General features: G+C 74.0%; 121 protein-coding genes, 4 tRNA genes and 1 riboswitch (1 of these 126 only partly in view). Of the genes, 24 read left to right on the plus strand and 101 right to left on the minus strand.

What is annotated here, in order from left to right:
- Positions 1-82 precede the first annotated feature (82 nt).
- Both groL and groES read right to left on the minus strand, forming a co-directional pair.
- Positions 83-1726, minus strand: coding sequence for a chaperonin GroEL (gene groL / locus ACI78U_RS05310; RefSeq protein ID WP_456874255.1), 1644 nt, complete (start codon positions 1724-1726; stop codon positions 83-85).
- Between the two features lie 152 nt (positions 1727-1878).
- Positions 1879-2187, minus strand: coding sequence for a co-chaperone GroES (groES, locus tag ACI78U_RS05315; protein ID WP_110005357.1), 309 nt, complete (start codon positions 2185-2187; stop codon positions 1879-1881).
- 182 nt (positions 2188-2369) lie between these two features.
- Here groES and ACI78U_RS05320 point away from each other — a divergent pair, with 182 nt between their 5' ends.
- From ACI78U_RS05320 to ACI78U_RS05330, 3 genes are read left to right on the plus strand one after another with little or no spacing between them, the layout of a single operon-like run.
- Complete coding sequence (locus ACI78U_RS05320; RefSeq protein ID WP_456874256.1) at positions 2370-3584, plus strand: THUMP-like domain-containing protein; 1215 nt, start codon at positions 2370-2372, stop codon at positions 3582-3584.
- Positions 3585-3616: 32 nt separating this feature from the next.
- Positions 3617-3859, plus strand: coding sequence for an RNA polymerase subunit sigma-70 (locus ACI78U_RS05325; protein WP_456874257.1), 243 nt, complete (start codon positions 3617-3619; stop codon positions 3857-3859).
- Positions 3859-4353, plus strand: coding sequence for a Clp protease N-terminal domain-containing protein (locus tag ACI78U_RS05330; RefSeq protein WP_456874258.1), 495 nt, complete (start codon positions 3859-3861; stop codon positions 4351-4353). The genes ACI78U_RS05325 and ACI78U_RS05330 overlap by 1 nt, the downstream gene beginning before the upstream one ends.
- Here ACI78U_RS05330 and tsaD read toward each other — a convergent pair.
- Genes tsaD through ACI78U_RS05365 form a run of 7 tightly spaced genes read right to left on the minus strand, consistent with a single transcriptional unit; the run spans position 4343 to position 8467 of the window.
- Positions 4343-5377: a tRNA (adenosine(37)-N6)-threonylcarbamoyltransferase complex transferase subunit TsaD gene (gene tsaD / locus ACI78U_RS05335; protein WP_456874259.1), complete on the minus strand. Its 1035-nt coding sequence runs from the start codon at positions 5375-5377 to the stop codon at positions 4343-4345. The two genes, ACI78U_RS05330 and tsaD, sit on opposite strands and share 11 nt — an antisense overlap.
- Entirely contained in the window at positions 5374-5820 is a 447-nt protein-coding gene (gene rimI, locus ACI78U_RS05340; RefSeq protein ID WP_456874260.1) for a ribosomal protein S18-alanine N-acetyltransferase, read from the minus strand. The genes tsaD and rimI overlap by 4 nt, the downstream gene beginning before the upstream one ends.
- Positions 5817-6455 (minus strand): tRNA (adenosine(37)-N6)-threonylcarbamoyltransferase complex dimerization subunit type 1 TsaB, encoded by a 639-nt coding sequence (gene tsaB, locus ACI78U_RS05345; protein WP_456874261.1) that lies wholly within the window; start codon positions 6453-6455, stop codon positions 5817-5819. The genes rimI and tsaB overlap by 4 nt, the downstream gene beginning before the upstream one ends.
- Positions 6456-6466: 11 nt before the next feature.
- Positions 6467-6889: an NUDIX domain-containing protein gene (locus tag ACI78U_RS05350; RefSeq protein ID WP_456874262.1), complete on the minus strand. Its 423-nt coding sequence runs from the start codon at positions 6887-6889 to the stop codon at positions 6467-6469.
- On the minus strand, positions 6886-7395 hold the full coding sequence (locus ACI78U_RS05355) for a GNAT family N-acetyltransferase (RefSeq protein ID WP_456874263.1): 510 nt from the start codon (positions 7393-7395) through the stop codon (positions 6886-6888). The genes ACI78U_RS05350 and ACI78U_RS05355 overlap by 4 nt, the downstream gene beginning before the upstream one ends.
- Positions 7392-7841: a tRNA (adenosine(37)-N6)-threonylcarbamoyltransferase complex ATPase subunit type 1 TsaE gene (gene tsaE / locus ACI78U_RS05360; protein ID WP_456874264.1), complete on the minus strand. Its 450-nt coding sequence runs from the start codon at positions 7839-7841 to the stop codon at positions 7392-7394. The genes ACI78U_RS05355 and tsaE overlap by 4 nt, the downstream gene beginning before the upstream one ends.
- The gene (locus ACI78U_RS05365; protein WP_456874265.1) at positions 7838-8467 is read right to left on the minus strand and encodes a uracil-DNA glycosylase; all 630 of its coding nucleotides are present in this window, start codon (positions 8465-8467) and stop codon (positions 7838-7840) included. The genes tsaE and ACI78U_RS05365 overlap by 4 nt, the downstream gene beginning before the upstream one ends.
- A 105-nt stretch (positions 8468-8572) precedes the next feature.
- Here ACI78U_RS05365 and ACI78U_RS05370 point away from each other — a divergent pair, with 105 nt between their 5' ends.
- Complete coding sequence (locus tag ACI78U_RS05370) at positions 8573-9130, plus strand: TIGR04222 domain-containing membrane protein (RefSeq protein ID WP_456874266.1); 558 nt, start codon at positions 8573-8575, stop codon at positions 9128-9130.
- A gap of 13 nt (positions 9131-9143) precedes the next feature.
- Here the strand turns inward: ACI78U_RS05370 and ACI78U_RS05375 are convergent, their stop codons facing one another.
- From ACI78U_RS05375 to ACI78U_RS05425, 11 genes are all read right to left on the minus strand, one after another.
- Positions 9144-10373 (minus strand): alpha/beta fold hydrolase, encoded by a 1230-nt coding sequence (locus tag ACI78U_RS05375; protein ID WP_456874267.1) that lies wholly within the window; start codon positions 10371-10373, stop codon positions 9144-9146.
- Positions 10373-11503, minus strand: coding sequence for an alanine racemase (gene alr, locus ACI78U_RS05380; protein ID WP_456874268.1), 1131 nt, complete (start codon positions 11501-11503; stop codon positions 10373-10375). The genes ACI78U_RS05375 and alr overlap by 1 nt, the downstream gene beginning before the upstream one ends.
- Positions 11500-12954 carry an NAD(P)H-hydrate dehydratase gene (locus ACI78U_RS05385; protein WP_456874269.1) on the minus strand — a complete coding sequence of 485 codons (1455 nt, stop codon included), beginning with the start codon at positions 12952-12954 and terminating at the stop codon, positions 11500-11502. Before ACI78U_RS05385 ends, alr begins: the two co-directional genes overlap by 4 nt.
- Positions 12951-13343: a holo-ACP synthase gene (locus ACI78U_RS05390; RefSeq protein WP_456874270.1), complete on the minus strand. Its 393-nt coding sequence runs from the start codon at positions 13341-13343 to the stop codon at positions 12951-12953. Before ACI78U_RS05390 ends, ACI78U_RS05385 begins: the two co-directional genes overlap by 4 nt.
- A 182-nt stretch (positions 13344-13525) precedes the next feature.
- Complete coding sequence (gene glmS, locus ACI78U_RS05395) at positions 13526-15400, minus strand: glutamine--fructose-6-phosphate transaminase (isomerizing) (protein ID WP_456874271.1); 1875 nt, start codon at positions 15398-15400, stop codon at positions 13526-13528.
- Positions 15401-15522: 122 nt separating this feature from the next.
- Positions 15523-16866, minus strand: a complete 1344-nt coding sequence (gene glmM, locus ACI78U_RS05400) for a phosphoglucosamine mutase (protein WP_456874272.1) — start codon at positions 16864-16866, stop codon at positions 15523-15525.
- Positions 16867-16877: 11 nt separating this feature from the next.
- On the minus strand, positions 16878-17309 hold the full coding sequence (gene rpsI / locus ACI78U_RS05405; protein ID WP_456874273.1) for a 30S ribosomal protein S9: 432 nt from the start codon (positions 17307-17309) through the stop codon (positions 16878-16880).
- On the minus strand, positions 17306-17749 hold the full coding sequence (gene rplM / locus ACI78U_RS05410) for a 50S ribosomal protein L13 (protein WP_456874274.1): 444 nt from the start codon (positions 17747-17749) through the stop codon (positions 17306-17308). Before rplM ends, rpsI begins: the two co-directional genes overlap by 4 nt.
- 235 nt (positions 17750-17984) lie before the next feature.
- On the minus strand, positions 17985-19187 hold the full coding sequence (locus ACI78U_RS05415) for a DUF7373 family lipoprotein (protein WP_456874275.1): 1203 nt from the start codon (positions 19185-19187) through the stop codon (positions 17985-17987).
- Between the two features lie 62 nt (positions 19188-19249).
- Complete coding sequence (locus ACI78U_RS05420) at positions 19250-19735, minus strand: beta-class carbonic anhydrase (RefSeq protein WP_456874276.1); 486 nt, start codon at positions 19733-19735, stop codon at positions 19250-19252.
- Positions 19736-19808: 73 nt separating this feature from the next.
- On the minus strand, positions 19809-20780 hold the full coding sequence (locus ACI78U_RS05425; protein WP_456874277.1) for a PfkB family carbohydrate kinase: 972 nt from the start codon (positions 20778-20780) through the stop codon (positions 19809-19811).
- Between the two features lie 68 nt (positions 20781-20848).
- On the opposite strand from ACI78U_RS05425, the gene moeA reads away from it, so the two are divergent.
- Genes moeA through ACI78U_RS05440 form a run of 3 tightly spaced genes read left to right on the plus strand, consistent with a single transcriptional unit; the run spans position 20849 to position 23000 of the window.
- Complete coding sequence (moeA, locus tag ACI78U_RS05430) at positions 20849-22042, plus strand: molybdopterin molybdotransferase MoeA (protein ID WP_456874278.1); 1194 nt, start codon at positions 20849-20851, stop codon at positions 22040-22042.
- Entirely contained in the window at positions 22039-22506 is a 468-nt protein-coding gene (gene moaC / locus ACI78U_RS05435; protein WP_456874279.1) for a cyclic pyranopterin monophosphate synthase MoaC, read from the plus strand. The genes moeA and moaC overlap by 4 nt, the downstream gene beginning before the upstream one ends.
- Positions 22503-23000, plus strand: a complete 498-nt coding sequence (locus tag ACI78U_RS05440) for a MogA/MoaB family molybdenum cofactor biosynthesis protein (protein WP_456874280.1) — start codon at positions 22503-22505, stop codon at positions 22998-23000. The genes moaC and ACI78U_RS05440 overlap by 4 nt, the downstream gene beginning before the upstream one ends.
- Before the next feature lie 458 nt (positions 23001-23458).
- Here the strand turns inward: ACI78U_RS05440 and fdhD are convergent, their stop codons facing one another.
- Positions 23459-24289 (minus strand): formate dehydrogenase accessory sulfurtransferase FdhD, encoded by an 831-nt coding sequence (fdhD, locus tag ACI78U_RS05445; protein WP_456874281.1) that lies wholly within the window; start codon positions 24287-24289, stop codon positions 23459-23461.
- 40 nt (positions 24290-24329) lie between these two features.
- On the opposite strand from fdhD, the gene mobA reads away from it, so the two are divergent.
- Together mobA and ACI78U_RS05455 are read left to right on the plus strand one after the other, a co-directional pair.
- Positions 24330-24932 (plus strand): molybdenum cofactor guanylyltransferase, encoded by a 603-nt coding sequence (gene mobA, locus ACI78U_RS05450; RefSeq protein WP_456874282.1) that lies wholly within the window; start codon positions 24330-24332, stop codon positions 24930-24932.
- Positions 24933-24957: 25 nt separating this feature from the next.
- Positions 24958-25620, plus strand: coding sequence for an NAD(P)-binding oxidoreductase (locus ACI78U_RS05455; protein WP_456874283.1), 663 nt, complete (start codon positions 24958-24960; stop codon positions 25618-25620).
- Between the two features lies 1 nt (position 25621).
- Here the strand turns inward: ACI78U_RS05455 and truA are convergent, their stop codons facing one another.
- The 37 genes from truA to rpsL all read right to left on the minus strand — a co-directional run bounded on the left by truA (position 25622) and on the right by rpsL (position 48788).
- Positions 25622-26470, minus strand: coding sequence for a tRNA pseudouridine(38-40) synthase TruA (gene truA / locus ACI78U_RS05460; RefSeq protein ID WP_456874382.1), 849 nt, complete (start codon positions 26468-26470; stop codon positions 25622-25624).
- A complete protein-coding gene (locus ACI78U_RS05465; RefSeq protein ID WP_456874284.1) occupies positions 26467-26850 on the minus strand; it encodes a hypothetical protein in 384 nt (127 codons plus the stop codon). The genes truA and ACI78U_RS05465 overlap by 4 nt, the downstream gene beginning before the upstream one ends.
- Positions 26847-27563 carry a 50S ribosomal protein L17 gene (rplQ, locus tag ACI78U_RS05470; protein ID WP_456874285.1) on the minus strand — a complete coding sequence of 239 codons (717 nt, stop codon included), beginning with the start codon at positions 27561-27563 and terminating at the stop codon, positions 26847-26849. Before rplQ ends, ACI78U_RS05465 begins: the two co-directional genes overlap by 4 nt.
- A gap of 142 nt (positions 27564-27705) precedes the next feature.
- Positions 27706-28782 (minus strand): DNA-directed RNA polymerase subunit alpha, encoded by a 1077-nt coding sequence (locus ACI78U_RS05475; RefSeq protein ID WP_456874286.1) that lies wholly within the window; start codon positions 28780-28782, stop codon positions 27706-27708.
- A 119-nt stretch (positions 28783-28901) separates the two neighbouring features.
- Complete coding sequence (rpsD, locus tag ACI78U_RS05480; RefSeq protein WP_456874287.1) at positions 28902-29528, minus strand: 30S ribosomal protein S4; 627 nt, start codon at positions 29526-29528, stop codon at positions 28902-28904.
- Positions 29529-29563: 35 nt separating this feature from the next.
- Entirely contained in the window at positions 29564-29971 is a 408-nt protein-coding gene (gene rpsK / locus ACI78U_RS05485) for a 30S ribosomal protein S11 (protein WP_014377968.1), read from the minus strand.
- Positions 29972-30067: 96 nt separating this feature from the next.
- On the minus strand, positions 30068-30448 hold the full coding sequence (rpsM, locus tag ACI78U_RS05490) for a 30S ribosomal protein S13 (protein ID WP_456874288.1): 381 nt from the start codon (positions 30446-30448) through the stop codon (positions 30068-30070).
- 15 nt (positions 30449-30463) lie between these two features.
- The gene (gene rpmJ / locus ACI78U_RS05495) at positions 30464-30577 is read right to left on the minus strand and encodes a 50S ribosomal protein L36 (RefSeq protein WP_012950458.1); all 114 of its coding nucleotides are present in this window, start codon (positions 30575-30577) and stop codon (positions 30464-30466) included.
- A gap of 73 nt (positions 30578-30650) precedes the next feature.
- Positions 30651-30872: a translation initiation factor IF-1 gene (gene infA / locus ACI78U_RS05500; RefSeq protein WP_012950459.1), complete on the minus strand. Its 222-nt coding sequence runs from the start codon at positions 30870-30872 to the stop codon at positions 30651-30653.
- A 254-nt stretch (positions 30873-31126) separates the two neighbouring features.
- A complete protein-coding gene (map, locus tag ACI78U_RS05505) occupies positions 31127-31930 on the minus strand; it encodes a type I methionyl aminopeptidase (protein WP_456874289.1) in 804 nt (267 codons plus the stop codon).
- Between the two features lie 70 nt (positions 31931-32000).
- Positions 32001-32591: an adenylate kinase gene (locus ACI78U_RS05510; RefSeq protein ID WP_456874290.1), complete on the minus strand. Its 591-nt coding sequence runs from the start codon at positions 32589-32591 to the stop codon at positions 32001-32003.
- An 8-nt stretch (positions 32592-32599) separates the two neighbouring features.
- Positions 32600-33910 (minus strand): preprotein translocase subunit SecY, encoded by a 1311-nt coding sequence (secY, locus tag ACI78U_RS05515; protein ID WP_456874291.1) that lies wholly within the window; start codon positions 33908-33910, stop codon positions 32600-32602.
- Between the two features lie 184 nt (positions 33911-34094).
- Complete coding sequence (rplO, locus tag ACI78U_RS05520; protein WP_456874292.1) at positions 34095-34538, minus strand: 50S ribosomal protein L15; 444 nt, start codon at positions 34536-34538, stop codon at positions 34095-34097.
- 13 nt (positions 34539-34551) lie between these two features.
- A complete protein-coding gene (gene rpmD, locus ACI78U_RS05525) occupies positions 34552-34731 on the minus strand; it encodes a 50S ribosomal protein L30 (RefSeq protein WP_456874293.1) in 180 nt (59 codons plus the stop codon).
- Between the two features lies 1 nt (position 34732).
- Positions 34733-35347 carry a 30S ribosomal protein S5 gene (gene rpsE / locus ACI78U_RS05530; protein WP_026857030.1) on the minus strand — a complete coding sequence of 205 codons (615 nt, stop codon included), beginning with the start codon at positions 35345-35347 and terminating at the stop codon, positions 34733-34735.
- A 40-nt stretch (positions 35348-35387) separates the two neighbouring features.
- Positions 35388-35795, minus strand: a complete 408-nt coding sequence (gene rplR / locus ACI78U_RS05535) for a 50S ribosomal protein L18 (protein WP_456874294.1) — start codon at positions 35793-35795, stop codon at positions 35388-35390.
- On the minus strand, positions 35795-36334 hold the full coding sequence (gene rplF, locus ACI78U_RS05540) for a 50S ribosomal protein L6 (protein WP_456874295.1): 540 nt from the start codon (positions 36332-36334) through the stop codon (positions 35795-35797). Before rplF ends, rplR begins: the two co-directional genes overlap by 1 nt.
- 14 nt (positions 36335-36348) lie before the next feature.
- Positions 36349-36753, minus strand: a complete 405-nt coding sequence (gene rpsH / locus ACI78U_RS05545; protein WP_456874296.1) for a 30S ribosomal protein S8 — start codon at positions 36751-36753, stop codon at positions 36349-36351.
- Positions 36754-36874: 121 nt separating this feature from the next.
- Positions 36875-37060 (minus strand): type Z 30S ribosomal protein S14, encoded by a 186-nt coding sequence (locus tag ACI78U_RS05550; RefSeq protein ID WP_012950469.1) that lies wholly within the window; start codon positions 37058-37060, stop codon positions 36875-36877.
- A 22-nt stretch (positions 37061-37082) separates the two neighbouring features.
- Positions 37083-37667, minus strand: coding sequence for a 50S ribosomal protein L5 (gene rplE, locus ACI78U_RS05555; protein ID WP_456874297.1), 585 nt, complete (start codon positions 37665-37667; stop codon positions 37083-37085).
- 2 nt (positions 37668-37669) lie between these two features.
- Entirely contained in the window at positions 37670-38026 is a 357-nt protein-coding gene (gene rplX / locus ACI78U_RS05560) for a 50S ribosomal protein L24 (RefSeq protein WP_456874298.1), read from the minus strand.
- Between the two features lie 2 nt (positions 38027-38028).
- Positions 38029-38397, minus strand: coding sequence for a 50S ribosomal protein L14 (gene rplN / locus ACI78U_RS05565; protein WP_072919076.1), 369 nt, complete (start codon positions 38395-38397; stop codon positions 38029-38031).
- A gap of 219 nt (positions 38398-38616) precedes the next feature.
- Positions 38617-38916 (minus strand): 30S ribosomal protein S17, encoded by a 300-nt coding sequence (gene rpsQ, locus ACI78U_RS05570; protein ID WP_089402113.1) that lies wholly within the window; start codon positions 38914-38916, stop codon positions 38617-38619.
- A complete protein-coding gene (gene rpmC / locus ACI78U_RS05575; protein WP_073421354.1) occupies positions 38913-39146 on the minus strand; it encodes a 50S ribosomal protein L29 in 234 nt (77 codons plus the stop codon). Before rpmC ends, rpsQ begins: the two co-directional genes overlap by 4 nt.
- On the minus strand, positions 39146-39562 hold the full coding sequence (gene rplP, locus ACI78U_RS05580) for a 50S ribosomal protein L16 (RefSeq protein WP_456874299.1): 417 nt from the start codon (positions 39560-39562) through the stop codon (positions 39146-39148). The genes rpmC and rplP overlap by 1 nt, the downstream gene beginning before the upstream one ends.
- 3 nt (positions 39563-39565) lie before the next feature.
- On the minus strand, positions 39566-40483 hold the full coding sequence (gene rpsC, locus ACI78U_RS05585) for a 30S ribosomal protein S3 (RefSeq protein ID WP_456874300.1): 918 nt from the start codon (positions 40481-40483) through the stop codon (positions 39566-39568).
- Positions 40483-40971, minus strand: a complete 489-nt coding sequence (gene rplV / locus ACI78U_RS05590; RefSeq protein WP_456874301.1) for a 50S ribosomal protein L22 — start codon at positions 40969-40971, stop codon at positions 40483-40485. Before rplV ends, rpsC begins: the two co-directional genes overlap by 1 nt.
- Positions 40972-40999: 28 nt before the next feature.
- Positions 41000-41281, minus strand: a complete 282-nt coding sequence (gene rpsS / locus ACI78U_RS05595; RefSeq protein WP_089402109.1) for a 30S ribosomal protein S19 — start codon at positions 41279-41281, stop codon at positions 41000-41002.
- 23 nt (positions 41282-41304) lie between these two features.
- The gene (gene rplB, locus ACI78U_RS05600) at positions 41305-42138 is read right to left on the minus strand and encodes a 50S ribosomal protein L2 (protein WP_089402108.1); all 834 of its coding nucleotides are present in this window, start codon (positions 42136-42138) and stop codon (positions 41305-41307) included.
- 44 nt (positions 42139-42182) lie between these two features.
- Positions 42183-42485: a 50S ribosomal protein L23 gene (gene rplW, locus ACI78U_RS05605; protein WP_456874302.1), complete on the minus strand. Its 303-nt coding sequence runs from the start codon at positions 42483-42485 to the stop codon at positions 42183-42185.
- A complete protein-coding gene (gene rplD, locus ACI78U_RS05610; protein ID WP_456874303.1) occupies positions 42482-43306 on the minus strand; it encodes a 50S ribosomal protein L4 in 825 nt (274 codons plus the stop codon). Before rplD ends, rplW begins: the two co-directional genes overlap by 4 nt.
- On the minus strand, positions 43303-43968 hold the full coding sequence (gene rplC / locus ACI78U_RS05615; protein ID WP_456874304.1) for a 50S ribosomal protein L3: 666 nt from the start codon (positions 43966-43968) through the stop codon (positions 43303-43305). Before rplC ends, rplD begins: the two co-directional genes overlap by 4 nt.
- A 16-nt stretch (positions 43969-43984) precedes the next feature.
- Entirely contained in the window at positions 43985-44290 is a 306-nt protein-coding gene (gene rpsJ, locus ACI78U_RS05620; RefSeq protein WP_014742859.1) for a 30S ribosomal protein S10, read from the minus strand.
- A 168-nt stretch (positions 44291-44458) separates the two neighbouring features.
- The gene (tuf, locus tag ACI78U_RS05625; protein ID WP_456874305.1) at positions 44459-45652 is read right to left on the minus strand and encodes an elongation factor Tu; all 1194 of its coding nucleotides are present in this window, start codon (positions 45650-45652) and stop codon (positions 44459-44461) included.
- An 87-nt stretch (positions 45653-45739) separates the two neighbouring features.
- Positions 45740-47839: an elongation factor G gene (gene fusA / locus ACI78U_RS05630; protein WP_456874306.1), complete on the minus strand. Its 2100-nt coding sequence runs from the start codon at positions 47837-47839 to the stop codon at positions 45740-45742.
- Between the two features lie 102 nt (positions 47840-47941).
- On the minus strand, positions 47942-48412 hold the full coding sequence (gene rpsG / locus ACI78U_RS05635; protein WP_456874307.1) for a 30S ribosomal protein S7: 471 nt from the start codon (positions 48410-48412) through the stop codon (positions 47942-47944).
- A gap of 1 nt (position 48413) precedes the next feature.
- A complete protein-coding gene (rpsL, locus tag ACI78U_RS05640; protein ID WP_012950487.1) occupies positions 48414-48788 on the minus strand; it encodes a 30S ribosomal protein S12 in 375 nt (124 codons plus the stop codon).
- Between the two features lie 660 nt (positions 48789-49448).
- On the opposite strand from rpsL, the gene ACI78U_RS05645 reads away from it, so the two are divergent.
- The 3 genes from ACI78U_RS05645 (at position 49449) to ACI78U_RS05655 (ending at position 51923) form a co-directional block, all read left to right on the plus strand.
- Entirely contained in the window at positions 49449-50414 is a 966-nt protein-coding gene (locus ACI78U_RS05645; protein WP_456874308.1) for a hypothetical protein, read from the plus strand.
- A gap of 135 nt (positions 50415-50549) precedes the next feature.
- Entirely contained in the window at positions 50550-50780 is a 231-nt protein-coding gene (locus ACI78U_RS05650; RefSeq protein ID WP_456874309.1) for a hypothetical protein, read from the plus strand.
- A 99-nt stretch (positions 50781-50879) separates the two neighbouring features.
- On the plus strand, positions 50880-51923 hold the full coding sequence (locus ACI78U_RS05655) for an LLM class F420-dependent oxidoreductase (RefSeq protein ID WP_456874310.1): 1044 nt from the start codon (positions 50880-50882) through the stop codon (positions 51921-51923).
- A 336-nt stretch (positions 51924-52259) separates the two neighbouring features.
- Here the strand turns inward: ACI78U_RS05655 and ACI78U_RS05660 are convergent, their stop codons facing one another.
- The 9 genes from ACI78U_RS05660 to ACI78U_RS05700 form a co-directional block, all read right to left on the minus strand.
- Entirely contained in the window at positions 52260-56165 is a 3906-nt protein-coding gene (locus ACI78U_RS05660) for a DNA-directed RNA polymerase subunit beta' (protein ID WP_456874311.1), read from the minus strand.
- 100 nt (positions 56166-56265) lie between these two features.
- Positions 56266-59775: a DNA-directed RNA polymerase subunit beta gene (gene rpoB / locus ACI78U_RS05665; RefSeq protein ID WP_456874312.1), complete on the minus strand. Its 3510-nt coding sequence runs from the start codon at positions 59773-59775 to the stop codon at positions 56266-56268.
- A 454-nt stretch (positions 59776-60229) separates the two neighbouring features.
- Positions 60230-60625, minus strand: coding sequence for a 50S ribosomal protein L7/L12 (gene rplL / locus ACI78U_RS05670; RefSeq protein WP_456548759.1), 396 nt, complete (start codon positions 60623-60625; stop codon positions 60230-60232).
- 16 nt (positions 60626-60641) lie between these two features.
- Entirely contained in the window at positions 60642-61289 is a 648-nt protein-coding gene (gene rplJ, locus ACI78U_RS05675; RefSeq protein ID WP_456874313.1) for a 50S ribosomal protein L10, read from the minus strand.
- A 440-nt stretch (positions 61290-61729) separates the two neighbouring features.
- Positions 61730-62449: a 50S ribosomal protein L1 gene (gene rplA, locus ACI78U_RS05680; protein ID WP_456874314.1), complete on the minus strand. Its 720-nt coding sequence runs from the start codon at positions 62447-62449 to the stop codon at positions 61730-61732.
- Positions 62450-62564: 115 nt separating this feature from the next.
- Positions 62565-62996, minus strand: coding sequence for a 50S ribosomal protein L11 (gene rplK / locus ACI78U_RS05685; RefSeq protein WP_456540959.1), 432 nt, complete (start codon positions 62994-62996; stop codon positions 62565-62567).
- Positions 62997-63099: 103 nt separating this feature from the next.
- Positions 63100-64005: a transcription termination/antitermination protein NusG gene (gene nusG / locus ACI78U_RS05690; protein ID WP_456874315.1), complete on the minus strand. Its 906-nt coding sequence runs from the start codon at positions 64003-64005 to the stop codon at positions 63100-63102.
- Between the two features lie 41 nt (positions 64006-64046).
- Positions 64047-64589, minus strand: a complete 543-nt coding sequence (secE, locus tag ACI78U_RS05695) for a preprotein translocase subunit SecE (protein ID WP_456874316.1) — start codon at positions 64587-64589, stop codon at positions 64047-64049.
- Between the two features lie 163 nt (positions 64590-64752).
- A tRNA-Trp gene (locus ACI78U_RS05700) sits at positions 64753-64825 on the minus strand.
- Positions 64826-65072: 247 nt separating this feature from the next.
- On the opposite strand from ACI78U_RS05700, the gene ACI78U_RS05705 reads away from it, so the two are divergent.
- Entirely contained in the window at positions 65073-65693 is a 621-nt protein-coding gene (locus tag ACI78U_RS05705) for a dihydrofolate reductase family protein (protein WP_456874317.1), read from the plus strand.
- Positions 65694-65730: 37 nt separating this feature from the next.
- Positions 65731-66975, plus strand: coding sequence for a pyridoxal phosphate-dependent aminotransferase (locus ACI78U_RS05710; protein WP_456874318.1), 1245 nt, complete (start codon positions 65731-65733; stop codon positions 66973-66975).
- 7 nt (positions 66976-66982) lie between these two features.
- Here ACI78U_RS05710 and ACI78U_RS05715 read toward each other — a convergent pair whose 3' ends face one another.
- The 7 genes from ACI78U_RS05715 to ACI78U_RS05745 all read right to left on the minus strand — a co-directional run bounded on the left by ACI78U_RS05715 (position 66983) and on the right by ACI78U_RS05745 (position 72538).
- Positions 66983-68431: a M1 family aminopeptidase gene (locus ACI78U_RS05715; RefSeq protein ID WP_456874319.1), complete on the minus strand. Its 1449-nt coding sequence runs from the start codon at positions 68429-68431 to the stop codon at positions 66983-66985.
- Positions 68428-68856, minus strand: a complete 429-nt coding sequence (locus ACI78U_RS05720) for a MaoC/PaaZ C-terminal domain-containing protein (RefSeq protein WP_456874320.1) — start codon at positions 68854-68856, stop codon at positions 68428-68430. Before ACI78U_RS05720 ends, ACI78U_RS05715 begins: the two co-directional genes overlap by 4 nt.
- Positions 68853-69299, minus strand: a complete 447-nt coding sequence (locus ACI78U_RS05725; protein ID WP_456874321.1) for an FAS1-like dehydratase domain-containing protein — start codon at positions 69297-69299, stop codon at positions 68853-68855. The genes ACI78U_RS05720 and ACI78U_RS05725 overlap by 4 nt, the downstream gene beginning before the upstream one ends.
- Positions 69300-69331: 32 nt before the next feature.
- On the minus strand, positions 69332-69496 hold the full coding sequence (rpmG, locus tag ACI78U_RS05730; protein WP_073421301.1) for a 50S ribosomal protein L33: 165 nt from the start codon (positions 69494-69496) through the stop codon (positions 69332-69334).
- Positions 69497-69602: 106 nt separating this feature from the next.
- Positions 69603-69676: transfer RNA gene (locus tag ACI78U_RS05735), tRNA-Met, on the minus strand.
- A gap of 45 nt (positions 69677-69721) precedes the next feature.
- Positions 69722-69794, minus strand: a tRNA-Thr gene (locus ACI78U_RS05740).
- A gap of 200 nt (positions 69795-69994) precedes the next feature.
- Entirely contained in the window at positions 69995-72538 is a 2544-nt protein-coding gene (locus ACI78U_RS05745) for a putative bifunctional diguanylate cyclase/phosphodiesterase (protein ID WP_456874322.1), read from the minus strand.
- A gap of 524 nt (positions 72539-73062) precedes the next feature.
- On the opposite strand from ACI78U_RS05745, the gene ACI78U_RS05750 reads away from it, so the two are divergent.
- Complete coding sequence (locus ACI78U_RS05750) at positions 73063-73509, plus strand: pilus assembly protein TadG-related protein (RefSeq protein WP_456874323.1); 447 nt, start codon at positions 73063-73065, stop codon at positions 73507-73509.
- Between the two features lie 65 nt (positions 73510-73574).
- Here ACI78U_RS05750 and ACI78U_RS05755 read toward each other — a convergent pair.
- Positions 73575-73656: transfer RNA gene (locus ACI78U_RS05755), tRNA-Tyr, on the minus strand.
- A 93-nt stretch (positions 73657-73749) separates the two neighbouring features.
- On the opposite strand from ACI78U_RS05755, the gene ACI78U_RS05760 reads away from it, so the two are divergent.
- From ACI78U_RS05760 to ACI78U_RS05775, 4 genes are all read left to right on the plus strand, one after another.
- Positions 73750-74241, plus strand: coding sequence for a YajQ family cyclic di-GMP-binding protein (locus tag ACI78U_RS05760; protein WP_456874324.1), 492 nt, complete (start codon positions 73750-73752; stop codon positions 74239-74241).
- A gap of 128 nt (positions 74242-74369) precedes the next feature.
- The gene (locus tag ACI78U_RS05765; RefSeq protein ID WP_456874325.1) at positions 74370-74609 is read left to right on the plus strand and encodes a hypothetical protein; all 240 of its coding nucleotides are present in this window, start codon (positions 74370-74372) and stop codon (positions 74607-74609) included.
- Between the two features lie 376 nt (positions 74610-74985).
- Entirely contained in the window at positions 74986-75264 is a 279-nt protein-coding gene (locus tag ACI78U_RS05770) for an ATP-binding protein (RefSeq protein ID WP_456874326.1), read from the plus strand.
- A gap of 87 nt (positions 75265-75351) precedes the next feature.
- Positions 75352-76290 (plus strand): alpha/beta hydrolase, encoded by a 939-nt coding sequence (locus tag ACI78U_RS05775; protein ID WP_456874327.1) that lies wholly within the window; start codon positions 75352-75354, stop codon positions 76288-76290.
- 11 nt (positions 76291-76301) lie between these two features.
- Here ACI78U_RS05775 and htpX read toward each other — a convergent pair whose 3' ends face one another.
- Positions 76302-77231, minus strand: coding sequence for a zinc metalloprotease HtpX (gene htpX / locus ACI78U_RS05780; protein WP_456874328.1), 930 nt, complete (start codon positions 77229-77231; stop codon positions 76302-76304).
- 150 nt (positions 77232-77381) lie between these two features.
- Between htpX and ACI78U_RS05785 the strand changes: the two genes are divergently transcribed.
- Together ACI78U_RS05785 and ACI78U_RS05790 are read left to right on the plus strand one after the other, a co-directional pair.
- Positions 77382-79325 (plus strand): 2-oxoacid:acceptor oxidoreductase subunit alpha, encoded by a 1944-nt coding sequence (locus ACI78U_RS05785; protein WP_456874329.1) that lies wholly within the window; start codon positions 77382-77384, stop codon positions 79323-79325.
- Complete coding sequence (locus ACI78U_RS05790) at positions 79322-80434, plus strand: 2-oxoacid:ferredoxin oxidoreductase subunit beta (protein ID WP_456874330.1); 1113 nt, start codon at positions 79322-79324, stop codon at positions 80432-80434. The genes ACI78U_RS05785 and ACI78U_RS05790 overlap by 4 nt, the downstream gene beginning before the upstream one ends.
- A 25-nt stretch (positions 80435-80459) precedes the next feature.
- Here the strand turns inward: ACI78U_RS05790 and pdxR are convergent, their stop codons facing one another.
- The gene (gene pdxR, locus ACI78U_RS05795) at positions 80460-81848 is read right to left on the minus strand and encodes a MocR-like pyridoxine biosynthesis transcription factor PdxR (RefSeq protein ID WP_456874331.1); all 1389 of its coding nucleotides are present in this window, start codon (positions 81846-81848) and stop codon (positions 80460-80462) included.
- A gap of 87 nt (positions 81849-81935) precedes the next feature.
- Here pdxR and ACI78U_RS05800 point away from each other — a divergent pair, with 87 nt between their 5' ends.
- Entirely contained in the window at positions 81936-82598 is a 663-nt protein-coding gene (locus tag ACI78U_RS05800; RefSeq protein ID WP_456874332.1) for a pyridoxamine 5'-phosphate oxidase family protein, read from the plus strand.
- Position 82599: 1 nt separating this feature from the next.
- On the opposite strand, the gene ACI78U_RS05805 is transcribed toward ACI78U_RS05800, so the two are convergent.
- The 21 genes from ACI78U_RS05805 to ACI78U_RS05905 form a co-directional block, all read right to left on the minus strand.
- Positions 82600-83139, minus strand: coding sequence for an AAA family ATPase (locus ACI78U_RS05805; protein WP_456874333.1), 540 nt, complete (start codon positions 83137-83139; stop codon positions 82600-82602).
- A complete protein-coding gene (locus tag ACI78U_RS05810; protein WP_456874334.1) occupies positions 83136-84377 on the minus strand; it encodes a PQQ-dependent sugar dehydrogenase in 1242 nt (413 codons plus the stop codon). Before ACI78U_RS05810 ends, ACI78U_RS05805 begins: the two co-directional genes overlap by 4 nt.
- 12 nt (positions 84378-84389) lie before the next feature.
- A complete protein-coding gene (locus ACI78U_RS05815) occupies positions 84390-85445 on the minus strand; it encodes a polyprenyl synthetase family protein (RefSeq protein ID WP_456874335.1) in 1056 nt (351 codons plus the stop codon).
- Entirely contained in the window at positions 85445-86992 is a 1548-nt protein-coding gene (nuoN, locus tag ACI78U_RS05820; protein ID WP_456874336.1) for an NADH-quinone oxidoreductase subunit NuoN, read from the minus strand. The genes ACI78U_RS05815 and nuoN overlap by 1 nt, the downstream gene beginning before the upstream one ends.
- Entirely contained in the window at positions 86992-88665 is a 1674-nt protein-coding gene (locus ACI78U_RS05825; protein ID WP_456874337.1) for an NADH-quinone oxidoreductase subunit M, read from the minus strand. The genes nuoN and ACI78U_RS05825 overlap by 1 nt, the downstream gene beginning before the upstream one ends.
- A gap of 49 nt (positions 88666-88714) precedes the next feature.
- Positions 88715-90619: an NADH-quinone oxidoreductase subunit L gene (nuoL, locus tag ACI78U_RS05830; protein ID WP_456874338.1), complete on the minus strand. Its 1905-nt coding sequence runs from the start codon at positions 90617-90619 to the stop codon at positions 88715-88717.
- 17 nt (positions 90620-90636) lie between these two features.
- Positions 90637-90936 carry an NADH-quinone oxidoreductase subunit NuoK gene (gene nuoK / locus ACI78U_RS05835; protein WP_456874339.1) on the minus strand — a complete coding sequence of 100 codons (300 nt, stop codon included), beginning with the start codon at positions 90934-90936 and terminating at the stop codon, positions 90637-90639.
- Positions 90933-91721 (minus strand): NADH-quinone oxidoreductase subunit J, encoded by a 789-nt coding sequence (locus tag ACI78U_RS05840; protein WP_456874340.1) that lies wholly within the window; start codon positions 91719-91721, stop codon positions 90933-90935. Before ACI78U_RS05840 ends, nuoK begins: the two co-directional genes overlap by 4 nt.
- A complete protein-coding gene (nuoI, locus tag ACI78U_RS05845) occupies positions 91718-92356 on the minus strand; it encodes an NADH-quinone oxidoreductase subunit NuoI (RefSeq protein ID WP_456874341.1) in 639 nt (212 codons plus the stop codon). The genes ACI78U_RS05840 and nuoI overlap by 4 nt, the downstream gene beginning before the upstream one ends.
- On the minus strand, positions 92349-93860 hold the full coding sequence (gene nuoH, locus ACI78U_RS05850) for an NADH-quinone oxidoreductase subunit NuoH (RefSeq protein WP_456874342.1): 1512 nt from the start codon (positions 93858-93860) through the stop codon (positions 92349-92351). Before nuoH ends, nuoI begins: the two co-directional genes overlap by 8 nt.
- On the minus strand, positions 93857-96331 hold the full coding sequence (locus tag ACI78U_RS05855) for an NADH-quinone oxidoreductase subunit G (protein ID WP_456874343.1): 2475 nt from the start codon (positions 96329-96331) through the stop codon (positions 93857-93859). Before ACI78U_RS05855 ends, nuoH begins: the two co-directional genes overlap by 4 nt.
- Positions 96328-97656: an NADH-quinone oxidoreductase subunit NuoF gene (gene nuoF / locus ACI78U_RS05860; protein WP_456874344.1), complete on the minus strand. Its 1329-nt coding sequence runs from the start codon at positions 97654-97656 to the stop codon at positions 96328-96330. Before nuoF ends, ACI78U_RS05855 begins: the two co-directional genes overlap by 4 nt.
- A 3-nt stretch (positions 97657-97659) precedes the next feature.
- Entirely contained in the window at positions 97660-98679 is a 1020-nt protein-coding gene (nuoE, locus tag ACI78U_RS05865) for an NADH-quinone oxidoreductase subunit NuoE (protein ID WP_456874345.1), read from the minus strand.
- Positions 98676-99998, minus strand: coding sequence for an NADH-quinone oxidoreductase subunit D (locus tag ACI78U_RS05870; protein ID WP_456874346.1), 1323 nt, complete (start codon positions 99996-99998; stop codon positions 98676-98678). Before ACI78U_RS05870 ends, nuoE begins: the two co-directional genes overlap by 4 nt.
- Complete coding sequence (locus ACI78U_RS05875) at positions 99995-100735, minus strand: NADH-quinone oxidoreductase subunit C (RefSeq protein ID WP_456874347.1); 741 nt, start codon at positions 100733-100735, stop codon at positions 99995-99997. The genes ACI78U_RS05870 and ACI78U_RS05875 overlap by 4 nt, the downstream gene beginning before the upstream one ends.
- A complete protein-coding gene (locus ACI78U_RS05880) occupies positions 100732-101397 on the minus strand; it encodes a NuoB/complex I 20 kDa subunit family protein (protein ID WP_456874348.1) in 666 nt (221 codons plus the stop codon). The genes ACI78U_RS05875 and ACI78U_RS05880 overlap by 4 nt, the downstream gene beginning before the upstream one ends.
- A gap of 42 nt (positions 101398-101439) precedes the next feature.
- On the minus strand, positions 101440-101802 hold the full coding sequence (locus ACI78U_RS05885) for an NADH-quinone oxidoreductase subunit A (protein ID WP_456874349.1): 363 nt from the start codon (positions 101800-101802) through the stop codon (positions 101440-101442).
- Positions 101803-101957: 155 nt separating this feature from the next.
- Complete coding sequence (locus ACI78U_RS05890; RefSeq protein WP_456874350.1) at positions 101958-103232, minus strand: geranylgeranyl reductase family protein; 1275 nt, start codon at positions 103230-103232, stop codon at positions 101958-101960.
- Between the two features lie 98 nt (positions 103233-103330).
- Positions 103331-103993, minus strand: coding sequence for a phosphoribosyltransferase (locus tag ACI78U_RS05895; RefSeq protein ID WP_456874351.1), 663 nt, complete (start codon positions 103991-103993; stop codon positions 103331-103333).
- 12 nt (positions 103994-104005) lie between these two features.
- Positions 104006-104152: a hypothetical protein gene (locus ACI78U_RS05900; protein WP_170149164.1), complete on the minus strand. Its 147-nt coding sequence runs from the start codon at positions 104150-104152 to the stop codon at positions 104006-104008.
- Between the two features lie 43 nt (positions 104153-104195).
- Entirely contained in the window at positions 104196-104915 is a 720-nt protein-coding gene (locus ACI78U_RS05905) for a demethylmenaquinone methyltransferase (RefSeq protein WP_456874352.1), read from the minus strand.
- 36 nt (positions 104916-104951) lie between these two features.
- Between ACI78U_RS05905 and ACI78U_RS05910 the strand changes: the two genes are divergently transcribed.
- Positions 104952-106226: an isochorismate synthase gene (locus ACI78U_RS05910; RefSeq protein ID WP_456874353.1), complete on the plus strand. Its 1275-nt coding sequence runs from the start codon at positions 104952-104954 to the stop codon at positions 106224-106226.
- Positions 106227-106273: 47 nt separating this feature from the next.
- On the plus strand, positions 106274-107155 hold the full coding sequence (locus tag ACI78U_RS05915; RefSeq protein ID WP_456874354.1) for a DNA polymerase beta superfamily protein: 882 nt from the start codon (positions 106274-106276) through the stop codon (positions 107153-107155).
- A gap of 23 nt (positions 107156-107178) precedes the next feature.
- Here ACI78U_RS05915 and ACI78U_RS05920 read toward each other — a convergent pair whose 3' ends face one another.
- The 3 genes from ACI78U_RS05920 to ACI78U_RS05930 form a co-directional block, all read right to left on the minus strand.
- On the minus strand, positions 107179-108291 hold the full coding sequence (locus tag ACI78U_RS05920; protein WP_456874355.1) for a transglycosylase family protein: 1113 nt from the start codon (positions 108289-108291) through the stop codon (positions 107179-107181).
- A 4-nt stretch (positions 108292-108295) separates the two neighbouring features.
- Positions 108296-108464, minus strand: a riboswitch (cyclic di-AMP (ydaO/yuaA leader).
- Positions 108465-108795: 331 nt separating this feature from the next.
- Positions 108796-110499, minus strand: coding sequence for a 2-succinyl-5-enolpyruvyl-6-hydroxy-3-cyclohexene-1-carboxylic-acid synthase (gene menD / locus ACI78U_RS05925; RefSeq protein ID WP_456874356.1), 1704 nt, complete (start codon positions 110497-110499; stop codon positions 108796-108798).
- Positions 110496-111075 carry the 3' portion of an o-succinylbenzoate synthase gene (locus ACI78U_RS05930; protein ID WP_456874357.1) on the minus strand. The gene runs 377 nt beyond the window's last position, so only the last 580 of its 957 coding nucleotides appear in the window; its start codon lies beyond the right edge, outside the window; it ends in the stop codon at positions 110496-110498. The genes menD and ACI78U_RS05930 overlap by 4 nt, the downstream gene beginning before the upstream one ends.

Consider the following 111075-nt stretch of genomic DNA (forward strand, 5'->3'; position numbering starts at 1 on the left):
CCGGGCGTCCTCCCTCACGGTGGGCGGTGAGGGAGGACGCGCCACGATCAGGTCAGCTGATCATCGACCGGCGGCGGCGACCTCAGTGGCTGTGGCCGTGACCGTGCGAGTGGCCGTGGGTGTGGTGCCCGGCCCCCGCGTGCTCGTGCTCCTCCTCCGGCGCCTCGACGACGGCGGAGTCGGTGGTCAGCACCATCGCCGCGATCGACGCGGCGTTGCCCAGCGCGGCCTTGGTGACCTTGACCGGGTCGATGACGCCCTGGGCGGCCAGGTCGCCGTACTCGCCGGTGGCGGCGTTGAAGCCCTGGCTCACGCCGAGGTCACGGACCTTGCTGACGACGACGCGGCCCTCGAAGCCGGCGTTGTCGGCGATGCGGGCCAGCGGGGCCTCCAGCGCACGCTGCACCGAGCGGGCGCCGGTCAGCTCGTCACCGGAGAGGCCGAGCGCGTCGACCGCGGCCGCGGCGTGCACCAGCGCGGAGCCGCCGCCGGGGACGACGCCCTCCTCCACCGCGGCGCGGGTGGCGGCGATGGCGTCCTCGATGCGGTGCTTGCGCTCCTTGAGCTCGACCTCGGTGGCCGCGCCGACCCGGATGACGCCGATGCCGCCGGCCAGCTTGGCCAGCCGCTCCTGCAGCTTCTCGCGGTCCCAGTCGGAATCGGTGGCCTCGATCTCGCGGCGGATCTGGGCGACCCGGTCGGAGATGGCGCCGGCCGTGCCGCCGCCGTCGACGATCGTGGTGGTGTCCTTCGTGACCGTCACGCGGCGGGCGGTGCCGAGCACCTCGAGGCCGACCTGGTCGAGCTTGAGGCCGACGTCCTCGCTGACGACCTGGCCGCCGGTGACGATGGCGAGGTCGGTCATGAAGGCCTTGCGGCGGTCCCCGAAGTAGGGCGACTTGACCGCGACCACGCGGATCGTCCTGCGGATCGAGTTGACGACGAGGGTGGACAGCGCCTCGCCCTCGACGTCCTCGGCCACGATCAGCAGCGGGCGGGCGCCGTTGCCGAGGACCTTCTCCAGCAGCGGCAGCAGGTCGGCCAGCGCGCCGACCTTGCCCTGCACGAGCAGGACGAGGGCGTCCTCGAGGACGGCCTCCATCGCCTCCTGGTCGGTGATGAAGTACGGCGAGAGGTAGCCCTTGTCGAACTGCACGCCCTCGGTGACGTCGAGGTCGGTCGACATGGTGGAGCTCTCCTCGACGGTGATCACACCGTCCTTGCCCACCTTCTCCATCGCCTCACCGATCAGGGCACCGACCTCGGCGTCCTGGGCGGAGATGGTGGCGACGCCGGCGATGGCCGCCTGCTCCTCGACCGGGGTGGCGACCTCGTCGAGGGCCGCCGACACCGCGTCGACGGCGGCGCGCATGCCCCGGCCCAGCGCCATCGGGTTGGCGCCCGCGGCGACGTTGCGCATGCCCTCCTTGACCAGCGCCTGGGCCAGCACCGTGGCGGTGGTGGTGCCGTCACCGGCGACGTCGTTGGTCTTGGTGGCGACGTTCTTGGCCAGCTGCGCGCCGAGGTTCTCGTAGGGGTCCTCGAGCTCGACCTCGCGGGCGATGGTGACGCCGTCGTTGGTGATGGTCGGGGCGCCGAACTTCTTGTCGAGGACGACGTTGCGACCGCGCGGGCCGAGGGTCACCTTGACGGCGTCGGCGAGCTTGTCGACGCCGCGCTCGAGCGCGCGGCGGGCGTCCTCGTTGAACTTGATGATCTTGGCCATGGGGCCCTTCCGATCAGATCGCTACGGGGTGAGACGACGACCGCCCCGGGACCCGGTCATTCGGGTCGCCGGGGCGGTCGGGTGCCGTGCTGGAACGGCCTCGTCCAGAGGCTCGTCCCGAGCGTGCGGGGGACGAGGAGGACGAGGTCCTTCTACTTCTCCACGACGGCGAGCAGGTCGCGGGCGGAGAGCACCAGGTACTCCTCGCCGGCGTACTTGACCTCGGTGCCGCCGTACTTCGAGTAGATGACGACGTCGCCGACGTTGACGTCGAGCGGGACGCGGTTGCCGTTGTCGTCGATGCGGCCGGGGCCCACGGCGATGACCGTGCCCTCCTGCGGCTTCTCCTTGGCGGTGTCCGGGATGACCAGGCCGGAGGCGGTGGTGGTCTCGGCCTCGTTGGCCTGGACGACGACGCGGTCCTCGAGCGGCTTGATGTTGACCTTGGTAGCGGTCGTCACGAGGTGACGCCCCCTTCGGGATCGGACGGCTGGTGGTCTCACATGCAGTGGCACGGGGGCCGGGCCTGCCGTCGCGGGGATCAGGCGCCTGCCCGTGTCGATTGGCACTCTACCCACGAGAGTGCCAGCCACTCAACCGGGTCCACCACCCGGGCGGCCGGGCGCTGCGGGAGGCTGGCGAGGTGTCCGACGACGGGGTGCTGGCCCTCCTGCGCGCACCCGGCGGCGCGGCCGCCACCGCCCGCGCGGCGGCGCTGCTGGCCGAGGGCGCCGACGTGCTCACCGGCGTGGCCCGGCTGCGTGCCGAGGTGGGACCGGAGCTGGCCGGGCCGGCGTGGGAGCTGGCCCGGTTGCGGGCACGGGCCCGGCCGGTGTTCGGTACCGACGCCGACCGGCTGTTCCTCACCGCCGACACCCTCGAGCAGGCCGGCCGCCCCGAGCTCGCCGCGCGCCGCGCCACCCGGCTGCTCGCCGACGGCACCGACTCCGTGGCCGACCTCGGCTGCGCCGCGGGCACCGACACGGTCGCGCTCGCGCGGGCCGGGGCGCGGGTGCTCGCCGTCGACCGCGACCCGGTGGCCCGGGAGCTGACCGCCGCCAACGCCGCCGCGCTCGGTGTCGACGGCGACGTGTGGGTGGTCGCCGGTGACGTGGTGGAGCTGGTCGGCGCCGCCCGCGGCGGAGAGGTGGCCGGCTGCGGCGCCGCCGTCCTCGACCCCGCCCGGCGGTCCGCGGGACGCCGGCAGCTCGACCCCGACCGGTGGTCGCCGCCCTGGTCGACGGTGGCCGAGCTGCTCGACCGGGTGCCGCGCGCGGTGGTCAAGGTGGCGCCGGGGCTGGACCACGAGCGGGTGCCGGGGGGCGTCGAGGCCGAGTGGGTGTCGGTGCGCGGGTCGATCGTCGAGGCGCTGCTGTGGGGCCGCGGGGTCTCGACGGTGTGGCGGCGGGCGACCGTCGTCCGCGACGGCGCGGTGTCCGAGCTGACCGCGGACGCCGACCCCGGCCCGGCGCCCACCGGACCGGTGCGCGGGTGGCTGCACGAGCCCGACCCCGCCGTCATCCGCTCCGGGCTGGTGTCGCTGGTCGCCGCCGACCTCGGCGCGACGCTGGTCGACCCGACGATCGCCTACCTGACCTCGGACGCGGCCGCCGGCTCCCCGTGGGTGCACTCCCACCGGGTCGAGGAGGTGCTGCCGTTCAACCTCAAGCGGCTGCGGGCGCTGCTGCGGGCGCGCGGGGTCGGCCGGGTGGTGGTGAAGAAGCGCGGCTCGCCCATCGAGCCCGAGACCCTGTCCCGCCAGGTGCGCGGACCCGGCGCGGCGACGGCCACGGTCGTCGTCACCCGGGTGGCCGGCGCCCCGACCGCCCTCGTGTGCGATGTCGTCAACCCAGGTTGACGAGCCCGCCGCCATCAACCTAAATTGACGACGTGGCGGTCGAACCGGTCGACGTCCCGGGTCCCGAGGACCCGGAGGCGGCGCTCGCCGCCGTCGTCGCCCTGCGCCGGCTGGCGAGCCGGCTGGAGGTCGAGGCGGTGGTCGAGGCGGTCGGCCAGGGGTGGACGTGGGCCCAGGTCGGCGAGGCGCTCGGGATCAGCGCGCAGGCCGCCCACAAGAGGTTCGCCGCCGAGGTCCGCGCGCGGCGCGGGCACCGACCAGGAGGAGAGGGCTGATGGGGATCGTCACCGCGGTACGGGACCTGCGGACGGTGCGGGTGCTGCTCACCGGCGCCGAGGCCGAGGCGCGCGGCGCCGGGGAGGCGACCCCCGGACCCGAGCACCTGCTGCTCGCGGCCACCGCCCTGCCCGACGGCACGGCCGCCGCCGCACTCGCCCGCGTCGGGGTCGACGCCGCCCGCCTGCGGGGTGCGGTCGAGGCCGCGCACGCGGCCGCGCTCACGTCGGTCGGGGTCGGCGCCGCCGCCGGGGACGCGGGCCTGCGCGGTCCGGCCACCGGCCCGATGCGCTCGACCCCGCAGGCGCAGCAGGTCTTCCGGGCGGCGGTCACGGCTGCGAAGGCGGCGCGTTCCCCGCTGCGCGGCGCGCACGTCGTCGCCGCGGTGTGCGACCTCGAGCGCGGCACCGTCGTCCGCGCGCTGTCCGCCCTCGGCGTCGACCGCGACCGGCTGCGCGACGCCGCCCGCGCGGAGGCGGCCCTCAGACGGTGACGGCGTCGATCGGCAGCGAGCTGTCGGCGCCGAGGTCGGGCGCCGACGGCGCGACGCCGGCGGCGACCAGTCGCGAGCCGAGCGCGGCGACCATCGCGCCGTTGTCGGTGCACAGCTTCGGGCTGGGCACCCGCAGCACGATCCCGGCCGCGGCGCAGCGCTCCTCGGCCAGCGCCCGCAGCCGCGAGTTGGCCGCCACTCCCCCGCCGAGCACCAGGTGGTCGACGCCGTGCTCGCGGCAGGCGCGCACGGCCTTGACGGTCAGCACGTCGGCCACCGCCTCCTGGAACGACGCCGCGACGTCGGCGACGGGCACCGGCTCGCCGGCCTTCCGGCGGGCCTCCACCCAGCGGGCGACGGCGGTCTTGAGCCCGGAGAAGCTGAAGTCGTAGGGCGCATCGCGGGGGCCGGTGAGCCCGCGCGGGAAGTCGATGGCGGCGGGGTCGCCCTCGCGGGCGGCGCGGTCGATCGGCGGCCCGCCGGGGAAGGGCAGGCCCAGCACCCGGGCGACCTTGTCGAAGGCCTCGCCGGCGGCGTCGTCGATCGTGCGGCCCAGCGAGGTGACCTCGCGGGCGAGGTCGGGCACGAGCAGCAGCGAGCTGTGCCCGCCGGAGACCAGCAGCGCCAGCGACGGCTCGGCCAGCGGACCGTGCTGCAGCTCGTCGACGGCGACGTGCGCGGCGAGGTGGTTGACGCCGTACAGCGGCTTGTCCAGCGCGAGCGCGTACGCCTTGGCCGCGGCCAGCCCGACCAGCAGCGCGCCGGTCAGGCCGGGGCCCGCGGTGACGGCCACGGCGTCGACGTCGGACGCCGACACCCCGGCGTCGGCCAGGGCGCGGTGCACGGTCGGGACCATCGCCTCCAGGTGCGCCCGCGAGGCGATCTCCGGCACGACGCCGCCGAAGCGCTCGTGCTCGGCGACCGAGGTGGCGAGCGCGTCGGCCAGCAGCGTGTGGCCGCGGACGACGCCGACGCCGGTCTCGTCGCAGGAGGTCTCGAACCCGATGACCAGGGGGGCGCTCACCGCTTCTCCCGTCTCATGACGACCGCGTCGGTGTTGCTGGGCTGGTAGTAACCCCGGCGCCGGCCGATCTCGGTGAACCCGCGCCGCCGGTAGAGCTCCTGCGCCCGCTCGTTGTCGGCGCGGACCTCGAGCAGCACGACCGGGCTGCGGCGGTCGGCCTCGGCGAGCAGCGCGTCGAGCAGCAGCGCGCCGATCCCCTCGCCCTGGCGGGCGCCCGCGACGCCGATGGTGGCCACGTGCGCCTCGTCGTCGTAGGCGATGAGCCCGGCGTAACCGACGACGTCGTCGCCGTCCTCGGCGACCAGGTAGTGCCTGGTGTCGGTCCGCGCGAGCTCGTCCCGGTACATCGCGCGGGTCCACGTGTCGGGGGCGAAGAGCTGCTCCTCCAGCGCCAGGACGGCGTCGAGGTCGGCCAGCCGCATCGGCCGCAGCCGCACCCTCACGTCGTGGTCACCGGCTTGAACGACGTCGGCGGGACCGCGTCGGGCCGGCGCAGGTAGAGCGGGACGAACGGCCCGGCGGACGGCGGGTCGTCGAGCAGGGACGCCGCGGCCCGCAGCAGCCCGGCCGTGGTCACCTCGGCGGGCTCCACCGGCGCCCCCAGCCGCTCGGCGAACCGCGGGTCGCCGACGAGCGGGCCGGGGAACCGGGCCTCCTCGGGGCGGGCCACGCCGGGCCCGTCGACCCGCGCGCCGGCGGCGTCGTAGGCGGCCCAGTAGACCTCCCGGCGCCGGGCGTCGGTGACCACCGTCCGCGCGCCCGACCCGACGGCGTCCAGCGAGCAGACGCCGACCGCGGGGATGCCGCAGGCGTCGGCGAGCGCGGCGGCGGTGACCACGCCGACGCGCAGCCCGGTGAACGGCCCCGGACCGAGCCCGGCGACGACGGCGGCCACGTCGGCCAGCGCGAGACCGGCGTCGGCCAGCGCCGCGCGCACGGTGGGGACGAGCAGCTCGGCGTGCCGGTTGCCTGAGGGCACCGTGCGCTCGGCGAGCACCTCGGCGTCCCCGCCGGACGCGTGGCGGGCGACGCCGGCGACCAGCGTGGGGGTCGCGGTGTCGAGGGCGAGGACGAGCACGACCGCCGAGGTTAGTCCGGTGTCCGCCCGGACCCACCGGCTGCACCGGCCAGCCGGCGGACGACGTCGGCCCAGGCGGCGTGTGCCAGGCGCAGCCTCGGGAGGTCCGCGGCGGTCACCCAGCGCAGCTCGTCGTGCTCGTGCGGCCGCAGGTTGCGCGGTTCGCCGTCCCAGGCGCGGACCGCCCACAGCGCGAGGTGCAGGTCGCCGTCGTCGACGACCAGGACCAGGTGGGTCTCCCGCGGGGTCACGCCGAGCTCCTCGCGCAGCTCCCTGGCCAGCGCGGCCGCCTCGTCCTCCCCCGGCTCGACGTGCCCGCCCGGGAAGTCCCACACGCCCGGGTACCAGCGCCGGCCCGGCGACCGGTGCCCCATCAGCACGGCGGAGCCGCGGACGAGCACCCCGGCGACGACGGAGTGGGCCGGAGCGCTCACACCGGGAGCTCGTGCACGATCTCGAGGCCGTCGACCTCGTCGACCTCCTCGCCCACCTCGACGAAGCCGAACGGGCGCGCCACCGCCAGGGAGGCCGCGTTGTCCGGGGCGATCGAGAGCCGGACCACCCGCACGGCCGGCTCGCGGCGGGCGCGGTCGAGCAGCACCGTCAGCGCCGCCCGCGCGTAGCCGCGGCGCCGGTGCTCGGGCAGCACGGCATAGCCGATCTCGACCACGCCCTGGGCGTCCGGCGGGCCGTGGAACCCGGCCCGTCCCACGGCGAGGCGCCGGGCGGGGTCCCAGATCACGCCGGTCACCCAGGACGCCACGGCGGGGTCGGCGGCGACCTGCGCGGCCCGTATCCGCCAGACCGGCGCCCAGTCGGGGTCGGCGAACGCCGGCGGCAGCGGCACCGGAGCGGCGGCGCCGGCGGCGGCGAGGTCGCCGTCGGCCAGGGCGGTGAACACCGGGCCGGAGAGGGCGAGCACCTCCACCTGCGGGGTCACGCGTCCAGCCGGGCTTCCCAGCCGGCGCCGCGCGGCACGAGCACGGCGGTGCGGACGTCGTCGTCGCGCCGGTCCAGGCGCACCTCCAGGTGCTCGTCGGCGAGCTGCTCGACCAGCCCGGCACCCCACTCGACGACGGTCACCGACTCCTCGGTCGAGGCGTCGAGGTCGAGGTCGTCGACGTCGGCGACGCCGCCGAGGCGGTAGGCGTCGACGTGCACCAGCGGCAGCCGCCCGCCGCGGTGCACGCGGGCGATGACGAACGTGGGCGAGGTGACCGGCTCGGTCACGCCGAGCGCGGCGCCCAGGCCCTGGGTGAGCGCGGTCTTGCCGGCGCCGAGCGGCCCGGTGAGGACCAGCAGGTCCCCGGGCGCCACGACGGCGGCGAGCGCGGCGCCCAGCCCCCGGGTGTCGTCGACCGTGGGCAGGACGTGCTCGCGCCTCACCGCAGGCTCGCCGCGACGGCGGTGAGGTCGGCCAGCAGCCCGGCGCGCGGCGCCCCGGACGGGCCGAACCGGATCGCCGCCGAGGGGTGGTAGGTGGCCCAGACGGCGCGGCCGTCGACGTCGTGCGGGCGGCCGCGGGCCTCGGCGAGCACCGTCCGCGGCCCGAGGAACCACTTGGCCGACGACAGCCCGAGCGCGACGACGACCGGCGGGTCGAGCAGCTCGAGCTGGCGGCGCAGCCAGCCGCTGCAGCGGGTCACCTCCGGCGTCTTCGGCGTGCGGTTGCCCGGCGGACGGCACTTCACGACGTTCAGCACGGCGGCCTCGGCGCGGTCGAGACCGGCCTCGCCGAGCAGCAGGTCCAGCAGCTGCCCCGACCTCCCGACGAACGGCCGGCCGCTGTCGTCCTCGGTGGCGCCGGGCGCCTCGCCGACCAGGGCGAAGCGGGCCCGGCCGCGCGCCGGCGGGTCCCCGACCACGACGTGCTGCCGGGTGGCGGCCAGCTCCGGGCAGGCCACGCAGGGGACGGCGGCCGCGGCGAGCGCGTCCCAGTCGGCGGCCGCCGCGGCGGTGCGGGCGACCTCCTCGGCCGTGGCGTCGAACCGGGGCGGACGGGGAGCGGCCACGCACCGACCCTACGGCGGGCGTCCCGCCGTGGCCCGAGGGCTTCCGCGTGCGCGCCCGGCCTGTCACCGTTCTCCGCGGGGGACCCCACGCCGGGAGGAGCCGCCATGACGTCGCAACCGGACGTGTACGACGTCGCCTGCCTCGCCGGGGGTCCGCAGCGGGTCGTCGACACGGCCCTGGTGGCGCTGCTGGTGACCGGCCGGGTCCGCGCGGTCGCGCCCGGGGAGCTGCAGGTGGTCGACCCGCGGAGGCGCCACCCGGTCGAGGCCGCCGTCCTCGACGCCGTCGGCGGCCGGGGACGCCGCTCGGTCGAGACGGTGCGCTGGCGCGCGCTGGCCGATGAGCGGGTCACCGGCATCGTCCGGGCGCTGCGCGACCGGCGGCTGCTCGGACGGCTGGCCCGCCGCACCGCCGCCGGACGCCAGGTGCTCCTGCGGGCCCGGGCCGCCGACGTCGGGCCGGTGCTGCACGTCGCGCTCGACGGGCGGGAGCGGATCGCCGACCCCGCGCTGCGCGAGGCGGTCCTGGAGCCGCCGCCGCGGCCGGTGCTCCCCGACAGCGGGGTCTCCCCGTGGGTGCTGTCCTACGCCGACGGCTGCGACGTCGCCCGGCGGACCCGCGACCGGCTGCTCGGGCGGGCCCTCGACGGACACCTCCAGTAGCCGGCAGCGGCCCTCAGTCCAGGACGCGCCCGGCGACCCCGGCGGCCACCCGGCGCACCAGTCGGCCCAGCGCGCGGGTCACCTCCTCGGACTTCTCCAGCGGCACCAGGTGCCCGGCCTCGGGGACGACGACGTACTCGACCCCCGGCCCCTCCCCGCCCAGCAGCTCGACCAGGGTGTCGCTGTGCGCCATCGGGATGAGCTTGTCCGCGTCCCCGGTGAGCACCAGCGTCGGTACCGCGCGCAGCGGCTCGAGCGCACCGGTCTGGTCGAGGCCGGCCAGCGCCGGGTAGAACTCGGCGATCACGTCGACCGGGGTGCCGGCGATCATCGCGTCGACGTAGCGGCCCAGCCGCGGGTCGACGTCGGTGGAGGCGAACGACAGCGACCAGGTGGCCGCCGAGACGACGTCGGCGGCCAGCCGGCGGGTGCGCTCGGCGAAGGCCGGCCGGCGACGCATGGTGAACGCCGCGATGGGCAGCACGGCCGCGCGGACGCGGGTGAGGAACTCGGGCAGGCCGAAGTCGAGGTCGGCGAGGTTGCCGCTCGACGTCGACACCAGGGCCGCCCCGGTCACCGTGGTGCCGAACAGCTCGGGGTGCAGCGCGGCCAGGCCCATGACGGTCATCCCGCCCATCGAGTGGCCGACGAGCACGACCGGCCCGGTGGGCACCCGCGCCTCCAGCACCGCGGCGAGGTCGCGGGCGAGCTGCTCGATGGTGGAGTTCTCGGCCGGCCCGCGCGAGGAGGACCCGTGGCCGCGCTGGTCGTAGAAGACCAGCCGCGCCGCGGGCCGGTGGCCGTTGGCCGTGGCGAGCTCGGCGCCCAGGGCCCGCCGCTGGAAGGTCCACGACGCCATCGACAGCGTGTAGCCGTGCACGAAGACGACCGTCACCGGCGCGTCGAGCGGGCCGACCTCCTCCACCGCCAGCAGCACGCCGTCGTCGGCCTGCACCAGCGCGGTGCGGTCGGCCCGGCGGGACGCGGCACCGAGCGGGTCGTCCTCGCGCAGGTCGGCGTCGCTGGCGCCCTCGGGCAGCGCGCCGCCCGGGCTGAGCCGCTCGGCCCGCACCCGGCGGGTGGCGATCCGGGCCACGGCCACGCCGACGGCGGTGGTCGCTGCCGCCAGGCCGACGACGGCACCGGCGACGCCGGCCGCGGGGTGCCGCTCGAGCGCGCCGGCGAGGCCCGTCCTGGGCTCCGGCGCCCGCCGCAGCCGGGACAGGACGTGCCGCTGTGCCATCAGATCGCTCCCGCGGACCCGACGTGGCGGCGGGTGAAGCGCCCCCCGACCCGGGTCACCAGCTCGTAGTGGATGGTGTCGACCGCGTCGGCCCACTGCTGCGCGGTCGGCTCGCCGCCGTCACCGGGACCCCACAGGACCACCTCGTCGCCCGCCGCCACGGCGGCGTCGCCGACGTCGAGGACGAACTGGTCCATGCACACCCGCCCGGCGATGGTGCGCTGCGCGCCGCCGGCGAGCACCGGTGCACGGTTGCCGGCGGCCCGGGGCACGCCGTCGGCGTAGCCGACCGGCACCAGGGCCAGCGTGGTGTCGGTGGCCGGGGCGTAGGTGTGGCCGTAGGAGACGCCCGCGCCGGCGGGGACCCGCTTGGTCAGCGCCACCCGGGCGCGCACGGTCATCGCCGGCCGCAGGCCGTGGGCCGCGGGGTCGCCGCCGAGCGGGTCCAGGCCGTAGAGGGCGATGCCGGGGCGGACCATGTCGTACCACGTGTCGGGCAGCGCGACGGTGGCCGCGGAGTTGGCCAGGTGCCGGCGGCCGCGCAGCCCGGCGGCCGACGCGATGCCGAGAGCCTCCTCGAACAGCCGGACCTGGGCGCCGATCGTCGGGTGGGTGGGCGCGTCGGCGTAGGCCATGTGGCTCCACAGCCCGACGATCTCGACCTCGCCGTCGGCCTGCGCGCGGGCGGCCGCGGCGACCAGGGCGGGCCAGTCGGCCACCGTGGCGCCCTCGCGGGACAGGCCGGTGTCGACGAACAGGTGCAGCCGGGCGGTCCGGCCGGTGGCGCGGGCGGCGTCGACCACCTCGGCCAGACCCCACTCGGCGTTGACCGACAGCTCGACGTCGGCCTCCAGCGCCGGGGTGAAGTCGGTGCCGGGCGTGTGCAGCCAGGCCAGCAGCGGCGCGCGCACCCCGGCCGCGCGCAGCGCCAGCGCCTCCTCGAGCACCGCGACGCCGAGCTGGTCGGCGCCCCCGGCCAGCACCGCGCGGGCGGCGGGGACCAGGCCGTGCCCGTAGCCGTCGGCCTTGACCACCGCCATGAGCGGCCGGCCGACCCGCTCGCGCAGCACGGCGGTGTTGGCCGCGATCGCGTCGAGGTCGACGACCACCTCGGCCCGGGGTGCGTTCACACCCCCCAGTGTCCCAGGCCGGGACCGCGGACCCGGCGCACCGCCTCGGGGAGCCGCCGGACCAGGTCGCCGGACACGATCGGCCCCCGCTCGGCGGCGACCTGCCCGGCCCGGCCGTGCAGGTGCGCGGCGGCCGCGGCGGTCCGCGCGGCGGGCGCGCCGGTGGCCAGCAGCGAGCCGAGGATGCCGGACAGCACGTCGCCGCTGCCGGCGGTGGCGAGGTCCGAGGTGCCGGGCGCGTTGACGTAGGCGGTCCCGTCCGGGTCGGCGACGACGGTGGCGTCGCCCTTGAGCAGGACGACGGCGCCGAGGTCGGCGGCCAGCCGGCGGGCGCTGCCGATCCGGTCGGGGCCCACCGGGACGCCGAAGCGGGCGAACTCGCGGTCGTGCGGGGTGAGCACGGTGGGGGCCTCCCGGCCGCGGACCAGCTCCGGCTCGCGGGCGGCCAGCGTCAGCGCGTCGGCGTCGACCACGACGGGCAGGTCGGTGGCCAGCACCTCGGCCAGCACGTCGCGGGCGGCGTCGTCGGTGCCGGCGCCCGGGCCGACCACCCAGGCCTGCACCCGCCCGGCGTCACCGGGCCGGCCGTCGGTGACGATCGCCTCCGGCCACGCCGCGCGCACCGCGTCGCCCGCGGTGCCGGCGTAGCGGACCAGGCCCGGCCGCGTGCGCAGCGCCGCCCCGGTGCAGAGCACCCCGGCGCCGGGGTAGGCGGCGGAGCCTGCGGCCACGCCGACCACGCCGGTGGAGTACTTGTCGTCGGTGGCGCCGGGCGGCTGCAGGTGCGCGGCGACGTCGGCGTCGGTGAGCTGGTGCGCCCGGGCCGGGGCCAGGTGCGGGCCCAGGCCGATGTCGACCAGGTGCACCGTGCCGGCGTACCCGCGGCCCGCCCCGGTGACCAGGCCGGGCTTGACCGCGCCGAAGGTGACCGTGTGCACCGCGGGGAACGCCGCGCCCTCCACCGCGCCGGTGTCGGCGTCGACGCCGCTCGGGACGTCGACGGCGACGGTCAGCCCCGGGCCGGTGGCCGCCCGCTCCGCCAGCCACGCGGCGTCGGGGCGCAGCCCGCCGCGGCCGCCGATGCCGACGATCCCGTCGAGCACGAGGTCGGCGCGGTCGAGCCCGTCGGCGCGGTCGGGTCCGGTGACCCGGCCGCCGGCGCGGTGCAGCGCGGCCAGCCCGGCGGGGTGGGCGCGGGCGGCGTCGAGCAGGACGGCGGTGACCCGGGCACCGCGGGCGGCCAGGTGCGCGCCGGCGAACAGCGCGTCGCCGCCGTTGTTGCCGCCGCCGACCAGCAGCATGACGCGGGTGCCGTGTGCCCGGCCGAGCAGCCGCAGGCAGACGGTGGCCAGCCCGGTGGCCGCGCGCTGCATGAGCGCGCCCTCGCGGGTGGCGGCCAGCAGCACGTCCTCCGCGGCGCGCACCTCGGCGACGGTGGACAGGCCGATCACGGCGCGCCCTCCGGCGCGGGCCCGCCCTCACCGACGACCACCGCCGAGGCGATCCCGCCGTCGTGGCTGAGCGACAGGTGCCAGCGGGTGATGCCCAGCTCGGCGGCCCGCGCGGCGACCGTGCCGCGGACCTCCAGGTGCGGCCGGCCGTGGTCGCCGACGGTCACCTCGACGTCGTGCCAGCGCAGGGCGCCGGGCGCGCCGAGCGTCTTGGCCACCGCCTCCTTCGCGGCGAACCGCGCGGCGAGGGACTCGGCGGAGCGCTCGGTCCCGTGCGGGGTGGTCTGCTCGGCCTCGGTGAACAGCCGGTCGCGCAGTCCCGGGGTGCGGACCAGCGACTCGGCGAAGCGGGTCACGGGGACCACGTCGATCCCGACCCCGATGATCACCCGGTCAGTCTGCCGTGCGGCCGCGGATCGCGCCGTCCTGGCTCACCGCAGCGGGTCCTGGCTCACCGCACGCGTCCTCCCGCACCGCAGCGCGTCCTCCCGCACCGCAGCGCGTCCTCCCTCACGGCCGGCGGTGAGGGAGGACGCCGCACGATCAGGTCACCTGATCGTGCGCGCGGGCCTCACTCGACGGTGACGCTCTTGGCCAGGTTGCGCGGCTGGTCGACGTCGAAGCCGCGGGTGTCGGCGATCTCGCAGGCGAGGATCTGCAGCGGCACGGTGGTGACCACGGGGGCCAGCAGGGTCGGCGTCCGCGGCACCCGGATGAGGTGGTCGGCATAGGGGACGACGTCGTCGTCGCCCTCCTCGGCGATGACGATCGTGCGCGCGCCGCGGGCCCGGACCTCCTGGATGTTGGAGACGACCTTGCCGTGCAGCAGGCTGCGCCCGCGCGGCGAGGGCGCGATGACCACCACCGGGGTGCCCTCGTCGACCACCGCGATCGGGCCGTGCTTGAGCTCGCCGGCGGCGAACCCCTCGGCGTGGATGTAGGCGAGCTCCTTGAGCTTGAGCGCCCCCTCCAGCGCCACGGGGAAGCCCACGTGCCGGCCGAGGAACAGGATGGTGCCGGCGTCGGCCAGCGACCGGCCGAGCTCGCGCACCGGCTCCATCTGGGTGAGCACCTGCGCGACGGCCTCGGGCAGCTTCTGCAGCTCGTGCACGATCGCGGCGACCTCGTCGGCGTACTTGATGCCGCGCACCTGGGCCAGGAACAGCCCGACGAGGTAGCAGGCGACGATCTGCGCCAGGAAGCTCTTGGTCGAGGCGACGGCGATCTCCGGGCCGGCGTGCGTGTAGAGCACGGCGTCGGACTCGCGCGGGATCGTCGAGCCGTTGACGTTGCAGATGGCCAGGACGCGGGCCTTCTGGTCCTTGGCGTGCCGCAGCGCCATGAGGGTGTCCATCGTCTCGCCGGACTGGCTGATGACGACGACCAGCGTCGAGCGGTCCAGGACCGGGTCGCGGTACCGGAACTCGCTGGCGACCTCGACCTCGACCGGGATGCGGGTCCAGTGCTCGATGGCGTACTTGGCGATCAGCCCGGCGTGGTAGCTGGTGCCGCAGGAGACGACGAAGACCTTGTCGATGTCGCGCAGGTCCTGGTCGGAGAGCCGGACCTCGTCGAGCACGAGCTCGCCGTCGTCGCCGAGCCGGCCGAGCAGGGTGTCGGCGACGGCCTGCGGCTGCTCGGCGATCTCCTTGAGCATGAACCAGTCGTGGCCGCCCTTCTCCGCGGCGGCCGCGTCCCAGTCGACGGTGTAGGCCACCGGCTCGGCGGGGGCGCCGTCGAAGTCGGTGACGCTCACCCCCCGGGTGCGGTCGATCTCCACGACCTGGTCCTGCCCGAGCTCGCGCGCCTCCCGGGTGTGCGCGATGAAGGCCGCGACGTCGGACCCGAGGAAGTACTCGCCGTCGCCGACGCCGACCACCAGCGGGCTGTTGCGGCGCGAGGCGACCAGCGTGTCGGGCTCGTCGGCGTGCGCGGCGACCAGCGTGAAGGCGCCCTCCAGCCGGCGGGAGACGGCGCGCAGCGCCTCGGCCAGCCGGCCGGCGCCGGCGGGCAGGTCGCGGTAGACGGCGGCCAGCAGGTGGGCGACGACCTCGGTGTCGGTCTCGGAGCGGAACTCCACCCCGGCGGCCTCGCACTCGGCGCGCAGCGCCGCGAAGTTCTCGATGATCCCGTTGTGGATCACGGCCACCCGCCCGTCGGCGGACAGGTGCGGGTGGGCGTTGCGGTCGGTGGGCCCGCCGTGGGTGGCCCACCGGGTGTGCCCGATGCCGATCGTCGACTCCGGTAGCGGCCCGTCGGCCAGCACCTTCTCGAGGTTGGCGAGCTTGCCCGCCTTCTTGGCCGCGGCCAGCTCACCGGAGTCGGGGCCGCCCACCCGGACGGCCACGCCCGCGGAGTCGTATCCCCGGTACTCGAGCCGCCGCAGGCCCTCGAGGACGACGTCGAGGGCGTTCTTCGGGCCGACGTATCCGACGATGCCGCACATGTGGACCGAGGGTACCGGCGGTGGTGGACCGATCCGTCCCTCCGAGGTGTGAGACCGGCCGGCCGCCCCAGCCGTCCCACGGGCACCGACACCCGACACGCGGCCCGGCCAGGGACCCCGGCTCAGCCGACGGCGGCGACGACCCCCGCCAGCCGCTGGGCGATCCCGTCGGCCTGCTCCTGGGTGGGCGCCTCGACCATCACGCGCACCAGCTGCTCGGTGCCCGACGGGCGCAGCAGCACCCGGCCGTCGTCGCCGAGCTCCTCCTCGGCCGCGTTGACCGCGGCGGCCACGGTGTCGCTCTCGACGACGGTGATGCGGTCGCGGACCGGCACGTTGACCAGGGTCTGCGGCAGCCGCTGCACCACCGAGGCGAGCTCGGCCAGCGAGGCCCCGGTGGCCGACATGCGAGAGAGCAGCGCCAGCCCGGTGAGCAGGCCGTCGCCGGTGGTGGCGTGGTCGAGGAAGACCAGGTGGCCGCTCTGCTCACCGCCGAGGGAGAGCCCGTGGGCGCGCAGGGCCTCCAGCACGTAGCGGTCGCCGACGGCGGTGGTGTGCACCGCGATGCCGGCGTCGCGCATCGTGTGGTGGAAGCCGAGGTTGCTCATCACGGTGGCGACGACGGTGTCCGCCGCCAGCGCGCCGCGCTCCTTGAGGCCGAGCGCGCAGACGGCGAGGATCGCGTCGCCGTCGACCACCTCGCCCGCTGCGGTGACGGCCAGGCAGCGGTCGGCGTCGCCGTCGTGGGCGATGCCGAGGTCGGCGCCACTGGCCCGGACCGCCTCGGTGAGCGGACCCAGGTGGGTGGACCCGACGCCGTCGTTGGTGTTCCAGCCGTCCGGCTCGCCGCCGATGACGGTGACGTCGGCGCCGGCCCGGCGGTAGACGTCGGGGGCGCAGGTGGCGGCCGACCCGTGCGCGCAGTCGACGACCAGGCGCAGCCCGGAGACCGGGGACGGCAGCGTCGAGAGCAGGTGCGCGGCGTAGTCGGCGGCGCCGCCGGGCAGGTCGCGGACCCGGCCGATGTCGGCCCCCGAGGGCCGGTGCCCGGCCGTGTCGCCGGCCAGGACGGTCGACTCGATGGCCGCCTCGACCGCGTCGGGCAGCTTGTGACCGCCGCGGCTGAACAGCTTGATGCCGTTGTCGGGCATCGGATTGTGGCTCGCCGAGATCATGACGCCGAGGTCGGCGCCGGTCTCGGCGGTGAGGAAGGCGACGGCCGGCGTCGGGAGCACGCCCACGCGCAGCACCTCGGCGCCGGCGCTGGCCAGGCCCGCGACCACGGCGGCCTCGAGCATCTCCCCGCTGGCGCGGGGGTCGCGGCCGACGACCGCGACGGGACGCGAGGTCCCGTCGCGGTCGGCGAGCACACCGGCGGCCGCACGGGCCACCGAGAGGGCCAACTCCGGCGTGAGGTCGGCGTTGGCCCGACCCCGGACGCCGTCGGTCCCGAAGAGGCGACCCACGGCGGTGCCGGTCAGCGCTTCGAGTACTGAGGCGCCTTGCGGGCCTTCTTGAGGCCGTACTTCTTGCGCTCCTTGACCCGGGCGTCGCGGGTGAGGAAGCCGGCCTTCTTCAGCGCGGGACGGTCCTCGGCCTCGACCTCGATGAGGGCGCGGGCGATGGCCAGGCGCAGCGCGCCGGCCTGGCCGGTGACGCCGCCCCCCTTGAGGATGCCGACGACGTCGTACTGCTCGGCCTTCTCGAGGGTCACGAACGGCTCACGGATGAGCTGCTGGTGGACCTTGTTCGGGAAGTACTGCTCGAGGGTGCGGCCGTTGAGACGGAACTGGCCGGTGCCCGGCACGAGCCGCACGCGGACGATCGCCTCCTTGCGCCGGCCGACGGTCTGCACCGGACGCCCCTCGGCGTCGGTCACGGTCGGAGCCGCGGTCATGGGCGTGGTCACTGGGCCACCTGCTTGATCTCGAAGGTCTGGGGCTGCTGGGCGGCGTGCGGGTGCTCGGGACCCGCGTACACCTTCAGCTTCTTGATCATCTGCCGGCCGAGGCTGTTGTGCGGCAGCATGCCCTTGACGGCGCGCTCGACGACCCGGTCGGGGTGCGTGCGGATCTGGTCGCCGACGTTGATCGCCCGCAGGCCGCCGGGGTAGCCCGAGTGCCGGTAGGCGGTCTTCTGGTCCCGCTTGGAGCCGGTCAGGGCGACCTTGCCCGCGTTCACGACGACGACGAAGTCGCCGACGTCCACGTGCGGGGCGAACTGGGGCTTGTGCTTGCCGCGCAGCAGGGTCGCGATCTGGCTGGCGAGTCGACCGAGCACCACGTCGGTGGCGTCGATGACGTGCCAGGCGCGGTCGACCTCGCCGGGCTTGGGTGAGTACGTGCGCACGGCGCTCGTGTCCTCCGTCGTCGTCGGGGCGGCTGGTGGGATCGCCTCACCGAGCACGGGAGACGGAGCGGCGCGCGCGCACCAGCCGGCGGCCGCGCACCAGCCGACTACGATACCAGCGGCCCGCAGGGCCGCCGCGACGTGCCGGAACGGCCCCGGGTGACGTGCTGGAACGGCCCCGTCCAGAGGCTCGCCCCGAGCGTGCGAGGGGTGAGGAGGACGGGGTCCTTCGACTTCAACCGTCGATGAGGTCCCGCTGGGCCGGCAGCAGCCGCTCCATCGCCGCGACGTCGTCGGCCGCCGTCAGGCCCAGGACGTCGACGCTGGCCAGGTGGCTGCCGTAGCCGACGTAGCAGCGCTGGTAGAAGCCGTCCGCCGACTCGAACCAGAAGCACGGCGCCTCGGGGATGGACGGCAGGGTGAAGGGCGTGCCGCCGAACTCGGCCTGCTCCAGCTCGGCGAAGGCCGTGTACACGGTGTTGGTCTGCTCCGACGACGGGAAGGCGTACAGCGCCACGGCGTAGCTGAGGTCGGCCTCGTCGGCCTGCTTGGAGTAGAAGCCGCGGAAGCCGTTGGCGGTGAGCAGGTCGCGCTCGCGGACCGGGTCGATGGCCAGCCGCAGGTAGCCCTCGAGGTCGTAGGGACCGGAGAAGTCGGTGGGGTCCCCCGGCGGGTCCAGGGTGAGCTGCTGCAGCCCGTCGGGGTCGACCGGCAGCGAGGGCACCTGGTCCTGCGGGGTGGGCGCGAAGCCCTGCAGCAGCCCCAGCTGGTCGGTGAGGAGCCGGCCCACCTCGTCGGGTCCGCGGCCGGCGCCGGTGACGTGGAAGGCGTAGGCCAGCATCCGGCCGACCGGCACGAACGCCTGGACGAGGTCCTCCCCGCCGTCCTCCTGCAGCACCACCTCGCCGTCGAGGCCGGGCACCTCGACGGGCGCGTAGCCCGCGGCGACCTGGTCCTCCGCGAGCTCGGCCGCCGCCCGCCGCGCCGACTCGGGGTCGGACAGCTCGGCCACCATCGTCAGCGTGCTGCGTCCGTCGGCGGGGTCGGTGTTGCACTGGCCCCAGGCGGTGACGAAGCCCCAGCGGTCGAGGACCGCCCCGGCCGTCCCGGTGCCGAAGTAGGCCTCGTCCAGCGCGGCCGCGTTGCTCCAGGGGCCCGACGGGAAGCAGGTGTCGGTCCGCTCCGGGAAGGTGACCTGCACCAGGGAGGTCACCGACGCGATCCGGTGCGACTCCACCAGCGTGCCGACGCCGGGCCGGGGCGCAGGGGTGACGTCGGCCGGCGGCTGCGCCGGCGTCGTCTCCGCGGGCGGCTCGCTCGTCGAGGGCGGTGCGCTCGCGAGCGGCGTCGCCGTCCCGCTCACCGTGCTCGTGCACCCCGCCAGCAGCACCCCCGCCACCAGGGCGACCGCCGTCCCGCGTCCCCGCGTCCCTGCCACGGGCGCGGAGGATAGGGGCGGCGACGGCCCTGGTGGTGCCTCCTGCGCCTGCCGGGCCGATCTCAGTCGATGCGGCGGAGCCGTCCGGTCGACACGTCGTAGACGGTCCCGCAGATCTCCTTCGACAGCAGGAACGGGCTCTCCTGCAGCAGCCGGATCGACTCGCGGACGTCCTCGTCGACGTCGGTGAACGCCCGCGCCGGCCACGGCGGGCGGGCACCGGTGGCCCGCTCGACGAGGTCGGCGAAGGAGGCGTCGTCGGTCTTCTGCAGGCCGCAGTCGGTGTGGTGGACCAGCACGATCTCGCGGGTCCCGAGCAGGTGCTGGGAGATGGTCAGCGAGCGGATCGTGTCGTCGGTGACCACGCCGCCGGCGTTGCGGATGACGTGCGCGTCACCCACGGCCAGACCCAGGAGCGGGAACAGCGGCATCCGGGAGTCCATGCAGGCGACGACGGCGACCCTGCGCGCCGGCGCCACGGGCAACTCGCCGCCGAAGTCCCGGGCCCACTGCTCGTTGGCGACCAGCATCCGCTCGTACTCGGCCACGTGGCGGCTCCTCTCGTGTCAGGCATGGGAAGCTCTCCGCACGTCTGGGGCGCGCGGACGTGGGGAGAGCTTCCTATGCCTCGGCCACGCGTTCGCGGGCGACCTGTGCGGCGAGCGCGTCCGCGATCAGTGCCGGGCGGCCACCGAGCCGCTGCACCGTCAGCGTGCCCGCGGCCGAGGCCGCCCGCGCCGCCCCGGTCGGGGAGGCGCCGTCGAGCAGCGCGGCGGTCAGCGCCGCGACGAAGGCGTCCCCGCCGCCGGTCGGGTCGACGGGCTCGGTGTCCGACAGCGGCACCCGGACCACCCCGTCGGGCGGCCAGTCCGCACCCCGGCCCACCGGCGGGCGACCGCCCCGCCAGGCCACCACCTCACCGTCGTCGCCGGCCGACAGCGCGACCAGGCGGGGCCCGGCCGCCACCAGCTCCCGGGCCGCGGCGCGGACGTCGTCGACCCCAGGGAGGGCGCGGCCGACCAGCAGCCCCGCCTCCTGCGCGTCGGCACGCAGGACGGTGGCGCGGTCCAGCAGCGCCGCGCGGGTGGCGTCGTCGGCCGGCGCGCCGTCGGCGACGACGAGCGCGTCGGGGCGGGCCAGCCGCAGCGCCGCGCGCACCGCCTCCCCCGGCTGCTGCAGCTGCAGGGACAGCGCTCGGCAGCCGGTCACCGGGCCGGCGGCCGCGGCGACGTCGTCGGCGGTCAGCAGCACGCCGTCGGGCACGTCCTCGAGCAGCCGGCGGCGGCCGCCGTCCTCCACGACGTCGACGAGCAGCGCGGTCGCCACCCGGGCGCGCCGGGTCACGCAGCCGACGTCGATGCCGTCCGCCCGCGCCGCGGCGGTCACGTCGGCGCCCGCGGCGTCGTCGCCCACCACACCCACCAGCGCCACGCTCACGCCGAGCTGGGCCAGCGCCACGGCCTGGTTCGCGCCCTTCCCGCCGAGGACCTCCCGCCGCTCGACGACGTCCGCCGACCCGCCGGCCTCCGGCAGTCCACCGACCCGCAGGACGAGGTCCCGCCCGACCTGTCCCAGGACCACGACGCCGGTCACGCCCCCACGCTCCCCGCGACGCCCGGGGCCCGCCAGCCGGGCGGGGGCCCATCGGCCAGGATGGCCGGGTGCGCACGGTCGAGGAACACCAGGCGGCGGTGGCCGCCCTGCTCGCCCCCCTCGGGGAGGAGGAGGTGCCGCTGGCCGCGGCGCACGGCCGCGTGCTCGCCCGTGACGTGACCGCCGGCGTGCCGCTGCCCGGCTTCGACAACTCGGCGATGGACGGCTACGCCGCGCGCTCGGCGGAGCTCGCCGGCCTGCCCGTCCGGCTGCCGGTCGCCGACGACGTCCCCGCCGGCCGCACCGACGTCGTGCCGCTCCGCGCCGGGACGGTGCAGCGGATCATGACCGGCGCGCTGCTGCCGCCGGGTGCCGACGTGGTCGTGCCGGTGGAGCTGACCGACGCCGCCACCGACGTCGTCGAGATCCGCGACGCGCCCGCCGCCGGCACCCACCTGCGCCGGGCCGGGGAGGACATCACCGCGGGCACCGTCGCGCTGGAGGCCGGGAGCCCGCTGGGAGCCGCCCAGCTCGGGCTGGCCGCCGCCGTGGGCGCGCGGACGCTGTGGGTGCGCCGCCGGCCGCGGGTGCTGGTGCTCTCCACCGGCAGCGAGCTGGTCGAGCCGGGTGAGCCGCTGCTGCCCGGGCAGGTGTACGAGTCCAACTCGCTGCTGCTGTGCGCGGCAGTCGAGGACGCCGGCGGCACCGCGCGGCGGCTGCACTTCGTGCCCGACGACGTCGGCCAGTTCCTCACCACCGTGCGCGCCGAGCTCGCCGACGCCGACCTGCTGGTCACCAGCGGCGGCGTGAGCGCCGGGGCCTACGAGGTGGTCAAGGACGCGTTCGGCACGCTGGGCACCGTCGAGTTCGTCAAGGTGGCCATGCAGCCGGGCGGGCCGCAGGGCGCGGGCACCGTCGACGGCGTCCCCGTGGTGACCCTCCCCGGCAACCCGGTGAGCTCGTTCGTGTCCTTCGAGGTCTTCGTGCGGCCGGCGCTGCGCCGCGCGCTCGGCCACGCCGCGCCGGGCCGGCTGCGGGCGCCCGCGGAGCTCACCGCGCCGCTGCGCTCCCCCGCCGGGCGCCGCCAGTTCCTCCGCGGCCGCTACGACGCCGGCCGCGTCTCCCAGGTCGGCGGGCCCGGCTCGCACCTGGTCGCCCACCTCGCCCGCGCCAACTGCCTGGTCGTCGTGCCCGAGGACGTCACCGAGCTGCCCGCGGGCGCCGCGGTCGACGTCGTCCTGATCGAAGGAGCGCTCCAGTGACCGAGCTGACCCACGTCGACGAGACCGGCGCCGCGCGCATGGTCGACGTCTCCGCCAAGCCGGTCACCGCCCGCGAGGCCACCGCGGCCGGGCGGGTGCTGGTCAGTCCCGAGGTGGTCGCACTGCTGCGGGGCGAGGGCGTGCCCAAGGGCGACGCCGTCGCGGTCGCCCGGATCGCCGGCATCGCCGGGGCCAAGCGGACGCCGGACCTCGTGCCGCTGTGCCACCCGATCGCGCTGCACGGTGTGACCGTGGACGTCACGGTGGCCGACGACGCCGTCGAGATCACCGCCACCGCGCGCACCGCCGACCGGACCGGCGTGGAGATGGAGGCGCTGACCTCGGTCGCCGTCGCCGGGCTGACCGTCATCGACATGGTCAAGGCCGTGGACCCGCGGGCGTCCATCACCGACGTCCGGCTGCTGGCGAAGTCCGGCGGCAAGAGCGGGGAGTGGCGGCGGTGACCCTGCCCGAGGGCGCGCGGGCGGTCGTGGTCACCGCGTCCAACCGCGCGTCGGTCGGCGTCTACGAGGACCGCAGCGGACAGGCGCTGGCCGAGGGGCTGCGGGAGCTCGGGTTCGCCGTGGACGGGCCGCACGTGCGCCCCGACGACGTCGACGCGCTGGTCGCCGTCCTCCGCGAGGCGGTCGCGTCCGGGGCCGACGTCGTCCTCACCACCGGCGGCACCGGCCTGTCCCCCACCGACGTCACCCCCGAGGCGACCCGGGCGGTGGTCGAGCGGGAGGCGCCGGGGCTGGCCGAGGCGGTGCGCCGCTACGGCGAGGGGAACGTGCCCACGTCGGTGCTCTCGCGCGGGATCGCCGGTACCGCGGCGCGGACGCTGATCGTGAACCTGCCCGGCTCCACCGGCGGGGTGCGTGACGGGCTGGCCGTCCTCGGCCCGCTGCTCCCCCACGTGGTCAGCCAGCTCCGCGGCGGCGACCACCCGCGGCCCTGACCCGGTGCACGTCCGAGCGTTCGTCGACGACCTCGACATCGCGTGCTGTCAGCCGGTGCCGGACGTCGGCGCCGTCGGCTCCCGGCGGCTGCGGTGGATCGACGACCCCGGCACCCCGGCGCCTTCGGGATCCGCTGGAGCCCGCGCACCGTCGACCTCGGCGGGGAGGACCGGGCCCTCCTCGGACGGGCGTCCGGGACGTTGCTCCGCCGGGGCGGGTCGTCGGCGTGGTGGACCGGCGGGGAGACGGTCCCGCGTCGAGGACTGCTCGTGGTGGAGCCGCACGTCGCCGTCCCGGTGTCCGTGCCGGTCACGCGCGGCCGGGTGACCGGGGTCGAGCGGCTGCCGCACGGCGTCCTCGTCGCCTTCGACGTCCTGCCCCGACCCGTTGCGGCGAGGGTGTGCGCCGGCGCCGCGTTACCGGCAGCAGGACACGGCGTGGGCGCACACTCTCGTGGTCAGTCGGGCAGGACGAGGCGGTCCTGGCGGGTGTAGACGTTGCAGCCGTCGCCGCGGAGGAAGCCGACCAGCGTGATGCCGACGTCGGCGGCCAGCTCCACCGCGAGCGACGACGGCGCCGACACCGCGGCCAGCACCGGGATCCCGGCCATCGCCGCCTTCTGCGTCAGCTCGAAGCTCGCCCGCCCGCTGACCATCAGCACGTGCCCGGTCAGCGGCAGCCGGCCCTCGCGCACCGCGTCGCCGACCACCTTGTCCACGGCGTTGTGCCGGCCGACGTCCTCGCGCAGCGCCACGAGCTCCCCGTCGGCGGTGAACAGCCCGGCGGCGTGCAGCCCGCCGGTCTTGCTGAACACCTCCTGTGCGGCACGCAACCGGTCGGGCATCGCCAGGAGCGTGGCCAGCTCCAGCCGGGTGGCGTCGGCGGCGACGTCGTGGCGGGTGCGGGTGCGGATGGCGTCGATGCTCGCCTTGCCGCACACCCCGCACGAGCTCGACGTGAGGAAGGTGCGGTCCAGCGCGGTGGCGGGCGGCTCGACGCCGGCCACCAGGTCGACGTCGACGACGTTGTAGGTGTTGCGGCCCTCGTCGTCGACGGAGTTGCAGTACCGCAGGCCGGCGACGTCCTCGACGCCGGCGATGACCCCCTCCGTGGCGAGGAAGCCGTGCACGAGGTCGAAGTCGGCGCCCGGCGTGCGCATCGTGACCGCCAGCGGCGTGCCGTCGAGCCGGATCTCCAGCGGCTCCTCCGCGGCCACCGTGTCGGGTCGGGTGGTGCGCACGGGGCCCCGGATGCGCAGCACGGGCGTGCGGCTGGTGACTCGTCCCACGACCGGGACGGTACCCACGCGCGGCCCCTACGGTCGGTCCGTGACCGCACCGGCCCCGCTCCCGCCCTACGCGGCGGTCGTGCTCGCCGGCGGCCGCGCGGCCCGGCTGGGCGGGCGGGCCAAGCCGCAGCTGGAGGTCGGCGGGCGCACGATGCTGGCCGCCGTCCTCGACGCCGTCACGGACGCCCAGCCGCGGGTCGTGGTCGGCCCGCCGCAGCCGGTGCCCGGTGACGTCGTGGTGGTGCGCGAGCGGCCGCCCGGCGGTGGCCCGGTCGCCGCGATGCGCGCCGGTCTGGCCCCCGTCGACACCGACGTCGTCGCCGTCCTCGCCGGTGACCTCCCCTTCGTGACGCCTGCGCTCGTGCGCGATCTCCGCGAACGGCTGACCGGCGACGGCGTCCTCGTCGTCGACGACGCCGGCCGCGACCAGTACCTGCTCGGCGTCTGGCGGACGGCCGCCCTGCGGCGGGCGCTCGCCGGCGCCTCCGGCCCACTGCCGGTCCGCCGGGTGGTCGCCTCGCTGACGGTCACCCGCCACCGGCCGGACCGGCGGCCCGGCACGCCACCTCCCTGGACCGACTGCGACACCCCTGCCGACCTCGCCCGCGCCCGCGCGGCCGCCGGAGAACTCGGCTGGGGATGACCGGGCGCTCCGGATAGGGTGCGCCATGCGCGTCGCCATCGCCGGTGCCCACGGCCAGGTCGCCCGCCGCCTCGGTCGCCTCCTGGCCGGCCGCGGGGACACCGTGGTCGGGATCGTCCGCAACCCCGACCACGCCGCCGACCTCGAGGCCGACGGCGTGACGCCGGTCGTGCTGGACCTGGAGTCCGCGTCGGTCGACGAGGTGGCCGACGCCGTCCGGGGAGCCGACGCCGTGGTGTTCGCCGCGGGTGCCGGACCGGGCAGCGGCGCGGCGCGCAAGCACACCGTCGACCACGCCGCCGCGGTGCTGCTGGCCGACGCCGCCGAGCGGGCCGGCGTGCGGCCCTACCTGCTGGTGTCCTCGATGGGCGTGGAGCAGGCCCGCCAGGGGACGCCGAAGGGCATGGACCCGGTGTTCGCCGCCTACCTGCAGGCCAAGCTGCGGGCCGAGGACGTGATCCTCCCGCGGCCGGCCCTCGACACGGTCGTCCTGCGGCCGGGCCGGCTCACCGACGACCCGGGCACCGGCCGGGTCACCCTGACCCACGGCGTCGAGTTCGGCGACGTCCCCCGCGACGACGTCGCGGCGGTCCTGCTGGCGCTGCTCGACGCCGGCAAGACCGACGAGGTCGTCGAGCTGGTCAGCGGCCCGACGCCGATCGAGGAGGCCGTCGCGGCGCTGCCGTGACTCAGCTGCGCAGGGCGCGGGTGCGCTGCGCGCGGGCCGCGAGGTCGGCGTCGGCCGGGTAGTCGACCCGCACCAGCGTCAGCCCTCCCGGCGGGGCGACGACGACCTCGTCCGCCCGCTTGCGGCGGGTCAGCAGGCCGACCGGCCAGTCCGGGTCGCGGCGGCCCTCACCGACGGCGAGCAGCGCGCCGACGAGGCTGCGGACCATCGAGTGGCAGAACGCGTCGGCGGACGCCTCCACGGTCACCAGGTCGCCGTCGCGGGCCACCGCCAGCGTCAGCAGGGTGCGGATGGTGGTCGCGCCCTCGCGGCGGCGGCAGAAGGCGGCGAAGTCGTGCCGGCCGGGCAGCCGTGCGGCTGCGGCGGCCATGGCACCGGCGTCCAGGCGCCGGGGCCAGCCGACGGTGTCGGCCCGGCGCAGCGGCGACGGCCCGCCCTCGGCGTCGGTGAGCCGGTAGACGTAGTGCCGCGCCAGCGCGCCGAAGCGGGCGTCGAAGCCCGGCGGCGCCTCGGTGACGGCCGGGACGGCGACGTCGGGCGGCAGCACCCCGCGCAGCCGGCGGACCAGGCGCCCGGCCTGCTCGGTCCAGGCGGCGTGCGGCACGTCGGCGTGGGCGACCTGCCCGGTCGCGTGGACGCCGGTGTCGGTGCGGCCGGCGACGGTCAGCTGCACGGGCGCCCGCAGGACCGTCGTCAGCGCGGTCTCGAGCTCGGCCTGCACGGTGCGCCGACCGGGCTGGCGGGCCCAGCCGGAGAAGCCGGTGCCGTCGTAGGCGACGTCCAGGCGGAGACGGACGAGCCCGCCACCGGGAACGGTGGCGGGCTCGTCTGCGAGGTGATCGCTGCTCAGCGGGGGTCGGGCGCGGACTCGCCGCCCGGCGCGAGGGTGCCGGAGGTGGCGGCGTCACCGAGCTCGGCGGCCTCCACCTCGGCGGCGGCCGCCCGAGCCACGTCGGGCGACAGCGTCGGGTCGTCGACGACGGCGGCGTTCTCCCGCTGCGGCTCCGGCCGGACGTTGCTCTCGTCCTGGCGGTCGCCGTCGGGGTTGTAGACGTCGGTGACGACCTGCTGGGCCTCGGGGTCGACGTCGCCGGAGGTCACGGCCGGCGAGGTGTCGCCACCGGGACCGGTGGTCTCACCGGCGAACGTGGCGCCCTGGTCGCCGCCGCTGGCGGGGACGCCGACGGCGCCGGCGTTGCCGCCCTCGCCCGGACGCTCCTCCGTGGTCACCGGGTGCCGCCCGGGGCGTCGGCGTCGCCCGGGGTCTCGGTGTCGCCCGGGGACTCGGCGTCGGCGGCCACGGTGCCGGCGTCGGCCGGCTCCGCGTCGACCTCGGCGGCCTCGACGGCCTCGACCTCGTCGGCGACCGCGGCGTCGTCGGCAGCGGTGTCGTCGGCAGCGGTGTCGTCGGCAGCGGTGTCGTCGGTGCTCACGGCAGCCGTGTCGTCGGCCGCGGTGCCGTCGGCGTCGGCGGTCTCGATCGCGTCAGCGGTGACCTCGCCGGAGGCGGCGGCCGCGCCGGCGCCGGAGGCGAACCGGGTGCCGCGGGCGCGCTCGGCCTCGCCGACGGCCTCCTGGGCCACGGTCAGGCCCTCGACGAGCTCGATGACGGCCATGGGCGCGTTGTCGCCCTTGCGCGGGCCGACCTTGGTGATCCGCGTGTAGCCACCCGGCCGGTTCTCGAAGCGCGGGCCGATCTCGGCGAACAGGTGGTGGACGACGTCCTTGTCCCGGATGACCGTCATGACCTGGCGGCGCGCGTGCAGGTCGCCGCGCTTGGCGAAGGTCACCAGCTTCTCGGCGAACGGGCGCAGCCGCTTGGCCTTGGCCTCGGTGGTGGTGATCCGCCCGTGCTCGAACAGCGAGGTGGCCAGGTTGGCCAGCATCAGCCGCTCGTGCGAGGGGGACCCGCCGAGACGGGGGCCCTTGGTGGGGGTGGGCATGTCGGTCCTTCCTCAGGCGGCCGGGCGGGCGCTGCCGGCTGCTTCCGGGTGGTGCTGTCGTCTGTGCTCAGTGTGGCGGGCCGGGAGCCCGCGGCCGGGGGGGGGGGGCGCCCCCCCCCCCCCCCCCCCGGCCGGTGCAGCGTCAGAGCTGCTCGGTCTCCTGGTAGGAGCCGTCGTCGTACTGGACCTGCCCGTACTCGGTGCCGTACTCGCCGGTGCCGTGGTAGGCGTCGGTCTCGTAGCCCTCGTCGTAGCTCTCCACCGAGGTGGGGATGAACCCGGGCGGGCTGTCCTTGAGCGCGAGGCCCATGGCCGCCAGCTTCATCTTGACCTCGTCGATCGACTTGGCCCCGAAGTTGCGGATGTCGAGCAGGTCGGCCTCCGAGCGGGTGACCAGCTCGCCGACGGTGTGCACGCCCTCGCGCTTGAGGCAGTTGTAGGACCGGACGGTGAGGTCCATGTCCTCGATCGGCATCGAGAAGTTGGCGATGTCGGCGGCCTCGGCCGGGCTGGGGCCGACCTCGATGCCCTCGGCGTCGACGTTCAGCTCGCGCAGCAGACCGAACAGCTCGACCAGCGTGGAGCCGGCGGAGGCGATGGCATCGCGCGGCGCGATCGACGGCTTGGTCTCGACGTCGACGACCAGGCGGTCGAAGTCGGTGCGCTGCTCGACGCGGGTGGCCTCGACGGCGTAGGTGACCTTGAGGACCGGCGAGTAGATCGAGTCGACCGGGATGCGGCCGATCTCCTGGCCGGGCTGCTTGTTCTGCGGGGCCGGCACGTAGCCGCGGCCGCGCTCGACGACCAGCTCGATCTCCAGCCGGCCCTTGCCGTTGAGCGTGGCGATGTGCAGGTCGGGGTTGTGCACCTCGACACCGGCCGGGGGCGCGATGTCGGCGGCGGTGACCTCGCCGGGGCCCTGCTTGCGCAGGTACATGGTCACCGGCTCGTCGGAGTCGGAGCTGACCACGAGGCCCTTGAGGTTGAGGATGATCTCGGTGACGTCCTCCTTGACCCCGGGCACGGTGGTGAACTCGTGCAGGGTGCCCTCGATCCGGATGCTGGTCACGGCAGCACCGGGGATCGACGACAGGAGGGTGCGGCGCAGCGAGTTGCCGAGGGTGTAGCCGAAACCGGGCTCCAGCGGCTCGATGACGAACCGCGAGCGCTGCTCGGTGAGGGTCTCCTCGGTCAGCGTCGGACGCTGTGCGATGAGCATGGGTGTTCTCCTCTGTGTCCTCCGGCGCCCGCCATATGACGCCGTGAGGGGGTGGTGCTGGCCCCGGCGGACATCCGTCCGCCCGCCGGGGCCGGTACTGCAGGTGGTGCTGCGAGCCCTTACTTGGAGTAGAGCTCGACGATCAGCTGCTCCTGGACCGGGGTGTCGATCACCTGGCGGGCCGGGATGCTGTGGACGACGGCGCGCAGCTGGCCGCTGATGACCTCCAGCCACGGCGGCACGGGACGCTCGCCGGCGCGGGCCTGGGCGATCTCGAACGGCACCATCCGCCGCGACTTCTCGGCGACCTCGATGATGTCGTTGGCGCTCACCCGGTACGACGGGATGTCGACCTTGCGGCCGTTGACCCGGATGTGGCCGTGCTTGACCAGCTGGCGGGCCATGTCGCGGCTCTCGCCCCAGCCGGCCCGGTACACGACGTTGTCCAGGCGGGACTCGAGGATCTGCAGCAGGACCTCGCCGGTCTTGCCGGTCTTGCGGTTGGCCTCCTCGTAGTAGCCGCGGAACTGCTTCTCGAGGACGCCGTAGATGCGGCGGGCCTTCTGCTTCTCGCGCAGCTGCAGGAGGTACTCGCTGTCCTTGCTGCGGCCCCGGCCGTGCTCACCCGGCGGGTAGGGCCGGATCTCGATCGGGCACTTCGGGGACTCGCACTTGCTGCCCTTGAGGAACAGCTTCATCTTCTCGCGCCGGCACATCCGGCAGTCGGCTCCGGCGTAACGGGCCACGTCAGGTACTCCTCGTTCTTCTCGTCAGTGGCCGGTCAGACCCGGCGGCGCTTCTTCGGGCGGCAGCCGTTGTGCGGCTGCGGGGTCACGTCCTGGATCTGTCCGACCTCGAGGCCGGTCGCCTGCAGCGAGCGGATCGCCGTCTCGCGACCGGAGCCGGGGCCCTTCACGAAGACGTCGACCTTGCGCATGCCGTGCTCCTGGGCCTTGCGCGCGGCGTTCTCGGCGGCCATCTGGGCGGCGAACGGCGTCGACTTGCGCGAGCCCTTGAAGCCGACGTGGCCGGCCGAGGCCCAGCTGATCACGTTCCCGTTGGGGTCGGTGATGGACACGATCGTGTTGTTGAACGTGCTCTTGATGTGCGCGGCGCCGTGGGCGACGTTCTTCTTCTCCTTGCGGCGGACCTTCTTGGCCCCAGCCGCGGCGCGAGCCCTGGGAGGCATCTCTCTCCGGTTTCCTTCTGATCAGTGGCCAGGTAGAGCGCGTCGCGCGCCGCCGCTCCCGCCCTCACGGGTCGCTGCGACGGCGCGCGGACACACTTACTTCTTGCCGGCCTTCTTCTTGCCGGCGATGGTCTTGCGCGGGCCCTTGCTCGAGCGCGCGTTGGTGCGGGTGCGCTGACCGTGCACGGGCAGCCCACGACGGTGGCGCAGGCCCTGGTAGCAGCCGATCTCCACCTTGCGGCGGATGTCGGCGGCCACCTCGCGGCGCAGGTCACCCTCGACGCGGAAGTGCTCGTCGATGTAGTCGCGCAGCTTCAGCAGGTCCTCGTCGCCGAGGTCCCGGACGCGCAGGTCGGGGCTGACGCCCGTCGCGGCCAGGGTCTCCTTGGCGTGGGCCTTGCCGATGCCGTAGATGTAGGTGAGCGCGATCTCCATCCGCTTCTCGCGGGGCAGGTCGACGCCGGCCAGTCGTGCCATGTCTCAGGTACTCCCTCAGCCCTGCCGCTGCTTGTGGCGGGCGTTGTCGCAGATGACCATGACCCGGCCGTGCCGGCGGATCACCTTGCACTTGTCGCAGATCTTCTTCACCGACGGCTGGACCTTCACCGTTGCCGCCCCTCATTCCTGTCGATCGATGGCCGCCCGCGCGGCACCCTCGGGTGCCCCGCGCCGGCGGCGGTCACTTGTAGCGGTAGACGATGCGACCGCGGGTCAGGTCGTAGGGCGAGAGCTCCACGACGACGCGGTCCTCCGGCAGGATGCGGATGTAGTGCTGGCGCATCTTGCCGCTGATGTGGGCGAGCACCCGGTGCCCGTTCTGCAGCTCGACCCGGAACATCGCGTTGGGCAGCGGCTCGACGACGCGACCCTCGACCTCGATGGCCCCGTCCTTCTTCGCCATGCCCGACACGGCCTCCCTGACTCGGTGGTGCTGGTGGATGTGGTGCTGGAGTCGCGGACGACCACGCCGGAGCCCGGCGGTCGTACGCGGTGGTTGCAGTCCAGGTGGTGCAGGCGCTCCCGCGAGGGCGTCCCGCGCCGTGCGGCCACAGCACGACGACAGGACGGCGCGAACGCCGTCGTTCACTGTACCCCGCTGCGACGGGCCTCTCCAACCCGGCCTCTGTCACAACGGAACACCGCGGAGGACGTCCCTCAGGTGCGGGGGGTGATCCCGAAGGGGGCCAGCCCCGCGACGCCGCCGTCCTCCGCCGTCAGGACCCAGGGCCCCTCGGGGGTGATGGCGACGGTGTGCTCGAAGTGGGCGGCCCGGGAACCGTCCTTGGTGACCACGGTCCAGCCGTCCTCGAGCTCGACGGTGGCGGGGTCGCCCACCGTCACCATCGGCTCGATCGCCAGGGCGAGACCGGGCACCAACCGGGGGCCCCGACCGGGCCGGCCGTAGTTGAGGACGTGCGGGTCCTGGTGCATCTCCGTGCCGATCCCGTGGCCGCCGTAGTGGTCGACGATGCCGTAGGGGTGCGACTCCGCGGTGATGGCCTGCTCGACGGCGGCGCTGATGTCGGTGAGCCGGCCACCGGCGACCGCCCGGGCCAGGCCCGCCCACATGCTGCGCTCGGTGACGGCGATGAGGGCGGCGTCCTCGGCCGAGGGCGGGCCGACCGTGACGGTGACGGCCGAGTCGCCGTGCCAGCCGTCGAGGATGGCGCCGCAGTCGATCGAGATGTTGTCGCCCTCGGCGAGCACCCGCTGCGGGTCCGGGATGCCGTGCACGACCTCGTCGTTGATCGACGCGCAGATGCTGCCGGTGAAGCCGTGGTAGCCCAGGAACGACGGGACCGCCCCGGCCGACCGGATGGTGTCCTCGGCGATGGCGTCGAGCTCACCGGTCGTCACGCCGGGACGGACGGCGGCGCGCACGGCGCCGATCGCCTTCGCGACGACGAGGCCGGCGCCGCGCATCAGCTCGATCTCCTGCGGCGTCTTGATCTGGATCATGCGTCCACTCCACTTCGCCAACAGCGGGAGGCGGCTCAGGATCCCGGCCGACATGCGCGGCGCCGTCCCCTCAGCTGTCGTCTGACCGTCCGGGCTGCCCGAGGGCGGTCATCACGCGGTCGGTGACCTCCTCGATGGTGCCGATCGCGTCGATGCGCGACAGCAGCCCCTCGCCGTCGTAGAACCCCGAGAGCGGCGCGGTCTGTTCCCGGTAGACCTCCAGCCGGTGCCGGACGGTCTCGGGCCTGTCGTCGTCGCGCTGCACCCACTCGCCGTCGACGAGCATCCGCCGGCCGGAGAGCCGGCGGACGAGCTCCTCCTCCTCGACGACGAGTTCGAGGACGCGGTCGAGGTGGTGCCCCAGCTCGGCCAGCGAGCTGCGCAGCTGCTCGGCCTGGGCGATGGTGCGCGGGAACCCGTCGAGCAGGAAGCCGGCCTTGGCGTCGGGCTCGGCCAGCCGGTCCTTGACCATGGCGACGGTGATCTCGTCGGGGACCAGGTCGCCGGCGTCCATGTAGACCTTGGCCTTGCGGCCCAGCTCGGTCTGGCCGCTGACGTTGGCGCGGAAGATGTCGCCGGTCGAGATGGCCGGCACGCCGAGCCGTCCGGCGATGATCTGCGCCTGCGTCCCCTTGCCGGCTCCGGGGGGACCGAGCAGCACGACGCGCACTACTTCAGGAACCCTTCGTAGTTGCGCTGGTTGAGCTGGGTCTCGATCTGCTTCACCGTCTCCAAGCCCACTCCCACCATGATCAGCACTGCGGTCCCGCCGAACGGGAAGTTCTGGTTCGCTCCCTGCTGCGTGATCGACAGGAAGAAGTTGGGCAGCACCGCCACGATCCCGAGGTAGATCGACCCCGGCAGGGTGATCCGGGACAGCACGTACTGCAGGTACTCGGCCGTGGGCCGGCCGGGGCGGATGCCGGGGATGAAGCCGCCGTAGCGCTTCATGTCGTCGGCCCGCTCCTCGGGGTTGAACGTGATCGACACGTAGAAGTACGTGAAGAAGACGATCAGGCCGAAGTACAGCGCCACGTGCACCGGGCTGCTCTGGTCGATGACGTAGTTCTCGAAGAACTGCCGCACCGGCCCGGTCTCGTCGCCCTGCAGCTGGGTGATCAGCTGCGGCAGGTAGAGCAGCGACGAGGCGAAGATGACCGGGATGACGCCGGCCTGGTTGACCTTCAGCGGGAGGTAGGTCGACGTCCCGCCGTACATCCGGCGGCCGACCATGCGCTTGGCGTACTGGACCGGGATGCGCCGTTGCGCCTGCTCGACGTAGACGACCGCACCGATGATCAGCAGGGCGAAGGCGCAGACGACGGTGAAGACCACGCCGCCGCGGGTCTGCAGGATCGCGCCGCCCTCGGCCGGGATGCGGGCCGCGATCGAGGTGAAGATCAGCACGGACATGCCGTTGCCGATCCCCTTCTCGGTGAGCAGCTCGCCGAGCCACATGATGACGGCGGTGCCGGCGGTCAGCGTGATGACCAGGATGACCGTCGTCCAGATGCTCTGCGACGGGATGATCTCCTGCTGGCAGCCGGGGAACAGCTGGCCGCTGCGGGCCAGGGCGATGATGCCGGTGCTCTGCAGGACCGCGAGGGCGATCGTGAGGTAGCGGGTGTACTGGGTCAGCTTCTGCTGCCCCGACTGCCCTTCCTTCTTCAGCTGCTCGAAGCGCGGGATCACCACGACCAGCAGCTGCACGATGATGCTGGCGGTGATGTAGGGCATGATCCCCAGCGCGAAGATCGACAGCCGCAGCAGCGCCCCGCCGGAGAACAGGTTCACCAGCGAGTAGACGTCGCGCTGGTCGGAGGCCTGCGCCTGCTCGAGGCAGCTGTTGATCGCCTCCACCGAGACCCCGGGACCCGGGATCGCGGCCCCCAGCCGGTACACGGCGATGATCGCCAGGGAGAACAGCAACTTGCGCCGGAGGTCTGGCGTCCGGAACGCCGCGGCGAACGCCTGCAGCACGTGCCCTCCCCTTATCGGTCGGACGAGGTTAGCAACGACGGAGGACCTTCCCTGCCCCCACCACTCGCGGACGCGCGGCGGGGGCCCGGAGAGAGGCCGCAACCCGCCCGCCGGAGGGCGGACGGGCCGGGAACAGCAGACGACCCCCGGGGCTGGTGGTGCGGCCCCGGGGGTCGTCCGTCGCTCAGATGCGGGTGGTGCTGCCCCCGGCCGCGGCGATCTTCTCCGCCGCGGAGGCGGAGAAGGCGTGCGCGTGCACGGTGACCCGGACGCCGCCCAGGTCGCCGGTGCCGAGGACCTTCACCGGCTGGCCGCGGCGGACCGCGCCGGCGGTGGCGAGCGAGTCGGGGTCGACGTGCCCGCCCTCGGGGAACAGGGACGCGATCCGGTCGAGGTTGACGACCTGGAACACGACCTTGTTGCGGTTCTTGAAGCCGGACATCTTGGGCAGCCGCATGTGCAGCGGCGTCTGACCGCCCTCGAAGCGCGCGGAGGTGGTGCCGCGCGCGCCGGTGCCCTTGGTGCCGCGACCGGCCGTCTTGCCCTTGGAGCCCTCACCACGGCCGACTCGCGTCTTGGGGGTGTGGGCGCCCGGGGCCGGACGCAGGTGGTGGACCTTGAGAGTCATGATCAGTCCCTGCTCAGATCTCTTCGACGGTGACGAGGTGCGTCACCGTGGCGACCATCCCGCGGATCTCGGGACGGTCCTCCTGCACGACCGTGTCGTTGACCCGCTTGAGGCCCAGGGACCGCAGCGTCTGCCGCTGGTTGGGCTTCGTGCCGATCGCCGACCGGACCTGGGTGACCTTGAGCTGCGCCACGTCAGACCCCCTGACCCGCACGCGCCCGCAGCATGGCGGCCGGGGCGACGTCCTCGAGGGGCAGCCCGCGACGGGCGGCGATCTCCTCGGGCCGGACGAGGTCCTTCAGCGCCTGCATGGTGGCGTGCACGATGTTGATGGGGTTCGACGAGCCCAGGCTCTTGGAGAGCACGTCGTGGATCCCCGCGCACTCCAGCACGGCGCGCACCGGGCCACCGGCGATGACACCGGTACCGGGGCTGGCCGGCTTGAGCAGCACGACGCCGGCTGCCGCCTCACCCTGCACCGGGTGCGGGATGGTGCTGGCGATCCGCGGCACCTTGTAGAAGTGCTTCTTGGCCTCCTCGACGCCCTTGGCGATCGCCGCGGGCACCTCCTTGGCCTTGCCGTAGCCGACACCCACGGTGCCGTCGCCGTCGCCGACGATCACCAGCGCGGTGAAGCTGAAGCGCCGGCCGCCCTTGACGACCTTCGACACGCGGTTGATGGCCACCACGCGCTCGATGTAGTTGCTCTTCTCGGCAGGCGCGCCGCCGGGCCCCCGCCCGCCGTCACGACGGTCGCGGCGGTCGTTGCCGCCGCCGGCGCCGCCGCCGCGTCGCTGTGGTCCTGGCATCAGACGTCCCTCTCGATCTGCTCGTAGGCGGTGCTGCTCATCAGAAGTCCAGCCCGCCCTCTCGTGCGCCGTCGGCGAGCGCGGCGATACGGCCCTGGTAGCGGTTGCCACCGCGGTCGAAGACGACCCGGGTGATGCCCGCGGCCTGGGCGCGCTCGGCGACCAGGGTGCCGACCCGGCGGGCCAGGGCGGACTTGTCGCCCTCGGCGCCGCGCAGGCTGGCGTCCAGCGTCGAGGCGCTCACCAGGGTACGGCCGACGGTGTCGTCGACGACCTGCACGTGGATGTGCCGCGAGCTGCGGTTGACCACCAGGCGCGGGCGCTCGGCCGTGCCGGCGACCCGCTTGCGCAGCCGGTTGTGGCGGCGCAGCCGCGAGACGCGGCGGCGCGTGCTGATGTCGGTGCCGACGGGCGAGTGCACCCGAGCGGCCTTCTCGGTCTGTGCCATCACTTACCCGTCTTCCCGACCTTGCGCTTGACGACCTCGCCCTGGTAGCGGACGCCCTTGCCCTTGTACGGGTCCGGCCGGCGCAGCTTGCGGATGTTGGCGGCCACCTGGCCGACCTGCTGCTTGTCGATGCCGGTGACGCGCAGGCGCGTGGGCGACTCGACCGTGAAGGTGATGCCCTCCGGCGCCCGCACGGGCACCGGGTGGCTGAAGCCGAGGGCGAACTCGAGGTCGCTCCCCCGGGCCTGGACGCGGTACCCGACGCCGACGATCTCGAGGGTCTTGGTGTAGCCCTCGGTGACGCCGGTGATCATGTTGGCGATCAGCGTGCGGGACAGGCCGTGCAGGGCCTTGCTCTCGCGCTGGTCGTCGGGACGGCTCACCGCCAGGGTGCCGTCCTCGCCCTTGGCGACGGTGATCGGCGCGGCGACGGTGTGCGACAGGCTGCCCTTGGGGCCCTTGACGCTGACCGTCTGGCCGTCGATGGCGACGTCCACACCACCGGGCACCGGAATCGGCAGTCGTCCGATCCGTGACATCTCGCTCGCTCCTCTTACCAGACGTAGGCGAGGACTTCCCCGCCCACGCCCTTCTTGGTCGCCTGCCGGTCGGTCAGCAGCCCGGTCGAGGTGGAGATGATCGCCACCCCGAGGCCGCCGAGCACCTTGGGCAGGGCGTTCGACTTCGCGTAGACCCGCAGGCCCGGCTTGGACACCCGGCGCACCCCGGCGATGCTGCGCTCGCGGTTGGGGCCGAACTTCAGGTCGATCACCAGCTCCTTGCGGGTGGCGCCGTCCTTCTCGACCTCCTCGACGCGCCAGCCGGAGATGTAGCCCTCCTGCTGGAGGATCTCGGCGATGTGCGTCTTGAGCTTCGACGACGGCATGCGCGTCGAGTCGTGGTAGGCCGTGTTCGCGTTGCGCAGCCGCGTGAGCATGTCCGCGATCGGGTCGGTCATCGTCATGGGTGTCGTGCCTCTCTCGCCGCGGTTCCTCACGCGTCCTTCGCGTGGGCCTCTCGGCGAACGGTGGAGCTGGGGGTCGCCCCGCGCGGCCGGCGCGCGGGGCGGGTACTGCGGACTACCAGCTGGACTTGCTCACGCCCGGCAGCTCGCCGGCGTGCGCCATCTCCCGCAGGCAGATCCGGCACAGGCCGAACTTGCGGAAGACCGAGTGCGGACGACCGCACCGCTGGCAGCGGGTGTAACCGCGGACCGCGAACTTCGGCTTGCGGGCCGCCTTGTTGATCAGCGCCTTCTTGGCCATCTCGGTGTCTCCTCGGCCCGGCTCAGCGGATGGTGGTGACGACGGGCTGGCCGGCGAACGGGAAGCCCAGGAGGCGGAGCAGCTCGCGACCCTCCTCGTCGTTGGTCGCGGTGGTGACCAGCGTGATGTCCATGCCGCGCGGACGGTCGATCTTGTCGACGTCGATCTCGCGGAACATCGACTGCTCGGTCAGCCCGAACGTGTAGTTGCCGTGCCCGTCGAACTGCTGGGCGTTCAGGCCGCGGAAGTCACGGATGCGGGGCAGGGCCAGCGCCAGGAGCCGGTCGAGGAACTCCCACATGCGGTCACCGCGGAGGGTGACCTTGGCGCCGATGGGCATGCCCTCGCGCAGCTTGAACTGCGCGATGGACTTGCGGGCCCGGACGACGGCCGGACGCTGGCCGGTGATCGCGGTCAGGTCGCGCACCGCGCCGTCCATGAGCTTGGCGTCGCGGGTCGCCTCGCCGACGCCCATGTTGACGACGATCTTGGTGAGCCGCGGGATCTGCATGACGTTGTCGTAGCCGAACTCGTCCTGCAGGGCCGGCACGATCGACTCGCGGTAGTGCGCCAGCAGGCGCGGGAGCTCGCGGGTGGGTGCAGTCATCGTCAGAGGTCCTTACCCGTCCGCCGCGACACCCGGATGTTGCGGCCTTCCTCGTCCTTGCGGTGGCCGACCCGGGTCGGCTTGCCCTCGGAGTCGATCACCATCACGTTGCTGACGTGGATGGGAGCCTCCTGGGTGACGATCCCGCCCTGCTGCGCGCCCCGCTGGTTCGAGCTGATGCGGGTGTGCTTCTTGACGCGGCCGACGCCCTCGACGAGGACCTTCTGCAGCTTGGGGTAGGCGGCGATGACGCGGCCGCGCGCGCCCTTGTCCTTGCCGGACAGGACCACGACCGTGTCGCCCTTCTTGACCTTCATGGACGGCGTCCTCTTGTTCTCGGCCATCTTCTTGTCGGCCATGGTCAGAGCACCTCCGGGGCGAGCGAGATGATCCGCATGAAGCGCTTGTCGCGCAGCTCGCGGCCGACGGGGCCGAAGATGCGGGTACCGCGCGGGTCACCGCTGTCGCGGATGATCACGGCGGCGTTCTCGTCGAAGCGGATGTAGGAGCCGTCGGGACGACGGCGCTCCTTGGCGGTGCGGACCACGACGGCCTTGACGACGTCGCCGCGCTTGACGCCGGCACCCGGCAGCGCGTCCTTGACCGTCGCCACGATGACGTCACCGATGCCCGCGTAGCGTCGCCCGGAGCCGCCGAGCACCCGGATGCAGAGGATCTCCTTCGCACCGGTGTTGTCGGCGACCCGCAGTCGCGACTCCTGCTGGATCACGTCCTACTCCCAATCTCAGTGGTGACAGCCGGGCCGGAACGGTGAACCGGCTGTCCGGTTCCCACGTGCGGACGCACCGGCAGCGGAGGGCTGCCGGTGCGTCCGACACGGGTACCGGGATGCGGCGCTCACCCGGAGGGGCGCCAGTCGTCCAGGGTACCTGGTCCCCGGACGTCCCACGAGGGGCCGTCCGTCACAGGACCGGGACGCCCGGACCCCTTACTTGGCCTTCTCGACGACCTCGACCAGCCGCCACCGCTTGGTGGCCGACAGCGGCCGGGTCTCCATGATCTGCACGCGGTCGCCGATGCCGGCGACCCCCTGCTCGTCGTGGGCCTTCAGCTTGCTGGTCCGGCGGATGACCTTGCCGTAGAGGCCGTGCTTCACGCGGTCCTCGACCTCGACGACGATCGTCTTGTCCATCTTGTCGCTGACCACGAGGCCCTCGCGGACCTTGCGGTAGCCGCGGCCGGCCAGGCCGGGGCCGCTGGCGACAGCGGTGTTGTCGGGCTCGCTCATGCCACACCCTCGTTCGGGGCGGCCGAGAGACCGAGCTCGCGCTCGCGCATGATCGTGTAGATCCGGGCGATGTCGCGGCGGACGGTCTGCAGCCGCCGGTTGTTGTCCAGCTGGCCGGTGGCCACCTGGAACCTCAGGTTGAACAGCTCTTCCTTGTGCTCACGCAGCCGCGTGGCGAGCTCGTCGGCCGAGAGCTCGCGCAGCTCCGGGGCGGTCAGACCGGCAGCCATCACACCTCTCCTTCACGCGTGATGAAGCGGCACTTCATGGGCAGCTTGTGGATGGCGCGGCGCATGGCCTCGCGGGCGACCGGCTCGGCCACGCCGGAGAGCTCGAAGAGCACCCGGCCCGGCTTGACGTTGGCGACCCACCACTCGGGCGAGCCCTTGCCCGAGCCCATGCGGGTCTCGGCCGGCTTCTTGGTGAGCGGACGGTCCGGGTAGATCGAGATCCACACCTTGCCGCCACGGCGGATGTGCCGCGTCATGGCGATACGGGCGGACTCGATCTGCCGGTTGGTCACGTAGGCCGGCTCCAGGGCCTGGATGGCGTACTCGCCGAAGTTGATGGCGGTACCGCCCTTGGCCCGGCCGGAGCGGTCCGGGTGGTGCTGCTTGCGGTGCTTGACGCGCCGGGGGATCAGCACGTGTCAGCCCTCCGTCTGGGTGTCGGTCGCCGTCGTCTCGGCCGCCGCGGTGCCCTCGGGGCCGGCCGCCTGGGCGACGGTCTGCTCGGCCGCGACCTCGCCGGAGGTCACGGCCAGGGTGCTGTCGGCGGTGTCCGGGCCGGTGGGCGCGCCCGACGACTCGGCCGCGGCGCGGCCGGCCTCGGTGCCACCGGCGGTCGTGCCGCTCGAGCCCGACCGGCGGGGGCGCTGCGGCCGCTCACGGCGCTGCTGCCGGGCGGCGAGGGCCTCGAGGGCCTCCCGCTCGGCACGCGAGCCGCTGACGTCGCCCTTGTAGATCCACACCTTCACGCCGATGCGGCCGAAGGTGGTGCGGGCCTCGTACAGGCCGTAGTCGATGTTCGCGCGCAGGGTGTGCAGCGGCACGCGCCCCTCGCGGTAGAACTCCGACCGGCTCATCTCGGTGCCGCCGAGGCGCCCGGAGCACTGCACCCGGATGCCCTTGACCTGCGGGCTGCGCTGGGCCGACTGCATGGCTTTGCGCATGGCGCGGCGGAAGCTCACCCGGCTCGACAGCTGCTCGGCCACGGCCTGAGCCACCAGCTGCGCGTCGGCCTCGGGGTTCTTCACCTCGAGGATGTTGAGCTGCACCTGCTTGCCGGTCAGCTTCTCCAGCTCGCCACGGATGCGGTCGGCCTCCGCGCCGCGGCGGCCGATGACGATGCCCGGCCGGGCGGTGTGGATGTCGACGCGGACCCGGTCACGGGTGCGCTCGATCTCCACCTTGGAGATGCCGGCGCGCTCCATGCCCTTGGTCATGAGCTTGCGGATGGCCACGTCTTCCTTGACGTAGTCCTTGTAGAGCTTGTCGGCGTACCACCGGGACTTGTAGTCGGTGGTGATGCCCAGGCGGAACCCGTGCGGGTTGACCTTCTGACCCACTAGCGGGTCCCTCCCCTCGTGTTGGCGCGCTGCTGCGTGCCCTGCTGCCCGGTCTGCTGGACCGCGGGACCGGACTGGCCGGTGCGGCGGCGGGCGGTGCGGGACTTGCCGGCGAGCTCGGCGCTGGAGCCGACCTCGCTCACCTCGACGGTGATGTGGCTGGTCCGCTTGTTGATCCGGTAGGCCCGGCCCTGCGCCCGCGGACGGATCCGCTTGAGCGTGGGGCCCTCGTCGACGTAGGCGGCGCTGACGACGAGCGCGGCCGGGTCCAGCCGCAGGTTGTGCTCGGCGTTGGCGACGGCGCTGGCGACGACCTTGGCCACCGGCTCGCTGGCGGCCTGCGGGGCGAACCGCAGCAGCGCCAGGGCCTCGTCGGTCGGCAGGTAGCGGACCAGGTCCACCACCCGGCGTGCCTTCATGGGGGCGACGCGGACGAACCGGGCGGTGGCCCGGGCGACCTGCGTCTCCTCTCCCAGCTGGGAAGTCATCTCGTGTCTCTCTCTCCCGGGACCGTGCTCAGCCCCGCCGGGACCGGCGGTCGTCCTTGACGTGGCCCCGGAAGGTCCGGGTGGGGGCGAACTCGCCGAGCTTGTGCCCGACCATCGCCTCGGTCACGAACACCGGCACGTGCTTGCGCCCGTCGTGCACGGCGATGGTGTGGCCGAGCATGTCCGGGATGATCGTCGAGCGCCGCGACCAGGTCCGGATGACCGTCTTGGTGCCCTTCTCGTTCTGCGCGTCCACCTTCTTGAGCAGGTGGTCGTCGACGAACGGGCCCTTCTTCAGGCTGCGTGGCATGTCTGTCGGACTCCTCTACCCGCTCAGCGCTTCTTGTTGGTGCGGCGACGGCGCACGATCAGGGCGTCGCTGGCCTTGCGCTTGCGCGTGCGGCCCTCGGGCTTGCCCTTCGGGTTCACCGGGTGGCGACCACCGGAGGTCTTGCCCTCACCACCACCGTGCGGGTGGTCGACCGGGTTCATGGCGACACCGCGGACGGTCGGGCGCTTGCCCTTCCACCGCATGCGGCCGGCCTTGCCCCAGTTGATGTTCGACTGCTCGGCGTTGCCCACCTCGCCGACGGTCGCGCGGCAGCGCACGTCGACGTTGCGGATCTCACCCGACGGCATGCGCAGCTGGGCGAAACGACCCTCACGGGCCACCAGCTGGACGCTCGTGCCGGCCGAGCGGGCGATCTTGGCGCCGCCGCCCGGGCGCAGCTCGATGGCGTGCACCACCGTGCCGACCGGGATGTTGCGCAGCGGCAGGTTGTTGCCGGGCTTGATGTCGGCCGAGGGGCCGCACTCCACCGTGTCGCCCTGCTTGAGCCGCGCCGGCGCGATGATGTAGCGCTTCTCGCCGTCGGCGAAGTGCAGGAGCGCGATCCGCGAGGTGCGGTTCGGGTCGTACTCGATGTGCGCGACCTTGGCCGGCACGCCGTCCTTGTCCGCCCGGCGGAAGTCGATCAGGCGGTACGCGCGCTTGTGGCCGCCCCCCTGGTGGCGAGCGGTCACCTTCCCGTGGACGTTGCGCCCACCGCGGCCGTGCAGCGGCCGGACCAGCGACTTCTCGGGATGGTCGCGGGTGACCTCGGCGAAGTCGGCGACGCTGGAGCCGCGGCGGCCCGGCGTCGTCGGCTTGTACTTGCGGATAGCCATTGCTGACTCGGTTCCTCTGTCTCTGGTCCGAACGATCCGGGCGCTCAGGCGCCGGGACCACCGAAGATCTCGATGCGGTCACCGGGGGCGACCGAGACGATGGCGCGCTTGGTGTCCTTGCGCTTGCCCATCCGGGTGCCCCGGCTGCGCTTGCGCTTGCCCTGGCGGTTGATCGTGTTGACGGACAGGACCTTCACGTTGAAGACCTGCTCGACGGCGATCTTGATCTGCGTCTTGTTGGCCTCGGGGAGCACCACGAACGTGTACTGGTTCTCGTCCAGCAGCCCGTAGCTCTTCTCCGAGATCACCGGCGACAGCAGGACGTCCCGGGGGTCGCGGACGCTCACTTGGTCTCCTCGGTGGTGTCGGTGCCGGCGTCCTCGTCGGCGTCGTCGGCGGCGACGTCCAGGTCGGTGGTGCCCTGGGCCGGCTGGACGGACGGGATGGCACCGGGGATGTCCGGCGTCGTCAGGTCGGGCTTGGTCAGCGAGGTGGTGCGGGCACCACCGTGCGGACCGGCCACGAACTCGGCGAGCGCGGTCTCGGTGAAGACCACCTCGTCGCTGACCAGGACGTCGTAGGTGTTGAGCTGGCCGGCCTCGATCAGGTGCACGCGCGGCTCGTTGCGCAGGCTCACCCAGTTGAGGACGTCGTCGCGGTCGAGGACCACCAGCACGCGCTTGGCGCTGGTGACGGCGTCGAGGGTGGCCAGCGCCGCCTTGGTCTTCGGCGCGTCGCCGTCGACGAAGGTGGTGACGACGTGCACGCGGCCCTCGCGCGCCCGGTCGGAGAGGGCACCGCGGAGGGCGGCCGCCTTCATCTTCTTGGGCGTGCGCTGCGAGTAGTCGCGGGGCTGCGGGCCGTGGACGGTGCCACCGCCGGTGAACTGCGGGGCCCGGATCGAGCCCTGCCGGGCGCGGCCGGTGCCCTTCTGGCGGTAGGGCTTGACGCCACCGCCGCGGACGGCGCCGCGGGTCTTGGTCGCGTGCGTGCCCTGGCGGGCGGCGGCCAGCTGGGCCACCACGACCTGGTGCAGCAGCGAGACGTTGGTCGCCGTGTCGAACAGGTCGCCGGGCAGCGTCACGCTGCCGGAGGTCTCCCCGGCCGGCGTGCGGACGTCGACCTGGCGGTCGGCGCGCGCGGCCTCGGTCGCGGTCGAGCGGGTCACTGGTTGTCACTCCCCACGGGCCCGCCCTTGACGGCCGAGCGGACGAGCACGAGGCCGCCCTTCGGGCCGGGGACGGCGCCCTTGATCAGGATCAGGCCGCGCTCGGCGTCGACCTTGTGGACGACGAGCGAGAGCGTCGTGGTCTTGACCGCGCCCATGCGGCCGGCCATGCGCAGGCCCTTGAAGACACGGCCCGGGGTCGAGGCGCCGCCGATGGAGCCCGGCGACCGGTGCTTGCGCTGGGTGCCGTGCGCGGCACCCAGGCCCCGGAAGCCGTGACGCTTCATGACACCGGCGGTGCCCTTGCCCTTACTCGTGCCGATGACGTCGACCTTGGCCACGCCCTCGAACACCTCGGCGGTCAGCTCCTGGCCGACCGTGTACTCGGAGGCGTCCTCCGTGCGCAGCTCCACCAGGTGGCGGCGCGGGGTGACGCCGGCCTTGGCGAAGTGGCCACCCTCGGGCTTGTTCACCTTGCGGGGGTCGATCTCGCCGAAGCCGAGCTGGACGGCCGAGTAGCCGTCGACCTCGGGGGTGCGCACCTGCGTCACCACGTTCGGGCCCGCCTTGACGACGGTCACCGGCACGATGCGGTTGTTCTCGTCGAAGACCTGGGTCATCCCCAGCTTCTCGCCGAGGAGCCCGCGGAACGTACTCGCCATGACTGGTCTCGGTCCCTTACTGGATGTTCACGTCGACCGAGGCCGGCAGGTCGATGCGCATGAGCGCGTCGACCGTCTTCGGCGTCGGGTCGAGGATGTCGATGAGCCGCTTGTGCGTGCGCATCTCGAAGTGCTCCCGCGAGTCCTTGTACTTGTGCGGCGAGCGGATGACGCAGTACACGTTCTTCTCCGTCGGCAGCGGCACCGGGCCGACGACGCGCGCTCCGGTCTTCGTGACCGTGTCCACGATGCGCCGCGCCGAGGCGTCGATCGCCTCGTGGTCGTAGGCCTTCAGCCTGATGCGGATCTTCTGTCCCGCCATCGCTGTCTCTCGCTCCTGCCGATCGCTGTTCTGCTTGCTGGGGAACGCCGGGTGCGTCCGGAACTCATCCGGTCTGGCCCCAGCGGGGAGGGTGGCGGTGCACACAGGCGGGCCGCGCACCCGGGGACGGGCGGCGGCGCGGTCCCGCGCCGCCGCCCGTCGGGGGTGTTACTTGACGATCTTGGTGACGCGACCGGCGCCGACGGTGCGGCCACCCTCACGGATGGCGAACCGCAGGCCCTCCTCCATGGCGATCGGCTGGATCAGCTCGACCGTCATCTCGGTGTTGTCGCCCGGCATGACCATCTCGGTGCCGGCCGGCAGGGTCACGACGCCGGTGACGTCGGTCGTCCGGAAGTAGAACTGCGGACGGTAGTTATTGAAGAACGGCGTGTGACGGCCACCCTCGTCCTTCGAGAGGATGTAGACCGAACCCTCGAAGTTGGTGTGCGGGGTGATCGAGCCGGGCTTCACGACGACCTGGCCGCGCTCCACGTCCTCGCGCTTGATGCCGCGCAGCAGCAGACCGACGTTGTCGCCGGCCTGGCCCTGGTCGAGCAGCTTGCGGAACATCTCGACGCCGGTGACGGTGGTCTTGGTCGACGACGGACGGATGCCGACGATCTCGACCTCCTCCGACACCTTGACGATGCCGCGCTCCACGCGACCGGTGACGACGGTGCCGCGACCGGTGATGGTGAAGACGTCCTCGACCGGCATGAGGAACGGCTTGTCGATCTCACGCTGCGGCTCGGGGATAGCCGTGTCGACGGCGTCCATGAGCTCCATGAGCTTGTTGCCCCACTCGGCGTCGCCCTCGAGCGCCTTGAGCGCCGAGACGCGGACCACGGGGACGTCGTCGCCCGGGAACTCGTACTCGCTGAGCAGCTCGCGGACCTCCAGCTCGACGAGCTCGAGGATCTCCTCGTCGTCGACCATGTCGGCCTTGTTCAGCGCCACGACGATGTAGGGGACGCCGACCTGGCGGGCCAGGAGGACGTGCTCCTTGGTCTGCGGCATCGGGCCGTCGGTCGCGGCGACCACCAGGATGGCGCCGTCCATCTGCGCCGCACCGGTGATCATGTTCTTGATGTAGTCGGCGTGCCCGGGGCAGTCGACGTGCGCGTAGTGACGGTTCTCCGTCTGGTACTCGACGTGGGCGATCGAGATCGTGATGCCGCGGGCCTTCTCCTCGGGCGCCTTGTCGATCTGGTCGAAGGCCGACGCCTCGTTGAGGTCCGGGTACTTGTCGTGCAGGACCTTGGTGATCGCCGCGGTCAGCGTGGTCTTGCCGTGGTCGATGTGCCCGATGGTGCCGATGTTGACGTGCGGCTTGGTCCGCTCGAACTTGGCCTTGGCCACTGGGTTCCTCTCCTCGTGGTGTCGCAGTCGTGCTGACGCTGGGGTGGGCTTGCAGGGGGCCGGGCGGGGACGTACCCCGCCCGGCGGTCACTCGCCGGTGGCCTTGGCGATGATCTCCTTGGCCACGTTCTGCGGGACCTCGGCGTACGAGTCGAACACCATGGTGTAGCTCGCCCGCCCCTGGGTGCGGCTGCGCAGGTCGCCCACGTAGCCGAACATCTCCGAGAGCGGGACCAGGGCCCGGACGACGCGGGCGCCGGAGCGCTCCTCCATCGCCTGGATGAGCCCGCGCCGGGAGTTCAGGTCGCCGATGACGTCACCCATGTAGTCCTCGGGCGTGACGACCTCGACGGCCATCATCGGCTCGAGCAGCGCAGGGCTGGCCTTGCGCGCGGCCTCCTTGAAGACCATCGAGCCGGCGATCTTGAAGGCCATCTCCGAGGAGTCGACCTCGTGGTACTGGCCGTCGACGAGGGTCGCCTTGACGCCCACCATCGGGTAGCCGGCGAGGATGCCGTACTGCATGGCGTCCTGCATGCCCTGGTCGACCGAGGGGATGTACTCCCTCGGGATGCGACCACCGGTGACGGCGTTGACGAACTCGTAGGTCGGGCCGTCGCCGCTGACCTCGAGCGGCTCGATGCTCACCTGCACCTTGGCGAACTGGCCGGATCCACCGGTCTGCTTCTTGTGGGTGTAGTCGACCTTCTCGACCGCCTTGCGGATGGTCTCGCGGTAGGCCACCTGCGGCTTGCCGACGTTGGCCTCGACCCGGAACTCGCGACGCATGCGGTCGACGAGGATCTCCAGGTGCAGCTCGCCCATGCCGGAGATGACCGTCTGGCCGGTCTCCTCGTCGAGCTTGACCTGGAAGGTCGGGTCCTCCTCGGCCAGCTTCTGGATGGCCGTGCCGAGCTTCTCCTGGTCGCCCTTGGTCTTCGGCTCGATGGCGACCGAGATGACCGGGGCCGGGAAGGTCATCGACTCGAGGATCACCGGGTTCTGCGGGTCGCAGAGGGTGTCACCCGTGGTCGTCTGCTTCAGGCCGACGACGGCGACGATCTGACCGGCGCCCACGCCCTCGCGCTCCTCGCGCTTGTTCGCGTGCATCTGGTAGATCTTGCCGATCCGCTCCTTGCGGTCCTTGGTGCTGTTGAGCACCGGGGACCCGGAGGAGAGCCGGCCCGAGTAGACCCGGACGTAGGTCAGCTTGCCGAGGTGCTGGTCGGTCTGGATCTTGAAGGCCAGGGCCGAGAACGGCTCGTCCTCGTCGGCGTGCCGCAGGACCTCGGTCTCGCCGTCCATGGCGGTGCCGACGATCGCCTCGACGTCCAGCGGGCTGGGCAGGTAGTCGGTGACCGCGTCGAGCAGGGGCTGCACGCCCTTGTTCTTGAACGCCGTGCCGGTGAGCACCGGGTTGATCTGCGCGGAGATGGTCGCCTTGCGGATCGCGGCCTTCAGCATCTCGACGGAGATCTCCTCGCCACCGAGGTAGGCCTCCATGAGGTCGTCGTTGGTCTCGGCGACGGTCTCGAGCAGCTTCTCGCGGTACTCGGCGGCCTGCTCGGCGAGCTCGGCCGGGATCTCCTCGACGGCGTAGTCCTCACCCATGGCGGTCTCGCCGCGCCAGGTGAGGGCGCGCATCTGCACCAGGTCGACGACACCGATGAAGTCGGCCTCGGCGCCGATGGGCAGCTGCAGCACCGCGGGGTTGGCGCCGAGCCGCTCGACCATCATGTCGACGCAGCGGAAGAAGTCCGCGCCGGTCCGGTCGAGCTTGTTGACGAAGCACATGCGCGGGACGCCGTACTTCTCGGCCTGCCGCCAGACCTGCTCGGTCTGCGGCTCCACGCCGGCGACACCGTCGTACACGGCCACCGCACCGTCGAGCACGCGCAGGGACCGCTCCACCTCGACGGTGAAGTCGACGTGCCCCGGGGTGTCGATGATGTTGATGTCGTAGCCGTTCCAGGAGCACTTCGTCGCGGCCGACGTGATGGTGATGCCGCGCTCCTGCTCCTGCTCCATCCAGTCCATCGTGGCCGCGCCGTCGTGGACCTCACCGATCTTGTAGTTGATACCGGTGTAGAAGAGGATGCGCTCGGTCGTCGTGGTCTTGCCCGCGTCGATGTGCGCCATGATCCCGATGTTGCGGGTCTTGGCGAGCTGGGCCTTGGTGTCGGCCATTCCTCACTCCTCTTGATCTGGGTCCGCGTGCGGTGTCCGGGGGTGGCCCGGCGTTCCCGCCGGCGGGTGCTGGTGGACGGGTGTGTCACCAGCGGGGTGCGACTACCAGCGGTAGTGCGCGAAGGCCTTGTTCGACTCGGCCATCTTGTGGGTGTCCTCGCGGCGCTTGACCGCGGCACCGAGGCCGTTGCTGGCGTCGAGCAGCTCGTTCATGAGGCGCTCGGTCATGGTCTTCTCGCGCCGGGCGCGGCTGTACTGGATCAGCCAGCGCAGGCCCAGGGTGGTGCTGCGGGAGGCGCGGACCTCGACCGGGACCTGGTAGGTCGCGCCACCGACGCGGCGGCTGCGGACCTCGAGGGCGGGCTTGACGTTGTCCAGCGCGCGCTTGAGCGTGACCACCGGGTCGGTGTCGGTCTTGGCGCGGCAGCCCTCGAGGGCGCCGTAGACGATCGACTCGGCGACCGAGCGCTTGCCGTCGACCAGGACCTTGTTCACCAGCTGGGTGACCAACGGCGACTGGTAGACCGGGTCGGCGGTCAGCGGACGGCGCGGCGCGGGGCCCTTGCGCGGCATGTCAGCTCTTCTCCTTCTTCGCGCCGTACCGGCTGCGAGCCTGCTTGCGGTTGCGGACGCCCTGGGTGTCCAGCGAGCCGCGGATGATCTTGTAACGCACACCCGGGAGGTCCTTCACGCGGCCGCCGCGCACGAGCACCATCGAGTGCTCCTGCAGGTTGTGGCCGACGCCCGGGATGTAGGCGGTCACCTCGATGCCACTGGTGAGGCGGACGCGAGCGACCTTGCGCAGCGCCGAGTTCGGCTTCTTCGGCGTCGTCGTGTACACGCGGGTGCACACACCACGACGCTGAGGGGAGCCCTTCAGCGCCGGGGTCTTGGTCTTCTCGACCTTGTCCTCGCGGCCCTTGCGGACCAGCTGGTTGATCGTGGGCATGGGTGGCCTGGATCTCCTACCTGCGCTGGGTCGTGCTGTGGACGGTGCTGCTGTCGTGTCGCCGGTGCCGGTCCTGCCGGGGTCGTCCGCCCTGGTCGCGAGCCACTCACCGGCCCCCGCGGTCGGGCGTGTCGCCCTCCCTAGGACCGGCCGGCGGTCGAACCGGACAGGTCGCCCCCCGCGACTCGGCGCCGCCACCTCCGGCCACCGTCCTGTCGTGGACGGCCCACCGGGGCGGACCCTCGGCCAGGAGGAGGACCTCCGGACACCCAGGCGCACCGCGAACGGGAGCAGGCCCAGGGCACCCTGGGCACGGCTGACCACGATACCCGCGGTCCGGGAGGCGGTCAAAGCCGGGTCCCGGGCGCCCTGCGGGCAGGGCCTGCCTGCCGCCCGGATCGGCTCACGGGGTGCAACGGCGCAGGTCCGGGGACTGTTCCCGGACCCGGCGCCGGGTCGGCGGACCACCCGGGGTGGCGAGGACTGTACCGCGGTCCCGCTGCCGCGCCAGGGTGTGACGCGGCTCTCCGGGGCTCCCGATCCGGACGTCGTCCCGGGCCCCGGCCCGGACGCCGACCCGCCGTGGCGGCGGCGCGCGACTGTCGGTACCTCCCCCTACCGTCGGTGTCAGCAGAGCCACACACCGCAACGGAGGTCTCCGTGCTCATCGACTCGGCGCGCGAGCTCAAGGCGCGCCTCACCGCGCGGCTGGCCGAGGGCTTCCCCCTGGTCACCGCGAGTGACCTCGGCGGCCGGCTGTGGACCCGGCCGGCCATCGGGCTGGCCCCGGTGTCCCCGGGGAGGGCGCACCTGGCCATCCGGGTGGCGGCGGCCGCCGACGCGCGGGTCCTCCTGACCGGCCTGGACGACGTCGTCCGCGCGGAGGTCGACGTCCGGGTGACCGGGCCGATACTGCCGCAGACGGCCCTCTCCCCCGGTCGGTTGCAGCAGCGCACCCGGCCCCTGGTACCCGGTCTGTCGGTGGCACACCCGGCGGTCAGTGCGGGCACGCTGGGCGGCTTCGTCCGGCTCGACGGCCGGCTCGCCGTGCTGTCCAACAACCACGTACTGGCCGCCGCCGACACCGGCGCGGTCGGTGACGCGGTGCTGCAGCCCGGCCCCGCCGACCGCGGCACCCCGGCCGACCGGGTCGCCACGCTGGCCGCGTCCGTGCCGTTCACCGACCGCGCCAACCGGGTCGACGCCGCCGTGGCCACCCTCGACGAGGGCGTGGAGGCCGATCCGGGCCGCGTCCCGGGCGGGCCGCTGGGGACCACGGTGCCCGACGGGGTGGAGGTCGAGCCCGACGAGGAGGTGGAGAAGGTCGGCCGCACGACCGGTCACACGCGCGGCCGGATCACCGCGGTGGAGGTCGACGGGGTCGCCGTCCAGTACGAGGACGGCGTGCACGTCTTCGACGACCAGATCGAGATCGAGGGCCTGTCGGGGGCGTTCTCCGCCGGCGGCGACAGCGGCTCGGTCATCTGGCGCAGCAGCGACCGCGCACCGCTGGCCCTGCTGTTCGCCGGGAGCAGCGAGGGCGGCAGCACCGGGGCCGGGCTGACCTTCGCCAACCCGCTGTCGACCGTGCTGGCGACGCTCGGGGTGGAGTGGGTCGCCTCGTGAGCACATCCCCCAGGTCAGGGGGATGTCGCTCCGGGCGGGGACGAGGCACCATGGGGAGGTGACCGAGCCCGCCCGACCGCCCGGGGCCTTCCTCGCCCCTGGCTCCCGGCCGGCGGGCGTCAGCGAGGAGCCCTCGTGACCGACCGTGCCGCCGCCCGCGCCGCCAAGACCACCCTGGTCCGCCAGCTGTCCGCCCAGCCCGGCGTGGTGGGCATCGGCCTGGCCCGGCGGGACACCGGGTACGTCGTGAAGGTCGACGTCGCCGATGCGGACGCGGCGGGCCGGGTGCCCGGCGACGTCGACGGCGTCCGGGTGGTCACCGAGGTCGTGGGCGCCATCCGCCCGCTGCGCAGCCGCACCGCCTGACCCACCTGCGCACCGCACCTGAGGCCGGGGACCGGCCCGGGGCACCCGCTACGGTCGCCGGTGGCGCCGACGGGAGCGCCGCCGACCAGAGGAGTGCAGGTGCGCATCGGCATCCAGGCCAGCTACGCCGGGGGTTTCCAGGAGACGGCGGCGGAGATCGTCGACCTCGAGGCGGCCGGCCTCGACCTCGCGATGTGCGCGGAGGTCTACACCTTCGACGCCGTCAGCCAGCTCGGCTACCTGGCCGCCGTCACCCAGCGGGTCGAGCTGATGAGCGCGATCCTGCCCATCTACAGCCGTACGCCGGCGCTGACGGCGATGACCGCTGCCGGCCTGGACTTCGTCTCCGGCGGCCGCTTCACCCTGGGGCTGGGCGCCTCGGGCCCGCAGGTCATCGAGGGCTGGCACGGCGTCCCCTATGACGCGCCGCTGCAGCGCACCCGCGAGGTCGTGGAGATCTGCCGCCAGGTGTGGCGGCGCGAGCGGCTGGTGCACGAGGGCCCGAAGTACACCGTCCCGCTGCCGGCCGACCAGGGCACCGGGCTCGGCAAGCCGCTGAAGCTGATCAACACCCCGGTCCGTGACCGGATCCCCGTCATGCTCGCCGCGCTGGGCCCCAAGAACGTGGAGCTGGCCGCCGAGATCGCCGAGGTGTGGGAGCCGATCTGGTTCATGCCCGAGCGCGCCGACGACGTCTGGGGCGAGGCCCTGCGGGCCGGCAAGGCCAAGCGCGACCCGGAGCTCGGGGAGCTGCAGGTCATCTGCGGCGTCCCCGTGGCGATCGGCGAGGACGTCGACCACCTGCACGACCAGGTGCGGCCGCAGCTGGCGCTCTACGTCGGTGGCATGGGCGCCAAGGGCAAGAACTTCTACAACGACCTGGCCCGGCGCTACGGGTACGAGGAGGCCGCCGAGACCGTGCAGGACCTCTACCTGTCCGGGCGGAAGGACGAGGCCGCGGGCGCGCTGCCGGAGGACTTCGTCCGCCGGGTGTCGCTCATCGGGCCGGAGTCCTACGTCGCCGAGCGGATCTCCGCCTACGCCGATGCCGGCGTCACCACCATCGCCCTGCAGCCGCTCGACGACAGCCGCGAGGGCCGGCTGCGCACCGTGGAGACCATGCGCCGACTGGCCGACGCCTAGGCCGGGGATTGCGTCACGTGACGTGGGGCGGGGTCACGGGTCCGGCCTCGTCGTCCTCCCTCACCGCCGGGGGGGGGGGGGGGGGGGGGGGGGGGGGGGGGGGGGGGGGGGGGGGGGGGGGGGGGGGGGGGGGGGGGGGGGGGGGGGGGGGGGGGGGGGGGGTGACGGGGGGCGGCGTTGGCGGACCTCCCCCCGCCGGGGCGCCCCCCCCCCCCCGCCGCGGGGGGGGGGGCCCCCCCGACGATCAGGTCACCTGATCCCCGCAACGCCCCGCACACACGCGGAAGGGCCCGCAGATCTCGCGATCTGCGGGCCCTCCTCACGTCCTACCGGGGATCAGCCCCGCCAGTCGTACTCCTCGAGGCGCACGGCCTCGCCGGAGCCCGAGCCGAAGACGTCGGGGCTGTAGTACTGCCCGTCGTCGTACCCGGCCATCGTGTAGACGGCGGCGCGGGCCTCCTCGGTCGGCTCGACCGTGATGTTCCGGTAGCGGCTGATGCCCGTACCCGCCGGGATCAGCTTGCCGATGATCACGTTCTCCTTGAGGCCGAGCAGGCTGTCGCTCTTGCCCTGGATCGCGGCGTCGGTGAGCACCTTGGTCGTCTCCTGGAAGGAGGCGGCCGACAGCCAGGACTCGGTCGCGAGCGAGGCCTTGGTGATGCCCATGAGCACCGGACGGGCCGAGGCCGGCTCGCCGCCCTCGGCGACGACACGGCGGTTCTCGGTCTCGAACAGCGTCCGCTCGACGAGCGCACCGGGCAGGAACTCCGTGGCGCCCGAGTCGATGATGGTCACCCGCTTGAGCATCTGGCGGATGATCACCTCGATGTGCTTGTCGTGGATCGACACGCCCTGGCTGCGGTAGACCTCCTGGACCTCGCGGACCAGGTGCAGCTGCACCTCGCGCGGGCCCATGATCCGCAGCACCTCGTGCGGGTCCACCGCACCCTCGGTGAGCTGCTCGCCGACCTCGACGTGGGCGCCGTCCTCGACCCGCAGCCGCGACCGGCGCGACAGCTTGTCGTAGACGACCTCGTCGGAGCCGTCGTCCGGGGTGATCGTCAGCTTGCGGAACTGCTCGCCGTCCTCGATCCGGACGTTGCCGGCCAGCTCGGCGATCGGGGCCTTGCCCTTGGGGACACGGGCCTCGAAGAGCTCCACCACACGCGGCAGACCGTGGGTGATGTCCTCACCCGCGACACCACCGGTGTGGAAGGTGCGCATCGTCAGCTGGGTGCCGGGCTCACCGATCGACTGGGCGGCGATGATGCCGACCGCCTCGCCGACGTCGACGAGCTTGCCGGTGGCCAGCGACCGGCCGTAGCAGGTCGCGCAGGTGCCCAGCAGGGACTCGCAGGTCAGGACGCAGCGGACCTTGACCTCGGCGATGCCGGCGTCGACCAGCTCGCCGATGAGCACGTCACCGAGGTCCTGACCGGCCTGCGCGACCAGCGTGCCGTCCTGGGCCGACACGTCGGTGGCCAGCGAGCGGGCGTAGACGCTGGTCTCGACGTGCGCGTCCCGGGTGAGGACGCCGTCGACCACCGTGGCGATCGGCATGATGACGCCGCGCTCGGTGCCGCAGTCCTCCTCGCGGATGATGACGTCCTGGGAGACGTCGACCAGCCGCCGGGTGAGGTACCCGGAGTCCGCGGTCCGGAGGGCGGTGTCGGCCAGGCCCTTGCGCGCACCGTGCGTGGAGATGAAGTACTCCAGCACGGACAGACCCTCCCGGAAGTTGGCCTTGATCGGCCGCGGGATGATCTCGCCCTTCGGGTTGGCCACCAGACCGCGCATGCCGGCGATCTGGCTGATCTGCATCATGTTGCCTCGGGCGCCCGAGTTGACCATGACCCAGACCGGGTTGGTGGTCGGGAAGTTGTCCACCATCGCCTGGCTGACCTCGGCCCGCGCGCGGGTCCAGATCTCGATCAGCTCGCCGCGGCGCTCGGCGTCGGTGATGACACCGCGCTCGTACTGCCGCTCGATCTGACGGGCCTCGTTCTCGTGCCGGTCGAGGATCTCCTGCTTGGCCGGCGGGGTCACGACGTCGTCGATGGCGATCGTGACACCCGAGCGGGTGGCCCAGCGGAAGCCGGCCGACTTGAGGGCGTCCAGCGTCGCCGCGACCTGCACCTTGGGGTAGCGCTCGGCGAGGTCGTTGACGATCGCCCCGAGCTCCTTCTTCGGCACCTGGTAGTTGACGAAGCGGTAGTCCTCGGGCAGGGCCTCGTTGAACAGCACGCGGCCCAGGCTGGTCTCGACCAGCGCCGGGGCACCCGGAGCCCAGTCGGCCGGCTGCTCCCACGCGGGGTTGACCTTGCCGTTGTCGACGCCGAACACCTCGTCGAGGCGGATGAACGCACGCTCCTGCAGGCCCAGGGCGCCCTTGTCGAACGCCATGATCGCCTCGGCCGTCGACCCGAAGGCCGCCGGACGGCCACCGTCGGCCTCGTGCCGGCTCGGCACCAGGGTCGTCAGGTGGTACAGGCCGAGCACCATGTCCTGGGTCGGCGCGGTGATCGGGCGACCGTCGGCCGGGCTGAGGATGTTGTTGCTCGACAGCATGAGGATGCGGGCCTCGGCCTGCGCCTCGGCCGACAGCGGCAGGTGCACCGCCATCTGGTCACCGTCGAAGTCCGCGTTGAACGCGGTGCAGACCAGCGGGTGGATCTGGATGGCCTTGCCCTCGACCAGCTGCGGCTCGAAGGCCTGGATGCCCAGGCGGTGCAGCGTCGGCGCCCGGTTCAGCAGGACCGGGTGCTCGGTGATGACCTCCTCGAGCACGTCCCACACCACCGGACGGGCCCGCTCGACCATGCGCTTGGCGGACTTGATGTTCTGCGCGTGGTTGAGGTCGACCAGCCGCTTCATGACGAAGGGCTTGAACAGCTCCAGCGCCATCTGCTTGGGCAGGCCGCACTGGTGCAGCTTCAGCTGCGGGCCGACGACGATGACCGACCGGCCGGAGTAGTCGACGCGCTTGCCGAGCAGGTTCTGCCGGAACCGGCCCTGCTTGCCCTTGAGCAGGTCGCTCAGGGACTTCAGGGGGCGGTTGCCCGGGCCGGTGACCGGCCGGCCGCGGCGGCCGTTGTCGAACAGCGCGTCCACGGACTCCTGCAGCATCCGCTTCTCGTTGTTCACGATGATCTCGGGCGCGCCGAGGTCGAGCAGCCGCTTGAGCCGGTTGTTCCGGTTGATGACCCGGCGGTACAGGTCGTTCATGTCGCTGGTGGCGAAGCGGCCACCGTCGAGCTGCACCATCGGGCGCAGGTCCGGCGGGATGACCGGGACGCAGTCGAGCACCATGCCCATGGGCGAGTTGCGCGTCTGCTGGAACGCCGCGACGACCTTGAGGCGCTTGAGGGCCCGCAGCTTGCGCTGGCCCTTGCCGTTGCGGATGGTGTCGCGGAGCGACGCGGCCTCGGCGTCGAGGTCGAAGTCGGCCAGCAGCTTCTGCAGGGCCGCGGCACCCATGCCGCCCTCGAAGTACTCGCCGAAGCGGTCGCGCAGCTCGCGGTAGAGACCCTCGTCGGCGATGAGCTGCTTGACCTCGAGCTTGCGGAAGGTGTCGAGCACCTCCTCGAGGCGGTCGATCTCCCGCTGGGCGCGGTCGCGCAGCTGGCGCATCTCGCGCTCGCCGCCCTCGCGCACCTTGCGGCGGACGTCGGACTTGGCGCCCTCCGCCTCGAGCTCGGCCAGGTCGGCCTCGAGCTTCTGCTGACGGGCCTCGACGTCGGCGTCGCGCCGGTTCTCGAGGTTGTGCTTCTCCGCGCTGATCTCGGCCTCGATGGTCGGGAGGTCGCGGTGGCGCGCCTCGTCGTCGACCGAGGTGATCAGGTAGGCGGCGAAGTAGATGATCTTCTCGAGGTCCTTGGGCGCCAGGTCGAGCAGGTAGCCCAGGCGCGAGGGGACGCCCTTGAAGAACCAGATGTGGGTGACCGGCGCGGCCAGCTCGATGTGGCCCATCCGCTCGCGACGGACCTTGGCCCGGGTCACCTCGACGCCGCAGCGCTCACAGATGATGCCCTTGAAGCGGACGCGCTTGTACTTGCCGCAGTAGCACTCCCAGTCCCGCGTGGGACCGAAGATCTTCTCGCAGAAGAGACCGTCCTTCTCCGGACGCAGCGTCCGGTAGTTGATGGTCTCGGGCTTCTTCACCTCACCGTGCGACCACTGGCGGATGTCGTCGCCGGTGGCCAGACCGATGCGGAGCTCGTCGAAGAAGTTGACGTCGAGCACTGAGTGGACCCCTTTCCCGGGGCTCGTTACTGCACTTCTAGCTGTCTGGCTGGGGGGACGCCGGCCGGCCCGTCACACGAGAGGGCCGGCCGGCGGCCGATCACACGTCCTCGACGCTGGAGGGCTCGCGGCGGGACAGGTCGATGCCCAGCTCCTCCGCGGCCCGGAACACCTCGTCGTCGGTGTCGCGCAGCTCGATCGCCTGCCCGTCGCCGGACAGCACCTCGACGTTGAGGCAGAGCGACTGCAGCTCCTTGAGCAACACCTTGAACGACTCGGGGATGCCCGGCTCGGGGATGTTCTCGCCCTTGACGATGGCCTCGTAGACCTTGACGCGGCCGAGGATGTCGTCGGACTTGATGGTCAGCAGCTCCTGCAGCGCGTACGCCGCGCCGTAGGCCTGCATCGCCCAGCACTCCATCTCACCGAAGCGCTGGCCACCGAACTGCGCCTTACCACCCAGCGGCTGCTGCGTGATCATCGAGTAGGGGCCGGTCGACCGGGCGTGGATCTTGTCGTCGACCAGGTGCAGCAGCTTGAGGATGTAGACGTAGCCCACCGAGATCGGCTCGGGGAAGGGCTCCCCGGACCGGCCGTCGAACAGCCGGGCCTTGCCGGTCTCCTGCACCATGCGGTCGCCGTCGCGGTTGGGGACCGTCGAGCCGAGCAGGCCGATGATCTCCTCCTCGCGGGCACCGTCGAAGACCGGCGTCGCGGTCCGGGTGCCCGGGTCGGCCTGCCGCGCCTGCTCGGGCAGGTTGACGGCCCACTCGGGGTCGCCCTCGACCTGCCAGCCGGACTTGGCGATCCACCCGAGGTGGGTCTCCAGCACCTGGCCGACGTTCATCCGGCCCGGGACGCCGAGCGGGTTGAGCACGATGTCGACCGGGGTGCCGTCCTGGAGGAACGGCATGTCCTCCTGCGGCAGGATCTTCGCGATGACGCCCTTGTTGCCGTGGCGGCCGGCGAGCTTGTCGCCGTCGGAGATCTTGCGCATCTGGGCGACGTAGACCCGGATCAGCTCGTTGACGCCGGCGGGCAGCTCGTCGCCGTCCTCGCGGGAGAACACGCGGACGCCGATGACCTTGCCGGACTCACCGTGCTTGACCTTCAGCGACGTGTCCCGGACCTCGCGGGCCTTCTCGCCGAAGATCGCCCGCAGCAGCCGCTCCTCGGGGGTCAGCTCGGTCTCGCCCTTGGGCGTGACCTTGCCGACGAGGATGTCGCCGGGGACGACCTCGGCGCCGATGCGGATGATGCCGCGCTCGTCGAGGTCGGCGAGGACCTCCTCGGAGACGTTCGGGATGTCCCGGGTGATCTCCTCGGCACCGAGCTTGGTGTCGCGGGCGTCGACCTCGAACTCCTCGATGTGGATCGAGGACAGGACGTCGTCCTGCACGAGGCGCTGCGACAGGATGATCGCGTCCTCGTAGTTGTGGCCCTCCCACGGCATGAAGGCGACGAGCAGGTTCTTGCCCAGCGCCATCTCGCCCTGGTCGGTGCACGGCCCGTCGGCGATGACCTGGCCGACCTCGACCCGCTGACCCTCCTCGACGATCGGGGTCTGGTTGATCGAGGTGCCCTGGTTCGAGCGGCGGAACTTCAGCAGCCGGTAGGTCTGCCGGGTGCCGTCGTCGGCCATGACGGTGACGTAGTCGGCGGTCGAGTCCTCGACGACACCGGCCTTCTCCGCCACGACGACGTCGCCGGCGTCGACGGCGGCACGCAGCTCCATGCCGGTGCCGACCAGCGGCGCCTCGCTGCGCAGCAGCGGGACGGCCTGACGCTGCATGTTCGCGCCCATCAGGGCGCGGTTGGCGTCGTCGTGCTCGAGGAACGGGATCATCGCCGTCGCGACCGAGGTCATCTGCCGCGGCGAGACGTCCATGTAGTCGACCTGCTCGGGCGACAGGTAGTCGACCTCGCCGCCCTTCGTGCGGACCAGCACCCGCTCCTCGGCGAACCGCCCCTGGGCGTCCAGCGGCGAGTTGGCCTGGGCGACGACGAAGCGGTCCTCCTCGTCGGCGGTCAGGTAGTCGATCGTGTCGGTGACGACGCCGTCCCGGACCCGCCGGTAGGGGGTCTCGATGAAGCCGAAGGCGTTGACCCGGCCGTAGGCCGACAGCGAGCCGATCAGGCCGATGTTCGGACCCTCGGGGGTCTCGATCGGGCACATCCGGCCGTAGTGGCTCGGGTGCACGTCGCGGACCTCCATGCCGGCCCGCTCACGGGACAGACCACCCGGACCCAGCGCCGACAGGCGGCGCTTGTGGGTCAGGCCCGCGAGGGGGTTGGTCTGGTCCATGAACTGCGAGAGCTGGCTGGTGCCGAAGAACTCCTTGATGGAGGCGACGACCGGCCGGATGTTGATCAGGGTCTGCGGCGTGATCGCCTCGACGTCCTGGGTCGTCATCCGCTCGCGGACGACGCGCTCCATGCGGGAGAGGCCGACCCGGATCTGGTTCTGGATCAGCTCGCCGACGGTGCGCAGGCGGCGGTTGCCGAAGTGGTCGATGTCGTCGACGCCGTGGTCGGGCTCGCCGGCGTGCAGCCGCACGACGTACTCGATGGTGGCGACGATGTCGTCCTCGGTCAGCGTCAGGGTGCCCTGCGGGACCTCGACGCCGAGCTTCTTGTTGACCTTGTAGCGGCCGACCTTGGCGAGGTCGTAGCGCTTGGGGTTGAAGAAGAGGTTCTCCAGCAGCGCCTGGGCGCTCTCCCGCGTCGGCGGCTCGCCCGGCCGCAGCTTGCGGTAGATGTCGAGCAGCGCCTCGTCCTGCCCGGCGATGTGGTCCTTCTCCAGGGTGGCCAGGACGGTGGGCGACCACTGGAAGTGCTCGCGGATCCGGTCCTCGGTCCACCCCAGCGCCTTGAGCAGCACGGTCACCGGCTGCCGGCGCTTGCGGTCGATGCGGACGCCGACGGTGTCGCGCTTGTCGACGTCGAACTCCAGCCACGCGCCGCGGCTGGGGATGACCTTGGCGCTGAAGACGTCCTTGTCGGAGGTCTTGTCCAGGGTCTTGTCGAAGTAGACGCCGGGGCTGCGGACCAGCTGCGAGACGACGACGCGCTCGGTCCCGTTGATGACGAACGTGCCCTTGTTCGTCATGATCGGGAAGTCGCCCATGAACACCGTCTGGCTCTTGATCTCGCCGGTGGTGTTGTTCATGAACTCCGCGGTGACGAACAGCGGAGCCGCGTAGGTCATGTCCTTGTCCTTGCACTCCTCGAGGGACGCCTTGACGTCCTCGAAGCGCGGGTTGGAGAAGGACAGCGACATCGAGCCGCTGAAGTCCTCGATCGGCGAGATCTCCTCGAGGATCTCGGCCAGGCCGCCGACGGCCGAGGCCTGCTCCTCCGGCGAGAGGGTGGCCCGCCACTCGGGGCTGCCGACGAGCCAGTCGAAGGAGGCGGTCTGCAGGGCGAGCAGGTCCGGCACCTCGAGGGGCTCGGAGATCTTCGCGAACGAGACCCGGAGCGGCGCCCCGGGGATCTTCTGCTGGTCGGCCTCACCGGTGCGCGGGCCGGCCGAGGGAGTCTGGTTCTGCTGGCCGTAGCCGCCGGACTCGGTGGTGCTGGGGGAGATGCTGGTGGGGCGAGAGCCTGCCAAGATGCGTCCTTCCAAGGACCTCACGACGTGCGGGCGGTGGGTGCGGGTTCGTCCTGGGTCGTCGTCGGTATCTGCGCGGCTGTCCGCGGCGTCCGGCCCGCTCGGTCGACCAGGCGCCCGGGTGATCCCGGGCACCCCAGGCGACCCGGCTCGGCGGGCAGGCAGTCAGGGGGCAGCGCAACAGAGAACCCTACCCCTGCAGACGCAGGCTGTCCACGTCGGGGGGTGGGGGGCGACCCACGCCACACTCCCGGTAAGGACGGCGTCCGGCTGTCCGGGCGGCGTTCCGCGTCGTCATGATGCCAGCAGGGGGGCCGGTTTGTCTCCGCCACGCCGCCGGATCCCCGAGCGGGGTGCCGGTCGGCCCCCTCCCGCGGACGCGACAGGGGCCGCCCTCCCGGAGGAGAGCGGCCCCTGTGCGGTGCTCCCGGCCGTGGTCACGGCCGGGCACGGGTCACTTGACGGTGACGGTGGCGCCGGCGCCCTCGAGGGCGGCCTTGGCCTTCTCGGCAGCGTCCTTGGCGACCTTCTCCAGGACCGGCTTCGGCGCGCCGTCGACCAGGTCCTTGGCCTCCTTGAGGCCGAGCGAGGTCAGGCCGCGCACCTCCTTGATGACCTGGATCTTCTTGTCGCCGGCGCTCTCGAGGATGACGTCGAACTCGTCCTGCTCCTCGGCGGCGGGGGCGCCACCGTCGCCGGCACCGCCGGCGGCCGGAGCGGCCGCGACGGCGACCGGGGCAGCAGCGGTGACCTCGAAGGTCTCCTCGAACTGCTTCACGAAGTCGGACAGCTCGAGCAGCGTCATCTCCTTGAACGCGTCGAGCAGCTCCGCGGTGGACAGCTTGGCCATGATCTCTCCTTCTGGGTCAGTCGGTGCCGGCCGCGGCGTCCGCGGTGTCGGCGGTGTCGGTGGGGGTGTCGGCAGCAGCGGTGTCGACAGCAGCGGTGTCGACAGCAGCGGTGTCGGCGGCAGCGGTGTCGGCCGTGGAGTCGCCGCCCTCGGCGGGCTTCTTCTCCTGCAGCGCGGCGGCCAGGCGGGCGACCTGCGACAGCGGGGCCTGGAACAGGCCGGCGGCCTTGGTCAGGTTGCCCTTCATCGCACCGGCCAGCTTGGCCAGCAGCACCTCGCGCGGCTCGACGTCGGCCAGGGCGGTGACCTCGGCGGGGCCGACGGTGCGGCCCTCGACGACGCCGCCCTTGACGACGAGCAGCGGGTTGGCGCGCGCGAAGTCGCGGATGGCCTTGGCGGCCTCGACGACGTCACCCTCGATGAAGGCGATCGCGGTGGGGCCGTTGAGCAGCGGGGCCAGGTCGGGGTGACCGACCTCGTCCGCCGCCCGCTTCGTCAGGGTGTTCTTGACGACGGCGTAGCTGCTGCCCGCACCGAGGGAACGCCGCAGCTGGGTCAGCTGCGACACGGTGAGCCCGCGGTACTCGGTGAGCACGGCCGCGCTGGACTGCTGGAACCGCTCGGTGATCTCGTCGATCACCGCGGCCTTCGCCTGCGTGGGCATGGGCCTCCTCTCGTCTGACGGGCGACCGCTCGTGCGTCGTGCGGGAGCGGGCGATCCGGGCCCGGAGACGAGGAACGCCCCGGCGCAGGGCGCACGGGGCGAGGGACGCGGGCACGGGGCACCGCGTCGATCGAACCGTCCTCCTGCGCGGGCCGCCCGGGGATCCGGGACCTTCGATCGCACGCGGACGTGCGACGACCAGCGGTCGTGGGGGGAACGCCGCCCAGCGTACACGCTGCCCGCGGGGCGCCCGTGTCGCCGTCGTCACCCGGGGCAGCCCAGCCCGGTCGAGATCACGGGATCTCGACGCACGTCCCTCGCAGACGCGCGGAGGCCCCGCAGCGCCGGTGCGCTGCGGGGCCTCCTGGCGAGGTGCTGGAACGGCCTCGTCCCGGGTCCCGCCCTGAGCCTGCGAGGGGTGGGGAGGACGAGGTCCTTCCTCAGGCGGTGGGCTCGTCCACCGCCAGGTTGCGGGTGCGGTTCGGGTCGACCGGGATGCCCGGGCCCATGGTGGTGGAGATGGTGACCTTCTTCAGGTACCGGCCCTTGGCCGCGGCCGGCTTGGCGCGCAGCACCTCGTCGAGGGCGGCGGCGTAGTTCTCGACCAGCTTGGTGTCGTCGAAGGAGGTCTTGCCGATCACGAGGTGCAGGTTGGCCTGCTTGTCGACGCGGAAGTTGATCTTCCCGCCCTTGATGTCGGCGACGGCCTTGGTGACGTCGGGGGTGACGGTGCCCGTCTTCGGGTTCGGCATCAGGCCGCGGGGGCCGAGGATGCGGGCGATCCGGCCGACCTTGGCCATCTGGTCGGGCGTGGCGATCGCGGCGTCGAAGTCCAGGAAACCCTCCTGGATGCGCGCGATCAGGTCGTCCGAACCGACGACGTCGGCGCCGGCGGCCTCGGCCTCGGCGGCCTTGTCACCGGTCGCGAAGACGATGACGCGGGCGGTCTTGCCGGTGCCGTGCGGCAGGTTCACCGTGCCGCGGACCATCTGGTCGGCCTTGCGCGGGTCGACGCCCAGCCGCATGGCCACCTCGACGGTGGCGTCGTAGGAGGTCGGCGAGGTGTCCTTCGCCAGCCCGGCCGCCTGCAGCGGGCTGTAGAGCTTCTCGCGGTCCACCTTGGCCGCCGCCTCGAGGTACTTCTTGCCGTGCTTCGCCATGGTGTGTCCTCTCCCCCGGCCCTGCGGTCGGGGAGTCGTGTGGTTCACGGGCCTGGCGCGGCCCTCCCACGGTTGCTGTGCTCAGAACAACGCCGGCCGGCGCCGGCGCCTTCCGTCAACCGGTGACGGTGATGCCCATCGACCGGGCGGTGCCGGCGATGATCTTCTCGGCCTGGTCGAGGTCGTTGGCGTTGAGGTCGGCCATCTTGGTCTGGGCGATCTCGCGGACCTGGTCACGGGTGACCGTGGCGACCTTGGTCTTGTGCGGCTCGCCCGAGCCCTTCTCGACACCGGCGGCCTTGAGCAGCATGCGCGCGGCCGGCGGCGTCTTGGTGACGAAGGTGAACGAGCGGTCCTCGTAGACCGAGATCTCGACCGGGATCACGTTGCCGCGCTGCGACTCCGTGGCGGCGTTGTACGCCTTGCAGAACTCCATGATGTTGACGCCGTGCTGGCCCAGCGCCGGACCCACCGGCGGCGCGGGGGTGGCCGCGCCGGCGTTGATCTGGAGCTTGATGACCGCGGTCAACCGCTTCCTGGGGGGCATGACTTCCTTCTTCGTGAGCGTGGTGCGTGGTGGTGGCTGGAAGGCCCCCTCGCAGGGTCCCACCCTGAGCTCGCGGAGGGTGGGGGGCGAGGGGGTCCTTCGACTACAACTTGGCGACCTGGGTGAACGAGAGCTCGACCGGCGTCTCCCGGCCGAAGATCGAGACGAGCACCTGCAGCTTCTGCTGCTCGGCGTTGATCTCGTTGATGGTCGCCGGGAGGGTGGCGAACGGGCCGTCCATGACGGTGACCGACTCGCCGATCTCGAAGTCGACGACGGCGGTCGGCGCGGCGGCCGCCGCCGGCGATGCGGTCTCGGCGACCTTGGCCGCCTGCGGCGGGGCGTCGGGGACCAGCAGGTTGACGACCTCGTCGATGCTCAGCGGCGAGGGCCGGGAGGTGGCGCCGACGAAACCGGTGACGCCGGGGGTGTTGCGGACCGCGCCCCAGGACTCGTCGTTGAGGTCCATCCGGACGAGCAGGTAGCCGGGCAGCTTCTTCCGGTTGACCTGGGTGCGCTTGCCGTTCTTGATCTCGGTGACCTCCTCGGTGGGCACCTCGATCTGGAAGATGTAGTCCTCCATGTCCAGCGACTGGATGCGGGACTCGAGGTTGGTCTTCACCTTGTTCTCGTAGCCCGCGTAGGAGTGGATGACGTACCAGTCGCCGAACTGCGTGCGCAGGGTCCGCTTGAGCGTCTCCCGCGGGTCCTCGTCCTCCGCCTCGGCCTCGGCCAGCGCCTCGGTCACGATCGGGTCGTGGTCGGGGGCGGGCGCGGCCAGCGGGTCGCCGACCAGGCTGTCGCGACCGCCGCCCTCGACCAGCGGGGTCACGTCGGCCACGCCGGTCGCGGTGTCCTGGTCGGTGGTGTCGGCCGAGCCCTCGGCCGCGCCGGTCTCGCCGGCACCGGTCTCGAGGTCGACGCTGCCGCGCACGTCGATCCGCTCGTCGTCGAGGTCGATGGCCTCGACGTCGCTGTCGGTGTCGAAGGGCTCGCGGGGGTCGGTCACGGGGATCTCTTCCTTCTCGGGTCGGGCGGGCGCGGGGACGGTCAGCCGAAGACGGCGAGCACGCCCTGCGCGAAGAGGACGTCCAGACCCGCGACCAGGGCCACCATGAAGGCCACGAAGAGGATGACGACCGTGGTGTAGGTGATCAGCTCGCGGCGGCCGGGCCAGATGACCTTCCGCAGCTCGGCGACGACCTCGCGGAGGAAGCGGCGCAGGTTGCGGCGCTGCCGGACCTCGTCGGCCCGGGCGCGCTGGGCCGCGGCGCGGGAACGGGTGCCGGCACCCTCCGAGCGGCCGGCCGGGCGGGCGGCGGCGCGCTCACCGGCGGGGCGCCGGGTGCGCGCGGCGGCGGGCTCGTCGTCCGCGTCGTCGTCGGCGGTGATCCGGCCGCCGCGGCGGCGGGCCGGGGCGGGGACGACCTTGTGCTCCTCGGCCTCGGCCTCGGCGGCGATCTCGTCCTCGGCGGCCTCGAGCTCGGCGGCGTCGTCGACGCCCGGGGCCTCCCGGTCGAGCTGCTCGTCGGTCAGCTCGGCGTCCGAGGCGGTGCGGGGGTCCTCCCCGCGGCCCGGCTTCTCGTCGCTCACTGCGCCTCGCTCGCGTCGTGGTGGTGGCCGCTGGTCGCCGGCCGTCTGGTCTCGTGCTCCCCGGACCGTGCTGCTCCGGGACGGCGCCGGCCGCGGCCGGCGCTGCCGGGACACGGGGCGGTGCCGGGTCGTGCTGCCCGCCGGCGTCGGCCGGCGGCACGGGCAGGGGTGACAGGACTTGAACCTGCAGCCTGCGGTTTTGGAGACCGCTGCTCTGCCAGTTGAGCTACACCCCTCGGGCCCGGGACCGTGCCAACTCGTGCGTGGTTCCGGGCTCGCCCGGGGCGGCCGGTCCCGCCGGTCGGCGCGCCGTTCCCAGGAGGCCCGGGGCACGCCGGTGGCGGGGTCGATCGCCCCAGGGTTGCCAGTGTACGGGACCGCGGGACCGGTCCGTGACCGCGCTCCGGAGACGTGCCCCGGCGGGGCGATGAGTCCCGCGCGCGACCGCCGTCTGCCCCGGCAGGACCCGCCCGAGGAGGAGCCGTGACCGGACCGGCCGTGTACGCCCTGTCGATCTCGCTGGACGGCTACGCCGCCGGCCCGGACCAGGACGAGCAGAACCCGCTCGGCGTCGGCGGTGAGCAGCTGCACGAGTGGCTCTTCGCCGAGAACCGCAGCCCGGTCGACGACCGCTTCCGCGCCCGCGGCCAGGAGGGGATCGGCGCGACGATCATGGGCCGCAACATGTTCGGCCCCGTCCGCGGCCCCTGGTCGTCGGCTCCCGAGTGGCGTGGCTGGTGGGGCGAGGACCCGCCGTTCCACCACGACGTCTTCGTGCTCACCCACCACCCGCGCCCGCCGCTGGAGATGACCGGCGGGACGACCTTCCACTTCGTCACCGAGGGTCCCGACGTGGCGCTCGAGCAGGCGCGGGCCGCGGCCGGTGGCGCGCGGGTCCGGGTCGGCGGCGGCGCGGCGACCGTCGCCCAGTACGCCCGGGCAGGCCTGCTCGAGGAGGTGCACGTCGCGGTCGTGCCGGTCCTGCTCGGCGCCGGCGAGCGGCTCTTCGGCAACGGCGTGTTCCCCGCCGCGGCGTGGCGGACCGTCGAGGTCGCCCCGTCGCCGGCGGTCACCCACGTGGTGCTGCGCAGGACCGGCGGCTGAGCGCCCCCGGCACCGGCCCCTCCGGCAGGATGGGCACATGACCGCCGCCTCCCCGTCGGGGACCGCTGCCCTCTCCCCCGCCGACCGCCGCGTGTCGCGGCGGATCGCGGCCATCACCGAGTCCGCGACGCTCGCGGTCGACGCCAAGGCCAAGGCGCTCAAGGCGGCGGGCAAGCCGGTCATCGGCTTCGGCGCCGGCGAACCGGACTTCCCGACGCCGGACTACGTGGTCGAGGCCGCGGTCGCCGCCTGCCGCCAGCCGGCGATGCACCGCTACACCCCGGCCGGGGGGCTGCCGGTCCTCAAGGAGGCCATCGTCGCCAAGACCGCGCGCGACTCGGGGCTGGCCGTCACCCCGGCGCAGGTGCTGGTCACCAACGGCGGCAAGCAGGCCGTCTACGAGGCCTTCGCCGCGATGCTCGACCCGGGGGACGAGGTGCTCGTGCCCGCGCCGTACTGGACCACCTACCCCGAGGCGATCCGGCTGGCCGGCGGGGTGCCGGTGCCGGTGGTCGCCGACGAGGAGAGCGGCTACCTGGTGTCGGTGGACCAGCTCGAGGCCGCCCGCACCGAGCGCACCAAGGTGCTGCTGTTCGTCTCGCCGTCCAACCCGACCGGTGCGGTGTACCCGCCCGACCAGGTCGAGGCCATCGGCCGCTGGGCCCTGGACGCCGGGCTGTGGGTGCTCACCGACGAGATCTACGAGCACCTGACCTACGGCGGGGTGACGGCGCCGTCGATGCCGGTGGTGGTGCCCGAGCTGGCCGACCGCTGCGTCGTCGTCAACGGGGTGGCGAAGACCTACGCCATGACCGGCTGGCGGGTGGGCTGGATGGTCGGCCCGGCCGACGTCGTCAAGGCCGCCACCAACCTGCAGTCGCACGCGACGTCGAACGTCGCGAACGTGTCCCAGGCCGCCGCGGTGGCAGCGCTCACCGGCGACCTGTCGGCGGTGCAGGAGATGCGGACGGCGTTCGACCGGCGCCGGAAGACCATCGTGTCGATGCTGCGCGAGATCCCCGGGGTCGCCTGCCCCGAGCCACAGGGCGCCTTCTACGTCTACCCGTCGGTCAAGACGCTGCTCGGGCGGCCGATCAACGGCCGGACGGCGTCGTCGAGCGTCGAGCTGGCCGAGATCGTCCTCGAGGAGGCCGAGGTCGCCGTGGTCCCCGGCGAGGCGTTCGGCACGCCGGGCTACCTGCGGATGTCCTACGCCCTGGGCGACGACGACCTGGTCGAGGGGGTCGGCCGGCTGCAGCGGCTCCTCGGGTCCGCCGGCTGACGACGCCTCACTCCGGGAGGTCGTCCTCGTCGAGGGCACCGGCTGCCACCAGCACGTCGACGGCGGCCGGCAGGTCGGCGAGGGCGGCCGCGACGTCCTCGGGCGTGGCGACGGTCCACGCGTTGAGCTGCGCGTAGCAGCGCAGCGCGGCGTCGAAGGGCCCGGCACCGGCGGCCTCGCGGGCGGCGAGCAGCGCGGCCGCGCCCTTGCCGTAGACGGCGTCGAAGTACTCGGCGGTCCCCGGGAACTCGTCCATCGCGGCACCGACGTCCCCGGGGGCGGCCAGCGCGCGGTCCACGGCCTCGTCCGCCACCTGCCCGTCGACGCTCTCGGCGTAGGTGGCGAACGCCTCGTCCAGCCACGGGTCGCGGAACTGCGAGCCGCCGACCATCCCGTAGAACCACATGTGCGCGACCTCGTGCTCGAGCACCGAGCGGTCGGCCCCGGCCATGAGGATCGAGCTCGGGTACTCGATGCCGCCGCCCTCCACCGGCAGCAGCGGCACGGTGAGCGTCGCGTAGGGGAAGGCGCCGAACCGGTCGGCGAGGGCGGTGACGGCCTCGCCGGTCCAGTCGGCGAGCTCGCCGGGGCCGACGTCGGCGCCGTCGAGGACCCCGGTGGTGACCTCCACCCCGCCGGCCGTCGTGAGGGCGGCGGTGCGGAAGGGGCCGACGGCGACGCTGACGTCGCGGGCCACCGGCTCGCGGGAGGTCCAGGTACGCCGGCCACCGTCGGCCGCGGAGGGCTCCTGCTGCGCGCCGGTCATGAGCACGGTCAGCTCCTCGGGCGCGTCGACGGTGACCGTGGTGTCGGCGACCGGGCTGGTCGCCGTCTCGCCGAGGATCCCGACGAACGGGTCGCGCGCCCAGCCCACGCCCGGCTCCCAGGCCAGCAGTGGGAAGCCACTGGCCCACCAGGCGGTGCCGTCGGTGGTGCCGAGGCGCTCGAAGCCGCCCTCCCCCAGCGACAGCGTGAAGTCCAGCTCCACCTCGGTGGCCTCGCCGGCCTCGAGCTCGCCGTCGAGCTGGAGCACGTAGAGCCCGCCGGGGCCCTCGGCGCCGGCGTCCTCGTACCCGGCCTGGTCGACGTCGTCGCCGCGGACGTCGTCGACGGTGATCCGGTTGCCGAGCTGCGCCGCGCCCGGGCCGTTGGGCACCAGCCGGAAGACCAGCTCGTCGGTGGCGACGTCCGGGGTGAAGACGACGGTCTCGGTGCCGGTGACCGTGCGCAGGTCGGCCGAGAGCCGGAACTGCAGGTCGACGACCGGGCGGTCGGGGTCCGGCTCGGCGCGCTCGGCCGGACAACGCGCGCCGTCGTCGTCGGCCCCGCCGTTCCCGGGCTCGGCCGACGGTGCGGTGGACGCCGGGGCCTCCTGCGCGGTGAGCGTCTCGGTGAAGGAGGTGCAGCCGCACAGCAGCAGGACCGCCGCGGCCAGCACCCCCCGCCGGAGGGTCATGCCAGGGCGACGGTGGCGCGGGCCAGCGAGAGGACCTTCTCGCCGCCGCTGGTGACCGTGAGGTCGACGCGGACCCGCCCGCCGTCGAGGACCGCGCCGACCCGGCCGCGCACGGTGACCTCGGCGCCGGTGTCGTCGTCGGGGACGACGACCGGCCGGCCGAAGCGGACCTGGTACTCGACGACCGCGGCGGGGTCGCCGGCCCAGTCGGTCACCGCCCGGGCGGCCAGGCCCATGGTGAGCATGCCGTGGGCGATGACGCCGGGGAGCCCGACCCCCGTGGCGACGCGGTCGCTCCAGTGGATCGGGTTGAGATCGCCGGAGGCGCCGGCGTAGCGGACGAGGTCCGCGCGGGTCACCCGGTGGGTCTGCTCCGGAAGCTCGAGGCCGACGGCGACGTCCGCGGCGTGCACCCGGGCGGTCACGCCGTCCCCCGGGCCACGAGCATCGAGGTGGCGGTGCAGACGGCCTCGCCGTCCTCGGTGGCGACGTCGACCCGGGTGGTCAGCAGGTCGTTGCCGGCCACGCTGCGCACCGCCTCGATCGTGGTGGTGCTCACCAGCCGGTCGCCGGCCCGGATCGGGCGGTGGTGGGTGAAGCGCTGCTCACCGTGCACCACCCGGCTGTAGTCGAGGGCCACGTCCGGGTCGGCCAGCACGACGTCGGCCGCGCCGAGGGTGACCACGATGGCGAAGGTGGGCGGGGCGACGACGTCGGGGTGGCCCAGCGCCCGCGCGGCCTCGGGATCGGTGTGCGCCGGGTCGGTCGCCCCGACCGCGGCCGCGAACTCGGCGACCTTCGCGCGGCCGACCTCGTAGACGGCGGAGGGCGGGTAGCTGCGCCCGACCAGTCCTGCGTCCAGCGCCACTCCCGCCCTCCCTGCTCCGTCGCGGACCGGCGTCAGCGGGTCTCGCGGTGGACGGTGTGCCGCTTGTCCTTGGGGCAGTACTTCTTCAGCTCGAGCCGGTCGGGGTCGTTGCGCCGGTTCTTGCGGGTGATGTAGTTGCGGTTCTTGCACTCCTGGCAGGCCAGGGTGATCTTCGGACGGACGTCGGTGGCTGCCATGGAGGCTCTCCTAGCCTTGTGCGGACCGGCCCGCCACGGGCCGGGGGACCGTGCCGGCGGGTGCCGACACGGCGACGGACCCCGGGGGTCCGGGGTCCGTCTGGAGTAGCGGTGACCGGATTTGAACCGGTGACACAGCGATTATGAGCCGCTTGCTCTGCCTGGCTGAGCTACACCGCCGGGAAGACCGCGCGGCCCGGTCTCGCGACTGGACCGGTGGGTCGGAGCCCCTTTACGGAATCGAACCGTAGACCTTCTCCTTACCATGGAGACGCTCTGCCGACTGAGCTAAAGGGGCGTGCTCGAGGAGCCGTCGAGGACTATACCCGACGCCCTCGGGCCTCCCTGTGGGGGTCCGCTGTGAGCCGGGCAACGTGCTGGAACGGCCCCGCGTCAGGGTCCCGCCGCGAGCGTCCACGGCCTGCCTGCAGGGCCCGCCGCGAGCCTGCGAGCGGTGGGGACAGGGAGGTCGTCCACGGGAGGACGCGGGGTCCTCCGTCACGCGCGGACGAACAGCCGGCGGTGCTGGGCCCCGGGGGCCGCCGAACGCACGCCGGTGCGGGCCAGCAGCCAGCTCTCCAGCCGCTCGTCGGGCAGCGGCCGGCTGACGAGGAAGCCCTGCAGCTTGTCGCAGCCCATCTCGGTCAGCAGCTTGCGGGTGAGCTCGTCCTCGACACCCTCGGCGACGACCCGCAGGCCCAGGTTGTGCGCCAGCTCGATGATCGACCGGGCGATGAACGACTCGCCCTGGCTGGTGGACATGCCCAGCACGAAGGACTTGTCGATCTTCACCTCGTCGATGGGCAGCTGCCGCAGCTGCGACAGCGACGAGTAGCCGGTGCCGAAGTCGTCCATCGACAGCCGCAGGCCCAGCGCGTGCAGCTCGGCGAGGACGGTGCTGGAGCGCACCGAGTCGTCGACCACGCTGCCCTCGGTGAGCTCGAGGATGAGCAGCTCGCCGGGGACCCCGTGCCGGCGCAGCGCCCGCTGCACCCGCTCGACCAGATCGGGCTCGGCCAGGCAGCGCGCCGAGAGGTTCACCGCGACCGACAGGCCGATGTCCTGGTCCAGCCACCGGCGGCAGCGGGCCAGCGCCAGGTCGAGCACGTGGTCGGTGAGCGGGCCGATGCGGCCGATCTGCTCGGCGAGGTGGATGAAGTCGTCGGGCGGGATGGCGCCGAAGCGCGGGTGGGCCCAGCGGACCAGGGTCTCCACCGAGACGATGTCGGAGGTGCGGGCGTCGATGATCGGCTGGAAGACCACGCTGATCTGGCCGTCGGTCATCGCCTGCTCGAGCTCGGTGCCCAGCTGCAGGCGGCGCAGGCTCTGCTGGTCGAGGACCTGGTGGTAGCTGGCCACGCCGGAGCTGTCGGTGGCGGCGAGCAGGGCGACGTCGGCCCGCTGCATGAGCGAGCCCGCGTCGGTGCCGTGCACGGGCGCGGCGGCCACGCCGATGGTCAGCGTGACCTCGAGGTCCAGGCCGGCGACGCGGGCGCGGGTGGAGGTCGCCTCGCGCAGCCGGCGCGCGGCGCGCTCGCTGGCGGCCAGGGACAGGCCCGGCAGCAACACGGCGAACTGCCCGCCCTCCATGCGGGCCACCAGGGCGTCCGGCGGCGCGTGCTCGCGCAGCAGCCCGGCCGTCACCAGCAGCAGTTCGTCGGCGGCGGCGTGGCCCAGGGTGTCGACGATCTCGGTGTGGTTGTCCAGGGCGGCGAGCACCAGCCCGGCGCGGGCGCCGACCGGGTCGGCCGTCAGCAACTGGTCGATCTCGGCGGCCAGCCGCTGCCGGTTGGGCAGACCGGTGAGGCGGTCGTGGTCGGCGTCGTAGCGGATCTGGGTCAGCAGCTGCTGCTGGCGGATCGCGGCGTTGACGTGGGTCAGCATCGAGTCCAGCGCGGAGCGGTCGCTGCCGGAGAAGGACACGACGTCGCTGCGCCGGTCGCACACCTCGAGGTAGCCCGGTTCGCCGGCCGCGGTCGCCACCGGGGCACCGAGGACCTCCTGGGCGCCGCGGCGGGCCAGGGCGGCGGCCTCGGCCGCGGTCGCCCGGGCCGCGGTCACCAGCACCGGCTCCGACGAGCCGGGCGTCAGGGCCCGCTGGCGGAGCACGTCCTCGGGGTCGGCGGGCCCGTCGTACCACGTGACGCCGCCGTCACCGGCCACGACGAGGCGCGGCGCCTCGTCGAGGTAGGGCGGCAGCCACAGCGCGACCTTGTCCGCGTTGAGCAGCTCCTTGACCGCGACGGCGATCTCCAGCGGCCCGTCGGTGTCCTGCCGCACCTGCTCCACCCGCCGGGCGAACTCGTAGACGCGCTGCAGGCTCGCGCTCTCGCGGGCGACGCCGGCGAAGCGCCGGAACAGCAGGACGACCGCGAGGACGACCGGGACGATCAGGACCCAGGCCCAGGCGCTGACCGAGATCAGCAGCGCCGCCACCAGCCCGGCCGCGACGGCGAGCGGGCCGATCACGGCGATGGGCACGAGCAGCTCGGTCCACAGGCTGCGCCCGGGGTACCCGCCGGTGGCGGCGATGGCCACCGCGACGAGGACGGCGCCGGTCAGGTCCGCCGCGATGACGGCGAGCAGCAACGCGAGCCAGCTGATGGGGTCACCGGCGCCGGCGGCGGGGAAGGCGGACAGGACCAGGACCGCGACGGCGGTCTCGGTGACCGCGCTGGCGATGTTGAAGACGGCCTTGACCAGGCTGTAGCGCTGGTGGAGCAGCACCAGGCCGAGGGCGAGGACCCGGGCGACGGCGGCCCAGAAGCCGCCGATGGCGACGAGGGCGACGGTGAGCGCCAGCTCGTTGACCGACCAGGTGAAGGTCTGCCGCCGGAGCTCGATGTGGAGCGGGAAGTACTCGGTGACGAGGAACGCCGCGGTGATGGCGACGAGGGTCCAGCCGGGGAACCGGTCGGCGTGCGGCACGAGGACCAGGCCGATCGCCAGGCACGCCACGACGACCGCGGGCGCGGTGGGTCGCCAGGGCTCGACGACGGACCGTCGCGCACTCGGCGGCGCGACGGACTGGGGTTCGGCCACGGCGACCCGGTTCTCGAGGGGGGACGGACGGGCCAGACGCTAACAGCGGCCGAGAGCCCCGGGCAGGTCCGCGCGCAGGGGCCTCCCCCTCCCGGGGTGGGTGGCGAGCCGACCCACCCCGGGACCTCAGACGAGGTTCAGCTCCAGCGAGCGCCTCGGCTCCAGCGGGCGCCGCGGCTCCAGCGAGCCCCCCGGCTCCACCGCGCACCCCGGCTCCAACGCGCACCACGCTCGTTCATGACGCCTCCTCAGGCATGGAAAGGACAGCTTGGGACTGCGGGCTGTCACCCAGGCGCGGGGGCAGAGCGTCGTTCGTGGACGGACCGCGCCCGGAACCCTGCTGCCCGCCACTCGGGCGAGGCAAGCACGCAGGATCACGATGGAGTGACGAACCGTTATGTCGCCACCGTGAGTCACTGTGAGTAAGCAATCCGTCACCGAAACGAGTGAACGGAGTGTCGCACGAGACGGATCCTCCTGGACAGAGCCGCTGCGCGGGAGGCAGGGGTCCTACGCTGCGCGCCGTGCGGACGGCGGACGAGCGGGCGGCGGGGACCTCCCCGGAGCGCGGCTCCGCGCTGCCCTTCGTGCTGGTCTGCTGGCTGGTGGCCGCGTTCATGGCGCTCGGGGCGGTCGCGGCCTCCGACGCCTTCCTCGAGCAGCAGGACCTGCAGGCGGCCTGCGACGGCGCGGCACTGGCCGCGGCCAACCGGGCCGACGAGGAGCGGGTCTACGCCACGGGCGTGGGCGCGGCTCTGCCGCTGACCACCGAGACCGCCCGCGCCGCCGTCGCCGACCACCTCGCCGACGGCGGGACCGCCCTCGACACCTGGTCGGCCGAGACCGACGGCACCGAGGTGACCGTCCGCTGCGCGCGCTCGGTGGACATCGCCTTCGGCTGGCTGTTCCTCGGCGGCCGGCCGCTGCCGGTCGACGCCGTCGCCGGAGCGCGGGCGCCGACGCTGGGCTGAGACCGGACCGGCCCGGACGGACTGCGGCCCCCGACCTGCCGGTCGGGGGCCGCTGTCCGTGGGTGTGGCGGGTGAAGGATTCGAACCTTCGTAGGCTAAGCCGACGGATTTACAGTCCGCTCCCATTGGCCACTCGGGCAACCCGCCGTGGTGCCACGGGAGAGAGCGTACAAGACGGGCCGGCACGGCCCCGACGGGTCCCGCCGCGGGTCACCCCCGCGCGGGAGGTGAGGAGCAGACATGGCCGACTCGTCCTTCGACGTGGTGAGCAAGGTCGACCGCCAGGAGATCGACAACGCGCTCAACCAGGCGGGCAAGGAGCTCTCCCAGCGCTTCGACTTCCGCGGCACCAACGCACGCATCTCCTGGGCGGGCGAGAACGGCGTCCTGCTCGAGGCTGACACCGAGGAGCGGGTCACCGCCGCCCTCGACGTCTTCAAGGACAAGCTCGTGAAGCGGGGCATCTCACTCAAGGCGCTCGACGCCGACGAGCCGCAGGCCTCGGGCAAGGCCTACAAGCTGTCCGCGCGCATCAAGCAGGGCATCGAGTCCGACACCGCCAAGAAGATCGCCAAGATCATCCGCGACGAGGGGCCCAAGGGCGTGCAGGCGCAGATCCAGGGCGACCAGCTGCGGGTCAGCGGCAAGAAGCGCGACGACCTGCAGGCGGTGCAGCAGCTGCTGCGCGGCAAGGACCTCGACGTCGCCCTGCAGTTCGACAACTACCGCTGAGGCGCCCCCGGCGCGGGCTCGACGGGCCGCGCGCCCGGGACCTGGCGTGGCGGGGGATGGCCGGCGGAACCGCGCAGTCCGCCCCCTCTCCGCGGTCGACCTCCGGGTCGGTCACGCCAGGGGAGCCGGTGTGCGCACCGGTCGACGTCCTCCTCGAGCCGGGACGGGGGCTCGGGTGGATCGGCGCGCTGGGAGTTCGCGTCCGCGGCGCACGATCCCCCGAGGAGCTGTACGCACCTGGGACGGCGCGGGTCGAGGAGTACGGGCGGCACACCGGCCACGCCGACCTGCTCCGCGAGGCCGTGGACGGGCTGGTCGGCGAGGCCCCTCCCGCCGGGTGGCGACCGGCGGGCGCCACCCGGGGCTGACGCCGGCCCACCCGCTCCCCCGTCCGCCATCTCACGCGCGGGATCAGGCCGGTTCCGTTCCGTCACGCCGGGCCGGGGACGGACGGGCGGCGGCGAGGGCCGACCGCGCCGCCGACTTACGCTCGGGATCCGGAACGGCATCGGTCGGAGAGCGCTCGCGCGGTGGAGCGGCTCCGCCCCACAGGGCCGGCACACAGCCCGAGCAGAGGGTGCGCACATGGAACACGTGTCCTGGACCCAGCGGCCGCTCCCGCCCGTCCCCGGTCCGGCGCTCCTGGTCTGGGGACGCGCGCTGCGGACACCCATCGACCTGACGGTGAGTCGCGGCGAGCTCCACGAGACCGTGGACACGGCCTGGCTCCGCCACCGTGCGCCCGTGGACGTCGACGAGTTGCTCCTCGTCTACGAGGAGCTGACCTCCAACGGCCTGCGCCACGGGCGGGCGCCGGTCCTCGTCCACGTCGTGGCCACGGGGGGCGGCTGGACCGTCGACGTGACCGACGCCGCCGTCGAGCGCCCTCCCGTGCCCGCTCACGACCGGGACCCGGCCCGCGGGGGGCTGGGCCTGCACCTCGTCGCCCGGCTGTGCCCCGCGCACGGCTGGGTCCTCGACGACGGCCGCAAGCACGTCTGGGCGCACGTCGGGGCGGCCTGAGCGCGGACCCGGAGGGCCCGGACGGTCGGTCCGCCACCCCTGGCCGGGGGTACCAGCGGCGTCCGCGGGATCCCTGGCGTCCCGGCCATGCCGGTCCACCCCCAGTCCCAGGCCTTCCTCCACATGGTCGCCGACGCCCCACCACTGGACGCCTGCACGGTGGAGGAGAACCGGGCGCAGCTGGCCGCCGTCGTGCCCCTCACCGGCGAGCGCGCCGACCTGGCCGACGTGCGGGACACGACGCTCCCCGGTCCGGCCGGCGACGTGCCCGTCCGGGTCTACCGCCCCAGCAACGACGACGGGCTGCCGGTGGTGGCGTACTTCCACGGCGGCGGGTGGGTGCTGTGCGACCTCGACACCCATGACACGACCTGCCGCGACATCGCCCGGTACTCCGGAGCCGTCGTCGTGTCGGTCGACTACCGCAGGGCTCCGGAGGCCCCGTTCCCCGCCGCGTTCGACGACTGCCTGGCCGTCACCCGCGCCCTGCTCGACGGCAGCAGCGGCCTCGGGACCGACCCCGCGCGGGTCGCCGTCGCCGGCGACAGCGCCGGGGGCAACCTCGCCGCCGGGATCGCGCAGGCGCTGCGCGACGTCCGGCCGCCGCTGGCACACCAGGTGCTCGTCTACCCCCTCGTCGACGCCCGCACCGGACGGACCGACAGCTACCGCAGCTACGGGGAGGGCCACTTCCTCACCCACCGCGACATCGACTGGTTCCTGGCGGTCTACGGCGGCGACGCCGACCGGTCCGATCCACGGCTGTCGCCCGCGATGGCCGAGGACCTCACCGGGCTGGCGCCGGCCACCGTGGTCACCGCCGGGTGCGACCCCCTGGTCGACGAGGGCGCCGCCTACGCCCGGGCCCTGGCCGAGGCGGGCGTCCCGACGGAGTACACGTGCTTCACCGGGCACGTGCACCCCTTCGTGCTGCTGGGCGGCCTGGTCGACGACGCGCACGAGGCCCGCCGGCTGATCGGCCGGCGCCTGGCCGAGACCTTCGGGACCCGCCCGGTGGCCACCTGAGCGGCCGGCCGTCAGCCCTCCCGCGCCATCCGCTCCAGGCGGGCGATCCGCTCGGCCATCGGCGGGTGCGTGGCGAACAGCGCCGCCAGCCCGACCGGCCGGAACGGCGGGGCGATCATGAGGTGGCTCTGCGCCACCAGCCGGTCGTCGGGCGGCAGCGGCCGGGCCTGCGCCCCCGCGCCGATCCGGCGCAGCGCGCTCGCGAGGGCCAGCGGGTCACCGGAGAGGCGGGCACCCTCGGCATCGGCCTCGTACTCGCGGCTGCGGCTGACTGCGAGCCGCACCAGGACGGCGGCCAGCGGGCCGAGCAGCACCAGCAGCAACGTGCCCAGGAGGCCTGCGCCGTCGTCGCGCTCGTCGTCGCGGTTGCCGAACAGCGCGCTGAACGTGGCCAGGTGCGCCAGGTAGGTGACGACGGCGGCCAGCGCGCCGGCGACCGACCCGATCAGGACGTCGCGGTTGTAGACGTGCGAGAGCTCGTGGGCGAGCACCGCGCGCAGCTGCCGGCGGTCGAGCAGCTCGAGGACACCCTGGGTGCAGCAGACCGCGGCCCGGCGCGGCGTGCGCCCGGTGGCGAAGGCGTTGGGCTGGTCGGTGGGGCTGACGTAGAGGCGCGGCATGGGCTGGCGCGCCTGCGTGGCCAGCTCGCGGACCATCGCGTAGAGGCCCGGTGCCTGGGTCTCGGTGACCGGGAAGGCGCGCATGGCGCGCAGGGCCAGCCGGTCGGAGCGGTACCAGGCCCACCCGTTGACCCCGAGGGCCACGACCAGCGCGACGAGCAGTCCCGCCCGGCCCGCGACGAGACCGCCCACGGCGAGGACGACGCCGGCCATCGCCCCCAGCAGGAGAGCGGTCCGCACCCCGTTGCCCCAGCGCCGCACCTCACGTGAACGGAACGACGGCGACCCCCGTTCCCCGCCACCGACTGCGATCCCCCTCACGGACGACGCCGTCCGGAATGCCTGCCGCCCGGCCGGGGTTGCGTTGAGGAGACCCCGCACTCGGGCGCGTCGGCTACCGTCCGTGATCCGCGTCACGGAACCAGCCGGCACACCGCCACGTAACCTCGGCCGCTGGAGGTAACACGCCTGATGACTGCTCTCGAACCGTCCACGACGCCCGGCAGCTCGGCCCCTGGTGGGCTCGTCAAGAGCGTCGTCGAGCTCGACCGGGTCGTCATCCGGCTGGCCGGCGACTCCGGTGACGGCATGCAGCTGACCGGCAACCGCTTCACCAGCGAGACCGCGTCCTTCGGCAACGACCTGTCGACGCTGCCCAACTTCCCCGCCGAGATCCGCGCGCCGACGGGGACGCTGCCCGGCGTCAGCTCCTTCCAGCTGCACTTCGCCGACCACGACATCATGACGCCGGGCGACGCCCCGGACGTCCTGGTGGCGATGAACCCCGCGGCCCTCAAGGCCAACCTCGCCGACCTCCCGGGCGGCGGCCTGGTGATCGCCGACAGCGACGAGTTCACCCCGCGCAACCTCGCGAAGGTCGGCTACGCGACCAACCCGCTCGAGGACGGCTCGCTCGACGGCTGGCAGGTCGTCGCCGTCCCGCTGACGTCCATGACGCTCGAGGCGCTCGCCGACTCCGGGCTCGGCAAGAAGGAGGCCGAGCGGAGCAAGAACATGTTCACCCTCGGCCTGCTGAGCTGGATGTACCACCGGCCCACCGAGGGCACCGTCCGCTTCCTGGAGCGGCAGTTCCGCCGCAAGCCCGAGATCGCCGCGGCCAACATCGCGGCCTTCCGCGCCGGCTACAACTACGGCGAGACGACGGAGGCCTTCGCGGTCTCCTACGAGATCAAGCCCGCGCCGATGGCCCCGGGCCGCTACCGCAACATCTCCGGCAACCAGGCGCTGGCCCTCGGGCTGGTCGCCGCCGGGCAGCGCTCGGGCCTGCCGGTGTTCCTCGGCGCCTACCCGATCACCCCGGCGTCGGACATCCTCCACGAGCTGTCCCGGCACAAGTCCTTCGGCGTGCGCACCTTCCAGGCCGAGGACGAGATCGCCGGCATCGGCGCCGCGCTGGGCGCCTCGTTCGGCGGCGCGCTCGGCGTCACGACGACGTCGGGCCCCGGCGTCTCGCTGAAGTCCGAGGCGCTGGGCCTGGCGGTGATGATCGAGCTGCCGCTGGTCGTCGTCGACGTGCAGCGCGGTGGCCCCTCGACCGGCCTGCCGACCAAGACCGAGCAGTCGGACCTGCTGCAGGCGATGTTCGGCCGCAACGGCGAGGCCCCGCTGCCGGTGATCGCGCCCCGCTCCCCCGGCGACTGCTTCGACGCCGCGCTCGAGGCGGCGCGGATCGCGCTCACGTACCGGACGCCGGTCATGCTGCTGTCCGACGGCTACCTGGCCAACGGCGCCGAGCCGTGGGCCATCCCGGCCGTCGACGAGCTGCCCGACCTGCGGGTCGAGTTCGCCACCGAGCCCAACGGCGCGGCCGCCGACGGGACGCCGGAGTTCCTGCCCTACCTGCGCGATCCCGAGACGCTGGCCCGCCCGTGGGCCGTCCCGGGCACGGCGGGCATGCAGCACCGCGTCGGCGGGCTGGAGAAGGCCGACCGGACCGGCAACATCTCCTACGACCCGGCCAACCACGACCTGATGACCCGGCTGCGGCAGGCCAAGGTCGACGGCATCGCGGCCGACATCCCGGCCACCGACGTCGACGACCCCGACGGCGACGCACGGGTCGCGGTCATCGGCTGGGGCTCCACCTACGGGCCGATCGGGGCCGCCTGCCGGCGGGTCCGCCGCTCGGGCCGCAAGGTCGCCCAGATCCACCTGCGGCACGTCAACCCGATGCCGGCCGACCTCGGCGAGGTCCTGGGCCGCTACGACCGGGTGGTCTGCCCCGAGATGAACATGGGGCAGCTCGCGCTGCTGCTCCGCGCCAGGTACCTCGTCGACGTCCAGAGCCACACGCAGGTGCGCGGGCTGCCCTTCCGGGCCGCCGAGCTCGCCGCCGTGGTCCAGGACGTCATCGACTCCACCGCTCCGACCGCCAGCACCGGAGGCCAGCAGTGACCACCTCCCCGCACGTGCACGACCTCGGCATGCCGGGGACGCCGATCGACGACCGCATCCAGCAGGCGATCGCCGACTCCGTGGCCGGCCAGGGCGAGAAGCAGACCGCCCTCAAGGCCAAGGACATGAAGACCGACCAGGAGGTGCGCTGGTGCCCGGGGTGCGGTGACTACGTCATCCTCAACGCGGTCCAGAGCTTCCTGCCCAGCCTCGGCATCGCCCGCGAGGACATGGTCATCGTCTCGGGCATCGGCTGCTCCTCGCGCTTCCCGTACTACATGAACACCTACGGGATGCACTCGATCCACGGCCGCGCCCCGGCGATCGCCACCGGCCTGGCCGCCTCCCGGCCGGACCTGTCGGTGTGGGTCGTCACCGGCGACGGCGACGCGCTGTCGATCGGCGGCAACCACCTGATCCACGCACTGCGCCGCAACGTGGACATGACGATCCTGCTGTTCAACAACCGGATCTACGGGCTGACCAAGGGCCAGTACTCCCCCACGTCCGAGGTCGGCAAGGTCACCAAGTCCACCCCGATGGGCTCGCTGGACCACCCGTTCAACCCGGTCTCGCTGGCCCTCGGCGCCGACGCCACCTTCGTGGGCCGGGCCATGGACTCCGACCGCAAGGGCCTCACCGAGGTGCTGCGGCAGGCCGCCGAGCACCGGGGCACCGCGCTGGTGGAGATCTACCAGAACTGCAACATCTTCAACGACGGCGCCTTCGACCTGCTCAAGGACCCGTCGACCGGCCCGATGTGGACGATCCCGCTGCGCCACGACGAGCCGCTGGTGTTCGGTCCCGACGGCGCCTCGTGCGTGGTGCGCGACGACGTCGGGGGCCTGCGGATCGCCGAGACCAACCAGGTCGACGCCGGCGAGATCGTCGTCCACGACGCGACGCGGGAGGACCCGTCCTACGCGTTCGCGCTGTCGCGGCTGTCGAGCCAGGACCTGCGCTACACGCCGATGGGCGTCTTCCGCTCGGTCAGCAAGCCGACCTACGACCGGATGATGCTCGACCAGCTCGAGGAGGCCCGCACGCAGGGCCCCGGCGACCTCGACGCGCTGCTGGCCGGCAACGACACCTGGACCGTCTCCGCCTGAGGCACCTCCGCCGGGCCCGTCTCCCTCAGGGGAGGCGGGCCCGGCGCGTCTCCGCGAGCACCCCGGCGAGGACGGGCAGCACCCCGGTGAGTTCGGCGCGGGACGGGGCGGCGAAGCCCAGGACCAGACCGGCGACCCGCTCGTGCGGCCCCGAGCCGGTCAGGTGCCGGGCCAGCCCGTCGACGGCGAGCCCGCGGGCGCCCGCGGCGGCGACCACCGCCTCCTCGGCCGCGCGGTCCGGCAGCGGGACCAGCACGTGCGCGCCCGCCGGGTCCCCGGTGACGGTCACGCCCGCCGCGGCCAGCGCCTGCACCACGAGGGCCCGCCGCTCGGACAGCTCCCGGCGCAGCCGCCGCAGGTGCCGGGACAGGTCACCGGAGGCGGCCATGGCCGCGAGCACGCGCTGTCCCGCGCGGGCCGGCCGGGTGCCGGTCGCGGTCCGCTGCGCCAGCAGGTCCGCCCGCGGGGCCGGCGGCGCCACCACCCACCCGACACCCAGCGTCGGGCTCACGACCTTGCTGCTCGTGCCGAGGTGTACGACGACGTCGGGCGCGAGCGCGGCCAGCAGCGGCAGCGGGGCGACGTCGTAGCGCAGCTCGCCGTCGTAGTCGTCCTCGAGGACCCACCAGCCCTCCGCCCGCGCCCGGGCGACCAGCGCGACCCGCCGCGCCGCCGACATCCGACGCCCGAGGGGCCACTGGTGGGCCGGGGTGCAGTAGACGGCGGCCAGCCCCGCGGGCACGGCGTCGACGACCAGGCCGTCGTCGTCGACCGGGCAGGGCACCACCTCGGCCCCGGCCAACCGCAGCGCCTCCACCGCCCGCTGGTAGCCGGGGTCCTCGACGCCGACCCGGCTGCCGGGCGGGAGGAGCCGGGCCACCTCCGCCACCGCCGCGGAGGTGCCCGCGGTGGCCAGCACCGCGGCCGGGTCGACCGGCAGTCCCCGGTGCCGCAGCAGGTGCTCGGTGACCGCCGCCTGGAAGGCCCGGTCCCCGGCCGGGTCGGGGCCGGCGTCGGGCGGGACGTCGCCGGCCGTGCGCCAGGCCCGTCGCCACGCGGCCCGGTCGAGCACCTCCAGGCAGGGCGACCCGGCGCGCAGGTCGACCGCAGGCCGACGCTCGGCCGGCGCCGCGGCCCGCGTCTCGCGCAGTGCCGGCCCGGACGGCGCCGCGCCGACCACGAACGTGCCCGCGCCGCGGCGCCCGGCGGCCCAGCCCTCGGCGACCAGCTGGTCGTAGGCCGCGGCGGTGACGGTGCGGCTCACCCGCAGGGCGGCGGCGAGCTCCCGGGTGGAGGGCAGCCGGTCGCCGGGGCGCAGGGCGCCGTCGGCGGCCGCGGCGCGCAGCGCGTCGGCCAGCTGCGTGGCCAGCGGCCGCCCCGACCTGCGGTCGAGCACCACGGGCGGGACCTGCACGCGGCGCCCTCCCTCGTCTGATTGGCCTGCCGGAACGGCAGTCTACTGGCCCTTCCGGCAGGCCAGTGGAGCCCGCAGTCTGCTGGGGTGACCCCTGCCCCGCCGCTGTCGCCCACCGCCCGCAGCACCGTCCGCCGGGGTGCCGCGCGCGCCCGCACCGACCGCGCCGAGCTGTACGCCGTCCTCGACGCCGGCCTGGTCGGCCACCTGGGGACCGTCGTCGGTGGCACGCCCGTCGTGCTGCCCACCGGCTACGGACGGCGGGGGGACACCCTCTACCTGCACGGCTCGACCGGCGCAGCGAGCCTGCGCGCCGCGGCGACGGGCACGCCGGTCTGCTTCACGGTCACGCACGTCGACGGGGTGGTCTACGCCCGGTCGGCGTTCCACCACTCGATGAACTACCGCTGCGCCGTCGTGCACGGGACCGCCCGCGTGGTGAGCGACCCCGAGGAGCGGCTGCTCGGGCTCGAGGCGCTCACCGAGCACCTGGCGCCGGGCTCCTGGGCGGCCACCCGGCGGCCCGACCGCAAGGAGCTGGCGGCAACGGCGGTGCTGGCCCTCGACCTGTCCGAGGCCAGCGTCAAGGTGCGCACGGGCCCGCCCGCCGACGACGAGCGCGACCTCGCGGCACCGGTCTGGGCCGGGGTGCTGCCGGTGCGCACGGTCCTCGGTGACCCCGAGCCCGACCCCCTGCTCCAGGAGGACGTCCCGGTCCCCGCCCGGGTGACCGGCCGACGGCTCGGCTGAGCTACCGGGCCCGCAGCGCCCAGGCGTGGATCGCGGCCGCGGTCTGGTCGGGGGTCTCGTCGGTCGAGTCGTGGTGCAGGTCGGCCGGCGTCGCCCGCACCCACGCGTCGAAGACCCGCACCGCGTCGAGCAGCGACCGCCCGGGACCCGACCAGGCGGCGTACGCCCCCGACCCCCGGTCCCGCTCCCGTGCCGCGATCGTCTCGGGCGACGGGACGAGGGCGACGGCGAGCAGGCGCAGCGGCGCGACCGCCGCGCGGACGATCCGCAGGTCGTCGCCGTAGACGTTGTCGGCGACGACCGTGGCGAACCCGGCCTCGCCGTAGACCTGGGCCGCCCGGCCCAGCGCCCGGTACCGCAGGTGGAGCTGCGCGACCGCCTCGGGGGACGGCGTCTCGGCCATGTCGGCGCGGCCGGAGACGACGGCCTGCCAGAAGGTGTCGCCGTCGAGGAAGACGCCCCGGGACGCCCGCGCGGCCACCGCGCGCCCGACCGTCGACTTCCCCGAGGCCTGGGCTCCGGTGACCAGCAGGACCGTCACCGGACCGGCGAGACCCGGAGCAGGCGGTCGTCGCCCTCGCCGTTGTCGGTGGTGAGGTACAGCGCGCCGTCGGCGCCGGACACCGGGGAGCGCACCCGCCCGACGGTGTCCTCGAGCTCGGGGAGCCGGAACTGCTCGACCAGCCGGCCGGCGTCGTCGAGCCGCAGGCCCAGCACGCCGGTGTCCTTCTGCACGCCGACGAACAGCACACCGTCGTAGCCGCCCCACGCGGGACCGCTGACGAAGTCCGCGCCGCTGGTGGCGATGGTGGGGTCGCCGGAGGACCAGACGGCGGCGCGGGCGCCGGGCAGGGCGGGGTCGGTCATCGGGACGCTCTCGTCGTAGCGGCCGCCCGCGCCGTCGGGGTCCCAGCCGTAGTTGCCGCCCGGCACCGACAGGTTCACCTCGTCGTCGCGGTCGGGGCCCTGCTCGACGGTGAACACCTGCCCGGTCCCGGGCCGGACCGCGATGCCCTGCACGTTGCGGTGCCCGTAGCTGAGCACCAGCCGGGTCGCGGGGTCGGGGTCGGCGGCGAACGGGTTGCCGTCGGCCGGCCCGCCGGTGTCGGGGTCGATGCGCAGCACCTTGCCCGCCAGGGTGCCGAGGTCCTGCGGGGTGCGGCCATCGGCGGTGTCGCCGGTGCCCACCAGCAGCGCGCCGGAGGGGTCGAACCGCACCCGGCAGCCGCCGTGCCGGCCGGTGGCCTCGTTGACCGGGATGCCGCCGAGCAGCGGATCGGCGACGCGGGTGGCGGTGGTCCAGGCCTCGTCCACCGTCCAGGCGATCACCTGGATCTCCGCGCCGCCGTCCTCCTCGACCCCCTGGCAGGTGTAGAGCCGGCGGTCGTCGGCGAAGGTGGGGCTGAGCACCAGGCCCATCAGGCCGGTCTCGCCGTCGGCGAAGAGGTCGGAGAGGTCGGCGTCGAGCTGCCGGGCGGTGCCGTCGGGCAGGACCGCGGTCAGCCCGCCGCCGCGCTCGTCGACCAGCAGGGTCCCGTCGGGAGCGCGGGCGACGTCCCACGGGTGGTCGAGGCCGTCGAGGACGGTCTCCACCTCGAGCGCCGGGACGGCCGGGGACGGCGCCGCGGCGTCGGGCGTCCCCGCGGCGTCGGGCACCTCGGCGGCGGCCTCGTCGCCCTGGCGTCCGGGCGCGGAGCCGCAGCCGGCCAGCAGCAGGCAGGCCAGGACCGCGGCCCCCGTGCAGGGTCCCGCCGCGAGCGTGCGAGCGGTGGGGGGCATGGGGGTCCTTCGTCAGCTGGTGCGGGTGACCACGTAGTCGCACAGCGCCGACAGCGCCTCGCGGACCTCCCCGGCGGGCACTCCGGACAGCGACGTGCGCGCCCGGTCGGCGTACTCGCGCAGCACCTCACCGGCGCGCTCGAGCGCCGCGGAGCCGCGCAGCAGGGTCAGCGCCTCGGCGTGCTCGTCGTCGTCGGACAGCGGGCGGGACACCAGCTCGCGCAGCCGCGCGTCGGCGGGGTCGTCCCCGGCCAGGGCGATCAGCGCCGGCAGGGTCGCGATGCCCTCGCGCAGGTCGGTGCCCGGCGACTTGCCCGAGGCGCCGTCGGTGACGATGTCGAGCAGGTCGTCGGAGAGCTGGAAGGCCACGCCCACCTCCTCGCCGAACCGGGTCAGCGCCTCGACCAGGTCCTCGTCGAGGCCGGCGAAGGAGGCGCCGAAGCGCGCCGAGGTGGCCACCAGCGAGCCGGTCTTGTCGGACAGCACCTCGAGGTAGTGCGCCACCCGGTCCTCGCCGTGCCGCGCGCCGACGGTCTCCCGGATCTGCCCGGTGACCAGCCGCTCGAAGGTGCGTGCCTGGATCCGGACCGCCTCCGGGCCCAGGTCGGCCAGCAGGTCCGAGGCGCGGGCGAAGAGGAAGTCCCCGGTCAGGATCGCCACGCTGTTGGTCCAGCGGCTGTTGGCGCTCTGCGCCCCGCGCCGGACGTCGGCCTCGTCCATCACGTCGTCGTGGTACAGCGTGGCCAGGTGGGTCAGCTCGCAGACGACGGCGGCCCGGACCACCTCGGGCGCCTGCGCGTCACCGAGGTGGGCGGCGAGCAGGGCCAGCATCGGCCGGAACCGCTTGCCGCCGGCGGCCATGAGGTGACCGGCGGCCTCGGAGACGAAGGGGTGCTCGCTGGTGACCGCGGCGGCGAGGGTGGCCTCCACGCGGCCGAGGCCTTCCGCCAGGGAGTCCCCGAGGGGTCCCGACGGCAGCCAGGGGCCCATCGTGGAGGCGGGGGTCGCGATACGGTGCCAGACCTCGGCCGGGGCGCTCCCGTCGACGGCGGCACGGGGTCCGGTCATCAACCGACGAAGATAGCCGCCCGATCGGCCAGACCGAGCACCGCCCCGGGCACGACGCCCAGGACCAGGGTGGCCGCGGCCGTCACCGCGAGCACGATCGTCGTCGGCAGTCCGGGCACGCCGACGGTCGGTCCGTCGACCGCGGGCTCGGAGAAGTACATGAGGACGATGACCCGCAGGTAGAAGAACGCCGCCACCGCGCTGGCCAGCAGCGCCACCAGGGCCAGCGGCCAGGCGCCGTCCTCGATGGCGGCGCGGAAGACGGCGAACTTGCCGGTGAAGCCGCTGGTGAGCGGGATCCCGGCGAGCGCGAGCAGGAACAGGCTCATCACCGCGGCGGTCAGCGGGGAGCGCTGCGCGAGGCCCGCCCACTGGGACAGGTGGGTGGCCTCGCCCTCGCCGCTGCGCACGAGGGTGAGCACGGCGAACGCGCCGAGCGTGGTCAGCCCGTAGGCGAGCAGGTAGAACATGACGGCCGGCAGGCCCGACCCGGCGGCGTCGCCGGTGGCCGGCAGCCCGAGGACGCCGGTGAGCAGGAACCCGGCGTGCGCCACCGAGGAGTAGGCCAGCATCCGCTTGAGGTCGGTCTGGGTGAGGCCCAGCACCGCGCCGACGACCATGGAGACGATGGCGACGCCGTAGACGAGCGGCCGCCAGGTCCACTCCTCGGTGCCGAACGCGACGTAGAGCAGCCGCAGGATGGCGCCGAACGCCGCGACCTTGGTGCAGGCCGCCATGAACGCGGTGACCGGGGTGGGCGCACCCTGGTAGACGTCGGGCGTCCAGGTGTGGAAGGGCGCGACGCTGGCCTTGAACAGCAGGCCGACGACGAGCAGCGCCAGGCCGAGGACGAGCAGCGTGCCGGCCTCCCCCGCACCGACGGACTCGCGCACCGCGGACAGCCGGACGCTGCCGGTGGCGCCGTAGACCAGCGCCAGCCCGTAGAGGAAGAACGCCGAGGCGAAGGAGCCGAGCAGGAAGTACTTGACCGCCGCCTCCTGCGACAGCAGCCGCCGGCGGCGGGCCAGCCCGCTGATCAGGTAGAGCGGCAGGCTGAGCACCTCGAGCGCCACGAACATGACCAGCAGGTCGTTGGCGGTGACGAACAGCATCATCCCGCCGATGGCGAAGGTGGCCAGCGGGTAGACCTCGGTCTGCACCCGCTGGACGGTGAGCAGCTCGCGGTCGCGGGTGCTGCCGGCGGGCACCGCGGCGGAGACGACGAACGCCGAGCGTGCGGGGTCCAGGTTGCGCTCGGCGAACAGCAGCAGCGACAGCGCGCCGAGCCCGGCGATCGTGGCCTGCAGGAACAGCCCGGCGCCGTCGACGGCGAGCGCGCCGCCGGCGGTGACCTCGCGGGTGCCGGCGAGCAGCAGCGTGCTGACCAGCCCGCCGAGGGTGCCGACCAGCGCGACGGCGACCTGCACCGGGTGCCGGGTGTCGCGCGGGCCGAAGGCCTCCACGAGGACGCCGATGCACGCGGCGCCGAAGACGAACAGCAGCGGCGCCAGCGCGGCCAGCGACAGGTCGGGCGCCTCGATCGTCATCAGTCGGTCCCCTCGGTCGTGGCGGGGGTGGTCCCGGCCGGGTCGGCGCCGACGTCGCTCATCGTGGCCGCGACGGCGGGCTCGATCAGCCGGACCAGCGGCTGCGGGTAGAAGCCGAGGACCAGGATCAGCGCCACCAGGGGGGCGACGACGAGCGTCTCGCGGCGGGAGAGGTCACGCAGCAGCGTGGTGGTGCGGGCAGGCGCGGCCGCGGTGAGCGTCGCCGTCCCCGTCGCGGTCCCCGATGCAGCCGTCGCCCCGTGCCCGCCGGCCGCGCCGTGACCGGCGGGGCCGTCGGTGACGGCGTCGGCCGCGGCGGGGTCGGCCGGGAACAGCACACCGCGCGGCGGGCCGTGCATCGTCCGTTGGTAGAGCAGCAGGACGTAGAGCGCGGCGAGGATGATCCCGGCGGTGGCCAGGACCGTGAACACCGGCCGGGTGGGGAACGACCCGATCAGCACGAGGAACTCGCTGACGAAGCTGTTGGTGCCCGGCAGGGCCAGCGACGCGAGCCCCGCGACGAGGAACACCCCGGCGAGCTTGGGGGCGCGGCTGGCCACGCCGCCGTAGTCGCCGACCAGCCGGGAGCCGCCGCGGGCGATGAGCATGCCGACGACGATGAACAGCAGGCCGGTGGCGATGCCGTGGTTGACCATGTACAGCACCGCGCCGGTGCCGGCCTCGGTGGTGAAGGCGAACACGCCCAGGGCGATGAAGCCGAAGTGCGCGATCGAGGTGTAGCTGACCAGCCGCTTCATGTCGGTCTGGCCCATCGCCAGCAGCGCCGCGTAGAGCACCCCCGCGACGGCGAGCACGAGCACGAGCGGGGCGAACTCGCGGGAGGCCTCGGGGAACAGCGGCAGGCAGTAGCGCAGGAACCCGAAGGTGCCGACCTTGTCGAGGACGCCGACGAGCAGCACCGCCCCGCCGATCGGCGCCTCGGCACCGGCGTCGGGCAGCCAGGTGTGCAGCGGTACCAGCGGCGCCTTGATGGCGAAGGCGACGAAGAAACCGAGGAACAGCAGGCGCTGCACGTCGGGGTCGATCTCGAGGTCGCGCAGCGCCTCGAAGGCGAAGGTCCCCTCCCCCGCCGACGCGCTGACCACGTACAGCCCGATCACCGCGGCGAGCATGACCAGCCCGCCGAGCAGGCTGTAGAGGAAGAACTTCACCGCGGCGTACTGCCGGCGCGGGCCGCCGAAACTGCCCACGATGAAGTACATCGGGACGAGCATCGCCTCGAAGAAGACGTAGAAGAGGAAGACGTCGGTGGCGGCGAAGACGCCGACCATGCACGCCTCGAGCAGCAGCAGCCAGGCGAAGAACGTGCGCATCGACCGCCGCGCCGGCGCGGTGTCCTCCCACGAGGCGAGCACCACCACCGGCACCAGGACGCCGACCAGCAGCAGCATGACCAGCGCGATGCCGTCGACGCCGAGCGCGAAGTCGACGCCGAACCCGGGGATCCACGGCACGGAGCTGGTCAGCTGGAACCGGTCGCCGTCGGGGTCGAACGCGAGGGTGGCCAGCACCGCGAGCAGCAGCACGACCAGGCTCACCCCGAGGGCGACCTGGCGGGCGACCGGGGTGCGCTCGCGGGGCAGCGCGGCGACGACCGCCGCACCCACCGCGGGTACCGCGATCATCGCCACGAGCAGCAGGGAGTCGCTCACGCCGTCGCCCTCACGTTCTCCGTCGTCCTCTCCTGGGACCGCAGCCCGCTCACCCGGCCGTCACCGCCAGCAGCGCCCCGGCCACGACGACCGCGCCGCCGAGCATCCCGAGCGCGTAGGACCGGACGAAGCCGGTCTGCGCCCGGCCCAGCCGCGACGACGAGCCGCCGAGCGTGGCGGCCAGGCCGTTCACCGCGCCGTCGACCCCGCGGTTGTCCACCCACACCAGCGCGCGGGTGAGCCACTGACCCGGCCGCATGAACAGCGACTCGTTGACCGCGTCGGCGTAGAGCGCCCGGCGCGCCGCCCGCACCACCGGCGAGACGCGGGCCGGGGCGACCTCGGGCACCTCGCGACGGCCCACGAACAGCCACGCGGCGAGCACCCCGAGGGCCATCACCGCGGTGACCACGATCCCGACGACGGCCGGCGCGACCACGTGCTCGGCCTCCGCCGGCTCGCCGAACACCGGCTCGAACCAGCCCTCCAGCGGGAAGACCTGCACCAGCAGGAACCCGGCGGCCACCGAGCCGACGGCCAGCACCACCATCGGCGCGGTCATGACGGTCGGCGACTCGTGCGGGTGGACGCCGTCGGTCCACCGGGGGCGGCCGAAGAAGGTCATGATCATCAGCCGGGTCATGTAGAAGGCGGTCAGCCCGGCACCGAGGACGGCGACGCCGCCGAGCAGCCACCCCGACCAGTCGCCGCGGTCGAGGGCGGCCTCGATGATCGCGTCCTTGGTCCAGTACCCCGACAGGAACGGGAAGCCGATCAGCGCCAGGTAGCCCAGGCCGAACGTGACGAAGGTGATCGGCAGCCGTCGCGCCAACCCGCCGAAGCGGCGCATGTCGACCTGGTCGTCCATGGCGTGCATGACCGACCCGGCGCCGAGGAACAGCCCGGCCTTGAAGAAGCCGTGGGTGAGCAGGTGGGCGATCGCCGCGGCGTAGCCGACCGGGCCGAGGCCGACGGCCAGGAACATGTAGCCGATCTGGCTGACCGTGGAGTACGCGAGGACCTTCTTGATGTCGTCGTACGCGCAGCCCACGATCGCGCCGTAGAGCAGGGTGATCGCCCCGACGGCCAGCACGACGGCGCGGGCGGTGGGCGTCAGGTCGTAGATCGGCGCGGAGCGGGCGATGAGGTAGACCCCGGCGGTGACCATCGTCGCGGCGTGGATGAGCGCCGAGACCGGCGTCGGGCCCTCCATGGCGTCGGGGAGCCACGCCTGCAGCGGGACCTGGCCGGACTTGCCGCACGCCCCGAGCAGCAGGAGCAGGCCCAGCGCCGTCAGCGTGCCGCCGGCCAGCGCCCCCACCTCGCCGAAGACGCCCTCGTAGGACACCGTCCCCAGCTGGGCGAACATGACGAAGATCGCCAGGGCCAGGCCGACGTCGCCGACCCGGTTCATGATGAACGCCTTCTTGGCGGCGGTGGCCGCCGACGGGCGCTCGTGCCAGAAGGCGATGAGCAGGTAGGAGGCCAGGCCCACGCCCTCCCACCCGACGTAGAGGGCCACGTAGTTGTCGCCGAGGACGAGCAGCAGCATCGCGGCGACGAACAGGTTGAGGTAGGCGAAGAACCGGCGGCGGCGCGGGTCGTGCGCCATGTAGCCGATCGAGTAGACGTGGATGAGCGCACCCACGCCGGTGATCAGCAGCATGAAGGCCGCCGACAGCGGGTCGACCAGCAGCCCGGCGCTGACGTCGAGCGACCCGGCGGAGACGAAGGTGAACAGCTCGGCGTCGACCGAGCGCTCCTCGAGGCCGGCCAGCTGCACGGTGCACAGCAGCGCGAGGACGAACGAGACCACGACGGTCGCCGTCCCCAGCAGGTGGCCCCAGGCGTCGGTGCGCCGGCCGCCGAGCAGCAGCACCGCGGCGCCGAGCAGCGGCAGGGCGATCACCAGCCAGGAGGCGGACAGCAGGCCCTCGGCCGCGACGGTGTCCATGGGGATGCCGGCTCCCGTCAGTACTTGAGCAGGTTGGCGTCGTCGACCGACGCCGACCGGCGGGTCCGGTAGATCGACATGATGATGGCCAGGCCGACGACGACCTCGGCGGCGGCGACGACCATGACGAAGAACGCCATGATCTGGCCGTCGATGGTGCCGGTGGCCCGGGCGAAGGTGACCAGCGTCAGGTTCACCGAGTTGAGCATCAGCTCGATGCACATGAAGACGACGATCGCGTTGCGCCGCACCAGCACGCCGACCGCGCCGATGGTGAACAGGATCGCGGCGAGCACCAGGTAGTGCGTGAGGCTCATCGCGGGTCGTCCGTCGTGCCGAGCGCGGCGTCGGGGCTGCCCAGCTGGGCACGGCCGGTGGGGCGGGGCATCTGCTCGACCTCCCGGGGCTCGATGCCGGTGGCCAGGCTGTCCTCGGCGGTGCGGCCGTCGGGGAGCAGCGCGCCGGTGGCCACGGAGTTGGCCCGCGCGAAGACACCCGGGCCGGGCAGGGTCTGCGGCCGGTCGGTGAGGAACCGGGCGCGGGAGAGCTCCTTCTGCGTCTGCCGGCTGCCGGGCTCGCGCTCGATGTGGGCGAGCACCATCGCACCGACGGCGGCGGTGATGAGCAGCGCGCTGGTGACCTCGAAGGCCAGCAGGTAGCGGGTGAACAGCACCTCGGCGATCGTCTGGATGTTGCCCGCGCCGCCGGCGTCACCGAGGCCCTCGACGGGGGTGTCCTGGGTGGCGCGGGCGATGCCGGCGCCCACCAGCCCGGCGAAGCCCACGCCGAGCACCGTGGCCGCGACCCGCTGCCCGCGCAGGGTCTCGACGACGGAGTCCGACGAGTCGCGGCCGACCATCATGAGGACGAACAGGAACAGGATCATGATCGCGCCGGTGTAGACGATGATCTGCACCGCCCCGAGGAACGGCGCGGACTGGACGACGTAGAAGACGCCCAGCGCGAGCATCGTGTTGACCAGCCACAGCGCGGAGTGCACGGCGTTGCGGCTGAACACCATCCCGAGCGCCCCGGCGAGCGCGACCGGCCCGAGGACCCAGAAGACGACGGCCTCGCCGGTCCCGATGGCGACGTCGGTCATGCCCGCTCCGCCGTGACCGGCTCGGCGGCCGACCCCTGCTGGGGCTCGCGCACGTAGTAGGCCTTCTCGTCGTCCCCGAGGCGCATCGGGTGCGGCGGGGCCTCCATCCCCGGCAGGAGCGGGGCCATGAGCTGCTCCTTGGTGTAGATCAGGTCGCGGCGGTCGTCGTCGGCGAGCTCGAAGTCGTTGCTCATGGTCAGCGAGCGGGTCGGGCAGGCCTCGATGCACAGCCCGCAGAAGATGCAGCGCAGGTAGTTGATCTGGTAGACCGCGCCGTACCGCTCCCCGGGCGAGTACCGGGCGTCCTCGGTGTTGTCGCCGCCCTCGACGTAGATCGCGTCGGCCGGGCAGGCCCAGGCGCACAGCTCGCAGCCGACGCACTTCTCCAGCCCGTCGGGGTGCCGGTTGAGCACGTGCCGGCCGTGGTAGCGCGGCTTGGTGACCTTCGGGGTCTCGGGGTACTGCTCGGTGGTCACCTTCTTGAACATCTGGGCGAAGGTGACGCCGAAGCCCTGACCGGGTGCCGGCAGCAGGCTGCGGCGGGCCGCGGGCGCGCCGGTGTCCCGGCCGGCCCGCTCCACCTCGCCACCGCCGCGCCGGGCCGGGGTGGCCCCCGCGGGGGTCCGCTCAGACATCGGAGTCCTCCTGTGCGCTGGTCGCGGTGCTGCCCCTGCTGCCGCCGGTGGCACGGCGGCCGCTGCTGACCACGCCGCCCTCGGGGCGGGCGCCCACCGGCTCGGTGCGGCGCAACCGCGGCGAGGGCGGCACGGTGAGGTCCATCGGTGGCACCGGGAACCCGCCCTCGGCGCGGGCGGGTCCGGTGCGCCGGGCCGGGCGGTGGCGCGGCCCGGCCGGGGGCAGCACCTCGGGGTCGGGGTCGGGATCGGTGGCGTGGACCCCGCCGGCGGCGGCGTCGGCGGCCATGAGCCGGGTGTCGCGGTTGCTGGCGCGGCTGGCCAGCGAGAGGCCGATGAGCACGAGCAGGGCGATCGGCACGCCGACGAAGACGGCCACCTGGCCGGTGGACAGGTCGGTCTCGCGGGAGACGGTGCGCATGGTGGCGACGGCGAGGATCCAGACCAGCGCCGTCGGCACCAGGACCTTCCAGCCGAACCGCATGAACTGGTCGTAGCGCAGCCGGGGCAGGGTGCCGCGCAGCCAGATGAAGACGAACAGCGCCGCGGCGACCTTGAGGAAGAACCACAGCAGCGGCCACCAGCCGGAGTTGGCGCCGTCCCAGATGGACAGCGGCCACGGCGCCCGCCAGCCGCCGAGGAACAGCGTCGCGGCCAGCGCGGAGACGGTGACCATGTTGATGTACTCGGCGAGGAAGAACAGCGCGAACTTCAGCGACGTGTACTCGGTGTGGAAGCCGCCGACCAGCTCGCTCTCGGCCTCGGGGAGGTCGAAGGGCGCCCGGTTGGTCTCGCCGACGACGGCGATCACGTAGATGACGAAGCTGACCGGGAGCAGGATCCCGAACCAGCCGGGGCCGGTGAACTCCAGGCCGAAGAACGACAGCGGGGGGCCGTCGGCCTGGGCCGCGACGATCTCCGAGGTCGACATCGAGCCGGCGTAGAGGAACACCGCGACGATCGACAGGCCCATGGCGATCTCGTAGCTGACCATCTGCGCGGCGCTGCGCAGCCCGCCGAGCAGCGGATAGGTCGAGCCCGACGCCCAGCCGGCCAGCACGATGCCGTAGACGCCCATCGCCGAGCAGGCCAGCACGACGAGCACGCCGATGGGAGCGTCGGTGAGCTGCAGCGGGGTGCGCTCGCCGAAGATGCTGACCGTCGGGCCGAGCGGGATGACCGAGAAGGCCAGGAACGCCGGGACGGCGGAGATGACCGGCGCCAGGAAGTACACCGGCTTGTCCGCGAGCGCCGGCATGATGTCTTCCTTGAACGCCAGCTTCAGCCCGTCGGCGAGGCTCTGCAGCGAGCCGCGGGGGCCGACCCGGTTGGGGCCCAGCCGCTGCTGCATGCGGGCGACGACCTTGCGCTCGAAGACGATGGCGAACAGCGTCATCAGCACGAGCACGGCGAAGACGCCGACGATCTTGATCAGGACGATCCACCAGACGTCCTGCCCGAAGTCCTCGAGCGTCGGCTGGTCGGCGGCGGCGAGCAGGGTCACGCGACACCTCCCGCGCTGAGCCGGACGAGGGCGCCCGGCGCGGTGCCGAGGCCGGCGCGCACCTCGCTGCCGGGCGAGCGCATCGGCAGCCACACCACGCCGTCGGGCATCTCGGTCAGCAGCACCGGCAGGGTCACCGACCCGGTGGAGCCGGTGACGGTCAGCAGGTCGCCGTCGGCCAGGCCGAGGCGCGCGGCGGCGTCCGGAGCGAGCCGGGCCACCGGCGGGCGGGCGGTGCCGGCGAGCTCGGGTTCGTCGCGCTGCAGCGTGCCGACGTCGAGCAGCATGCGCCAGGAGGCCAGCAGCGCCTCGCCGTCGGCCGGCTCTGGCACGACGACAGGGGGGACGTCGAGGCCGGTCTCGTCGGCGCGGGCGCCGGTGGCCCCCAGCGCCGTGAGCTCGGCGCGGGCGGCCGTGGGCTCGGGCAGCCGCAGGTCGACGTCGAGGTACTCGGCCAGGCCGTGCAGCACCCGGACGTCGGGCAGTTGCCCGGTGCCGTGCAGCATGGCGTCGAACGGGCGGACCCGGCCCTCCCAGTCGAGGTAGCTGCCGGCCTTCTCCGCGGCCGCGGCGACCGGCAGGACGACGTCGGCGTGCTCGGTGACGGCGGTGGGCCGCTGCTCGAGGCTGACCACGAACGCCGCCGCGGCCAGCGCCGCCGCGGCCAGCGCGGGGTCGGGCAGGTCGGCCGGGTCGACGCCGCCGACCACGAGTCCGGCCAGCCGGCCGTCGCGGACCGCGGTCAGGATGCCGGTGGTGTCCCGCCCGGGGACGGCGGGCAGGTCGACGGGGTCGACGCCCCACAGCGTGGCCACCTCGGCCCGGGCGACGGGGTCGTCGACCGGCCGGCCGCCGGGCAGCAGCCCGGGCAGCGCGCCGACCTCGACCGCGCCGCGCTCCCCGGCCCGCCGCGGCACCCAGGCCGGCCGGGCGCCGGTGGCGCGGGCCAGCGCGGCGACCGCGCTGAACGCGCCGGGCACCTCCGCCAGCCGCTCGCCGACCAGGACCACCGCGCCGGGCTGCCGCAGCGCCTCGACCGCCGGGCCGCCCCAGCTGCCCTCGGCCAGCGCGACCAGCGCGCGGGCCTCGTCGCCGGGCCGGGTGACCAGCACGGTGGCCTGGAGCTTCTGCGCCGCGCGGGTGGCGAACGGCGCCAGGTCGTACACGGTGAGCGAGCCCTTGCGGACCGCCTTGCGCAGGCGGAGGAAGACGATCGGCGACTCCTCCTCCGGCTCGAACCCGGCCAGCAGCACGGCGGGCGCGGCGGCGAGGTCGTCGTAGGTGACCGCGCCCCGGCCGGGGCCGGTGCCCGCGACGTGCGCGGCGAGGAAGGCCTGCTCCTCCGGGGAGTGCGCCCGGGCACGGGCGTCGACGTCGTTGCTGCCCAGCGCCACGCGGGCGAACTTGGCGTAGGCGTAGGCGTCCTCGACCGTCAGCCGTCCGCCGGGCAGCACACCGACGCCGCCCGCGGCCCGGGCGGCGCGCAGCCCCTCGGCCGCCGCGGCCCAGGCCTCCGGCCAGGAGGCCGGCTCGAGCACCCCGTCACGGCGCACCATCGGCGTGCCCAGCCGGTCGTTGGTGGCGGCGTAGCGGAACGCGAAGCGGCCCTTGTCGCAGGTCCACTCCTCGTTGACCGCGGGGTCCTCCCCCGCCAGCCGGCGCATGACCTTGCCGCGCCGGTAGTCGGTGCGCATCGCGCAGCCCGAGGCGCAGTGCTCGCACACCGAGGGCTCGCTGCGCAGGTCGAAGGGCCGCGAGCGGAACCGGTACTGGGCGCTGGTGAGCGCCCCGACCGGGCAGATCTGCGTCGTGTTGCCCGAGAAGTAGGAGGAGAACGGCTCGTCCTCGGCGACGGCGACCTGCTCGAGCGCCCCCCGCTCGAACAGCTCGATGAACGGGTCGCCGGCCACCTGCTGGGAGAACCGGGTGCAGCGGGCGCAGAGCACGCACCGCTCGCGGTCGAGCAGGATCTCCGTGCTGATCGGCAGCGGCTTGGGATAGGTCCGCTTGACGTCGACGAAGCGGGACTCCGCACGGCCGTTGCTCATCGCCTGGTTCTGCAGCGGGCACTCGCCGCCCTTGTCGCAGACCGGGCAGTCCAGCGGGTGGTTGATGAGCAGCAGCTCCATCGTGCCCTGCTGCGCCTTGTCGGCGACCGCGCTGGTCAGCTGGGTCTTGACCGCCATCCCGTCGGTGACCGGCATGGTGCAGGAGGCCACCGGCTTGCGCTGGCCCTCCACCTCGACCAGGCACTGCCGGCAGGCGCCCACCGGGTCGAGCAGCGGGTGGTCGCAGAACCGGGGGATCTGGATGCCGACCATCTCGGCGGCCCGGATGATCAGCGTCCCCTTGGGCACCGCGACGTCGAAGCCGTCGATGGTGCAGTGGACGGCGTCGGGCGGGGTGTGCGGCCCGGGGACACCGGGCGGCACGGCCGCCGCGGGCTCGGGGGAGACCGGTGTGACGGTCACGAGGCGACTCCGACGGGCTCGAGGCGCAGGGAGCGGCCCAGGCGGGCCTGCTCCTCGGGCGGCAGCAGGGCGACGTAGTCGTCGCGGAAGTACTGGAGCGAGCTGGTGATGCAGCTGGTCGCGCCGTCACCGAGGGCGCAGAACGACCGGCCGAGGATGTTGTCGCAGGTGTCGGTGAGCAGGTCGAGGTCGGCCGCGGTGCCCCGGCCGTCGACCAGCCGCTGCAGCACCTGCACCAGCCAGTAGGTCCCCTCGCGGCACGGGGTGCACTTGCCGCAGCTCTCGTGTGCGTAGAACTCGGTGAAGCGCAGCGTGGCCTCGACGATCGAGTCGGTCTCGTCGAACACCATGAGGGCGGTGGTGCCGAGCATGGAGCCGGCGGCGGCCACCGAGTCGAAGTCGAGCGGGACGTCGAGGTGCTCGGCGGTGAAGTACGGCGTCGACGAGCCGCCCGGCGTCCAGAACTTCAGCTCGTGCCCGGCGCGCACGCCGCCGGCCATCTCCAGCAGCTCCCGCATGGTGGTGCCCATCGGGGCCTCGTACTGGCCGGGACGGGTCACCCGGCCCGACAGCGAGAAGATCTTCGGGCCGGGCGACTTCTCCGGCCCGAACTGCTTGAACCACTCCGCGCCGCCGCGCACGACGAAGGGCACGGTGGCCAGGGTCTCGACGTTGTTGATGACCGTCGGGGCCCCGTAGAGCCCGGCGACGGCGGGGAACGGCGGCTTGAGCCGCGGCTGACCGCGGTAGCCCTCGAGGGAGTCCAGCAGCGCCGTCTCCTCGCCGCAGATGTAGGCCCCGGCGCCGGCGTGCACGACCAGGTCCAGGCCCCAGCCCGAGCCGAGGACGTCGCTGCCCAGGTAGCCGGCCGCGTAGGCCTCCTCGACGGCCGACACCAGCCGGCGGTGGGCGTGCACCGCCTCACCGCGCACGTAGATGACGGCGAACCGGCAACGGATGGCGTACGCCGAGATGATCACGCCCTCGATGAGCGAGTGCGGGTCGGTCATCATCAGCGGCAGGTCCTTGCAGGTGCCCGGCTCGCCCTCGTCGGCGTTGACCACCAGGTACTTGGGCAGCGCGGCCGGACCGGTGGGTGTCTCCCCCGGCTTGGGCTGGGGGATGAAGCTCCACTTCATGCCGGTGGGGAACCCGGCGCCGCCGCGGCCGCGCAGGCCGGACTCCTTGACCAGCGAGACCAGCTCGTCGGGCTCCATGGTCAGCGCGGTGCGCAGCGCGGCGTAGCCGTCGAGGGACTCGTAGGTGGACAGCCGCCACGGCTGGTCGGCGCCCCAGCGCGAGGTGAGGACGGGGGTGAGCGGCACGGGTCAGGCCTCCCGGGTGGCAGGGCCCTGGCCGGAGGTGCCCGGCTCGGTGCCCGCGGGGGTGTCGGGTGCGGGACGGGAGCCGCCGGGGGTCCTCCGGCCGTACTCGGTCCCGCGGTCGGGGTGGGTCTCGGCGGCGCCGGCCCGCTCAGCGGGGGTGTCGGCGGCGGCGACGCGGGCGTCGGCGGCCTCCTCCTCCGGCGTCTGGCCGGTCCGGCCCGAGGGGGTGACCGTCTGCGCGGGCTCCCCGGCGTCGTCCGGCTGGGGCTCGGGGCCGGTCATCGGCGGGGCGGTCTCGCCGCGCTCGGCGGCCAGCCGGACACCGGCCAGCGTCGGCTCCCACTGCCCCTCGGCGTCGACGGCGGCGCGCGCGGCCCCGGCGTCGGCGTGCTGGGAGAAGCCGGCCAGCTGGCGGGAGACGCCGCGGAAGTCGGTGAGCGGCGCGCCACGGGTGGGGTGCGGCTTCTCGCCCCGGCGCAGGGCGGCGACCAGGGCGCGGGCGCTCTCGACGTCCTGCTGGTCGTAGAACTCGTAGTCGACGGTGACCACGGGCGCGTAGTCGCAGGCGGCCAGGCACTCGGCGTGCTCGAGGGTGACCGAGCCGTCGGCCGCCGTCTCGTCGTGGTGGACGCCGAGGTCCGCCGACAACGCGTCCATGATCCGCTGCCCGCCCAGGACGGCGCACAGCGTGTTGGTGCAGACGCTGACCAGGTGCCGGCCGGTCGGCCGGCGCTTGTACATCGTGTAGAAGGTCGCGACCGCGCCCACCTCGGCGCGGGTCAGGCCGAGCTCCTCGGCGCACAGCGCGATGCCCTCGGGGCTGACGTAGCCCTGGTAGCTCTGCACCAGGTGCAGCATCGGCAGCAGCGCCGAGCGCGGCTGCGGGTAGCGGGACGTGATCGCCCGCGCCTCGAGCCGGGTCTGCTCGGTCAGCGGCGGCAGGTCGGCCGGCGCCGGCTCGACCGGGCTGTCGACCAGCCCCGTCGTCGCCGCCCCCTCCGCCGACCCGGGAAGGGAACTCACCGGTCGACACCTCCCATCACCGGGTCGATCGAGGCGATCGCGGCGATGACGTCGGCGATCATGCCGCCCTCGCTCATCGCCGCGGTGGCCTGCAGGTTCACGAAGCTGGGGTCGCGCACGTGGACGCGCCACGGCCGGGTGCTGCCGTCGCTGACCACGTGGTAGCCGAGCTCCCCGCGGGGGGACTCGACCGGGACGTAGACCTGCCCGGCCGGCACCCGGAACCCCTCGGTGACCAGCTTGAAGTGGTGGATCAGGGCCTCCATCGAGGTGCCCATGATGTGCCGGACGTGGTCGAGGGAGTTGCCCAGCCCGTCGGCGCCGAGCGACAGCTGCGCCGGCCAGGCGATCTTCTTGTCCTCGACCATGACCGGGCCGGGCTCGAGGCGGTCGAGGGCCTGCTCGACGATCTTCAGCGACTCGAACATCTCGGCCATGCGGACCAGGTAGCGGCCCCACGCGTCGGAGGTGTCGGCCGTCGGGACCTCGAAGTCGTAGGTCTCGTAGCCGAGGTAGGGCTCCACCTTGCGCAGGTCCCACGGCAGCCCGGCGGCGCGCAGCACCGGGCCGGTGACGCCGAGGGCCACGCAGCCGGTGACGTCGAGGTAGCCGACGTCCTTGAGCCGGCGCTGCCAGATCGGCTGGCCGGTGAGCAGCCGGTGGTAGCCGGCCAGCCGCTCGGGCATGACCGCGAGCCACTCACGGATCGAGTCCTCGACCCCGGGCGGCAGGTCCTGCGCCACCCCGCCGGGGCGGATGTAGGCGTGGTTCATCCGCAGCCCGGTGATCTCCTCGAGCAGGTCGAGGCACAGCTCCCGCTCGCGGAATCCGTTGGTCATGCCGGTGAGCGCGCCGAGCTCCATCCCGCCGGTGGCCAGGCCGACCAGGTGCGAGGCGATCCGGTTGATCTCCATGACCAGCACGCGGATGGTCTGCGCGCGCTGCGGCACCTCGATGCCGAGCAGCTTCTCGACGGCCATGCAGTAGCCGGCCTCGTTGAACAGCGGGGACAGGTAGTCCATCCGCGTCACGAAGGTGGTGCCCTGCACCCAGTTGCGGTACTCGACGTTCTTCTCGATGCCGGTGTGCAGGTAGCCGATGACCACCCGCGCCTTGGTCACCGTCTCGCCCTCGAGGTCGAGGACCAGCCGCAGCACGCCGTGCGTCGAGGGGTGCTGGGGCCCCATGTTGACGACGAGGCGCTCCTCGCCGGAGAGGTCGACGCCGAGGGTCTGGTCCCAGTCGCCGCCGGTGACGGTGTAGACCCGGCCCTCGGTGGTCTCGCGGGAGCCGGCGTAGGGGTCGTAGGTGGTGCTCATCGGTAGGCCCGCCGGGTGTCAGGGGGCGGGATCGTGGCGCCGTGGTACTCCACGGGCACGCCGCCGAGGGGGTAGTCCTTGCGCTGGGGGTGGCCGTCCCAGTCATCGGGCATGAGGATCCGGGTCAGCGCCGGGTGCCCGTCGAAGACGACGCCGAACATGTCGTAGGTCTCCCGCTCGTGCCAGTCCGCCGTCGGGTACACCGACGTCACCGACGGCACGTGCGGGTCCTCGGCCGTCACGGCGACCTCCAGCCGGATCCGCCGCCGGAAGGTCATCGAGGTCAGGTGGTGGACGACGTGCAGCCGCGGCCGGCCGGGACCGGCCGCCGGGCCGCCGCTGTCGAGGTAGTCGACGCCGGAGACGCTGCTGCACAGCTCGAAGCGCAGCGCGTCGTCGTCGCGCAGCGCCCGCACCAGGGTGAGCAGGTGCTCGCGGGCGACGAAGTAGGTGATCTCGCCGCGGTCGACCAGCACCCGCTGCACCGCGGCCGCGTAGGTGGCCTCGCCGACCGCCTCGACGAGCGCGTCGGTCACCTCGTCGAACCAGCCGCCGTAGGGGCGCTCGGTGGAGTGCAGCGCCACCGCGCCGCCCGGCTCGACCCGCACCAGCCCGCCGAAGCCGGAGGTGTCGCCGCTGCCGGAGACGCCGAACGCGCCCTTGCGGAAGCCGCCGCTCGCCGCGTAGGCGCCCTCGGCCGCCTCGTCGCGGCCGGAGCGGTCACCGGGGCCGGTCACCGGGTCTTCTCCGGCTCGATCACGTGCCCGCCGCGCCGCTCGATGAGGAACTGGCCGGCCCGGCCGGCGGCCGCCGCCTCCTCGTAGGCGCGCCGCGCCGCCTTGTCCACCCGCACGGTGGAGGGCATCTCGACCAGCAGGTCGTGGGCGCGGCCCTCGGCGCGGTCGCGCTCGAGCTGCCGGGCGCGCCGCTCGCCGAGCGGCTCGTTCTGGATCTTGTGGTGGAGCTTGAGGATGGCGTCCATCAGCATCTCCGGGCGCGGCGGGCAGCCGGGCAGGTACATGTCGACGGGGACGACGTGGTCGACGCCCTGCACCACCGCGTAGTTGTTGAACATCCCGCCGGAGCTGGCGCACACGCCCATGGCGAGCACCCAGCGCGGCTCGGGCATCTGGTCGTAGATCTGCCGCAGGACCGGCGCCATCTTCTGGCTCACCCGGCCGGCGACGATCATCAGGTCGGCCTGGCGCGGGGAGGCGCGGAAGACCTCCATGCCGAAGCGCGCGAGGTCGTACCGGCCGGCGCCGGTGGCCATCATCTCGATGGCGCAGCAGGCCAGGCCGAAGGTGGCCGGCCACAACGAGGACTTCCGCGTCCAGTTGACCAGCTTCTCGACCGAGGTCAGCAGGAAGCCGCTGGGCAGCTTCTCCTCGAGACCCATCTCAGCTCCTCGCCGTCGGGGTCGTGACCGTCCGTCCCACTCTCAGTCCCAGTCCAGGCCGCCGCGGCGCCACACGTAGACGTAGGCGATGAAGACGGTGGCGATGAACACGACCATCTCGACCAGGCCGAAGACGCCGAGCGCGTCGTTGGCGACGGCCCAGGGGTAGAGGAAGACGATCTCGATGTCGAAGACGATGAAGATCATCGCCGTCAGGTAGTACTTCACCGGGAACCGGCCGCCGTGCAGCGGCTGGTCGACCGGCTCGATGCCGCACTCGTAGGCCTCGAGCTTGGCCCGGTTGTAGCGGCGCGGGCCGACGAACGGCGCGACCGCCACCGAGAACAGCGCGAAGGCCGCGGCCAGCGCGAACAGGCCCACGATCGGGACGTAGGTCGAGAGCACCGGCGCCTCCCCTCACGTGCTCGTGCGCTTGTGAAAAACTTCACAAGGTCGTCGCCACGAGCCTATGCCGCGCGACTCGCGATCGGAAGCGCGGGGGGTGAGTGAGTTCACTTCTGGGGGTCACGGTCCGGTCACGGTCCGCGCCGCCGCACGGCTCACACGGACGGCGTCAGGCGGGTGAGCACCGCGACCACCCGGTCGAAGCGGTCGCCGTCGCGACCGTCGGAGAGGTTGCCCATGAGCCGCAGCGCCGCGTTCACCATCGCCGGCCGCCGGAGCCCGTGCGCGGTGGCGAACCGGACCAGGCCGGGCCGGTCGAGCAGCGCGAGGAACGCCGTGCCCAGGCGGTGGTGGCGGCCGTACTCCTCCTGCAGCCGCCGCGGGTAGCGGCGCAGCACCGCCTCGCGGGCCGGACCCTCGGGTGCGGCGAGCGCCTCGACGGCGGTCTCGCCCGCCATCCGGCCGGTCTCCAGCGCGTAGCTGATCCCCTCGCCGTTGAACGGGTTGACCACCCCGGCGGTGTCGCCGGCCAGCAGCAGCCCGCGGGTGTAGGCGGGGCCACGGGCCAGCGCCATGGGCAGGCCGGCGCCGCGCAGCGGGGTGACCGCGTGCTCCTCGCCCAGCTGCCACTCCGCGGGGAGCGTGGCCACCCAGCGGCGCAGCACGGAGCGGGCGTCGGCGTCCCCGCCGCGGCGGGTGTCGAGCAGGCCGAAACCGACGTTGGCCGTGCCGTCGCCCATGCCGAACGACCAGCCGTAGCCGGGCATCGAGTCGGCGGTGGGGCCCTCGGCGGAGAGGTCGAAGGAGATGTCGAGGTAGGGGTCCTCGCCGCGCGGCGTCTCGACGTAGCGGCGGACGGCGACGCCCAGCGGGCGGTCCTCGCGGCGGGCCAGGCCGATGGCCTTGGCCAGCCGGCCCGAGAGCCCCTCGGCGGAGACCACCAGCGGCGCCCGCCAGGTGACCGGCTCCCGCTCCGGGCCGGCCTGGGCGCGCACGCCCACGACCCGCCCGGCGTCGTCGAGCAGCGGGTCGGTGACCGTGACCTCCTGCTCGAGCCGGGCACCGGCGGCCACGGCGTGCGCGGCCAGCACCGGGTCCAGGTCCCGGCGCGCCCGGATGAGGCCGAAGTCGGGCCAGGAGGACAGCCGCGGCCAGTCGACCTCGACCACCTCTCCGCCGCCGAAGACCCGCAGGCCGCGGTGCCGGACCCAGCCGCCCGCCGGCGAGGTGTCGACGCCCATGTCGTCGAGCGCCTTGACCGCGCGGGGGGTGAGCCCGTCGCCGCAGACCTTCTCGCGCGGGAAGCGGGCCTTCTCCAGCAGCACCGCGTCGAGTCCGGCGGTGGCCAGCGCCCAGGCCGCGGCCGACCCCGCCGGGCCCGCGCCCACCACGACGACGTCGGCACTGCCCCCGTCGGTCGGACTCGTCACGCGGTGTCCCCCTCGGTGCTCGGCTGCGGTCGGCGGCGACCTCCAGGCAGTGGAAGCTTTCCGCACGTCCGGAGCCGGGGGGACGTGCGCATCGCCTCCTATGCCTGCCCCAGGGCCGCCCGGACCTCGTCGTCCGTGGTCTGGCCGAAGTCGTCGTACCAGCGCCCCACCGCGCCGAAGGGCTGCGGCGTGACCAGGCAGACGACCTCGTCGGCCTCCAGCTCGGCGCACAGCGCCGGCGGGCCGACCGGAACGGCGACGACGACGGCGGCCGCGCCGGCCCCGCGGACGGCGGCCAGCGCCGCCCGCATCGTGGCGCCGGTGGCCAGGCCGTCGTCGACGAGGACCACGGTGCGTCCGGTGAGGACCGGCGGCGGGCGGTCGCCGCGGTAGGCCGACCGGCGGCGGTGCAGCTCGGCGAGCTCGGCGCGGTGGACCTCGGCGGCGGCCTCGCCGTCGACGTCGACCCGGGCCAGGACGGCCTCGACGCCGACGCTCTCCACCGCGTCGCCCACGGCGGCGATCGCGCCCATGGCCAGCTCGGGGCGCCGGGGCACGCCGAGCTTGCGGACGGCGACCACGTCGAGCTCCGCGCCGAGCGCCGCGGCGACCTCGGCGGCGACCAGCACGCCCCCGCGGGGCAGGCCCAGGACCAGGGCGTCCGGGCCGAGCCGCACGGCCGCGTCGCGGGCGGGATCGGCCAGGCGCGCGCCGAGTCGCCGGCCGGCGTCGCGCCGGTCGGCGAACGGCGGCCCGTCCACCGCGCAGTCCGGTCAGACCGGCTGCGGGCCGGTCGGCGGCGGGGCGGTCGGGTCGGTGGGGCTCGGCTGCGGCAGCGGGGCCGGCGACGGCGGGGAGATCGGGTCGACCGGCGACGGCGAGGGACCGGGCGGCTCGGGCATCGGCGTCGGTGTCGTCATGACCGGACGGTAGTCCGCTGGGCCACCCTCCGGTCCTGGTCCGCTACGGGCGGCGGGCGCGGTGCAGGGCGACGATGCCGCCGGTGAGGTCGCGCCACTCGACGTCGGCCCACCCGGCGGCCCGGATGCGCGCAGCCAGCGCCGGCTGGTCGGGCCAGGCCCGGATCGACTCGGCCAGGTACACGTAGGCGTCGGGGTTGCTGCTCACCGCGCGCGCGATCCGCGGCAGCGCCCGCATCAGGTACTCGGTGTAGAGGGTGCGGAACGGGCGCCAGGTGGGGCTGGAGAACTCGCAGACGACGAGCCGGCCGCCCGGGCGGACCACCCGGGCGAACTCGCGCAGGGCGGCGTCGGGGTCGGCGACGTTGCGCAGCCCGAAGGAGATCACCAGTCCGTCGACGCTCGCGTCGGCCAGCGGCAGCGCCATCGCGTCGCCGGCGATCTTCGGGACCGGCCGGGCGGCGCCGGCGCGCAGCATGCCCTGGGAGAAGTCGCAGGCGATGGCGTGCACCCCGCCGGCGGCCAGCTCGACGGTGGACACCGCGGTGCCGGCGGCGACGTCGAGGACGACGTCGCCCGGCCGGGCGTCCAGCGCCTCGCGGGTGGCGCGCCGCCAGGCGGCGTCGCGGCCCCCGGAGAGCACGGTGTTGGTGAGGTCGTAGCGGCGCGCGACGCCGTCGAACATGGCCGCGACCTCGTGCGGCTGCTTGTCCAGCCCGGCCCGCCGTCCGGCGGTGTGTGCGCTGTCTCGCCGGTCCGCCACGGCGCCGACGCTACCGGGCTGCCTACGCTGGGGAGCGTGACAGCCGCGGCGGTGACCTCCCCGGACGCCGCCGCGCCCGCGGTCACCACGGTGGCACTGCCCGACTCCCCCGACCTGCTGGGCATGCTGCCCCGCGACGGCGCGCTGTCCTGGGTCCGCCGCGGCGAGGGGCTGGTGGGCTGGGGCGAGGCCGACCGGCTCGAGGTCTCCGGTCCCGGCGCGCTGGCCGAGGCGGCGGCCTGGTGGGCCGCGCGCAGCGCCGCGCTCGCGGTCGACGACGCGGTGGGCGTCCCCGGCTCGGGACCGGTGGTCTTCGCCAGCGTCGCCTTCGACCCCACGGCCGGGACGTCGGTGTTCGTGGTCCCGGAGGTCGTCGTCGGCCGGCGCGACGGGGTCACCTGGCTGACCACCACCGGCGACGCCGACCCCCGCGAGGTGCCGGCCGGCGACCCCGCTCCGCCGTCCGCCGCGCCCACCCGGCTGCGCTACGCCGACGGGGCCCTCGACCCCGCGTCCTGGTGCGGCGCGGTCGCCGCCGCCGTGCGCCGGATCGACGACGGCGACCTCGCCAAGGTGGTGCTCGCCCGCGACCTGCTGGTCACCGCCGACGTGCCGCTGGACGCCCGCCGGCTGCTCGACCGGCTGGCCTCTCGCTTCCCCGACTGCTGGACCTTCGCCGTCGACGGGCTGCTCGGCGCCACCCCCGAGCTGCTGCTGCGCCGCACCGGGCGGCAGCTGTCGGCGCGGGTGCTGGCCGGCACCGCCCCGCGGGGCGCGGGCGCCGACGACGAGCGGCTGGCAACCGGGCTGATGAGCAGCGCCAAGGACCGCGCCGAACACGCCCTCGCCGTCGACTCGCTGGTGCGGGCGCTCGACCCGTTCTGCACCGCCCTCTCGGTGCCGGAGGCCCCGTCGCTGCTGACGCTGGCGAACGTGCGACACCTGGTCACCGACGTCGCCGGCACGCAGCGGCGCTCGGGCGCGCGCGGGCGCGCCGGGTTGCTGGAGCTGGTCGAGGCGGTGCACCCGACCGCCGCGGTGGGCGGCACGCCGCCCGACGTGGCCACCGCGCTGATCGCCGAGCTCGAGGGCATGGACCGCGGCCGCTACGCCGGACCGGTCGGCTGGCTCGACGCCCGCGGCGACGGTGAGTTCGGCCTGGCCCTGCGCTGCGCCCGGCTCGGCGAGGACGACCCGTGCACCGCGCGGCTGTTCGCCGGGTGCGGCATCGTCGCGGGCTCCGACCCCGCGGCCGAGCTCGCCGAGACCCAGTCGAAGTTCGCCGCGTTCCAGGCCGCCCTGGAGAGCTGAGCCGGAAACGGGTCGGCGGCCGGCCTCCGGGCTGGTTGGGTGGCCCGGTGACCGCCGTCCCGACCATCGCCGGCGACCGCTCGCTCCCGTCGCCCTTCGACCACCCGCACGCCTCGGCGCGGGCGCGGGAGATCGCCGAGCAGGGGACGATCCTCCGCGCGCAGGTGGGGTCCGGCGTGCACGGCACGTTGGTGACGGGGCAGGACGACCGCGACGAGATGGGCATCTGCCTCGAGCCGCCCGAGTACGTCACCGGCACCGCGCGCGTGCCCGCCGGGCTCTCGACGACGGTGACCGTGCCGTTCGAGCAGTACCACCGGCACACCGCGTGGGACCGCCCCGGCGGGCTCGCCAACCGGTCGGGCGCCGGCGACCTCGACGTCGTGGTGTACGCGGCGCGGAAGTGGGCGCGGCTGGCGCTGGGCGGCAACCCCACCGTCCTGCTGCTGCTGTTCGTGCCGGACGAGGAGGTCGTCGTCCGCGAGGCCGCGGGCGCGGACCTGGTGGCGCACGCCGACCGGTTCGTCTCCCGCGTGGCCGCCGACCGCTTCCTCGGCTACCTGAGGGGCCAGCGGGCGGCGATGACCGGCGCAGCCGGCGCGCACACGAACCGTCCTGAACTCGTCGCCGCGCACGGGTTCGACGTCAAGTACGCGATGCACGCGCTGCGGCTGGGCATCCAGGGGGTGGAGCTGCTGACGACCGGCCGGATCACCCTGCCGGTGCCCGAGCCCCACCGCACGTACCTGCGGAGCATCCGCCGGGGCGAGGTACCGCTGGCCGAGGTGGTCGCCGCGGTCGACGACGCCGAGGCCCGGCTGCTGGCGCTGCGCGACAGCCCGGCCGTGCCGGCCGCGCCCGACCGCGCCTGGGTGGACGCGTGGCTGCACCGCTCGTACCTCGCCCACTGGACGGCTCGCGGCCGCTGACGGGCCCTCGTCGGGGGTGGGGATCAGCCCACGTAGTTCACGTGCACGTGGTCGTGGTGGTTCGCGGTCACGCTGCCGCGGTCGGCCATCGCCTTCCACGCGCCGTCGGGCGAGGTCAGGATCCGCTGCTCCCAGATGACGTACTCGACGCCGAGCTCGTCCCAGTGGTCGACGTGGTACTGGGCGATGGCGTCACCGAGGGCGTTGTCGGTCATGACCATGTAGTCCAGCGCCAGGCCCGACGGGTGCCCGTTCGGGTCGACCGCGCTGCCGCGCGTACCGCCGAGGGTGATGTCGGCGGCGCCCGGCACGTTGCTCACGACGGCGTTCGCGGCGGCCTGCACGACCGCCTTGACCGGGCCGGCGCTGTTGGTGATCGACGCGATCGCGGAGGCGACCTGCGGGGCGACCTCGGCCAGCGGGGCCACCGCGGGCGCGGGGGCGGACTCGCCGGCGGAGGCGGTCGCGGCGGGGGCCTCCGGGGCCGGAGCGGCCTCGGCCGGGGCCGCGCCGCTGACGGCGAGCACCTGACCGGGGTAGATCCGGTTCGGGTTGCCGCCGATGACGTCGACGTTGCGCTCGTAGAGCTCGCGCCAGCTCTGCTGGTGGGCGGCGGCGATCTTCTTCACGGTGTCGCCCCAGCGGACGGTGTAGTCCTCGGTGGCGGCGTCGTCGGCGTGGTCGTGGGAGTGACCGGCCTCGGCGGCCGGGGCGGGTGCCTCGGCGGCGGGAGCGGGGGCGGTGGGCGCCTCGGCGGCGGCCGCGGTGGTGCCCTCGGTCAGGTACTTGCCGCAGCTCGGCCAGGCGCCGATGCCCTGGCCCTCGAGGACGCGCTCGGCGATCTCGATCTGCTGGGCGGGGGTGGCCAGGTCGGCGCGGGCGGCGAGCTCGGTGCCGCCGAAGCCGGCCCAGGTGGACTGGCTGAACTGCAGGCCGCCGTAGTAGCCGTTGCCGGTGTTGATGCTCCAGTTGCCGCTGGACTCGCACTGGGCGACGTCGGTCCAGTCGTGGCTGGTGGAGGCGGAGGCCGGGGAGCTGAGGACGCCGAGACCGACGACGGTGGCGCCGGCGGCGACAGGGGCCCGGGCGATGACCTTCTTGGTGCGGACGTAGCGGGGTGCGCGGTGCTTGGGCATGGTGATGATCTCCCGATCACCGCCGGCGAGGTGAGCTGTCGGGTTCGGGCGATCGGTGCCCGGCCGCGGTCCGCGGCTTCACCCCGAGGCGCGTTCGGGTCCGGCCCCCGTGGGCCGTCGCGCGCCGGAAGTGGGTCCCCCACCCCTGCCCTGGGTGTTGGTGTGGACGACCGGTGGGCAGGGTTTGGCGGACCGGCGCCGCGCTCCGTTCTGCTGAGCGCAGCCAAAAAGCTACCTACGGTCATGGCAACTGTCGCTGTGTCGCCGGTCACAGTCCGATTAGGAGGGGACACGTGGGGTAGCGCGTGACGCTGCCGTGACCAACCGACCGCCTGCGGCGCCAGCGGGTCGGGAGTGGGGAACGCGCTGGTCACCGGACCCTCGCCCCCCCGGTCCACGTGGTCCGGCGCGGCCCCGGCGACCGGTCCTCCGGGACCCTGCGGGCACGTCGCCTGGTGATGGACGCCACCGGACGGACCGGTCCTCCACCGCCCGTCCGCCCGGTCAGCCGAGGGCGTGGGCGGCGGCGTCCCGGAGCGCGACGGCGAGGTCGGCCTCGGCGCGCTGGTCGGTGCGGACGACGACGACCCGCGGCCCGCCCGCCGCCAGCGCGGCCGGCAGCTCGCCGGCCGAGGAGACCGCCGTCGCCGTCCAGCCCAGCGCCTGCGCGACCGCTGCCAGGTCGCGCCCGTGCGGCGTCCCGAACACCCGCCGGTAGTCGCGCGCGTACGCCGCCCGGCCGGGCTCGAGCTGGGCGAAGATCCCGCCGCCGTCGTTGTCCGGGACGACGAGCGTGAGGTCCGGACGCGGCTCGCCCTCGCCGGTGAGCAGGCCCTGCAGGTCGTGCAGGAACGTCAGGTCGCCCAGGAGCGCCACCGTCGGGCCGCCGTGCGCCAGCGCCGCCCCGACCGCGGTCGAGACGGTCCCGTCGATGCCGGCCACCCCGCGGTTGGCCAGCACGGCGACGTCGCCGCGCGGCACGGCCAGGCGGTCGACGTCGCGCACCGGCGTCGAGGAGCCGAGCACCAGCAGCGCCCCGGCCGGCAGCGCGGCGACGACGTCGCGGGCCAGGCGGGCGGCGGTGAGGCCCGGCGCGGCGTCGAGCAGCGCGTCGACGGCGGTCCCGACGCGGGCGGCGGCGTCGGACCAGGCCCCGGCCCACGCCCCGGACCGGTTCCCGGCCCGGCCGGGGTCCGACGGCGGCCCGGCGGGCGGGGCGGCCCGCGAGACCAGCGCGCTCGACCGGCCCGCGTCGGGCCAGCGCGGGGTCGCCGCGACCGTCTCGACCCGCACCCGCGGGTCGGCGAGCAGCGCCGACACCGGCCGCGACAGCGTGGGCCGGCCGACCACCACGACCCGCTCGGGCCGGTGCGCGTCCAGCCAGGCGGGGACGCCGAGCAGCAGCGCCCCGCCGCGGACGGCGTCGCCGGTCCACGCTCCGCCGCTGGGCTCGGCGACCACCGGCCAGCCCGAAGCAGCGGCCCCGGCGGCCCAGGCCCGGCCGGCCGCGGGCGGTCCGTCGCCGGCCACCACGAGGGTGCGCGGCCCGTCCCCGACCGGACCGGCCGGGACGGGCGCGGGCGCCCCGGCCGTCCACGGGGCACCGCCGGCGCGACCGGCCCACGGGCCATCGAGCGGGCCGGGCTCCCCGTCGGGCAGCAGCGGGTCCCGGAAGGGCAGGTTCAGCTGCACGGGGCCGGGGTCGCCTGACAAGGCGCCGGTGGCCGACAGCAGCGCCCGCGACACCACCGAGCGCCAGTAGCGGTTCTGCGCGGCCTCCCGCCCGGCCTCGGGCACCCCGACGTCGGCCGCCCAGCGCACCGCGCCGCCGTAGAGGCCGGGCTGCTCGATCGTCTGGTTGGCACCGGTGGACCGCAGCTCCGGCGGCCGGTCGGCGGTGAGCGCGAGCAGCGGGACGCCGCTGACGTCGGCCTCGAGCACCGCGGCGTGCAGGTGCGCGGTCGCCGTCCCGGAGGTGGTGAGCACCGGCACCGGGCGGCCGGAGGCGCGCGCCAGGCCGAGGGCGAGGAAGGAGGCGGTCCGCTCGTCGATGCGCACGTGCAGCCGCACGGCGCCGGCCCGCTCGGCGGCGGCGAGCGCGAGCGCGACCGGGGCAGAGCGCGAGCCGGGGGCGAGGACGGCGTCGCGGACCCCGCCGCGGACCAGCTCGTCGACCAGCACGCGGGCCAGCGCGGTGGAGGGGTTCACGCGGCGAGCACCGCGGTGAGCCGCGCCGACCACCGGGCGGTCACGTCGTCCGGCGGGGCCACGGCGGCCCGCCGGTCGGGCACCACCGCCCGCACCGGCAGCGTGCCGTCGACGGGCACCAGCGGATCGCCGGTCACGTCGCCGTCGAGCAGCGCCCCGGTGGCCAGGCCGCAGGCGAAGGGCAGCTCGGGCAGCGCGGCGGCCAGCGCGACGCCCGCCGCGAGGCCCACCGAGGACTCCAGGGCCGAGGACACGACGCACGGCAATCCGTGCGCCTCGGCGACCCGCAGCGCCGCGCGCACGCCGCCCAGCGGCTGCACCTTGAGGACGACGACGTCGCAGGCCCCGCGCAGGTCGACCGTGAGCGGGTCGCCGGCGCGCCGGACGGCCTCGTCGGCGGCGATCCGGACGTCGATCCGCCGGCGCAGCGCGCACAGCTCGTCGAGCGTCGCGCACGGCTGCTCGACGTACTCGAGGCCCACCCGGTCGAGCTCCCGGATGCGGGCCGCCGCGGTGTCGACGTCCCAGGCGGCGTTGGCGTCGACCCGGAGCGCGCCGGACGGACCGAGCGCGTCG

Source organism: Geodermatophilus sp. SYSU D00710 (assembly GCF_054050195.1).

Excerpts from the sequence above, each read along its gene's own strand:
- groL (WP_456874255.1), bottom strand. The coding sequence starts at position 1,726 with ATGGCCAAGATCATCAAGTTCAACGAGGACGCCCGCCGCGCGCTCGAG.
- ACI78U_RS05330 (WP_456874258.1), top strand. The coding sequence starts at position 3,859 with ATGGGGATCGTCACCGCGGTACGGGACCTGCGGACGGTGCGGGTGCTG.
- ACI78U_RS05370 (WP_456874266.1), top strand. The coding sequence starts at position 8,573 with ATGACGTCGCAACCGGACGTGTACGACGTCGCCTGCCTCGCCGGGGGT.
- ACI78U_RS05375 (WP_456874267.1), bottom strand. The coding sequence starts at position 10,373 with ATGGCACAGCGGCACGTCCTGTCCCGGCTGCGGCGGGCGCCGGAGCCC.
- glmS (WP_456874271.1), bottom strand. The coding sequence starts at position 15,400 with ATGTGCGGCATCGTCGGATACGTCGGCCCGAAGAACGCCCTCGACGTC.
- ACI78U_RS05455 (WP_456874283.1), top strand. The coding sequence starts at position 24,958 with ATGCGCGTCGCCATCGCCGGTGCCCACGGCCAGGTCGCCCGCCGCCTC.
- rplQ (WP_456874285.1), bottom strand. The coding sequence starts at position 27,563 with ATGCCCACCCCCACCAAGGGCCCCCGTCTCGGCGGGTCCCCCTCGCAC.
- ACI78U_RS05475 (WP_456874286.1), bottom strand. The coding sequence starts at position 28,782 with ATGCTCATCGCACAGCGTCCGACGCTGACCGAGGAGACCCTCACCGAG.
- rpsK (WP_014377968.1), bottom strand. The coding sequence starts at position 29,971 with ATGCCTCCCAGGGCTCGCGCCGCGGCTGGGGCCAAGAAGGTCCGCCGC.
- rpsM (WP_456874288.1), bottom strand. The coding sequence starts at position 30,448 with ATGGCACGACTGGCCGGCGTCGACCTGCCCCGCGAGAAGCGGATGGAG.
- infA (WP_012950459.1), bottom strand. The coding sequence starts at position 30,872 with ATGGCGAAGAAGGACGGGGCCATCGAGGTCGAGGGTCGCGTCGTCGAG.
- map (WP_456874289.1), bottom strand. The coding sequence starts at position 31,930 with ATGATCCAGATCAAGACGCCGCAGGAGATCGAGCTGATGCGCGGCGCC.
- rplO (WP_456874292.1), bottom strand. The coding sequence starts at position 34,538 with ATGACTCTCAAGGTCCACCACCTGCGTCCGGCCCCGGGCGCCCACACC.
- rpsE (WP_026857030.1), bottom strand. The coding sequence starts at position 35,347 with ATGCCAGGACCACAGCGACGCGGCGGCGGCGCCGGCGGCGGCAACGAC.
- rplR (WP_456874294.1), bottom strand. The coding sequence starts at position 35,795 with ATGGCACAGACCGAGAAGGCCGCTCGGGTGCACTCGCCCGTCGGCACC.
- rplF (WP_456874295.1), bottom strand. The coding sequence starts at position 36,334 with ATGTCACGGATCGGACGACTGCCGATTCCGGTGCCCGGTGGTGTGGAC.
- rpsH (WP_456874296.1), bottom strand. The coding sequence starts at position 36,753 with ATGACCGACCCGATCGCGGACATGCTCACGCGGCTGCGCAACGCGAAC.
- ACI78U_RS05550 (WP_012950469.1), bottom strand. The coding sequence starts at position 37,060 with ATGGCCAAGAAGGCGCTGATCAACAAGGCGGCCCGCAAGCCGAAGTTC.
- rplE (WP_456874297.1), bottom strand. The coding sequence starts at position 37,667 with ATGACTGCACCCACCCGCGAGCTCCCGCGCCTGCTGGCGCACTACCGC.
- rplX (WP_456874298.1), bottom strand. The coding sequence starts at position 38,026 with ATGGCCGACAAGAAGATGGCCGAGAACAAGAGGACGCCGTCCATGAAG.
- rpsQ (WP_089402113.1), bottom strand. The coding sequence starts at position 38,916 with ATGAGCGAGCCCGACAACACCGCTGTCGCCAGCGGCCCCGGCCTGGCC.
- rpmC (WP_073421354.1), bottom strand. The coding sequence starts at position 39,146 with ATGGCTGCCGGTCTGACCGCCCCGGAGCTGCGCGAGCTCTCGGCCGAC.
- rplV (WP_456874301.1), bottom strand. The coding sequence starts at position 40,971 with ATGACTTCCCAGCTGGGAGAGGAGACGCAGGTCGCCCGGGCCACCGCC.
- rpsS (WP_089402109.1), bottom strand. The coding sequence starts at position 41,281 with ATGCCACGCAGCCTGAAGAAGGGCCCGTTCGTCGACGACCACCTGCTC.
- rplB (WP_089402108.1), bottom strand. The coding sequence starts at position 42,138 with ATGGCTATCCGCAAGTACAAGCCGACGACGCCGGGCCGCCGCGGCTCC.
- rplC (WP_456874304.1), bottom strand. The coding sequence starts at position 43,968 with ATGGCGAGTACGTTCCGCGGGCTCCTCGGCGAGAAGCTGGGGATGACC.
- rpsJ (WP_014742859.1), bottom strand. The coding sequence starts at position 44,290 with ATGGCGGGACAGAAGATCCGCATCAGGCTGAAGGCCTACGACCACGAG.
- fusA (WP_456874306.1), bottom strand. The coding sequence starts at position 47,839 with ATGGCCGACACCAAGGCCCAGCTCGCCAAGACCCGCAACATCGGGATC.
- rpsG (WP_456874307.1), bottom strand. The coding sequence starts at position 48,412 with ATGCCGCGCAAGGGCCCCGCGCCGCGCCGTCCGCTGACCGCCGACCCG.
- rpsL (WP_012950487.1), bottom strand. The coding sequence starts at position 48,788 with ATGCCCACGATCAACCAGCTGGTCCGCAAGGGCCGCGAGGACAAGGTC.
- rplL (WP_456548759.1), bottom strand. The coding sequence starts at position 60,625 with ATGGCCAAGCTGTCCACCGCGGAGCTGCTCGACGCGTTCAAGGAGATG.
- rplJ (WP_456874313.1), bottom strand. The coding sequence starts at position 61,289 with ATGCCCACGCAGGCGAAGGCCGCGGTGATCGACGAGATCACCGAGCGG.
- rplA (WP_456874314.1), bottom strand. The coding sequence starts at position 62,449 with ATGGCGAAGCACGGCAAGAAGTACCTCGAGGCGGCGGCCAAGGTGGAC.
- rplK (WP_456540959.1), bottom strand. The coding sequence starts at position 62,996 with ATGCCCCCCAGGAAGCGGTTGACCGCGGTCATCAAGCTCCAGATCAAC.
- ACI78U_RS05710 (WP_456874318.1), top strand. The coding sequence starts at position 65,731 with ATGACCGCCGCCTCCCCGTCGGGGACCGCTGCCCTCTCCCCCGCCGAC.
- ACI78U_RS05715 (WP_456874319.1), bottom strand. The coding sequence starts at position 68,431 with ATGACCCTCCGGCGGGGGGTGCTGGCCGCGGCGGTCCTGCTGCTGTGC.
- rpmG (WP_073421301.1), bottom strand. The coding sequence starts at position 69,496 with ATGGCAGCCACCGACGTCCGTCCGAAGATCACCCTGGCCTGCCAGGAG.
- ACI78U_RS05760 (WP_456874324.1), top strand. The coding sequence starts at position 73,750 with ATGGCCGACTCGTCCTTCGACGTGGTGAGCAAGGTCGACCGCCAGGAG.
- ACI78U_RS05775 (WP_456874327.1), top strand. The coding sequence starts at position 75,352 with ATGCCGGTCCACCCCCAGTCCCAGGCCTTCCTCCACATGGTCGCCGAC.
- ACI78U_RS05785 (WP_456874329.1), top strand. The coding sequence starts at position 77,382 with ATGACTGCTCTCGAACCGTCCACGACGCCCGGCAGCTCGGCCCCTGGT.
- ACI78U_RS05810 (WP_456874334.1), bottom strand. The coding sequence starts at position 84,377 with ATGCCCCCCACCGCTCGCACGCTCGCGGCGGGACCCTGCACGGGGGCC.
- ACI78U_RS05815 (WP_456874335.1), bottom strand. The coding sequence starts at position 85,445 with ATGACCGGACCCCGTGCCGCCGTCGACGGGAGCGCCCCGGCCGAGGTC.
- nuoN (WP_456874336.1), bottom strand. The coding sequence starts at position 86,992 with ATGACGATCGAGGCGCCCGACCTGTCGCTGGCCGCGCTGGCGCCGCTG.
- nuoL (WP_456874338.1), bottom strand. The coding sequence starts at position 90,619 with ATGGACACCGTCGCGGCCGAGGGCCTGCTGTCCGCCTCCTGGCTGGTG.
- nuoK (WP_456874339.1), bottom strand. The coding sequence starts at position 90,936 with ATGAGCCTCACGCACTACCTGGTGCTCGCCGCGATCCTGTTCACCATC.
- ACI78U_RS05840 (WP_456874340.1), bottom strand. The coding sequence starts at position 91,721 with ATGACCGACGTCGCCATCGGGACCGGCGAGGCCGTCGTCTTCTGGGTC.
- nuoI (WP_456874341.1), bottom strand. The coding sequence starts at position 92,356 with ATGTCTGAGCGGACCCCCGCGGGGGCCACCCCGGCCCGGCGCGGCGGT.
- ACI78U_RS05870 (WP_456874346.1), bottom strand. The coding sequence starts at position 99,998 with ATGAGCACCACCTACGACCCCTACGCCGGCTCCCGCGAGACCACCGAG.
- ACI78U_RS05880 (WP_456874348.1), bottom strand. The coding sequence starts at position 101,397 with ATGGGTCTCGAGGAGAAGCTGCCCAGCGGCTTCCTGCTGACCTCGGTC.
- ACI78U_RS05900 (WP_170149164.1), bottom strand. The coding sequence starts at position 104,152 with ATGACGACACCGACGCCGATGCCCGAGCCGCCCGGTCCCTCGCCGTCG.
- ACI78U_RS05920 (WP_456874355.1), bottom strand. The coding sequence starts at position 108,291 with ATGCCCAAGCACCGCGCACCCCGCTACGTCCGCACCAAGAAGGTCATC.